General features: G+C 53.5%; 96 protein-coding genes and 4 tRNA genes (2 of these 100 running past the window's edge). 32 read left to right on the top strand and 68 right to left on the bottom strand.

What is annotated here, in order from left to right; genetic code table 11:
• The 7 genes from ispF to cysD form a co-directional block, all read right to left on the bottom strand.
• Positions 1-430: the 5' portion of a 2-C-methyl-D-erythritol 2,4-cyclodiphosphate synthase gene (gene ispF, locus FDW97_RS22340; RefSeq protein WP_003034167.1), read on the bottom strand. The gene continues 50 nt to the left of window position 1, outside the view; only the first 430 of its 480 coding nucleotides appear in the window; it begins with the start codon at positions 428-430; its stop codon lies beyond the left edge, outside the window.
• The gene (ispD, locus tag FDW97_RS22335) at positions 430-1,140 is read right to left on the bottom strand and encodes a 2-C-methyl-D-erythritol 4-phosphate cytidylyltransferase (protein ID WP_038633159.1); all 711 of its coding nucleotides are present in this window, start codon (positions 1,138-1,140) and stop codon (positions 430-432) included. The genes ispF and ispD overlap by 1 nt, the downstream gene beginning before the upstream one ends.
• An 18-nt stretch (positions 1,141-1,158) precedes the next feature.
• Positions 1,159-1,470 (bottom strand): cell division protein FtsB, encoded by a 312-nt coding sequence (gene ftsB / locus FDW97_RS22330; protein ID WP_003034163.1) that lies wholly within the window; start codon positions 1,468-1,470, stop codon positions 1,159-1,161.
• A 214-nt stretch (positions 1,471-1,684) separates the two neighbouring features.
• Positions 1,685-2,008: a DUF3561 family protein gene (locus FDW97_RS22325; RefSeq protein ID WP_038633162.1), complete on the bottom strand. Its 324-nt coding sequence runs from the start codon at positions 2,006-2,008 to the stop codon at positions 1,685-1,687.
• 47 nt (positions 2,009-2,055) lie between these two features.
• A complete protein-coding gene (gene cysC / locus FDW97_RS22320) occupies positions 2,056-2,661 on the bottom strand; it encodes an adenylyl-sulfate kinase (RefSeq protein WP_069324554.1) in 606 nt (201 codons plus the stop codon).
• Positions 2,661-4,088 carry a sulfate adenylyltransferase subunit CysN gene (cysN, locus tag FDW97_RS22315; protein WP_069324553.1) on the bottom strand — a complete coding sequence of 476 codons (1,428 nt, stop codon included), beginning with the start codon at positions 4,086-4,088 and terminating at the stop codon, positions 2,661-2,663. Before cysN ends, cysC begins: the two co-directional genes overlap by 1 nt.
• A gap of 9 nt (positions 4,089-4,097) precedes the next feature.
• A complete protein-coding gene (gene cysD / locus FDW97_RS22310) occupies positions 4,098-5,006 on the bottom strand; it encodes a sulfate adenylyltransferase subunit CysD (RefSeq protein WP_003034152.1) in 909 nt (302 codons plus the stop codon).
• 254 nt (positions 5,007-5,260) lie between these two features.
• Here cysD and FDW97_RS22305 point away from each other — a divergent pair, with 254 nt between their 5' ends.
• On the top strand, positions 5,261-6,298 hold the full coding sequence (locus FDW97_RS22305) for an aminopeptidase (RefSeq protein ID WP_038633171.1): 1,038 nt from the start codon (positions 5,261-5,263) through the stop codon (positions 6,296-6,298).
• Positions 6,299-6,348: 50 nt separating this feature from the next.
• Here FDW97_RS22305 and cysH read toward each other — a convergent pair whose 3' ends face one another.
• The 3 genes from cysH to cysJ all read right to left on the bottom strand — a co-directional run bounded on the left by cysH (position 6,349) and on the right by cysJ (position 10,671).
• A complete protein-coding gene (gene cysH / locus FDW97_RS22300) occupies positions 6,349-7,083 on the bottom strand; it encodes a phosphoadenosine phosphosulfate reductase (protein WP_085048822.1) in 735 nt (244 codons plus the stop codon).
• A gap of 76 nt (positions 7,084-7,159) precedes the next feature.
• Positions 7,160-8,872, bottom strand: coding sequence for an assimilatory sulfite reductase (NADPH) hemoprotein subunit (gene cysI / locus FDW97_RS22295; RefSeq protein ID WP_069324551.1), 1,713 nt, complete (start codon positions 8,870-8,872; stop codon positions 7,160-7,162).
• Positions 8,872-10,671, bottom strand: coding sequence for an NADPH-dependent assimilatory sulfite reductase flavoprotein subunit (cysJ, locus tag FDW97_RS22290; protein WP_137351638.1), 1,800 nt, complete (start codon positions 10,669-10,671; stop codon positions 8,872-8,874). The genes cysI and cysJ overlap by 1 nt, the downstream gene beginning before the upstream one ends.
• Before the next feature lie 438 nt (positions 10,672-11,109).
• Between cysJ and queD the strand changes: the two genes are divergently transcribed.
• Positions 11,110-11,472 carry a 6-carboxytetrahydropterin synthase QueD gene (gene queD / locus FDW97_RS22285; protein ID WP_137351637.1) on the top strand — a complete coding sequence of 121 codons (363 nt, stop codon included), beginning with the start codon at positions 11,110-11,112 and terminating at the stop codon, positions 11,470-11,472.
• Positions 11,473-11,519: 47 nt separating this feature from the next.
• Here the strand turns inward: queD and queE are convergent, their stop codons facing one another.
• From queE to FDW97_RS22270, 3 genes are all read right to left on the bottom strand, one after another.
• Positions 11,520-12,191, bottom strand: coding sequence for a 7-carboxy-7-deazaguanine synthase QueE (gene queE, locus FDW97_RS22280; protein ID WP_038633185.1), 672 nt, complete (start codon positions 12,189-12,191; stop codon positions 11,520-11,522).
• Between the two features lie 71 nt (positions 12,192-12,262).
• Positions 12,263-12,952 (bottom strand): N-acetylmannosamine-6-phosphate 2-epimerase, encoded by a 690-nt coding sequence (locus tag FDW97_RS22275; RefSeq protein WP_137351691.1) that lies wholly within the window; start codon positions 12,950-12,952, stop codon positions 12,263-12,265.
• A complete protein-coding gene (locus FDW97_RS22270; protein ID WP_085048931.1) occupies positions 12,952-14,508 on the bottom strand; it encodes a maltose/glucose-specific PTS transporter subunit IIC in 1,557 nt (518 codons plus the stop codon). The genes FDW97_RS22275 and FDW97_RS22270 overlap by 1 nt, the downstream gene beginning before the upstream one ends.
• Positions 14,509-14,673: 165 nt before the next feature.
• On the opposite strand from FDW97_RS22270, the gene FDW97_RS22265 reads away from it, so the two are divergent.
• Positions 14,674-15,498, top strand: coding sequence for a MurR/RpiR family transcriptional regulator (locus FDW97_RS22265; RefSeq protein ID WP_087856940.1), 825 nt, complete (start codon positions 14,674-14,676; stop codon positions 15,496-15,498).
• A 55-nt stretch (positions 15,499-15,553) separates the two neighbouring features.
• Here FDW97_RS22265 and eno read toward each other — a convergent pair whose 3' ends face one another.
• The 5 genes from eno to rlmD all read right to left on the bottom strand — a co-directional run bounded on the left by eno (position 15,554) and on the right by rlmD (position 23,356).
• Positions 15,554-16,852 (bottom strand): phosphopyruvate hydratase, encoded by a 1,299-nt coding sequence (eno, locus tag FDW97_RS22260; RefSeq protein WP_003034129.1) that lies wholly within the window; start codon positions 16,850-16,852, stop codon positions 15,554-15,556.
• 86 nt (positions 16,853-16,938) lie between these two features.
• Positions 16,939-18,576: a glutamine hydrolyzing CTP synthase gene (pyrG, locus tag FDW97_RS22255; protein ID WP_005130912.1), complete on the bottom strand. Its 1,638-nt coding sequence runs from the start codon at positions 18,574-18,576 to the stop codon at positions 16,939-16,941.
• Positions 18,577-18,800: 224 nt separating this feature from the next.
• Positions 18,801-19,592 carry a nucleoside triphosphate pyrophosphohydrolase gene (mazG, locus tag FDW97_RS22250; RefSeq protein WP_085048930.1) on the bottom strand — a complete coding sequence of 264 codons (792 nt, stop codon included), beginning with the start codon at positions 19,590-19,592 and terminating at the stop codon, positions 18,801-18,803.
• 130 nt (positions 19,593-19,722) lie between these two features.
• Positions 19,723-21,957, bottom strand: coding sequence for a GTP diphosphokinase (gene relA, locus FDW97_RS22245; protein ID WP_042310708.1), 2,235 nt, complete (start codon positions 21,955-21,957; stop codon positions 19,723-19,725).
• Between the two features lie 100 nt (positions 21,958-22,057).
• Positions 22,058-23,356 (bottom strand): 23S rRNA (uracil(1939)-C(5))-methyltransferase RlmD, encoded by a 1,299-nt coding sequence (gene rlmD / locus FDW97_RS22240; RefSeq protein WP_137351636.1) that lies wholly within the window; start codon positions 23,354-23,356, stop codon positions 22,058-22,060.
• A gap of 57 nt (positions 23,357-23,413) precedes the next feature.
• Here rlmD and barA point away from each other — a divergent pair, with 57 nt between their 5' ends.
• Entirely contained in the window at positions 23,414-26,170 is a 2,757-nt protein-coding gene (barA, locus tag FDW97_RS22235; protein ID WP_038633206.1) for a two-component sensor histidine kinase BarA, read from the top strand.
• Between the two features lie 43 nt (positions 26,171-26,213).
• Here barA and FDW97_RS22230 read toward each other — a convergent pair whose 3' ends face one another.
• The 8 genes from FDW97_RS22230 to syd all read right to left on the bottom strand — a co-directional run bounded on the left by FDW97_RS22230 (position 26,214) and on the right by syd (position 34,598).
• The gene (locus FDW97_RS22230; RefSeq protein ID WP_137351635.1) at positions 26,214-27,356 is read right to left on the bottom strand and encodes a glycerate kinase; all 1,143 of its coding nucleotides are present in this window, start codon (positions 27,354-27,356) and stop codon (positions 26,214-26,216) included.
• A gap of 82 nt (positions 27,357-27,438) precedes the next feature.
• Complete coding sequence (gene gudD / locus FDW97_RS22225) at positions 27,439-28,779, bottom strand: glucarate dehydratase (protein WP_042310713.1); 1,341 nt, start codon at positions 28,777-28,779, stop codon at positions 27,439-27,441.
• Between the two features lie 20 nt (positions 28,780-28,799).
• Complete coding sequence (locus tag FDW97_RS22220) at positions 28,800-30,140, bottom strand: enolase C-terminal domain-like protein (protein WP_137351634.1); 1,341 nt, start codon at positions 30,138-30,140, stop codon at positions 28,800-28,802.
• Between the two features lie 2 nt (positions 30,141-30,142).
• Positions 30,143-31,495, bottom strand: coding sequence for a galactarate/glucarate/glycerate transporter GudP (gene gudP / locus FDW97_RS22215; protein WP_061382367.1), 1,353 nt, complete (start codon positions 31,493-31,495; stop codon positions 30,143-30,145).
• Between the two features lie 344 nt (positions 31,496-31,839).
• On the bottom strand, positions 31,840-32,289 hold the full coding sequence (locus FDW97_RS22205) for a flavodoxin (protein ID WP_137351633.1): 450 nt from the start codon (positions 32,287-32,289) through the stop codon (positions 31,840-31,842).
• A 19-nt stretch (positions 32,290-32,308) separates the two neighbouring features.
• A complete protein-coding gene (truC, locus tag FDW97_RS22200; protein WP_085048814.1) occupies positions 32,309-33,091 on the bottom strand; it encodes a tRNA pseudouridine(65) synthase TruC in 783 nt (260 codons plus the stop codon).
• Positions 33,091-33,420, bottom strand: a complete 330-nt coding sequence (locus tag FDW97_RS22195) for a YqcC family protein (RefSeq protein ID WP_087856945.1) — start codon at positions 33,418-33,420, stop codon at positions 33,091-33,093. Before FDW97_RS22195 ends, truC begins: the two co-directional genes overlap by 1 nt.
• 632 nt (positions 33,421-34,052) lie before the next feature.
• Positions 34,053-34,598 (bottom strand): SecY-interacting protein, encoded by a 546-nt coding sequence (gene syd / locus FDW97_RS22185; protein ID WP_137351632.1) that lies wholly within the window; start codon positions 34,596-34,598, stop codon positions 34,053-34,055.
• Positions 34,599-34,666: 68 nt separating this feature from the next.
• On the opposite strand from syd, the gene queF reads away from it, so the two are divergent.
• From queF to xni, 5 genes are all read left to right on the top strand, one after another.
• A complete protein-coding gene (gene queF, locus FDW97_RS22180) occupies positions 34,667-35,515 on the top strand; it encodes an NADPH-dependent 7-cyano-7-deazaguanine reductase QueF (protein WP_038633229.1) in 849 nt (282 codons plus the stop codon).
• A gap of 113 nt (positions 35,516-35,628) precedes the next feature.
• Positions 35,629-36,993: a nucleotide 5'-monophosphate nucleosidase PpnN gene (ppnN, locus tag FDW97_RS22175; protein WP_038633231.1), complete on the top strand. Its 1,365-nt coding sequence runs from the start codon at positions 35,629-35,631 to the stop codon at positions 36,991-36,993.
• Between the two features lie 562 nt (positions 36,994-37,555).
• On the top strand, positions 37,556-38,845 hold the full coding sequence (locus FDW97_RS22170) for an HAAAP family serine/threonine permease (protein WP_006687002.1): 1,290 nt from the start codon (positions 37,556-37,558) through the stop codon (positions 38,843-38,845).
• Positions 38,846-38,898: 53 nt separating this feature from the next.
• Positions 38,899-40,266 carry an L-serine ammonia-lyase gene (locus FDW97_RS22165; RefSeq protein WP_085048811.1) on the top strand — a complete coding sequence of 456 codons (1,368 nt, stop codon included), beginning with the start codon at positions 38,899-38,901 and terminating at the stop codon, positions 40,264-40,266.
• Between the two features lie 170 nt (positions 40,267-40,436).
• Complete coding sequence (xni, locus tag FDW97_RS22160) at positions 40,437-41,192, top strand: flap endonuclease Xni (RefSeq protein ID WP_087856946.1); 756 nt, start codon at positions 40,437-40,439, stop codon at positions 41,190-41,192.
• Between the two features lie 81 nt (positions 41,193-41,273).
• Here the strand turns inward: xni and fucO are convergent, their stop codons facing one another.
• The 7 genes from fucO to FDW97_RS22125 form a co-directional block, all read right to left on the bottom strand.
• On the bottom strand, positions 41,274-42,422 hold the full coding sequence (fucO, locus tag FDW97_RS22155) for a lactaldehyde reductase (RefSeq protein ID WP_085048809.1): 1,149 nt from the start codon (positions 42,420-42,422) through the stop codon (positions 41,274-41,276).
• Between the two features lie 27 nt (positions 42,423-42,449).
• Positions 42,450-43,097 carry an L-fuculose-phosphate aldolase gene (gene fucA, locus FDW97_RS22150; RefSeq protein WP_003034062.1) on the bottom strand — a complete coding sequence of 216 codons (648 nt, stop codon included), beginning with the start codon at positions 43,095-43,097 and terminating at the stop codon, positions 42,450-42,452.
• Between the two features lie 142 nt (positions 43,098-43,239).
• On the bottom strand, positions 43,240-44,238 hold the full coding sequence (locus FDW97_RS22145; RefSeq protein ID WP_038633242.1) for a LacI family DNA-binding transcriptional regulator: 999 nt from the start codon (positions 44,236-44,238) through the stop codon (positions 43,240-43,242).
• Between the two features lie 66 nt (positions 44,239-44,304).
• On the bottom strand, positions 44,305-45,885 hold the full coding sequence (locus FDW97_RS22140) for an FGGY-family carbohydrate kinase (RefSeq protein ID WP_137351631.1): 1,581 nt from the start codon (positions 45,883-45,885) through the stop codon (positions 44,305-44,307).
• A gap of 53 nt (positions 45,886-45,938) precedes the next feature.
• Complete coding sequence (locus FDW97_RS22135) at positions 45,939-46,889, bottom strand: ABC transporter substrate-binding protein (protein ID WP_061382372.1); 951 nt, start codon at positions 46,887-46,889, stop codon at positions 45,939-45,941.
• A gap of 73 nt (positions 46,890-46,962) precedes the next feature.
• Positions 46,963-47,946: an ABC transporter permease gene (locus FDW97_RS22130; RefSeq protein WP_042310741.1), complete on the bottom strand. Its 984-nt coding sequence runs from the start codon at positions 47,944-47,946 to the stop codon at positions 46,963-46,965.
• Positions 47,947-47,949: 3 nt separating this feature from the next.
• Positions 47,950-49,449: a sugar ABC transporter ATP-binding protein gene (locus tag FDW97_RS22125; RefSeq protein ID WP_069324532.1), complete on the bottom strand. Its 1,500-nt coding sequence runs from the start codon at positions 49,447-49,449 to the stop codon at positions 47,950-47,952.
• Positions 49,450-49,913: 464 nt separating this feature from the next.
• Here FDW97_RS22125 and fucI point away from each other — a divergent pair, with 464 nt between their 5' ends.
• The 4 genes from fucI (at position 49,914) to fucR (ending at position 54,408) form a co-directional block, all read left to right on the top strand.
• Positions 49,914-51,689: an L-fucose isomerase gene (gene fucI, locus FDW97_RS22120; protein WP_087856950.1), complete on the top strand. Its 1,776-nt coding sequence runs from the start codon at positions 49,914-49,916 to the stop codon at positions 51,687-51,689.
• Positions 51,690-51,788: 99 nt separating this feature from the next.
• The gene (gene fucK / locus FDW97_RS22115; protein WP_137351630.1) at positions 51,789-53,207 is read left to right on the top strand and encodes an L-fuculokinase; all 1,419 of its coding nucleotides are present in this window, start codon (positions 51,789-51,791) and stop codon (positions 53,205-53,207) included.
• A gap of 1 nt (position 53,208) precedes the next feature.
• Entirely contained in the window at positions 53,209-53,631 is a 423-nt protein-coding gene (fucU, locus tag FDW97_RS22110) for an L-fucose mutarotase (RefSeq protein WP_006686989.1), read from the top strand.
• A 57-nt stretch (positions 53,632-53,688) separates the two neighbouring features.
• Positions 53,689-54,408: an L-fucose operon activator gene (gene fucR, locus FDW97_RS22105; protein WP_137351629.1), complete on the top strand. Its 720-nt coding sequence runs from the start codon at positions 53,689-53,691 to the stop codon at positions 54,406-54,408.
• 43 nt (positions 54,409-54,451) lie between these two features.
• Here the strand turns inward: fucR and rlmM are convergent, their stop codons facing one another.
• The 4 genes from rlmM to FDW97_RS22085 all read right to left on the bottom strand — a co-directional run bounded on the left by rlmM (position 54,452) and on the right by FDW97_RS22085 (position 57,466).
• The gene (gene rlmM, locus FDW97_RS22100; RefSeq protein ID WP_038633266.1) at positions 54,452-55,552 is read right to left on the bottom strand and encodes a 23S rRNA (cytidine(2498)-2'-O)-methyltransferase RlmM; all 1,101 of its coding nucleotides are present in this window, start codon (positions 55,550-55,552) and stop codon (positions 54,452-54,454) included.
• Positions 55,545-55,940, bottom strand: coding sequence for a DUF423 domain-containing protein (locus tag FDW97_RS22095; RefSeq protein WP_003034037.1), 396 nt, complete (start codon positions 55,938-55,940; stop codon positions 55,545-55,547). Before FDW97_RS22095 ends, rlmM begins: the two co-directional genes overlap by 8 nt.
• 18 nt (positions 55,941-55,958) lie before the next feature.
• A complete protein-coding gene (gene gcvA, locus FDW97_RS22090; RefSeq protein ID WP_038633269.1) occupies positions 55,959-56,876 on the bottom strand; it encodes a glycine cleavage system transcriptional regulator GcvA in 918 nt (305 codons plus the stop codon).
• A 362-nt stretch (positions 56,877-57,238) separates the two neighbouring features.
• The gene (locus FDW97_RS22085) at positions 57,239-57,466 is read right to left on the bottom strand and encodes a YgdI/YgdR family lipoprotein (RefSeq protein WP_016154261.1); all 228 of its coding nucleotides are present in this window, start codon (positions 57,464-57,466) and stop codon (positions 57,239-57,241) included.
• A 192-nt stretch (positions 57,467-57,658) separates the two neighbouring features.
• Between FDW97_RS22085 and csdA the strand changes: the two genes are divergently transcribed.
• Both csdA and csdE read left to right on the top strand, forming a co-directional pair.
• A complete protein-coding gene (gene csdA, locus FDW97_RS22080) occupies positions 57,659-58,864 on the top strand; it encodes a cysteine desulfurase CsdA (RefSeq protein ID WP_085048929.1) in 1,206 nt (401 codons plus the stop codon).
• The gene (gene csdE / locus FDW97_RS22075; protein ID WP_069324527.1) at positions 58,864-59,310 is read left to right on the top strand and encodes a cysteine desulfurase sulfur acceptor subunit CsdE; all 447 of its coding nucleotides are present in this window, start codon (positions 58,864-58,866) and stop codon (positions 59,308-59,310) included. The genes csdA and csdE overlap by 1 nt, the downstream gene beginning before the upstream one ends.
• 78 nt (positions 59,311-59,388) lie before the next feature.
• On the opposite strand, the gene tcdA is transcribed toward csdE, so the two are convergent.
• Entirely contained in the window at positions 59,389-60,195 is an 807-nt protein-coding gene (tcdA, locus tag FDW97_RS22070; protein WP_038633280.1) for a tRNA cyclic N6-threonylcarbamoyladenosine(37) synthase TcdA, read from the bottom strand.
• Positions 60,196-60,329: 134 nt separating this feature from the next.
• Positions 60,330-61,427, bottom strand: coding sequence for a murein transglycosylase A (gene mltA / locus FDW97_RS22065; RefSeq protein ID WP_042310759.1), 1,098 nt, complete (start codon positions 61,425-61,427; stop codon positions 60,330-60,332).
• 205 nt (positions 61,428-61,632) lie between these two features.
• Here mltA and FDW97_RS22060 point away from each other — a divergent pair.
• The 4 genes from FDW97_RS22060 (at position 61,633) to FDW97_RS22045 (ending at position 62,187) form a co-directional block, all read left to right on the top strand.
• Positions 61,633-61,709, top strand: a tRNA-Met gene (locus FDW97_RS22060).
• Between the two features lie 48 nt (positions 61,710-61,757).
• Positions 61,758-61,834, top strand: a tRNA-Met gene (locus FDW97_RS22055).
• A gap of 48 nt (positions 61,835-61,882) precedes the next feature.
• Positions 61,883-61,959 (top strand) — tRNA-Met (locus tag FDW97_RS22050).
• A 151-nt stretch (positions 61,960-62,110) separates the two neighbouring features.
• A tRNA-Met gene (locus tag FDW97_RS22045) sits at positions 62,111-62,187 on the top strand.
• Positions 62,188-62,261: 74 nt separating this feature from the next.
• On the opposite strand, the gene amiC is transcribed toward FDW97_RS22045, so the two are convergent.
• Positions 62,262-63,515 carry an N-acetylmuramoyl-L-alanine amidase AmiC gene (gene amiC / locus FDW97_RS22040; protein ID WP_042310761.1) on the bottom strand — a complete coding sequence of 418 codons (1,254 nt, stop codon included), beginning with the start codon at positions 63,513-63,515 and terminating at the stop codon, positions 62,262-62,264.
• 234 nt (positions 63,516-63,749) lie between these two features.
• Between amiC and argA the strand changes: the two genes are divergently transcribed.
• Positions 63,750-65,081 carry an amino-acid N-acetyltransferase gene (argA, locus tag FDW97_RS22035; protein WP_038633289.1) on the top strand — a complete coding sequence of 444 codons (1,332 nt, stop codon included), beginning with the start codon at positions 63,750-63,752 and terminating at the stop codon, positions 65,079-65,081.
• Between the two features lie 44 nt (positions 65,082-65,125).
• Here the strand turns inward: argA and recD are convergent, their stop codons facing one another.
• From recD to rppH, 12 genes are all read right to left on the bottom strand, one after another.
• Positions 65,126-66,955 carry an exodeoxyribonuclease V subunit alpha gene (recD, locus tag FDW97_RS22030; RefSeq protein ID WP_085048802.1) on the bottom strand — a complete coding sequence of 610 codons (1,830 nt, stop codon included), beginning with the start codon at positions 66,953-66,955 and terminating at the stop codon, positions 65,126-65,128.
• The gene (recB, locus tag FDW97_RS22025) at positions 66,952-70,497 is read right to left on the bottom strand and encodes an exodeoxyribonuclease V subunit beta (RefSeq protein WP_137351628.1); all 3,546 of its coding nucleotides are present in this window, start codon (positions 70,495-70,497) and stop codon (positions 66,952-66,954) included. Before recB ends, recD begins: the two co-directional genes overlap by 4 nt.
• Entirely contained in the window at positions 70,490-73,378 is a 2,889-nt protein-coding gene (gene ptrA, locus FDW97_RS22020) for a pitrilysin (protein ID WP_038633297.1), read from the bottom strand. Before ptrA ends, recB begins: the two co-directional genes overlap by 8 nt.
• A 179-nt stretch (positions 73,379-73,557) precedes the next feature.
• Positions 73,558-76,926, bottom strand: a complete 3,369-nt coding sequence (gene recC, locus FDW97_RS22015; protein ID WP_121529508.1) for an exodeoxyribonuclease V subunit gamma — start codon at positions 76,924-76,926, stop codon at positions 73,558-73,560.
• A gap of 12 nt (positions 76,927-76,938) precedes the next feature.
• Entirely contained in the window at positions 76,939-77,262 is a 324-nt protein-coding gene (locus FDW97_RS22010; RefSeq protein WP_038633302.1) for a prepilin-type N-terminal cleavage/methylation domain-containing protein, read from the bottom strand.
• Positions 77,247-77,654, bottom strand: coding sequence for a DUF2509 family protein (locus FDW97_RS22005; RefSeq protein ID WP_137351627.1), 408 nt, complete (start codon positions 77,652-77,654; stop codon positions 77,247-77,249). Before FDW97_RS22005 ends, FDW97_RS22010 begins: the two co-directional genes overlap by 16 nt.
• On the bottom strand, positions 77,651-78,214 hold the full coding sequence (locus FDW97_RS22000) for a prepilin peptidase-dependent protein (RefSeq protein ID WP_087856756.1): 564 nt from the start codon (positions 78,212-78,214) through the stop codon (positions 77,651-77,653). The genes FDW97_RS22005 and FDW97_RS22000 overlap by 4 nt, the downstream gene beginning before the upstream one ends.
• Positions 78,205-78,675: a prepilin peptidase-dependent protein gene (locus FDW97_RS21995; RefSeq protein ID WP_137351626.1), complete on the bottom strand. Its 471-nt coding sequence runs from the start codon at positions 78,673-78,675 to the stop codon at positions 78,205-78,207. The genes FDW97_RS22000 and FDW97_RS21995 overlap by 10 nt, the downstream gene beginning before the upstream one ends.
• Positions 78,676-78,860: 185 nt before the next feature.
• Complete coding sequence (gene thyA, locus FDW97_RS21990) at positions 78,861-79,655, bottom strand: thymidylate synthase (RefSeq protein ID WP_038633316.1); 795 nt, start codon at positions 79,653-79,655, stop codon at positions 78,861-78,863.
• 6 nt (positions 79,656-79,661) lie between these two features.
• Positions 79,662-80,537 (bottom strand): prolipoprotein diacylglyceryl transferase, encoded by an 876-nt coding sequence (lgt, locus tag FDW97_RS21985; protein WP_038633319.1) that lies wholly within the window; start codon positions 80,535-80,537, stop codon positions 79,662-79,664.
• 188 nt (positions 80,538-80,725) lie between these two features.
• A complete protein-coding gene (ptsP, locus tag FDW97_RS21980) occupies positions 80,726-82,972 on the bottom strand; it encodes a phosphoenolpyruvate--protein phosphotransferase (protein ID WP_038633322.1) in 2,247 nt (748 codons plus the stop codon).
• A 12-nt stretch (positions 82,973-82,984) separates the two neighbouring features.
• Positions 82,985-83,515, bottom strand: coding sequence for an RNA pyrophosphohydrolase (gene rppH, locus FDW97_RS21975; RefSeq protein WP_003825602.1), 531 nt, complete (start codon positions 83,513-83,515; stop codon positions 82,985-82,987).
• A 684-nt stretch (positions 83,516-84,199) separates the two neighbouring features.
• Between rppH and mutH the strand changes: the two genes are divergently transcribed.
• From mutH to FDW97_RS21955, 4 genes are all read left to right on the top strand, one after another.
• Positions 84,200-84,895 (top strand): DNA mismatch repair endonuclease MutH, encoded by a 696-nt coding sequence (mutH, locus tag FDW97_RS21970; RefSeq protein WP_137351625.1) that lies wholly within the window; start codon positions 84,200-84,202, stop codon positions 84,893-84,895.
• A 74-nt stretch (positions 84,896-84,969) separates the two neighbouring features.
• Positions 84,970-85,683 carry a TerC family protein gene (locus FDW97_RS21965; protein ID WP_038633330.1) on the top strand — a complete coding sequence of 238 codons (714 nt, stop codon included), beginning with the start codon at positions 84,970-84,972 and terminating at the stop codon, positions 85,681-85,683.
• A 145-nt stretch (positions 85,684-85,828) separates the two neighbouring features.
• Positions 85,829-86,047 carry a lipoprotein YgdR gene (gene ygdR / locus FDW97_RS21960; RefSeq protein ID WP_038633333.1) on the top strand — a complete coding sequence of 73 codons (219 nt, stop codon included), beginning with the start codon at positions 85,829-85,831 and terminating at the stop codon, positions 86,045-86,047.
• A 106-nt stretch (positions 86,048-86,153) separates the two neighbouring features.
• The gene (locus FDW97_RS21955) at positions 86,154-87,194 is read left to right on the top strand and encodes an NADP(H)-dependent aldo-keto reductase (RefSeq protein WP_038633335.1); all 1,041 of its coding nucleotides are present in this window, start codon (positions 86,154-86,156) and stop codon (positions 87,192-87,194) included.
• Between the two features lie 84 nt (positions 87,195-87,278).
• Here the strand turns inward: FDW97_RS21955 and lplT are convergent, their stop codons facing one another.
• A complete protein-coding gene (gene lplT / locus FDW97_RS21950) occupies positions 87,279-88,472 on the bottom strand; it encodes a lysophospholipid transporter LplT (RefSeq protein ID WP_137351624.1) in 1,194 nt (397 codons plus the stop codon).
• Positions 88,465-90,624 carry a bifunctional acyl-ACP--phospholipid O-acyltransferase/long-chain-fatty-acid--ACP ligase gene (gene aas, locus FDW97_RS21945; protein ID WP_137351623.1) on the bottom strand — a complete coding sequence of 720 codons (2,160 nt, stop codon included), beginning with the start codon at positions 90,622-90,624 and terminating at the stop codon, positions 88,465-88,467. Before aas ends, lplT begins: the two co-directional genes overlap by 8 nt.
• A 597-nt stretch (positions 90,625-91,221) precedes the next feature.
• On the opposite strand from aas, the gene galR reads away from it, so the two are divergent.
• Both galR and FDW97_RS21930 read left to right on the top strand, forming a co-directional pair.
• Complete coding sequence (gene galR / locus FDW97_RS21935) at positions 91,222-92,250, top strand: HTH-type transcriptional regulator GalR (RefSeq protein WP_038633343.1); 1,029 nt, start codon at positions 91,222-91,224, stop codon at positions 92,248-92,250.
• Positions 92,251-92,263: 13 nt separating this feature from the next.
• Positions 92,264-93,274 (top strand): LacI family DNA-binding transcriptional regulator, encoded by a 1,011-nt coding sequence (locus FDW97_RS21930; RefSeq protein ID WP_137351622.1) that lies wholly within the window; start codon positions 92,264-92,266, stop codon positions 93,272-93,274.
• A 49-nt stretch (positions 93,275-93,323) separates the two neighbouring features.
• Here the strand turns inward: FDW97_RS21930 and lysA are convergent, their stop codons facing one another.
• On the bottom strand, positions 93,324-94,580 hold the full coding sequence (gene lysA / locus FDW97_RS21925) for a diaminopimelate decarboxylase (protein ID WP_137351621.1): 1,257 nt from the start codon (positions 94,578-94,580) through the stop codon (positions 93,324-93,326).
• A 118-nt stretch (positions 94,581-94,698) separates the two neighbouring features.
• Here lysA and FDW97_RS21920 point away from each other — a divergent pair, with 118 nt between their 5' ends.
• A complete protein-coding gene (locus FDW97_RS21920) occupies positions 94,699-95,634 on the top strand; it encodes a LysR family transcriptional regulator (protein WP_137351620.1) in 936 nt (311 codons plus the stop codon).
• Here the strand turns inward: FDW97_RS21920 and FDW97_RS21915 are convergent.
• Positions 95,606-96,313, bottom strand: a complete 708-nt coding sequence (locus FDW97_RS21915; protein WP_085048792.1) for an aspartate/glutamate racemase — start codon at positions 96,311-96,313, stop codon at positions 95,606-95,608. The genes FDW97_RS21920 and FDW97_RS21915 overlap by 29 nt on opposite strands.
• Before the next feature lie 141 nt (positions 96,314-96,454).
• Between FDW97_RS21915 and FDW97_RS21910 the strand changes: the two genes are divergently transcribed.
• Both FDW97_RS21910 and FDW97_RS21905 read left to right on the top strand, forming a co-directional pair.
• Complete coding sequence (locus tag FDW97_RS21910; protein WP_085048791.1) at positions 96,455-96,781, top strand: cupin domain-containing protein; 327 nt, start codon at positions 96,455-96,457, stop codon at positions 96,779-96,781.
• Between the two features lie 196 nt (positions 96,782-96,977).
• On the top strand, positions 96,978-97,865 hold the full coding sequence (locus FDW97_RS21905) for an Rpn family recombination-promoting nuclease/putative transposase (protein WP_137351619.1): 888 nt from the start codon (positions 96,978-96,980) through the stop codon (positions 97,863-97,865).
• A gap of 55 nt (positions 97,866-97,920) precedes the next feature.
• On the opposite strand, the gene araE is transcribed toward FDW97_RS21905, so the two are convergent.
• From araE to FDW97_RS21880, 5 genes are all read right to left on the bottom strand, one after another.
• Positions 97,921-99,339 (bottom strand): arabinose-proton symporter AraE, encoded by a 1,419-nt coding sequence (gene araE, locus FDW97_RS21900; RefSeq protein WP_137351618.1) that lies wholly within the window; start codon positions 99,337-99,339, stop codon positions 97,921-97,923.
• A gap of 314 nt (positions 99,340-99,653) precedes the next feature.
• Complete coding sequence (gene kduD, locus FDW97_RS21895; protein WP_003033923.1) at positions 99,654-100,415, bottom strand: 2-dehydro-3-deoxy-D-gluconate 5-dehydrogenase KduD; 762 nt, start codon at positions 100,413-100,415, stop codon at positions 99,654-99,656.
• 58 nt (positions 100,416-100,473) lie between these two features.
• A complete protein-coding gene (gene kduI / locus FDW97_RS21890) occupies positions 100,474-101,310 on the bottom strand; it encodes a 5-dehydro-4-deoxy-D-glucuronate isomerase (RefSeq protein ID WP_137351617.1) in 837 nt (278 codons plus the stop codon).
• Positions 101,311-101,790: 480 nt separating this feature from the next.
• Positions 101,791-102,969, bottom strand: coding sequence for an acetyl-CoA C-acetyltransferase (locus FDW97_RS21885; RefSeq protein ID WP_006686936.1), 1,179 nt, complete (start codon positions 102,967-102,969; stop codon positions 101,791-101,793).
• A 102-nt stretch (positions 102,970-103,071) separates the two neighbouring features.
• Entirely contained in the window at positions 103,072-103,956 is an 885-nt protein-coding gene (locus FDW97_RS21880) for a LysR family transcriptional regulator (protein ID WP_121529516.1), read from the bottom strand.
• Between the two features lie 101 nt (positions 103,957-104,057).
• Between FDW97_RS21880 and FDW97_RS21875 the strand changes: the two genes are divergently transcribed.
• Together FDW97_RS21875 and FDW97_RS21870 are read left to right on the top strand one after the other, a co-directional pair.
• Positions 104,058-104,513 (top strand): multidrug/biocide efflux PACE transporter, encoded by a 456-nt coding sequence (locus FDW97_RS21875; protein WP_085048788.1) that lies wholly within the window; start codon positions 104,058-104,060, stop codon positions 104,511-104,513.
• 142 nt (positions 104,514-104,655) lie between these two features.
• Positions 104,656-105,885, top strand: coding sequence for an amino acid permease (locus tag FDW97_RS21870; protein WP_038633372.1), 1,230 nt, complete (start codon positions 104,656-104,658; stop codon positions 105,883-105,885).
• A 783-nt stretch (positions 105,886-106,668) separates the two neighbouring features.
• Here FDW97_RS21870 and rcnR read toward each other — a convergent pair.
• Positions 106,669-106,941, bottom strand: a complete 273-nt coding sequence (rcnR, locus tag FDW97_RS21860) for a Ni(II)/Co(II)-binding transcriptional repressor RcnR (RefSeq protein ID WP_003825567.1) — start codon at positions 106,939-106,941, stop codon at positions 106,669-106,671.
• A gap of 120 nt (positions 106,942-107,061) precedes the next feature.
• Between rcnR and FDW97_RS21855 the strand changes: the two genes are divergently transcribed.
• On the top strand, positions 107,062-107,943 hold the full coding sequence (locus tag FDW97_RS21855) for a nickel/cobalt efflux protein RcnA (protein WP_137351616.1): 882 nt from the start codon (positions 107,062-107,064) through the stop codon (positions 107,941-107,943).
• A 45-nt stretch (positions 107,944-107,988) separates the two neighbouring features.
• Here the strand turns inward: FDW97_RS21855 and FDW97_RS21850 are convergent, their stop codons facing one another.
• From FDW97_RS21850 to FDW97_RS21825, 6 genes are all read right to left on the bottom strand, one after another.
• Positions 107,989-109,371, bottom strand: coding sequence for an amidohydrolase family protein (locus FDW97_RS21850; protein ID WP_137351615.1), 1,383 nt, complete (start codon positions 109,369-109,371; stop codon positions 107,989-107,991).
• A 12-nt stretch (positions 109,372-109,383) separates the two neighbouring features.
• Complete coding sequence (locus tag FDW97_RS21845; protein WP_087856767.1) at positions 109,384-110,334, bottom strand: carbamate kinase family protein; 951 nt, start codon at positions 110,332-110,334, stop codon at positions 109,384-109,386.
• A 26-nt stretch (positions 110,335-110,360) separates the two neighbouring features.
• Complete coding sequence (locus FDW97_RS21840) at positions 110,361-111,911, bottom strand: hypothetical protein (RefSeq protein ID WP_038633383.1); 1,551 nt, start codon at positions 111,909-111,911, stop codon at positions 110,361-110,363.
• 120 nt (positions 111,912-112,031) lie between these two features.
• On the bottom strand, positions 112,032-113,447 hold the full coding sequence (locus FDW97_RS21835; protein WP_038633386.1) for a DUF1116 domain-containing protein: 1,416 nt from the start codon (positions 113,445-113,447) through the stop codon (positions 112,032-112,034).
• A complete protein-coding gene (fdrA, locus tag FDW97_RS21830) occupies positions 113,447-114,994 on the bottom strand; it encodes an acyl-CoA synthetase FdrA (protein WP_137351614.1) in 1,548 nt (515 codons plus the stop codon). Before fdrA ends, FDW97_RS21835 begins: the two co-directional genes overlap by 1 nt.
• A protein-coding gene (locus FDW97_RS21825; RefSeq protein ID WP_137351690.1) for a DUF2877 domain-containing protein crosses the window boundary here: on the bottom strand, positions 114,972-115,343 show its 3' portion. Its footprint extends 417 nt past the window's final position; the window shows 372 of its 789 coding nt (coding positions 418-789); the start codon falls outside the window, past its right edge — the gene reads right to left on this strand; the stop codon is at positions 114,972-114,974. Before FDW97_RS21825 ends, fdrA begins: the two co-directional genes overlap by 23 nt.

Below are 115,343 nucleotides of genomic sequence, written 5' to 3'. Positions count from 1 at the left end.
CCCCACGCCCGGTAAAACCGAGTTTTTCCGTGGTGGTCGCTTTCACGTTAACATCATCCATATGGCAGCCAAGATCTTCGGCAATAAATACGCGCATTTGCGGAATGTGCGGCAGCATCTTCGGTGCCTGAGCAATAATCGTCACATCCACATTACCAAGCGTATAGCCTTTCGCCTGAATACGCCGCCAGGCTTCACGCAATAATTCGCGGCTATCTGCACCTTTAAAGGCCGGGTCGGTATCCGGGAAGAGTTTACCGATGTCACCCAGCGCCGCCGCGCCCAGCAAGGCATCGGTTAGCGCATGTAACGCCACATCACCATCAGAATGCGCCAGCAGTCCTTTTTCATACGGGATGCGCACGCCGCCAATGATAATTGGGCCAACGCCGCCAAAAGCGTGTACGTCAAAACCGTGTCCGATTCGCATTATGCATTCTCCAAATGGATTGTTCGGGAGAGATAAAACTCCGCCAGCGCCAGGTCTTCCGGGCGGGTGACTTTGATGTTGTCAGCGCGTCCTTCGACCAGTTGCGGATGAAAACCGCAATATTCCAGCGCCGAAGCTTCGTCCGTAATGGTTGCGCCTTCGTTGAGCGCACGGGTCAGGCAGTCGTGCAACAGCTCGCGAGGGAAAAACTGCGGCGTTAACGCATGCCATAAATCGGTACGATCGACCGTATGGGCAATGTCTGTGCGGCCCGGTTCAGCGCGTTTCATCGTATCGCGTACGGGTGCCGCCAGGATCCCGCCAGTGCGGCTGGTTTCACTGATTGCCAGCAAACGTGCTAAGTCATCCTGATGCAGACACGGACGCGCGGCGTCATGCACCAGCACCCAACGCGCATCTCCTGCGGCTTGCAAACCGGCAAGGACAGAATCGGCACGTTCGTTGCCGCCATCCACTACGGTAATTTGCGGATGCGCGGCAAGTGGAAGTTGGGCAAAGCGGCTGTCGCCTGGGCTGATAGCGATGACGACTCGCGTCACCCGGGGATGGGCCAGTAGCGCATCAACCGAGTGTTCAAGAATGGTTTTATTGCCAATTGAGAGGTACTGCTTAGGACACTCTGTTTGCATTCGGCGGCCAAATCCGGCAGCCGGCACCACGGCGCAAACGTCCAATAAAGTGGCTGCCATGTTAGATCCCTGGACGGTTTATCGATTGTTTTGCCCTGCAGTCTGGGCGCGTTTAGACGCGTCAGGCACCAGACGATAAAAAGTTTCGCCCGGCTTAGTCATGCTGAGTTCGTTGCGCGCGCGCTCCTCAATAGCCTCTTGTCCGCCATTGAGATCGTCAATTTCGGCAAAGAGCTGATCGTTACGCGCTTTAAGTTTCGCGTTTGTAGCCTGCTGCGCAGCAACATCATCGTTGACGCGACTATAGTCATGTATGCCGTTCTTACCGAACCACAGCGAATACTGTAGCCAGACTAATAAAGCCAGCAACAGCAGCGTAAGTTTACCCATCCTGCCCCCTGAAAAACGGCATTAACATCCCATAACTTCCGTAGACGACTTTACATCAACGGACGGGAATGCCGCGACAACGCGGGCAAATGTACCACATTTGCCCGTTGTTACGTATACCCCGTGTAAGGAGAACATAATCTCATTGTTGGTTACGGTTTGAATTATGACCAGACAGTGAACGACATCGGCGATCGTTTAAAACGCACTTAGCCTAGCCCAAAAGCCAAAAGAATAGCGCGCTAAACATTCCACCCACCACCAGTAGGGTGCTGGTAATGCTCAGCAGCAGCTTTCCTTTTAATAGCGAGTGCAGGGCAATACCCGCCACAATCGCCACGGGCAGCAACGCGAGGAAGAAAGGCCAGGTATAAAGGAAGAAAAACAGTGTGTTAGGGCCATACATCAGACATGGGAACCCCAGCGCCAGCAGCCACGCTACAAAACCGACCACGGCCCCTGGTAGGGACCAGGTGGTTTCGTCGTCGGTAGCGAAGGTCTCTGACTCTGTAATAGTAATGTTATGGCTGTTACGCATATCTAATCCTGTGACCGTGACTGACCGGGCATGTAAGCTCGGGTGTCTCAGGATCTGATAATATCTCCCTGCCTCAGCAGGTCTAATAATTGGGGAACCAAATTTGTTACCAATTGTTCACCATCCAGATGAATCTCTGGCGATTCAGGCGCTTCGTATACCGAATCAATTCCGGTGAAATTGCGCAACTCCCCCGACCTGGCTTTTTTATACAGCCCTTTTGGGTCGCGCGCTTCGCACGTTGCTAATGGCGTATCGACAAAAACCTCAATAAAACGCCCTGCGCCAACGCGCTCGCGGACCATTTTTCGCTCGGCGCGATGCGGAGAGATAAAGGCGGTCAGAACTACCAGACCGGCATCCACCATCAGGTTAGCCACCTCGCCAACCCGACGGATATTCTCCTTACGATCGGCATCGCTAAACCCCAGATCGCTGCACAGGCCGTGACGCACGTTATCGCCATCCAGCAGATAAGTGCTGACGCCCAGCTTGTGCAACGCTTCTTCCAGCGCTCCCGCTACGGTAGATTTACCGGAGCCAGACAGTCCGGTAAACCACAGCACAACACCACGGTGACCGTGGCGTTGCTCCCGCTGTTGCGGTGTAACAGGATGGGCATGCCAGACGACGTTTTCGTCATGCAGCGCCATTATTTGCCTCCCAGCAGATCGCGCGCACCCCAGTGTGGGAAGTGGCGACGCACCAGCGCATTCAGCTCCAGTTCAAACGCGCTGAACTGAGAAGCGGCGGCCTGCTCCTGGATGATAGGCTCACGCACCAGCCCCGCGCCGACGGTGACGTTAGTCAGGCGGTCAATGATAATCAACCCACCCGTAACCGGGTTCTGCTGATAGGTATCCAACACCAGCGGTTCATCAAACGTCAGATTAACCAGACCAATGCCGTTCAGCGGTAACGCGTCGACCTCACGCTGGGTCAGGTTGTTAATATCGACCTGGTACTGCACGGTATCCACGCGCGCGCGGGTCTTCTTGCCGGCAACTTTGATGTCGTAGCTCTGCCCCGGCGACAGCGGCTGTTCCGCCATCCACACCACATCAACGGCAGCGCTTTGTACCGCTGGCAACGCTTCACCTGCATCCAGCAGCAGGTCGCCCCGGCTGATATCAATCTCATCTTTCAGCACCAGGGTGATCGCTTCACCGGCATGCGCTTGCTGTAAATCACCATCAAAGGTAACGATCCGCGCCACGCTCGACTCAACGCCGGACGGTAACACCTTGACGCGTTGTCCTACCTGCACGCGACCGGAGGCCAGCGTTCCGGCATAACCACGAAAGTCCAGATTTGGTCGGTTCACATACTGCACCGGGAAACGCATCGGCTGGGTATCGACAATGCGCTGGATCTCAACGGTTTCCAGCACTTCGAGCAGCGTCGGACCGCTGTACCATGGCATGCTGACGCTTGGCGAAGCCACGTTATCGCCTTCCAGCGCGGAGAGCGGCACAAAACGGATATCCAGGTTGCCCGGCAGTTGTTCAGCAAACGTGAGATAGTCTTCGCGGATGCGGTTAAATGTCTCTTCGCTAAAGCTCACCAGATCCATTTTGTTGATCGCTACCACCAGGTGCTTGATCCCAAGCAGCGTGGAGATAAAGCTGTGACGACGGGTCTGATCGAGCACGCCTTTACGCGCATCGATCAACAGGATCGCCAGGTCGCAGGTCGACGCACCGGTCGCCATGTTGCGGGTGTACTGTTCGTGACCGGGGGTATCCGCAATAATAAATTTTCGCTTCTCGGTGGAGAAATAACGATAAGCCACGTCGATGGTGATGCCCTGCTCACGCTCGGCCTGCAAGCCGTCAACCAATAGCGCCAGATCGAGTTTTTCGCCCTGGGTGCCGTGGCGTTTACTGTCGTTATGCAGCGATGAGAGCTGATCTTCATAGATCTGCCGGGTATCGTGCAGCAGGCGACCAATCAGGGTACTTTTCCCGTCATCCACGCTACCGCAGGTTAAAAAACGCAGCAGGCTTTTGTGTTGCTGAGCAACCATCCAGGCTTCAACGCCGCCTTCATTAGCAATTTGTTGTGCAAGTGTCGTATTCATGGCGGCTCCTTAGAAATACCCCTGACGTTTCTTCAGCTCCATGGAGCCCGCCTGGTCGCGGTCAATCACGCGGCCCTGACGTTCACTGGTGGTTGAGACCAGCATCTCTTCAATAATTTCCGGCAGCGTCTGCGCGTTAGACTCCACCGCGCCGGTCAGCGGCCAGCAGCCAAGCGTGCGGAAACGCACCATGCGCTTTTTAATCACTTCGCCGGGTTGCAGATCGATTCTGTCGTCATCAATCATCATCAGCATGCCATCACGCTCCAGCACCGGACGCTCAGCCGCCAGGTACAGCGGTACGATGTCGATATTTTCCAACCAGATGTACTGCCAGATATCCTGTTCGGTCCAGTTAGAGAGCGGGAATACGCGAATGCTTTCGCCTTTGTTAATTTGTCCGTTGTAGTTGTGCCACAGTTCCGGACGCTGATTTTTCGGGTCCCAGCGATGGAAGCGATCGCGGAAGGAGTAAATGCGCTCTTTGGCGCGCGATTTCTCCTCATCACGGCGTGCGCCGCCGAACGCGGCGTCAAAACCGTATTTGTTCAGCGCCTGCTTAAGCCCTTCGGTTTTCATAATATCGGTATGCTTGGCGCTGCCGTGGACAAAGGGGTTGATGCCCATCGCCACCCCTTCCGGGTTTTTATGCACCAGCAGTTCGCAACCGTAGGCTTTCGCCGTGCGGTCACGAAATTCATACATCTCGCTAAATTTCCAACCGGTATCAACGTGCAGCAAGGGGAACGGCAGCGTGCCAGGATAAAACGCTTTGCGCGCCAGATGCAGCATTACGCTGGAATCTTTGCCGATGGAATACATCATCACCGGATTAGAAAACTCGGCGGCCACCTCACGAATGATATGGATGCTTTCCGCTTCCAGTTGCCGCAGGTGGGTAAGTCGTTTTTGATCCATAACCGTTCCTATGTAATGCCGTTATTTTGCTAACGATGCTCAGATAACCTGACTATAGGGAGGGCAAGGAGGCGAATGAAATTACGAATTGGAATGAGTAGTTCCTCAAAGGAATAACGATCTGGAAAAGCAAATATCAAAAAGTGCTTAAGCCACCGGATTTCGGGCATTTAGGAGCAAATGAAATTGTTTTACCGCGATCACGGTTTCATACTAGCGGCTAAAAATTTCTGCTTGGTATTTAAGGACTCACTATGTTTTCCGCATTGCGCCACCTGACTACCGCCCTGGCGCTCGGCGCGTGCTTTATCCTTCCCGCACAGGCAACATCTTCGAAGCCCGGAGATATCGCAAATACCCAGGCACGCTACATCGCCACATTCTTCCCAGGCCGTGTGACGGGTTCTCCGGCAGAAATGTTATCTGCTGATTATATACGTCAGCAATTTCAGCAGATGGGCTATAGCAGTGATATTCGGACGTTTAACAGCCGCTATATTTATACCGCCAAAGATAATCGTAAAAACTGGCATAACGTAACGGGCAGTACCGTCATTGCAGCCCATGAAGGCAAAGCGCCACAGCAGATTATTATCATGGCGCACCTCGACACCTACGCTGCGCAAAGCGACGCCGATTCCGATGCCAATCTGGGTGGATTAACCCTACAGGGTATCGACGACAACGCCGCAGGGGTGGGCGTGATGCTGGAGCTGGCTGAACGACTCAAAAATGTGCCGACGCAGTACGGTATTCGCTTTATCGCCACCAGCGGTGAAGAGGAAGGCAAACTCGGCGCAGAGAACATCCTTAAGCGAATGAGCGCCGCCGAGAAGAAAAATACGCTGCTGGTTATCAACCTCGATAACCTGATCGTTGGCGATAAGCTCTATTTCAACAGCGGGAAAAGAACCCCGGAAGCCGTACGAAAACTGACGCGCGACCGGGCGCTGGTCATCGCACGCAGCCGCGGTATTGTCGCCAGCACCAACCCCGGACTGAACAAAGACTATCCGAAAGGTACCGGCTGCTGTAACGACGCAGAGGTGTTCGATAACGCGGGAATTGCCGTCCTTTCCGTTGAAGCGACCAACTGGAACCTGGGCAAGAAAGATGGCTATCAACAACGCGCCAAAAGTCCTTCATTCCCGGATGGCAACAGCTGGCACGATGTGCGTCTGGATAACCAACAGCATATCGATAAAGCGTTACCGGGCCGGATAGAGCACCGCAGCCGCGACGTGGTACGCATCATGCTGCCGCTGGTAAAAGAGCTGGCGAAGGCAGGATAATCCTGAAAAAAAAGAGCCTCGGTAATGCATAACGCTTACCGAGGCTCATATTACCCTTCGTGCAGCCCGCACTCGCGCTTCAAGCCGAAGAAGCGCGTCTCTTCTTCCGCCATGCCCGGCTCCCATTTGCGGGTGGTATGCGTATCGCCCACCGACAGATAGCCCTGGTCCCACAGCGGGTGATATTTCAGCCCGTGCTTTTGCAGATACTGGTAAACGGTACGGTTATCCCAGTCGATGATCGGCAGCACTTTAAACACGCCGCGCTGAATTGCCAGTACCGGCAAATGCGCCCGGCTGCCTGACTGCTCGCGGCGCAGGCCCGCAAACCAGGTCTGTGCTTTCAGCTCTTTTAGCGCCCGGTTCATCGGCTCGACTTTGTTGATGTCATTGTATTTCTCAATGCCCTCAACGCCCTGCTCCCACAGTTTGCCATAGCGTGCTTCCTGCCAGGCAGCACTCTCCTTCGCCCGATAGACTTGCAGATTCAGCCTGAGTTTGTCCGTTAACTCGTCAATAAACTGGTAGGTTTCCGGGAACAGATAGCCGGTATCGGTCAGAATTACCGGGATATCCGGGCGGATCTGATTCACCAGATGCAGGCTTACTGCGGCCTGAATACCAAAGCTGGAAGAAAGCACATATTCTCCCGGCAAATTCTCCAGTGCCCACGCCACGCGGCCTTCGGCGTCCAGCTTTTCCAGTTGGCTGTTAGTTTCCGCCAGCGCCATAACGCGTTCAACTTTCGGCAGGTCGTTCAATGCGTGTAGATCAAGTACGGACATGATTACCTCATCTTATGCCTGATAGCGCTACGCTTATCAGGCCTACAAAACCGTCGTGTCACCAGGCAAAGGGAACTTATTCCCAGAAATCACGTGCTGGATCGAGCACCGGGCGAATGATGCCCGCACGCACCGTAAAATCGCCGAAGCCTTCACCCGCTTCGCGCTCTTTCGCCCAGCGCCCAACCAGTTCGTCAATGGAATCGAGAATTTCCGCTTCCGTAATATTTTCGCGATACATACGCGGAATACGTGTTCCCATGCGGTTGCCGCCCAGATGCACGTTGTAACGCCCCGGGGCTTTGCCCACCAGACCCAGCTCCGCCAGCATCGCGCGGCCACAGCCGTTCGGGCAGCCGGTCACGCGCATCACGATATGCTCGTCAGGAATGCCGTGTTTTTCCAGAATCGCTTCCACTTTGTCCGTAAACGACGGCAGGAAACGCTCGGCCTCCGCCATCGCCAGCGGACAGGTCGGGAACGACACGCAGGCCATCGAGTTTTCACGCTGCGGTTTCACCGCATTCATCAACCCGTGGTCGCGCGCCAGCTTCTCGATCTTCGCTTTCTGGCTTTCCGGCACGCTGGCAATAATCAGGTTCTGGTTAGCGGTGATGCGGAAATCGCCTTTGTGGATCTTCGCGATCTCCAGTAAACCGGTTTTCAGCGGACGTCCAGGATAATCCAGGATACGACCGTTTTCGATAAACAGCGTCAGGTGCCAGTTGTTGTCGATCCCTTTCACCCAACCGATGCGATCGCCACGACCGGTGAACTCATACGGGCGGATCGGCTCAAACTTGATCCCCGCGCGGCGCTCAACCTCTTCCTTAAAGGTGTCGATACCGACGCGCTCCAGGGTATATTTGGTTTTCGCGTTTTTACGGTCGGTACGGTTACCCCAGTCACGCTGGGTCGTCACCACCGCTTCGGCCACGGCCAGGGTATGCTCCAGCGGCAGGAAGCCGAACTCGCTTGCCGTACGCGCGTAGGTTTTCTTATTACCGTGCTCAATAGACAGACCACCGCCGACCAACAGGTTAAAGCCCACCAGCTTGCCGTTTTCGGCAATCGCCACGAAGTTCATGTCGTTGGCGTGCAGATCGATATCGTTCTGCGGCGGGATCACCACCGTGGTTTTAAATTTACGCGGCAGATAAGTCGCGCCGAGGATCGGTTCTTCGTCGGTGGTGGCGACCTTCTCCTGATCGAGCCAGATCTCCGCATAGGCGCGGGTGCGCGGCAGCAGATGTTCAGAGATCTTTTTCGCCCACTCGTAGGCCTCGGCGTGCAGCTCGGACTCATACGGGTTGGAGGTGCACAGCACGTTACGGTTCATGTCGTTGGCGGTCGCCAGCGCGTCCAGCCCGACGGAGTGCAACATCTGATGCACCGGCTTGACGTTCTTCTTCAGAATGCCGTGGAACTGGAAGGTCTGACGGTTGGTCAGACGGATGCTGCCGTAAATCGTGTTGTCAGCGGCGAATTTATCGATGGCCTTCCACTGGGTAGTGGTGATCACCCCGCCCGGCAGACGACAGCGCAGCAACATCGCATGGCGCGGCTCCAGCTTCTGCTCGGCGCGCTCGGCGCGAATGTCGCGGTCATCCTGCTGGTACATGCCATGGAAACGAATCAGCAGGAAATTATCGCCGTGAAAACCGCCGGTCAGACCGTCATTCAGGTCTTCCGCGATGGTGCCGCGCAGGAAATTACTTTCACGCTTCATGCGCTCGGCGTCAGTCAGTTTGCCTTCGACCACTAAAGGCCCTGGGTATTTTTCGCTCATTAGTAGACATCTCGCTGATAACGGCGCTCAACGCGCAGCTCACTTAAAAATTCATCCGCCGCTTCGATGTCCATTGCACCGAACTCAGCAATCACTTCCAGCAACGCCTGCTCAACGTCTTTCGCCATGCGATTAGCGTCGCCGCAGACATAAATGTGGGCACCGTCATTGATCCAGCGCCACAGCTCTGCGCCCTGTTCGCGCAGTTTGTCTTGTACGTAGATTTTTTCTTTTTGATCGCGGGACCAGGCCAGATCGATACGGCTCAGCACGCCTTCTTTTACGTAGCGCTGCCACTCGACCTGGTACAGGAAGTCTTCGGTGAAATGCGGGTTACCGAAGAACAGCCAGTTCTTGCCTTCCGCACCGTCGGCGGCGCGCTGCTGCATAAAGGCGCGGAACGGCGCGATACCGGTACCCGGACCAATCATAATCACCGGGGTCTGCGGGTTAGCCGGCAGGCGGAAATTGTCGTTGTGCTCGATGAACACGCGCACTTCCCCTTCCTCTTCCACACGGTCGGCGAGAAAGCTGGAGGCACCACCGGCGCGGGCACGACCTTCGATGTCGTAACGCACGACGCCGACGGTCACGTGCACTTCGCTTTCAACTTCCGCCTGTGAAGAGGCGATAGAGTACAGGCGCGGCGTCAGTGGACGCAGCAGGCCGATTAATGCTTCGGCATCAAGCTGTGCCGGGGAGAAACGCACCATATCGACGATTGGCGTGGTAGCCGCATACTGCTGAAGCTGGGCTTTATCGCCCACCAGCGGCAGCAGCGATTCACTGCGCGTCAGCGTGGCGTAGTTTTCCACGATATTCGCGGTGTTGACCGTCAGCTCAAAATGCCACTCCAGCGCTTCGGCCAGCGGCAGGATTTTTCCTTCCACCGTAACCGACTCATCCCCTTTCAGCCACAGCAGTTCAACCAGCTCTTTCACCAGAGCCGGATCGTTCTGATACCACACGCCCAGCGCGTCGCCCGGCTGATAACGCAGGCCGGAATCACCGAGATCGATTTCGATATGACGGACATCTTTTTCCGAGTTACGACCGGTAATTTTCTGGCTCACCGACAAGGACGCCGTCAGCGGCGCTTCTTTGGTGTATGGGCTGGTATGTACTTCATTTACCGCACCGCTCGCTGCAACTTGTACAGACGGTGCTGCAGGCGCACGCGCTTTCAGTACATCAACCAACCGGGCACGCCACTGCACGGCAGCGGCCTGATATTCGACGTCGGCATCTACGCGATCGAGCAGACGTTCACCGCCCAGCTCAGCCAGCTTGCTGTCGAAATCTTTACCGGCCTGACAGAAAAATTCGTAAGAGGTATCGCCGAGAGCAAACACGGCGAAAGCAGTGTTATCGAGTTTCGGCGCTTTTTTCGAGAACAGGAATTTATGTAACGCCACAGCTTCTTCCGCTGGTTCTCCTTCTCCCTGAGTCGATGCCACCACAACCAGCAACTTTTCATTGGCGATTTGTTTGAATTTGTAGTCGCCGGCATTGATCAGAGTGACATTGAGCTTCGCGGCAATCAGATCATCGCGCAGGGCTTCCGCCACACGACGCGCATTGCCGGTTTGCGAGGCGGAGATAAGCGTAATCCCCGGCATTTCGGCAACAGGCGCAGGAGCCGCTGCATTCGCCCCCGGCTGCTGATTCAGCACGCCCCAAAAATAACCAGAAACCCACGCAAGCTGCGCGGGAGTGAAATCGGTCGTGGCCGCCTGAAGGCGAGCCAGTTGCTCCGGGTTTAGCGGTAGCAGAGCGGAAGGTGGGGCCTGTGTCGTCATGCGTTGTCATGTTCCAGTAAGCAAAGCTGTTTTTCGTGCCCAAATGGCACCAAAAAAAGAAATGAAAATACTCTAAATAATTCGAGTTGCATGAAGGCGGCAAGTGAACGAATCCCAGGAGCTTACTGAAGTAAGTGACTGGGATAAGAGAGTGAAGCCAACACACATGCAGCTCGAAGTATGACGAGTATTAGGTTAACGGCGGGCATAGTAACAACTAAAGAAGGGATAGAAATAACAAATAACCAAATGAACTAACCTGTTTTAGTTATAGTTATTAACAGCGAAATCGATTTAATAAGCATTTGATATATAAATAGTTATTGAACATTATCTTTATGAATGGATTGTTCTGATACTCTGCGCCCTTTTAACTAATGATAAAATTTGCTCTTTACGGTACCCTACGGCGGTTTTTCGCATTCTTGAGAGTAAAAAATGTCCACCACCTTGTTTAAAGATTTCACCTTCGAAGCCGCTCACCGCCTGCCGCATGTACCGGAAGGGCATAAGTGTGGTCGCCTACATGGTCACTCATTTATGGTGCGTCTTGAAATTACCGGTGAAGTCGATCCGCATACCGGTTGGATCATGGATTTCGCAGAGTTAAAGGCGGCGTTTAAGCCGACTTATGACAGACTTGATCACTACTATCTGAACGATATTCCAGGCTTAGAAAACCCAACCAGCGAAGTGCTGGCAAAATGGATTTGGGAGCAGGTAAAACCGGTTGTCCCTCTGCTGAGCGCAGTGATGGTAAAAGAGACCTGCACAGCGGGTTGCGTGTATCGCGGCGAGTGATTGTGACTTTGCCGGATGGCGATGCGAAGCCCACCCGGCAAAATTTATCAGGCAATATTCAGGTATTTATGGGTCTGCATCGACAGACGCCAGTTACGCGCGATACAGGTATCAATGCACAGACGCGTCGCGTCTTCTTTCTGGCTGATTGGCTGTAAGGCAATAATTCGCGGCTTATCATCGCTCAACGTTGCCAGCAGTTCATCCAGCGCTTCAATATCGCGAACGCGGCCGACCGGATGTTTGATTTCATTCGCGCGCTCCAGCGCCTGTGACAGCACATCATAACCACCGCGCATATTCACCTTCGGCGATACGGTCACCCAGGTATTCGGCGTACAGCGTACTTCGTGGGTACCGCTGGTTTCAATCTGGCAGCTAAAGCCGTTCTTTTCCAGCAGGTCAGTCAGCGGCATCAGGTCATGAATGCAGGGCTCACCGCCGGTGATCACCACGTGACGGGCGGTATAGCTCTGACGCTGAATAACAGCCAGCAAATCTTCGCTGCTCGCCGCGCCCCACTTATCGCTCTCTTTCGTTTTAGCCAGGATGCTGTACAGGGAGACTTCCCGATCCTCAAGCTTATCCCAGGTGTGTTTGGTATCGCACCAGGCACAGCCAACCGGGCATCCCTGTAAACGAATAAAAATGGCGGGGACGCCGGTAAAGTAACCCTCACCTTGCAGGGTCTGGAACATCTCGTTAATCGGGTACTGCATAGCGTTCTCAATATGGGGATAAACGCTAATTATCGCAGATCCCCGCCAAAGTATCATGCCCCATCGATGCTTTACGAGGCGATCGCCGCGACAAAGCGTGCCGTTATCTGCTGCGGACGCGTGATAGCGCCTCCAACCACCACGGTATGCGCGCCTAATGCCAGGCAACGTGCGGCGCGTTCCGGGGTATCGACGTTACCTTCCGCCACAACCGGTATGGTGACCGCCGCCAACACCTCACGTAAAAAACCGCAGTCGTTTTCCGCCAGCACATGCCCGGCAGTGTCGGCGGTATAGCCATAGAGCGTGGTGCCCACGCAGTCAAAACCCAGCCGCTCGGCTGTTACCGCCTCATCGACGGTGGCGATATCCGCCATCAGCAGTACGGACGGGTAGCGGGCGCGGATTTGCGTGACCAGCTCTTCCAGCGTTTGCCTACCGGGGCGCGGTCGCGCTGTCGCATCCAGAGCAATAATTTCCGGCTCAACGGTCATCAGTTCATCCACTTCCTGCAGGGTGGCCGTGATAAATACATCGCTGCCCGGATAATCGCGCTTGATAATCCCTATTACCGGCAGGGAGACGCTCTCTTTGATCGCGCGAATATCTACCACGCTGTTCGCACGGATACCTGCCGCACCGCCCTGCGCTGCCGCCAGCGCCATACGCGACATAATAAACGGGCTGTGCAGGGGTTCATTTTCCAGCGCCTGGCAGGAGACAATTAATTTACCTTTCAGGGAATCCAGTACAGTTTTCATCACGATAAGATCTCTTCGACTTCATTTTTAATGATGGTGACATGCGGGCCATAAATCACCTGAACACCGTTGCCGCGAATAATTACGCCGCGCGCTCCGGTCGCTTTCAGCGCAGCTTCATCAACCTTGCTGCTCTCTTTCACCGTCACGCGTAAGCGTGTGGCGCAACAGTCCACCTCTTCCAGATTCTCTTTGCCTCCCAGCCCGGCGATGACTGCCGCTGCGCGTTCGCTCTGAGGCAGACCGGACTCCACCTGGGCAGCGCTCTCACGCCCCGGCGTCAGCCAGTTAAAGCGGTTAATCAAATAACGGAAAGTGAAGTAGTAAAGAAAGAACCACGGCACCCCAACCAGAGGGACGTACATCCAGTTGGTTTTCGCTTCCCCCTGTAGCACGCCGAAGAGGAGGAAATCGATCAGTCCACCCGAAAAGGTTTGCCCAATAGTGATATGTAAAATATGCGCCATCATAAACGCCAGACCATCGAAGAAGGCGTGAATGACATATAACACCGGAGCCACAAACAGGAAGGAGAACTCAATAGGCTCAGTGATGCCGGTCAGGAAAGAGGTCAGAGCCGCCGACAACAGCAGTCCGGCGACAAGCTTTCTGTTCTCCGGTTTTGCCGTGTGGTACATCGCCAGGCATGCGCCAAGCAGGCCAAACATCATGGTGATAAAGCGCCCGGACATAAAGCGCGAGGTACCGGCATAAAACTGCTGCGTATTCGGATCGGCAAGTTGGGCAAAGAAAATACGCTGGGTGCCTTCGACCAGTTGACCGTTGACGATTTCGCTCCCGCCCAGCGCCGTTGTCCAGAACGGCAAATAAAAGATATGGTGTAAACCCAGTGGGCCAAGCATACGCAGAATGAAACCGTACAGTAGCGTCCCCAGATAGCCCGTCGCATCCACCAGACCGCCCAGTCCAAAAATGAGCTTCTGGAAATGCGGCCACACCACCGTCATGATCGCCCCCACCACAATCGCGGCAAGCGAGCTGATAATCGGTACAAAACGCGAACCACTGAAAAAGCCAAGAAACTGAGGGAGTGAGACTTTATTGAAACGGCTATGCAGCGCGCAGGTGACCAGACCAATCACGACCCCACCAAAAACGCCCGTTTCCAGCGTCTGAATGCCCAGCGTCATTCCCTGGCCCACAGCACCTGGATTCTCGTGCGCCAGCGTTCCGTTGAGCGTTAACAAAGCATTGATGGTGGCATTCATCACCAGAAAAGCCAGCAATGCCGCAAGGCCCGCCGTGCCTTTATCCGTTTTCGCCAGTCCCACGGCAACACCAACCGCAAAAAGCACCGACAGGTTGGCAAACACGATAGAACCCGCGCTGGTCATGATCGTGAAGATTGCCTGCAGCCAGTCGACATTCAAGAATGGGTAGGCCGTCAGCGTATTGGGATTCGACAAAGCCCCACCAATCCCCAACAACAACCCCGCTGCGGGCAATACCGCAATCGGCAGCATGAACGATTTGCCGAACCGCTGCGCTTTTTCAAACCATGCGCCTGACGAAGCGCCGCTAAATATTTGCATCATTTTTTCATCTCCCCGATCATTGATGAAAATTTTTACCATAATTATTTTTAAAAATGAAAATTACCATCAAAAACCAGGACGCCGATCATACTTTTTTAAAATGACTGGCATCTCTCCCCTGCTTTCCGCCACACTATCGGCAGAGAAACGCATTAAGGATTTTGCATGTCAGAAAATGAAAACCTGCTGCTGAGATTGCGCCAGGGCGTTGATGGATATAGTCGAACTCAACAAAAGCTGGGAGAGTTTGTGCTTAGCGATCCGGCAAGAGTGGTCTATCTGACGATTACCGAACTGGCGCGTGAAAGCGACACCAGCGAGGCGAGCGTCACGCGTTTGTGCCGTACGCTGGGGTGTAAGGGCTATAACGAATTTAAGATGGCGCTGGCACTCGACCTCCGGCAAGGAGAGCCGGTAGAGCACAGCGGTGATGAGATTGACAATGTGGTCAATGAATCCGTGCAAGCGCTGCAGGACACGGCAAAATTACTCGACAGAACATTACTGGAAGCAGCCGCTCTGGCGCTGCATCAGGCTCAGTCGGTACAAATTTATGGCGTAGCGGCCAGCGCTATTCTGGGGGAATATTTACATTACAAACTCCTGCGCCTCGGCAAACCCGCGCAATTGTTCAGCGACATGCACCGTGCTGCTATGAACGCTACAACGCTAAGCAAAGATACGCTGGTAGTGGCGATATCCAGTTCGGGATCCACGCGCGATCTGCTGCATGTCGTAAAGCTGGCGCGTAAGCAAGGCGTACGCGTACTGGCGCTGAGTAATACACCACGCAGTCCGCTGGCTTCGCTGAGTGATATTCAACTGGTCGCAGCCAAACCAGAAGGTCCGTTGAGCGCCGGCGCGCTAAACGCCAAGGTGGGTGTCATGCTGTTAGTGGAACTGCTCACCACGTCGCTGATTGGACTGGATGAAAAGTACAGCGATGTGAGCCAGCAAACGGCGAGTGCGACCTTACCACTACTACTTTAAAGGCATAAAAAAACCCGCCGCAGCGGGTTTTTACGTTAAGAGTTAAAGAACAGGATTACGCCTGACCTTTGATCTCTTTACGACCGTTGTACGGAGCTTGTTCGCCCAGCGCTTCTTCGATACGAATCAGCTGGTTGTACTTAGCTACGCGGTCAGAACGGCTCATAGAACCGGTTTTGATCTGGCCTGCAGCGGTACCAACAGCCAGGTCAGCGATGGTAGCGTCTTCAGTTTCGCCAGAACGGTGAGAGATGACAGCGGTGTAGCCAGCGTCTTTCGCCATTTTGATCGCAGCCAGAGTTTCGGTCAGAGAACCGATCTGGTTGAATTTGATCAGGATGGAGTTAACGATGCCTTTTTCGATGCCTTCTTTCAGGATTTTGGTGTTGGTTACGAACAGATCGTCACCAACCAGCTGGATTTTGTCGCCCAGAACTTTAGTCTGGTATGCGAAACCGTCCCAGTCAGACTCGTCCAGACCATCTTCGATGGACACGATCGGGTACTGTTTGGTCAGTTCTTCCAGGAAGTGGGTGAATTCTTCGGAGGTGAACGCTTTGTTGCCTTCGCCAGCCAGAACGTATTTACCGTCTTTGTAGAATTCAGAAGCTGCACAGTCCATCGCCAGAGTGATGTCTTTGCCCAGCTCGTAGCCAGCTGCTTTAACCGCTTCAGCGATTACAGCCAGAGCTTCAGCGTTGGAGCCCAGGTTCGGCGCGTAGCCGCCTTCGTCACCAACTGCAGTGTTCATACCTTTAGCTTTCAGAACTTTAGCCAGGTTGTGGAACACTTCAGAACCCATACGTACGGCTTCTTTCAGAGTCTTAGCGCCAACCGGCTGAATCATGAACTCCTGGATGTCGACGTTGTTGTCAGCGTGCTCACCACCGTTGATGATGTTCATCATCGGAACCGGCATGGAGTATTTGCCCGGAGTACCGTTCAGTTCAGCGATGTGCGCATACAGCGGCAGGCCTTTAGCAGCAGCTGCTGCTTTGGCGTTCGCCAGGGACACAGCCAGGATGGCGTTTGCACCGAAGTTGGATTTGTTTTCAGTACCGTCCAGATCGATCATGATCTTGTCGATGCCAGCCTGATCTTTAGCATCTTTACCCAGCAGAGCCTGAGCAATTGGGCCGTTAACAGCTGCAACAGCTTTCAGTACGCCTTTACCCATGAAACGGGATTTGTCGCCATCGCGCAGTTCCAGTGCTTCGCGGGAACCAGTAGAAGCACCTGACGGAGCTGCTGCCATACCAACGAAACCACCTTCCAGGTGTACTTCGGCTTCAACAGTCGGGTTACCACGGGAGTCGATGATTTCACGACCGATGATTTTAACGATTTTGGACATTAGGTTTTCCTCAGTACAAGTTAAACTAAAACTCCAGACAAACAATGCACCCGAATGGGTGCATTGCCGTTCTAACTTTTTACTTCTTACTTCGCCTGACGCTTCTGATGTTCACTGGCGGCTTTCACAAAGCCGGCAAACAGCGGGTGCCCATCACGTGGCGTGGAAGTAAATTCCGGGTGGAACTGACAGGCCACGAACCACGGATGATTCGGTACCTCGATGATCTCGACCAACTGATCATCACCGGAACGGCCTGCAACACGCAGACCAGCAGCTTCAATCTGTTTCAACAGCATATTGTTGACTTCGTAGCGGTGACGGTGGCGTTCAACGATTGTCGGCGTGCCGTACAGTTGACGGACCAGGCTTTCATCGCTCAGCTGACACTGCTGCGCGCCAAGACGCATGGTGCCACCCAGATCGCTCTTCTCGGTACGGACTTCGACGTTGCCGTCTTCGTCACGCCATTCGGTAATCAGAGCCACCACCGGGTACTTACAGTCTGGCACAAATTCCGTGGAGTTGGCGTTGTCCATACCCACTACGTTACGCGCAAACTCAATCAACGCAACCTGCATACCCAGGCAAATGCCCAGATAAGGAATATTGTTCTCACGCGCAAAGCGCGCCGTCGCGATTTTACCTTCAACACCACGGTAGCCGAAGCCGCCAGGGATCAGGATAGCATCAAGACCTTTCAGGATCTCAACGCCGCGCGTTTCGACATCCTGCGAATCGATCAGCTTGATGTTGACGGTGACACGATTCTTCAGACCACCGTGTTTCAGCGCTTCAATCACTGACTTATAGGCGTCCGGCAGTTCAATGTACTTGCCGACCATACCGATAGTCACTTCACCTGCCGGATTCGCTTCTTCGTAGATAACCTGTTCCCATTCTGACAGATTAGCTTCCGGACAGTTCAAGCTGAATCGTTTACAAATATAATCGTCAAGGCCCTGGGATTTCAACAGGCCCGGAATTTTATAGATGGAATCGACATCTTTCAGAGAAATCACCGCTTTTTCCGGAACGTTACAGAACAATGCAATTTTCGCACGTTCATTCGCCGGAACTGCGCGATCGGAGCGGCAGATCAGGATATCTGGCTGAATACCGATAGAAAGCAGCTCTTTTACAGAGTGCTGAGTCGGTTTCGTTTTGACTTCACCTGCCGCCGCCATGTACGGAACCAGCGTCAGATGCATAAACAGCGTGTGCTCACGGCCAATTTCTACGGCCATTTGGCGAATCGCTTCAAGGAACGGCAGAGATTCGATATCCCCAACGGTTCCGCCGATTTCGACCAGAACAACATCATGACCTTCACCGCCTTCCAGAACGCGCTCTTTAATTGCGTTGGTGATATGCGGGATAACCTGAACAGTAGCGCCCAGATAGTCGCCACGGCGTTCTTTACGCAGAACGTCAGAGTAGATACGCCCCGTGGTGAAGTTGTTGCGGCGGCTCATTTTCGTACGGATGAAACGCTCATAGTGACCCAGGTCCAGGTCGGTTTCAGCGCCGTCTTCGGTAACGAACACTTCCCCGTGTTGGATTGGGCTCATAGTACCCGGATCGACGTTGATGTACGGATCCAGTTTCATCATGGTCACGTTGAGGCCACGGGCTTCAAGAATGGCTGCGAGGGAGGCTGCGGCAATGCCTTTTCCCAGAGAGGATACGACCCCGCCGGTCACAAAAATATAGTTCGTTGTCATGCTGGACCTGAGAAGTTAGGGTGAAACGATGGAATTACCAAGACGGGAAAGTAGTATACCCGAACATGACGAGCGCCACAAACTTTCATTATCCCTCCTCTTCACCAGGCTCACATTAACATCGGGAGTGAGAAAATAGCCCCTTTGGGGTAAATGTTTTTGACGTAAATCAAGCGCTTGTTATTTAAAAAATCACACAAAACGCCCTTGACCGACGAAATCCCTTAGAGATCAATTTCCTGCCGTTTTACCTGTTGCCAGACTTCTTCCATCGTTTCCAGATCAACACCCGTCATTTCCAGACCACGAGCAGCGACAATTCGCTCAACTTCACGAAAACGTCGTTCAAATTTCTCGTTCGCTTTTTGTAACGCAGTCTCGGCTTTTGTCCCCAGATGACGAGCCATGTTGACTGTGGCAAACAGCAGATCGCCCATTTCCTCCTCCAGTTTAGCCTGGTCGACAACAGCCTGCTTTGCCTCAAACATGACTTCGTCGATCTCTTCATAAACCTTGTCGACAACTGGTCCTAATGTTTTCCAATCGAAGCCAACATTAGAGCAGCGTTTCTGGATTTTCTGGGCGCGCATTAACGCCGGTAAACTGCGGGGAATATCGTCGAGTGCGGAATGCTGTGCTTTCCCGGCGCGTTCTTCGCTTTTAATTTGCTCCCAGCGGGTTAGCACTTCAGTACTGTTGCTGGCAGAAACATCAGCGAATACATGCGGATGCCGGCGTTCAAGCTTATCGCTGATGGCAGCGCAGATATCATTGAAATCAAAACGGCCTTCTTCCTGCGCCATCTGGGCATAAAATACCACCTGGAACAGCAGGTCGCCGAGCTCTCCGCGCAGATCGTCGAAGTCTTCACGCGCAATCGCATCCAGTACTTCATAGGTTTCTTCGAGAGTGTAAGGGGCAATAGTGGCGAATGTCTGCTCTTTATCCCACGGACAGCCGTTTTCCGGGTCGCGCAAGCGCTGCATAATACCGAGCAGTCGATCGATTTGGTTCATGTGAAAATCCTGAAATTTCAATACGGTAGGCCGGATAAGGCGATAGCCGACATCCGGCAACATGGCAATGCCTGATGGCAACGCTAACGCGTTTTATCAGGCCTACAAGATTATCCGGCCTACAAAATAATTAATTACCGTGCAACCGCCGCGCGTCGATCACATCCGGCACCTGGTTCAGCTTGCCAAGCACGCGTCCGAGCACCTGCAGGTTATAGATTTCGATGGTCATATCGATGGTGGCCAACTGTTGTTTGGTATCGCTCCGGCTGGCAACCCCCAGCACGTTCACTTTCTCGTTGGCAAGAATGGTGGTGATATCACGCAATAAACCGCTGCGATCGTTGGCCTGTACGCGAACCACAAGCGAATATCCCGCCGAGTAGCTTTCGCCCCAAACCGCATCAACAATCCGCTCCGGCGCATGTGAACGCAGCTCTGCCAACTGTTCGCAATCGGCCCGGTGCACGGAAATACCGCGCCCCTGGGTGATAAACCCAACGATTTCATCGCCAGGAATCGGCTGGCAGCAGCGCGCGATGTGGTGCATCAGGTTACCGACCCCTTCCACCACGACGCGACCATCGTCTTTACGGCGACTCTGCGGCGCCTGGGTTTTCTGCTGAAGCTGTTTCAGCGCGGCTGCATCCTGCTCGGCAGCGCTGGGCTTATTAAACTGCGCCTGCAGGAAGTTCACCATCTGGTTGAGACGGATGTCTCCTCCGCCAATCGCCGCCAGCAGTTCATCCAGTTCATTGAAGCTGTAGCGCGGCAGCAGATGTTTTTCCGCCTCTTTCAGGCTAATGCCCAGGTGCGCAAGCTCATCGTCGAGGATCTGGCGGCCCGCAAGGATGTTTTTGTCACGATCCTGTTTACGGAACCAGGCGTGGATCTTCGAGCGACCACGGCTGGTGGTCACATAGCCAAGGTTAGGGTTCAACCAGTCACGGCTTGGGTTTGGCTGTTTCTGGGTGATAATTTCAATTTGATCGCCCATCTGTAACTGGTAGGTAAACGGTACGATGCGCCCACCAATTTTCGCGCCAATGCAACGATGCCCTACATCACTGTGAATGTGGTAAGCAAAGTCCAGCGGCGTGGAGCCTGCAGGTAAGTCAACAACGTCACCTTTTGGCGTAAAGACGTAAACCCGGTCATCGAAGACCTGGCTGCGCACTTCATCCAGCATTTCGCCGGAATCCGCCATCTCTTCCTGCCAGGCGATCAGCTTACGCAGCCACGCAATACGGTCTTCATGCCCAGAACGCGCCGCGCCTGACGCAGTCCCTTCTTTGTACTTCCAGTGCGCCGCCACGCCCAGTTCGGCATCTTCGTGCATCTGTTTGGTGCGGATCTGGATTTCAATGGTTTTTCCACCCGGCCCCAACACAACCGTATGGATCGACTGGTAGCCGTTGGGTTTCGGATTAGCGACGTAATCATCGAACTCATCCGGCAGATGGCGATAGTGAGTATGTACTATCCCGAGCGCGGCGTAGCAGTCCTGTAGACGCTCCGCCACGATGCGCACCGCGCGCACATCGAACAGTTCATCGAAGGCTAACTGCTTTTTCTGCATTTTACGCCAGATGCTGTAGATATGCTTCGGACGCCCGTACACTTCGGCTTTGACGCCTTCCGTTTTCATTTCTGAGCGCAGATGACCAACGAACTCTTCAATATAGTGTTCGCGATCGATGCGACGCTCGTGCAGCAGCTTAGCAATGCGTTTGTATTCGGCCGGGTGCAGGTAGCGGAAGCAGTAATCTTCCAGCTCCCATTTTAATTGTCCGATGCCCAAACGGTTGGCCAGCGGCGCATAGATATTGGTGCACTCTTTTGCCGCCAGAACGCGTTCATCTTCCGGTGCGTCTTTCACTTCACGCAGATGCGCGATCCTCTCCGCCAGCTTGATGACCACGCAGCGGAAATCATCCACCATTGCCAGCAGCATACGGCGGACGTTATCGACCTGCTCGGAAGAGACTGAATCGGTATGCGTGGCTTTCAGTTGGCGTATCGCCGCCATATCGCGCACGCCATGGATAAGATGCACAATGGATTTACCCACGCTTTCGCGCAGGATGTCCTCACTGACCACGTTGGCATCCGCCAGAGGAAATAGCATTGCCGCACGCAGCGTGTCGATATCCATGCTCAACATAGAGAGTATTTCTACCATCTCCACGCCACGCCATAGCAGCAAATCCGCATCAGGATGTCCCTGTGTTTGCTGCTGGCAGTACGCCCAGGTTTCGGCTAAGCGTTCACACGACTGCTGGCTGGAGATCCCCAGACTCGCGATCCATTTCTTGGGATCAAACTCACCAGCTTTATTTATATGTGCACTTCTTACCGCAACCATTGTCCTCTCCTTTAGGGGCCTGGCCTGTCGAAGTCGACAAGCCATACCCATTGTCTTTCACGCTGCATTACAACCCGAAATCCAATGGGTACAAATTTCATTACAAACGCTCAAACAGGACCATCGATTCCAGGTGTCCAGTGTGCGGGAACATATCGAGCATTGCCAGTCGCCGTATGGCATATCCCGCGTTGAGCAAAGCGTCGCTGTCACGAGCCAGCGTTGCTGGGTTACAGGATACATAAACAACGCGACCAGGGCTTAATTTTATAATATGTTGCATCACACCGGCAGCCCCCGCACGCGCAGGATCGAGCAATACTTTGTCGAATCCGTTTTTCGCCCACGGCTGCTGGGTAACATCCTCCTCAAGGTTTTCATGAAAGAATGTCACGTTGTGTAATCCGTTATTCAGCGCGTTTTCCCGGGCTTTTTCGACCAGCGCCGGTACTCCTTCAACCCCCACCACGCTTGCTGCCCGCACAGCCAGCGGCAGAGTAAAATTCCCCATACCGCAGAACAGATCGAGCACGCGATCTTCAGGTCGCACATCCAGCCATTCCAGCGCACAGGCGACCATTTTTTGGTTTACCCCTGCATTGACCTGAATAAAATCACGCGGGCTGAAGCTTAACCGTAGTCCATTTGAGTCATACCAGGGCGATTCTTCTGATACTGATTCCAGTATCTCGCTTTGCGGGGCCAGAAACAAAGACAGCCCCTGAGAATGCGAAAAGCATTCCAGTTTTTCTTTATCCGCAGCACTTAATGGCGCCGTGTGGCGCAAAATCATCAACGCACCGCTCCCTGCCTGCACCAGCTCAACATGACCGAGATGACGTAACCCTTGCAAACTCTCCAGACACGCCCTGATGTGGGGCAACAGCGCTTCAAGTTGGGGCACCAGAATAGGGCATTGTTTGACATCAATAATGTCGCTGGAACCGGATTTGCGAAAACCCATCTGCAATTTTTGTTCTTTTGGCCGATAGTTCAGGCTCAAACGTGCGCGACGACGATAGCCCCACGGGGTATCAGCGATAACATCCGACACTTCACATTTCATTAAACGCGCTAACGCCGCGCTTTTGCTACGCTGCTGCAACGGGATGCTGGCGTGCTGCTGCTGGCAACCGCCACAGACGCCAAAATGCGGGCAACGTGGCACTTCACGTTGTGGACTGTCGTTTAAACGTCGTTTTACTTGCGCGCGGGCGAACTGTTTTTTATCTTCGGTAATCACCACCTCTGCGCTTTCCTGGGGTAGCAATTCCGGTATAAACAACGCCTTTCCGTTATGGCGAGCGACACCCTGACCAAAAGAATCGAGGTCATTGACGGTAACGGTTATGATCTGACGCGTCGTCACGCGTCGTTTTGCAGAGTAGAATTGCGCCATCGACGAGATATTTCTCTATTTAACAGTGTGACCCTAATTGTCCCATAACGGAACTCCATGACCAACTACAGCCTGCGCGCACGCATGATGATTCTGATCCTGGCCCCGACCGTCCTGATTGGTTTACTGCTCAGTATCTTTTTTGTTGTGCATCGCTATAACGACTTGCAGCGTCAACTGGAAGATGCCGGCGCCAGTATCATAGAGCCACTGGCGGTCTCCAGCGAATATGGCATGAACCTGCAAAACAGGGAATCCATCGGCCAGCTCATCAGCGTGCTGCATCGCCGCCATTCCGATATCGTGCGGGCAATTTCTGTCTATGACGAGAACAACCGGCTGTTTGTCACCTCCAATTTTCATCTCGATCCGTCTGAAATGCAGCTGGCGACCGGTTCACCGTTTCCCCGTAAGCTGAGCGTCACCCGGCTCGGGGATATCATGATCCTGCGAACGCCAATTATATCGGAAAGCTATTCGCCGGATGAATCTGCCATAAGCGACGCCAAAAATACGCAAAATATGCTGGGGTATGTAGCGCTTGAACTGGACCTCAAGTCGGTTCGACTGCAGCAATATAAAGAGATCTTTATCTCCAGCGTAATGATGCTGTTTTGTATTGGTATTGCGTTAATTTTCGGCTGGCGTCTGATGCGCGACGTAACCGGCCCGATTCGCAACATGGTGAATACCGTTGACCGTATACGTAGAGGGCAGCTCGACAGCCGTGTGGAAGGTTTCATGCTGGGCGAGCTGGATATGCTCAAAAACGGTATCAACTCGATGGCGATGTCTCTTGCAGCCTACCATGAAGAGATGCAGCACAATATCGATCAGGCGACTTCCGACCTGCGTGAAACCCTGGAGCAGATGGAAATTCAGAACGTCGAACTGGATCTGGCGAAAAAACGCGCCCAGGAGGCGGCCCGAATTAAGTCTGAGTTTCTGGCTAACATGTCGCACGAGCTACGCACCCCGCTGAATGGCGTGATTGGCTTTACGCGCCTGACGCTGAAAACCGAGCTTAACACCACGCAACGCGATCACCTGAATACGATTGAGCGATCGGCCAACAATCTGCTGGCCATCATCAATGATGTGCTCGATTTCTCCAAACTGGAAGCGGGCAAGCTCATTCTGGAAAGCATTCCGTTCCCGCTACGCAGCACGCTGGATGACGTCGTCACGCTGTTAGCGCATTCGTCCCATGATAAAGGGCTTGAGCTGACGCTGAATATTAAGAATGATGTGCCGGACAACGTCATCGGCGACCCGCTGCGCTTACAGCAGGTCATTACCAATCTGGTCGGCAATGCCATCAAATTTACCGAAGGCGGTAATATCGACATTCTGGTCGAGAAACGCGCCCTCAGTAACACGAAAGTGCAAATTGAAGTGCAAATCCGCGATACCGGCATCGGAATCCCTGAGCGCGATCAGTCACGCCTGTTCCAGGCCTTCCGTCAGGCGGACGCCAGTATTTCCCGCCGCCACGGCGGTACCGGACTGGGTCTGGTCATTACGCAAAAACTGGTCAACGAAATGGGCGGGGATATCTCCTTCCATAGCCAGCCGAACCGCGGATCCACCTTCTGGTTTCATATTAGTCTCGATCTCAACCCTAACGTTCTCATCGATCGCTCGACAACCCGGTGCCTTGCTGGTAAACGACTGGCTTATGTCGAACCTAACGCCACTGCCGCGCAATGCACGTTAGATATATTAAGTGAAACGCCGCTGGAGGTGATTTACAGCCCTTCATTCTCCGGGCTGCCGAAGGATCACTACGATATTCTGCTGATTGGCATTCCGGTCACGTTGCGCGAACCGCTCACCATGCAACATGAGCGGCTGGCAAGCGCAGCGGCGATGACCGATTTCCTGTTATTAGCCCTGCCCTGTCACGCACAGATTAACGCCGAGAAATTGAAACAAGGCGGCGCGGCGGCGTGTCTGCTGAAGCCTCTCACCTCAACCCGACTGCTGCCTGCGCTGACAGAGTATTGCCAGTTGAACTACAGCGCGGATCAGCCATTGCCAGATGAAAGCAAAATCGCCATGACCGTTATGGCGGTGGACGACAACCCGGCGAACCTCAAGCTGATCGGCGCACTGCTGGAAGATAAGGTACAGCACGTCGTACTCTGCGACAGCGGGCACCAGGCGGTGGATCGCGCCAAACAGATGCCGTTTGATCTGATCCTGATGGATATTCAGATGCCCGACATGGACGGTATTCGCGCCTGCGAACTGATCCACCAGTTGCCTCATCAACAACAGACGCCAGTTATTGCGGTCACCGCGCATGCGATGGCCGGGCAAAAAGAGAAGCTGCTCAGCGCCGGGATGAATGATTACCTGGCGAAGCCTATCGAAGAAGATAAGCTGCACAATCTCCTGTTACGCTACAAACCCGGCGCGGCCACATCGCTTAGGGCGCTCGCAGTTGAACCTCCGGAGCCGGTCGTCAATCCGAATACTACGCTCGACTGGCAACTGGCATTAAGACAAGCCGCGGGGAAAAACGATCTGGCGCGGGATATGCTGCAAATGCTGCTCGATTTTCTACCCGAGGTGCGCAACAAAATTGAAGAACAACTGGTAGGCGAAAACCCTGAAGGGCTGGTGGATATGATTCATAAGCTGCACGGTAGTTGCGGCTATAGCGGCGTCCCGCGCATGAAAAACCTGTGCCAGCTCATTGAGCAACAATTACGTAGCGGGACCAAAGAAGAAGAGCTGGAGCCTGAGTTTTTAGAGCTGCTGGATGAAATGGACAACGTTGCCCGCGAAGCGAAGAAGTTGTTGGGCTGATATTCGCCGGATGGCGGTGTGACCGCCTTATCCGGCCTGTAACTCAGCGTAACTGTTGCCCCGCTTTCAGCGTCGCAGCCACGTTGCGCGCGGTCATGCGTACGTTCTCATTCGCATTCTTCAGCGCCTCATCCAGCGAACAAATGGTATAGATGACGCTGAAAACCGCATCCAGCCCATGCTGGTGCACAACACCGACATCCGCCGTCAGGCTACCGGCAATGCCGATCACCGGTTTGTTGTAACGCTTTGCGATCTTCGCCACGCCAACCGGAACCTTACCGTGAATAGTCTGGCTGTCGATACGCCCTTCACCTGTCACCACTAAGTCTGCATCCGCAACGCAGGCATCCAGGCGTAACGCATCCGTCACGATCTCAATACCGCGACGTAGCTGTGCACCGCAAAACGCATACAGCGCCGCCCCCATACCGCCAGCAGCGCCACCGCCGGCCAGCTCCAGCACATTGACGTCCAGATCGCGCGCGATCAGTTGCGCATAGTGCGTAAGCGCCCGATCAAGACGCGGAATCATCTCCGCCGTCGCCCCCTTTTGTGGGCCAAAGACCACTGAGGCTCCTTCTTTACCGGTCAACGGGTTAGTGACGTCGCAGGCCACTTCGATACGACATCCGGCAAGACGCGGGTCTAACTGCGAGATATCAATCCGGGTGAGCGATTCCAGGCCCATCGCGCCATGAGCAATATCTTCATCTTGCACATCCAGCAACCTTGCGCCCAGCGCCTGCACCATACCAGCACCGCCATCATTGGTGGCGCTACCGCCAATCCCGATGATGATATGCTCCACGCCCGCATCCAGCGCATGCCGAATTAGCTCCCCGGTTCCCCAGGAGGTGGTTTTCAGCGGATCGCGTAAATTAGCAGGAACCTGCTCCAGCCCGCTGGCGGCTGCCATTTCAATAAACGCCGTGCGCTCATCGCCGGATAAACCATAAAAAGCCTGAATTGTATTGCCCAAAGGGCCGGTAACATCAACATGCACAAGGTGGCCTTGCGTAGCGGCAACCATCGCTTCGACCGTTCCCTCACCGCCATCTGCGACCGGGATCTTCACGTAATCCGCCTCAGGCCAGATCTCACGGAATCCCAGTTCAATCGCCGTTGCGACTTCAAGCGCACTCAAACTTTCCTTATAGGAATCCGGTGCGATCACTATTTTCATAAAGCATCCTTACGCATGTTGACTGTGTTAAGCATACACCAGGAGGAAAACCGCTCCATTTATGGGAGCGGTCCCAGTTCGCTTAGCGTACCATGCACGGGCGCTTATTATCAAATGTCCAGTTCGGGATCAGATACTGCATTCCCATCGCATCATCACGTGCACCCAGTCCATGTTGCTGATACAGCTCATGCGCTTTCATCACCTGATCCATATCCAGCTCCACGCCCAGGCCCGGTTTCGCCGGAACCTGCACCATACCGCCCTTGATTGCAAAAGGTTCTTTGGTCAGCCGCTGGTTACCTTCCTGCCAGATCCAATGGGTATCGATAGCGGTAATTTTCCCAGGCGCCGCCGCCGCGACATGAGTAAACATCGCCAGCGAAATATCAAAGTGGTTGTTAGAGTGCGAGCCCCAGGTCAGCCCGAACTCATGGCACATCTGCGCCACGCGAACAGAACCCTGCATCGTCCAGAAGTGCGGATCCGCCAGCGGGATATCCACGGACTGCAACGACAGGGTATGCCCCATCTGACGCCAGTCGGTAGCGATCATATTGGTCGCCGTCGGCAGCCCGGTAGCTCGACGGAATTCCGCCATCACTTCACGACCGGAGAAGCCCTGCTCTGCGCCGCACGGATCTTCCGCATAAGCCAGCGATCCTTTCAGGTACTTACCAATTTTAATCGCTTCATTCAACGACCATGCGCCGTTGGGATCGAGCGTGACGCGCGCCTGTGGAAAGCGTTTCGCCAGCGCCACAATAGATTCCGCTTCTTCTTCCCCGGCCAGTACGCCGCCTTTCAGTTTGAAGTCGTTGAAACCATATTTCTCATACGCTGCTTCCGCCAGACGCACTACCGCATCCGGGGTCATCGCCTCTTCATGACGCAGGCGATACCAGTCGCATTTTTCATCCGGTTGGCTTTGATACGGCAGCGGCGTCGCTTTACGGTTACCAACGAAGAACAGATAGCCAAGCATTTCGACTTCGCTACGCTGCTGACCATCGCCCAGCAGAGATGCGACGTTGACGCCCAGATGCTGACCTAACAGATCCAACATCGCCGCTTCGATCCCGGTAACCACATGAATAGTGGTACGTAAATCGAAAGTCTGCAAACCACGGCCACCGGCATCACGATCGGCAAACGTATTACGTACCGCGTTCAGTACGTTTTTATACTCACCCAGCGTTTTACCCACCACCAGCGGAATGGCATCTTCCAGGGTCTGACGAATTTTTTCGCCGCCAGGAATTTCCCCTACCCCGGTATGGCCAGAGTTATCTTTAATAATCACAATATTACGTGTAAAGAACGGGGCATGAGCACCGCTCAGGTTCATCAGCATGCTGTCATGGCCCGCAACCGGGATCACCTGCATAGAGGTCACGACGGGGGTAGTAAATTGTGCGCTCATATTTAAATCCTTATTCAAAATTAGTGGCGGCCGAAAACGGGACGTTTACGGTCAAAAGTCCATCCGGGAATCAGGTACTGCATCGGGCCTGCGTCATTACGCGCGCCGCCGGGCAGCGCCTTATAGGCCTCATGGGCTTTCTGTATCTGCTCCCAGTCCAGCTCCACGCCCAGACCGGGCGCATCGGGTACCGCAATTTTTCCGTTTTTAATCTCCAGCGGATTTTTGGTCAGACGGCAATCGCCCTCCTGCCAGATCCAGTGGGTGTCGATAGCCGTCGGGTTGCCCGGTGCCGCGGCGCCAACGTGGGTAAACATCGCCAACGAAATATCAAAATGGTTGTTGGAATGGCAGCCCCAGGTCAGGCCCCAGTCATCGCATAACTGTGCCACGCGCACCGCGCCGGAAAGGGTCCAGAAGTGCGGATCGGCCAGCGGAATATCTACTGAATTCAGCATCACCGCATGCCCCATTTCACGCCAGTTGGTGGCGATCATATTGGTCGCCACCGGCAGACCGGTCGCACGGCGGAACTCGGCCATCACTTCGCGGCCTGAAAAACCCTGTTCGGCACCGCACGGATCTTCAGCATAAGTCAGAACATCGTTCAGCCCTTTACACAGGGAAATGGCTTCATCCAGCAGCCAGGCCCCGTTGGGATCAACCGTAATACGCGCCTCCGGGAAGCGTTTTTTCAGCGCACGAGCGGTGTCGATTTCTTGCTCGCCGGGCAGTACGCCCCCCTTGAGTTTGAAATCTTTAAAGCCGTAGCGATCTTGCGAAGCCTCTGCCAGGCGCACCACCGCTTCACTGTTCATCGCTTGCTGGTGACGCAAGTGATACCACTCATGGTGGCCCGGCGTGCTCTCCAGATACGGCAGATCGGTTTTGCTGCGATCGCCGACATAGAACAGATAGCCGAGCACAGTGACCGCATCGCGCTGCTTGCCTGGCCCTAACAGTTCACAAACCGGAACGTTCAGCGCCTTGCCCAGCAGATCGAGCAATGCGGCTTCAAGCGTGGCCACCGCATTAACCCGCAGTTCAAAGGTCCAGGCGCCTTTGCCGAAAGTGTCAAAGTCAGCGGCCTGGTTGCCTTTATGCACCTGCTGAACCACTTTATTCAGACGCGCGACTTCCTGTCCCAACACCTGTGGGATTGCATCCACCAGCGTCTGATAAATCACTTCACCGCCCGGCGCTTCACCAACCCCGGTATTGCCGGCGTTATCGGTGAGCACCACGATATTGCGGGTAAAATATGCGTTATGCGCACCGCCAATATTGAGCAGCATGCTGTCATGCCCGGCCACCGGGATGACCTTCATATCGGTAATAACGGGACTCGATTGTGTTGTCATCGTCATTGTCCTGCGACAGGTTTCAATTCGATACGTTTAATATCCCCCACCAGCACCAGATAACTGACGACAGCAATCAGCGCATGTACCCCTACGTAAATCAACGCGCCGTTAAACGAGCCGGTAGTGCCCACAATGTAGCCAATGGCAATTGGCGTGACGATGCCGGAAATGTTGCCAAACATATTGAACAGGCCGCCGCTCAGACCGCTGATCTCTTTTGGCGCGGTATCGGCCATCACCGCCCATCCCAACGCGCCGATGCCTTTGCCGAAGAAGGCCAGCGCCATAAAGCCGATGATCATCCACTCGACGTTGACGTAGTTACAGAACACCATCACCATCGATAACAGCATCCCCATGACGATTGGCGTTTTACGCGCGATATTCAGCGAACCGGTACGGCGCATCAGCCAGTCGGAAATAATGCCGCCGAGCACGCCGCCCGCAAATCCGCAAATGGCCGGGACCGAGGCAACAAAGCCGGCTTTCAGAATGGACATACCGCGCGCCTGCACCAGATAAACCGGGAACCAGGTGATAAAGAAGTAGGTCAGCGCATTAATGCAGTATTGGCCAATATAAATACCGATCATCATTCGCGAACCCAGCAGTTGTTTGATCTGCCCCCACTTCACGCTGAACGGTACTTTAGCTTTGGCTGCCGCCTGATCCATATTGATCAGCGCCCCGCCTTCGGCAATGTACTCCAGCTCTTTTTGGTTTACGCCCGGATGCTGGTTCGGTTCATGAATCACCTTCAACCAGATAAAGCTGATAACAATTCCGAGACCGCCCATAAAGAAGAACACGTGTGACCAACCCACTTCATGAGTCAGCCAACCCATGATTGGCGCGAAGATAACGGTGGCAAAGTATTGCGCCGAGTTAAAGATAGCGACCGCCGTGCCCCTTTCCTGCGCCGGGAACCACGCCGCCACAATACGACTGTTGCCGGGGAAAGAGGGGGCTTCGGCTAACCCTACGAGGAAGCGCAGGGTAAACAGCGCGACGATAATACCGAAGCCGCTAAAGATATCGACGAAGCCCTGCAGCAGGGTAAACATGGACCAGATAAAAATGGACCAGAAATAAACACGTTTGGAGCCGAAGCGATCGAGCAGCCAGCCGCCGGGGATCTGGCCGATGACATACGCCCATGAGAAAGCGGAGAATACATACCCCATGCCTACCGCATCCAGGCCAATGTCTTTGGCCATCTCCGAACCGGCAATGGATAAGGTGGCGCGATCGCCGTAGTTGAAGGATGTGACGATAAACAGCATCACCACTATCCAGTAGCGAGCGTTAGTGCGTTTTTCCGCGCTGCTCGCCGCCTGACTTAATGAACTCATTGTTGCACTCCTGAATCCTGGCTTGCGCCAGTTCATTCTGTACAGCACCTGTAGGGTGATCAGAATGAGAGGTTAGTGTGTGGCAGTTTTGGTACAGCTCAGGGCCGTTTTATTCTGACTCGCTGCCATTCCGGGAACTGACGGGAAAAGTATATGAAGGAGTGCCACTTCCCCTCACCGTGCATGAACACAACATTAGGGAGGCAGTGAGAAGTTGTTTGGGGCATAAGCCCAAAGCAATGGAAGTTAGTTCACGTAATTGGGGTTTTATTGCCGGGTGTCGGCTTCGCCTGACCCGGCCTACGGTTTTCTAATGGGGGTTGTATGCCCGTGCGGGCGAGGGATTATTTAAGCAAGGTGCCCCAGTTTTCTACCCAGGGATTAGATTCGCTTTCCGGTTCAGGATGCTCGCTGGCATCAATCAGCAGCATTTCACCTACGCGCTGCGCGCTTTGTTCCTGTAACAGCGCATCAAACTGCTTGCCGCCATTGCAAAAATTAACGTAGCTGCTGTCGCCAAGCGCAATGACGCCATAACGCAGATTCGGCTGGAAACCAAGACTCTCTTTGATTCCCTGAAACAGCGGTACGATGCTATCCGGCAGATCGCCCTGCCCGGTCGTTGAGGTTACCACCAATGCATATTTATCCTGATATGCCTGCCAGTCGGTAAGCTCCGGGTCTTCAAATACCGTGGCTTTATGGCCCTGCGCAGTTAAAATCGCCTCGGCCTCTTCGGCAACCAGCAGCGCGTTTCCATACATCGTGCCGACAAAAATTCCAATTTCCGCCATAACCTTTATCTCCAGGGACTTAAGAATCTATCTGTTCATCCTGACCTGACAGCCCGCTGAACTCAACCCTTTCATTCTCCGGGAGAAGTCCGCGCCAGCCAAACTGTGACAGCGCCTGCATCCAGACCTCATCCAGCCCGGCGCGAATAATCAACGGCTCGCCAGTGAAAGGATGAGTCAACTCAAGCTGGCTGGCATGCAGCATCAAGCGCTGACAGCCGAAATGCTCTGCGGCGCTGCGGTTTTGCCGTAAATCACCATGCTTGCTGTCACCAATAATCGGATGGCGCAAGTGAGCCAAATGGCGTCTGAGCTGGTGCTTACGACCGGTCTGAGGCTCCAGTTCCACCAGCCCGTAACGGGTAGTGGGATAGCGCCCGGTCGCCACCGGCATTTCAACCGTCGCCAGACCGCGATAATGGGTGACCGCAGGCTGCGGCTCTTTATCCTCGCGGGCAAATTTATCGGCTATCTTATCCAGCTCTTCCACCAGCGGGTAATCCAGCACGGCGTCGTCCATCAGCCAGCCACGCACAATCGCATGATAGCGTTTCTGCATTTGATGATGTTCAAACTGCTGAGACAGCAACCGCCCGGCTTCGCTGGACAGCCCCATCAGCAGCACGCCGGAGGTCGGTCTGTCGAGCCGGTGGGCGGTAAACACGTGCTGACCAATCTGGTCGCGCACCGTTTGCATCACCACTACTTTCTCATCGCGGTCGAGCCAACTGCGGTGAACCAGCCAACCAGAAGGTTTATTGACCGCAACCAGCCATTCGTCCTGATAGAGGATCTCCAGCATCAGGCGTTATCACTTGTAAATAGCGCATCCAGTTCCTGCAATGCCGTCAGGAGAATGTCGCGTTGCGGGTGATCGGCCGTCAGCGCCATTTCGTAATACGGTGCGATGGCAAAAGCCTGCGGCAACGGCTGCGCATTATCAAGCAGCGTATGCATACGGGGAATCAACACCCACTGCAGCCATTCGACCGGCTCCATGGTATCCATACAAAAAGGCTGCGTGCTGGCAAACAGATGCTCTGCTGGCTCGTCCATCCGCCAGTGATGATGTTCACGCAGTAGCGCTTCAAGCGCGCGTAACTGCTGGCGCACACGGTCATGAGTCGTCATGAAATTAACCTCAATGATGAAAAATCTGGCGCGAAGAATAGCATTAGTGAAGAGGAAATAAAAAAAGGGAGCACTGTAAAAACAGTGCTCCCGGTTCGTTTCGCAGCATTCCAGCTACTTTTGGTGCTCCCTGCTCATCCGTGACAACTTTTCCTGTGGTCTTGCGACCTTGTTCATCCTGAACTTTTGCATCCTGCTCACACCACCCCGATGTGAAAACTTCATCCTGAAGCGTCCTGGCCATCCTGACCCGCCGAACATCCTGACCGGCTCTCATTCTCCATCCTGGAGGTGTCCTTTAACGCATCCCGCGCTTTCCTCTTTGCTTCATCCTGAAGCCTGTCCTTGCAACACCATCCTGGTGTGTCCTGCCGAAGAGCCATCATCCTGATGTTCACTTCGTTGTGCGACTCCTTGTCGACAGATATAGAATCGCCTGTTTCGCTTTGTCTTACAAGATACCTACAGACATACCCTTAAGATAATTTTCATATGAAAGTTGACAATAAAATATTAACAAATTGAATTATAAGTAATTATTAGTTTTTCAATTCATTAAGTCTTCACTTATTACCTGGCAATGTCCTACAGGGTTTGTAAGAGATATCTCACACGATTGAGGGCAAACTGGATTACAGAACTGGCTTAAGTTGAGTGAGGAATTCCGCAAGCGAGGCCGCCAGCACCGTTCGTTGACGGGTTCCCAGCGTTTCTTTGCACACTTCACCGGACAGATTGCACACCGAGATGACATCAAGTTCGTTGTCCTGTGTGGCAATAAAAAGCGTAGGCGAGAGCTTGAGTCGCTTTTGCGTAACCAGGTGACCAATCAGGTTTTCCTGGACGCGCCTGAAGTCATCCTCACTCCAGGTTTGCAGCAACGTCAGCTTTTCATTCGCAAACTGCGCGTGCATATCCCCGGCAAACTGGGTGGTGTAAAAAGCATGAACGGAAGGTTGTATCACAATGTCAAAGGCACGTTCAACCGCATTGACGTTTTTTTCACCGACAAAAGGCTGAGGTTGCCAGTAAACCGCATCGTTAGTGGAAGAAATGATGCATGGTGAAGGTACGCCATACAGCTCTTCGCTGAGCGGCCAGCTGTTGTTTTTGTCATGCCACGCGTCGCAATAACGCGTCGTAAAGGCTGTCAACGCCTGCGCTGTCAATTCGTCCACTGATTTCTCTCTTCACAAAAGCCAGGATACACTTGTCGCATAGTGTATCTGGTTTATGACGGTGAAACATGTCTTCTTATGAAAATCATCGGGCGCTTGACGGCCTGACTCTCGGTAAATCAACGGATTACCGGGACAATTACGATGCCAGTTTGTTGCAGGGCGTTCCGCGCAGCCTCAACCGCGACCCGCTGGATTTAAAGGCCGATAATTTGCCTTTCCACGGTGCCGACATCTGGACGCTGTATGAACTGTCATGGCTGAATGCTAACGGCTTACCGCAGGTTGCGGTCGGTCATGTGGAGCTGGATTACACCAGCGTAAATCTGATTGAATCGAAAAGCTTTAAGCTGTACCTGAACAGTTTTAACCAGACGCGTTTTGACTCCTGGGAGGCGGTACGCCAGACGCTGGAAAACGATCTGCGCGCCTGTGCTCAGGGCGATGTCAGCGTGGCGCTATACCGCCTTGACGAACTGGAAGGACAACCGATCGCCCACTTTAACGGCACCTGTATCGATAATCAGGATATCGTCATTGATAACTACCAGTTCAGCACTGAATATCTGGAAAATGCCGTGAGCGGCGAAAAAGCGGTGGAAGAGACGCTGGTCAGCCATCTGCTGAAATCCAACTGTCTGATCACCCACCAGCCCGACTGGGGCTCCATACAAATTCAGTATCGCGGACGCAAAATCGACCGGGAGAAGCTGCTGCGTTATCTGGTCTCCTTCCGCCACCATAATGAATTTCACGAGCAGTGCGTGGAGCGTATTTTCAATGACATTCTGCGCTTCTGCCAGCCGGAGAAACTGAGCGTCTACGCGCGATACACGCGGCGTGGCGGTCTGGACATTAACCCATGGCGCACCAATACCGATTTTACGCCAGCTACGGGCCGACTGGTACGTCAGTAATCTTTTTTCTCAATTTTGCGTGTCGGATTCCGCGCGCAAGGTTGTGAAAGGCCATCAGCCAGGGCTATTGTAACTACCAGGGAATGACGTTTTGCGTCCCATAAGGAGTCTACTTGATTACACATATTAGCCCACTTGGCTCAATGGACATGTTGTCGCAGTTGGAAGTCGAATTACTTAAACGCACGGCCAGCAGCGACCTGTATCAACTGTTTCGTAACTGTTCACTTGCCGTTCTGAACTCCGGTAGTCTGACCGACAACAGCAAAGAACTGCTGTCCCGCTTTGAAAATTTCGATATTAACGTGCTGCGCCGCGAACGGGGCGTGAAGCTGGAGCTGATTAACCCGCCTGAAGATGCGTTTGTTGATGGGCGCATCATTCGTGCGCTGCAGGCCAACCTGTTTGCCGTGCTGCGCGACATTCTGTTCGTCAATGCTCAGATCCATAACGCGGGTCGTTTTCAGCATCTGGATCTCGAAAGTTCAGTGCATATTACCAACCTGGTGTTCTCGATCCTGCGTAACGCCCGAGCGCTACATGTCGGTGAAGCGCCGAACATGGTCGTCTGCTGGGGCGGTCACTCAATCAACGAAAATGAATACCTGTATGCGCGTCGCGTCGGCACCCAATTGGGCCTGCGTGAGTTGAACATCTGTACCGGCTGCGGTCCGGGAGCGATGGAAGCGCCAATGAAAGGCGCAGCGGTCGGTCACGCCCAGCAGCGTTACAAAGACAGCCGCTTTATTGGTATGACTGAACCGTCAATCATCGCCGCTGAGCCGCCTAACCCGCTGGTTAACGAACTGATCATCATGCCGGACATTGAAAAACGTCTGGAAGCGTTCGTGCGCATCGCCCACGGTATTATCATCTTCCCGGGTGGCGTCGGGACTGCGGAAGAGCTGTTGTATCTGCTGGGGATCCTGATGAACCCGGCTAATAAAGATCAGGTGCTACCGCTGATTTTGACCGGACCAAAAGAGAGCGCCGATTACTTCCGCGTGCTGGACGAGTTTATCGTGCACACGCTGGGGGAAGATGCCCGCCGACACTATCGCATTATCATTGACGATGCGGCGGAAGTTGCACGCTTGATGAAAAAAGCGATGCCGTTGGTAAAAGAGAACCGTCGCGACACCGGAGACGCCTACAGCTTTAACTGGTCGATTCGTATCGCACCTGATTTACAGATGCCGTTCGAGCCGTCCCATGAAAACATGGCTAACCTGAAACTGTATCCGGATCAACCCGTTGAAGTTCTGGCGGCCGACCTGCGTCGTGCATTCTCGGGTATTGTGGCCGGTAACGTGAAGGAAGTCGGCATTCGCGCCATCGAAGAGTTTGGCCCGTACAAAATCCACGGTGACCGCGAAATGATGCGCCGCATGGACGATCTCCTGCAGGGATTCGTTGCGCAGCATCGTATGAAGTTGCCAGGCTCCGCGTACATCCCTTGCTACGAGATCTGCGCCTGACCTTCAACACCCGATAGCAGACGCTCTCGTGGTGACAGTTTTGTCCATATCAAAGCCGGGTTTGGCGCAGTCGCCTCCCGGCTTTTTTTAGTGATACCAGTCACATAGCTCAGACGATTATATAAATACCAATGATATGTCGTTAAAAATCACGCGCCACGCAAACGATTACTTCCAAAAACCAACCGTTATTTATCTTAGGAAATTATTATTAGTCGCCAAAATCCTCTAAAAACAACAGTTTTTACAGCGCAACGCTCGTATCTTCGCGCCTTCGCTTTCATGAGATATGTCGTTAATGTTAGCCTCTGCGCCCGTAAATTCGCTTTGACTATTTTTTAACAGATTAATGGTCCAAATTTATCCACATAAAAGGTGGATTATTGCATTTGGGATCGCGATCACTGATACATTCATTACTAAAATGTATCTTTCCGCCCGCAAATTATTACGGCGAAAAATTATATAAAAAATCGCTCAACGAATTTCGATTTACAGTCGGGTTCTTTCTCATTGGATTGACCCCAAACCCGACTTTTTAAGCTTCCTCCAGGAGAAATAGATGGAAAACACTCAAACCAGCACTATCGTTACGGGCCAGACCCGCAGCGCATGGCGCAAGACGGATACCATGTGGATGCTGGGCCTTTACGGCACGGCGATTGGCGCGGGTGTATTGTTCCTGCCGATTAACGCAGGTGTAGGCGGTATGATCCCGCTGATCATCATGGCAATCCTTGCCTTCCCAATGACCTTCTTTGCGCACCGTGGCCTGACCCGCTTCGTGTTGTCCGGTAAAAACCCGGGTGAAGACATTACTGAAGTTGTAGAAGAACACTTTGGCGTTGGCGCAGGTAAACTGATTACCCTGCTCTACTTCTTCGCAATCTACCCGATTCTGTTGGTTTACAGCGTAGCAATCACCAATACCGTTGAAAGCTTCCTGACCCACCAGCTGGCGATTACTCCGCCGCCGCGTGCCATCCTGTCTCTGATCCTGATTGTCGGCATGATGACCATCGTGCGCTTCGGTGAGCAGATGATCGTGAAGGCGATGAGCATCCTGGTATTCCCGTTTGTTGCTGCCCTGATGCTGCTGGCTCTGTACCTGATCCCTCAGTGGAGCGGCGCGGCGCTGGAAACACTCTCTTTTGACTCTGCGGCTTCTACCGGCAACGGTCTGTGGATGACTCTGTGGCTGGCGATTCCGGTAATGGTGTTCTCCTTCAACCACTCTCCGATCATCTCCTCCTTCGCCGTGGCGAAGCGTGAAGAGTACGGTGATGACGCTGAGAAGAAATGCTCCAAAATCCTGGCATTCGCTCACATCATGATGGTACTGACCGTTATGTTCTTCGTTTTCAGCTGTGTACTGAGCCTGACCCCGGCGGATCTGGCTGCAGCAAAAGAGCAGAACATCTCTATCCTGTCTTACCTGGCGAACCACTTCAACGCGCCGATTATCGCCTGGATGGCGCCAATCATCGCGATGATCGCTATCACCAAATCCTTCCTCGGCCACTACCTGGGCGCACGTGAAGGTTTCAACGGTATGGTGATTAAGTCTCTGCGCGGCAAAGGCAAAACCATCGAAATCAACAAACTGAACAAAATCACTGCGCTGTTCATGCTGGTCACCACCTGGATTGTGGCGACGCTGAACCCAAGCATCCTCGGTATGATTGAGACCCTGGGCGGCCCAATCATCGCGATGATTCTGTTCCTGATGCCGATGTATGCCATTCAGAAAGTACCGGCAATGCGTAAATACAGCGGCCATATCAGCAACGTCTTCGTTGTAATTATGGGCCTGATCGCTATCTCCGCAATTTCCTACTCTCTGTTCAGTTAATTCCCCTGCGCCGCTCCCCGGGGCGGCGCACCTCGATACACAATGGACGCCTCATGATTAGCGTATTCGATATTTTCAAAATCGGCATTGGCCCTTCCAGCTCCCATACTGTTGGCCCGATGAAAGCAGGCAAACAATTCACGGATGACCTGATTGCACGCGGAATTCTCACTGACGTAACCCGCGTAGTGGTTGATGTTTATGGTTCTTTGTCCCTGACGGGGAAAGGTCACCATACCGATATCGCAATTATTATGGGTCTGGCGGGTAATCTGCCGGATACCGTAGACATTGATGCCATCCCGGCCTTTATCCAGGATGTGAACACTCATGGGCGTTTGCTGTTGGCGGACGGTCAACATGAGGTCGAATTCCCGGTCGACAAGTGCATGAATTTCCATACGGACAATCTGTCCCTGCACGAAAACGGGATGCGTATTACCGCACTGGCGGGCGAAAAAGCCGTTTACAGCCAGACTTACTATTCCATTGGCGGTGGGTTCATCGTTGATGAAGAACACTTTGGTTTACCGAACAGCGCTCCGGTAAACGTACCGTATCCATATAAATCTGCGGCGGATTTGCAACGTCATTGCCAGGAAACCGGCCTGTCGCTTTCCGGCCTGATGATGCAAAACGAACTGGCGCTGCACAGCAAAGAAGAGCTGGAACAGCACTTTGCCAACGTCTGGGAAGTGATGCGTAGCGGGATTGAGCGCGGTATCACCACCGAAGGCGTATTGCCGGGTAAACTGCGCGTTCCGCGTCGTGCGGCGGCGCTACGTCGTATGCTGGTAAGCCAGGACAAAACCACCACTGACCCGATGGCGGTTGTTGACTGGATCAACATGTTCGCGCTGGCCGTGAATGAAGAAAACGCTGCCGGTGGACGTGTGGTTACCGCGCCAACCAACGGCGCATGCGGGATCGTTCCTGCCGTGCTGGCTTACTACGACAAGTTTATCCGCGAAGTGAACGCTAACTCGCTGGCACGCTACATGCTGGTCGCGAGCGCCATCGGTTCACTGTACAAGATGAACGCCTCTATCTCTGGCGCCGAAGTCGGCTGTCAGGGAGAGGTTGGCGTAGCCTGCTCCATGGCAGCGGCCGGTCTGGCTGAACTGCTGGGCGGTAGCCCAACGCAGGTATGCATCGCGGCGGAAATCGGTATGGAACACAACCTGGGTCTGACCTGCGATCCGGTTGCCGGCCAGGTTCAGGTACCGTGCATTGAGCGTAATGCCATTGCTTCGGTCAAAGCGGTTAACGCCGCGCGTATGGCGCTGCGCCGTACCAGCGAACCGCGCGTGTGCCTCGATAAAGTCATCGAGACCATGTACGAAACCGGGAAAGACATGAATGCCAAATACCGCGAAACCTCTCGCGGCGGTCTGGCGATGAAGATTGTCTCCTGCGATTAATTCTCAGCACATTTTAGGATCTGTAGGCCGGATAAGGCGCTCGCCGCCATCCGGCTTTTATTGCCTGATGGCGCTTCGCTTATCAGGCCTACGGATAGCACTATTTCGCAATGCTCGCCTCCCCCCGCCGTGAATGTTACCCTACAGCCTGATTTGTTAGGGAGAACACCGTGGCCGTCCACTTACTTATTGTCGATGCACTGAATCTTATCCGCCGCATTCACGCCGTACAGGGATCTCCCTGCGTGGAGACGTGCCAGCACGCGCTCGATCAATTAATTGTGCACAGTCAGCCCACGCACGCCGTGGCGGTATTTGATGATGAAGCGCGCAATAGCGGCTGGCGTCACCAAAGACTGCCTGATTACAAAGCCGGTCGTCCACCGATGCCAGATGACTTGCATCAGGAAATGCCCGCCTTACGCGCCGCTTTTGAACAGCGCGGCGTCAGCTGCTGGGTCTCCAGCGGTAATGAAGCCGACGATTTAGCCGCTACGCTGGCGGTTAAAGTTTGCCAGGCGGGACACCAGGCCACCATCGTCTCCACCGATAAAGGCTACTGTCAGTTGCTCTCCCCGACGCTGCGTATTCGCGACTATTTTCAGAAGCGCTGGCTGGATGCACCGTTCATTGAGAAAGAATTTGGCGTGCTGCCGCAACAACTGCCCGATTACTGGGGGCTGGCCGGGATCGGTAGTTCAAAGGTTCCTGGCGTGGCAGGTATTGGCCCCAAAAGCGCCACACAATTGCTGACGCTGTTTCCAACGCTGGAAGGGATTTACGCGCATCTTGATGAGGTGCCGGAAAAGTGGCGCAAGAAGCTTGAGATGCATAAAGAAATGGCGTATCTGTGTCGCGATATCGCACGACTGCAGACGGACTTACATATCGACGGGAATTTACAGCAGCTAAGGCTGGCTCGGTAGTGTTATTGCCGGATGACGGTGTAAACACCTTATCCGGCCTACTTATCGTACAACCCTGTAGGCCGGATAAACGCCGGGTGATTACCAGGCGGTATGGTACAGCTCAACGATATCGCCCAGGCTCGCTTCACGCGGATTTCCCCCGGTACAGACATCATCAAATGCAGCCTGCGCCAGCGCAGGAATATCCTCTTTGCGTACACCAACATCGCGCAGGTGCCGCGGGATCCCAACATCGTGGTTAAGGGCAAATACCGCATCCACTGCCGCTTTCCGTGCTTCTGCCAGCGTCAGTCCTTCAACCTTCACCCCCATTACCCGGGCGATATCGCGGAATTTCTCCCCGGTGTATTCGGCGTTATAGTGCATCACATGCGGCAGCAAAATGGCATTTGCGACGCCGTGCGGGGTGTTATAAAACGCGCCCAGCGGGTGCGCCATGCCATGTACTAATCCCAGACCAACGTTGGAAAAACCCATTCCCGCCACATACTGGCCCAGCGCCATCGCTTCCCCCGCCTGACTGTCGCCCGCGACCGATCCGCGTAAAGCCCCGGCAATAATTTCAATCGCTTTAATGTGCAGCGCATCGGTAAGCGCCCACGCCGCGCGCGTGATGTACCCTTCAATGGCATGGGTCAGGGCATCCACACCCGTGGCCGCTTTTAACGCCGCAGGCATACCGTCCATCATGTCAGCATCGATAAACGCCACCTGCGGAATATCGTGTGGATCGACACAAACAAACTTACGCCGGTTTTCTTCATCCGTGATCACGTAGTTAATGGTCACTTCCGCCGCCGTCCCTGCTGTGGTTGGGATAGCCATAACCGGCACGCTCGGGCAGCGCGTCGGGGATAACCCTTCGAGGCTGCGTACATCCGCAAACTCAGGGTTATTATTGATAATACCAATCGCTTTACAGGTATCCTGCGGGGAGCCTCCGCCAATGGCTATCAGATAGTCTGCGCCACTTTGCTCAAAGACCTCCAATCCTTCCTGCACCACCGCAATGGTTGGGTTAGGAATAACGCCTGAATAGATGTCCCACGCCAGACCCGCGTCATCCATCCGGGATGTCACCTTCTCGACAACACCGCACCGCACCAGGTTTTCGTCGGTCACAATCAGCGCCTTGCGATAACCACGACGGATGACTTCATCGGTCAATGCACCAACAGCTCCCCGGCCAAACCATGCCGTTTCGTTCAGAATCATTCTGTTCGCCATCGTATTTCTCCTTTTCGCTATGCGAAATTACTCTTCAATTCGTAATCCGTAAGATTTGAATTTCTCCAGCACAATAGCGATCTCCTCATCGTCCAACACCGGAACCGGATCAACAATGGCCAGGGTGCTCAGATAAAGGCGCGCCAGAACTTCCACTTCATGCGCCAACCACAGTGCTTTTTCCAGATTCGCTTCACAAGCAATCAGCCCATGGTGCTGTAAAAGCGTTGCCTTACGGTTTTTCAGGGCGACGCTCACATGCTCTGACAGCTCTCGTGTACCAAACGTCGCATAAGGCGCACACGGAATAGAGTTTCCCCCCGCCGCCGCAATCATGTAATGGATTGCCGGAATTGGACGGTTGAGAATCGAAACGGCCGTACAATGCACAGCATGGTTATGGACGACCGCATTGGCGTCCGGACGCGTCTGGTAAGCCGCCAGGTGAAAACGCCATTCGCTGGAGGGTAACTGACCTTTATCATATTTTCCGTCGTTATCTACATACACGATCATGTTTTCAGTAAGTCTTTCATAAGGAATACCGCTGGGCGTGATCAACATCCCATTCTCATATCGCGCACTCACATTTCCCGCCGTCCCCTGATTTAATCCAAGGCTGGTCATTTCAAGACAGGTTTCAATGATTTCTCGTGACAAACGCATTCTTTCCATAATGATTCTCCGGGTACAGTTTCTCCTCGTCTTTAATTGCGAAAAATGTAGCCGCAGAGTAAGACGGGGCAGGTTTCAGATATGGGCAGCCACTGAATGTATTTACTCAGATCCAGTTGGCCGATTTATTTATAGCAACGTATTATTGTTGTCTTACGCGCTTAATAAGTTTCATCGGTACTTTTACAGTTTCTTTAATAGGTTGGTCGTCTATAGCACTCATCATCATATCGAATGCTTTTTCCGCCCAAACATTTTCATCCTGCTGCATTGACCAGACATTATTGGCGAGGAATCCCAGCATCGGATGTTCATCGAATGTGCCAATATTAATATCAGGTGGAATTGTGCCGAAACGATGGCGAATAGCGTTAATAGCACCTTCCAGTACGGGTAATGATGAGGCTATAAACGCCTGTGGCCGCCCCTGTTCACCAATCAATCTATCCATCAGTTGAAAGCCACCTTCAGGAGTGTTGTCAGGACCTTCACGCACCCAATCACGGTGATGAATACCATTATTCTTCAAAGAATTAAGGTAACCTTGCAGACGATCGCCAATACTGGGTAATCCGGTATCTCCGACTAAAAACCAGATTGGAGCCTTTCCGGCATCAAACAAACTTTGCGTCAACTTTTCGCCGCCTAAAATATTATGACTTTCAACCAATGCGTTATCGGTATACTTAAAATCACGGTCCAGTAACACCATCGGTTTTCTGACCTGGCGTAAATGGTGTTGCTGATTCTCCAATGTAGAGGGAACAATAAAAAGGCCATCAACATTGCGAGCGATTAACGCTTTGGTCAATTTATTTTCGTAATCAACATCATCATAGGTACAGCTAATCATTAACTGATAACCGGAGCGACGACAGCGTTGCTCAAGTTTCTCGGCGAGAGTGGCAAAAAAAACGTTGGAAATATTGGGAACAATCAGTCCCAATGTATCCGTTTTATTCAATTTCAGGCTACGGGCTGAATGGTTTATGACGTAACCATAGCGCTCAACATATTCATTAATACGCGTTTGGGTTTTGACACTGATTCGATATTGCTCTGCTTTCCCGTTCAGCACCAGTCGTACGGTCGTAACCGATAAATTCAGATCGCTGGCTATCTGTTCTACTGTTTTAGCCATTTATATGCCCCAGTCCACATCCAAAAACGTCAATCTCCAATCATAAAAGTATTTTAAACTTTTGTCTTACTGCATAAGTTGATTAATCGCCTGCTGCTGATCCCACATCATCAGATAAGCCTGGTATTTGCGGTCATAGAAATCCCGCCGCGCCGGATTAGCCTTAATAATCTCGCCGGAGCGAACCATCGCCTGGCATGCAGATGGAATATTCGCCCACGCGCCGCTTGCTACCGCGCCGGTGATAGCTGCCCCTAACGTCACTGCATCTTCCTCCTGCATAAGATGAATATCGCATCCGGTAGCATCGGCATATTCCCGCATCCACAGCGGGTTATGCGTTGCGCCGCCGCACAGCGCCAGTCGGGAAATGGTATGGCCGTTTTCACGCATCACTTCCATAATGTGCCGCGTGCCGCAGGCAATCGCCTGTAACGTCGCCAGGTACAGGCGAGCCACCTGCATCTCGCCTCGCTCAAGAGTCAAGCCGCAGACGCTGCCCCGTGCATCGGGTCGCGCGCGGGGGGAGCGATTGCCATGGTGATCGGCCAGCACATGCAAATAACGACCAGGTTCAGACTCCTTCCTCTCAAGTTCCGCAACCCATTCGTTGACTAAAACGATCGGATGGCAACCCCGCGCCTCGGCCTTATGAAATAGCTCGGCACTCGCGCCTGATTCCTGAAGCGTCCAGTCGACCAATGCCCCAGCAGCGCTTTGCCCTCCCTCCGTCAACCAGTAACCAGGCAGCATGGCAGACCAATACGGTCCCCATACGCCCGGCGTATAAATTTCCTGTTTGCTGCACAGCATATGGCAGTTTGACGTTCCGCTAATCAACGCTAACGTTCCCGTAGGCTCAACGCCAGCAAGCGCCAAACCGCCTGCATGGGCATCAATCATCCCACTGGCGACGACAACAGCCGTCGTCAGCCCCAGCGCCTGGGCCGCATCGGCGCTAAGCGTTCCCACGGCGGCGCCTGGCGGAAGAATATGCGACGGGATTTTGCCCGTTAAATCCGTTAACTCTACGGCGTCGAGCAGAGAGTGGCTAAAGCGTTGTTCATGGGCCAGATAGTTCCATTTACAGGTCAGCGTACACAGACCGGCAACGTCACTCCCGGTGGCTTTACAGACAAGATAGTCAGCCAAATCGTAAAAACGATGCGCACTGTGCCAGGTTGCAGGAAAGTGTTTTTTTAGCCACAGCACCTTGGGAAGCTCCATTTCGACGCTGACTTCACCGCCAACGTAACGTAGAGCCGGATCCTGCGTAGCGTTAATATGCTGAGCTTCCTGCACCGCGCGATGATCCATCCACATGATGATGTTATGGTCTGATGGTTCGCCAGGTGAAACCGCCAGGCCCTGCCCCTGCTCGTCGAGAGCCACCAATGAACAAGTGGCATCGAATCCCAGTGAACGGATATCCTCAATGCAGATCCCGGATGACGATACTGCCCCCTTAACCGCATCGCAAACCTGCTGCCAGATTTCTGCAGATGACTGCTCAACCCGATCGGGGCCGGGTCGAAACTGCGAGATAGGGCGTGTCGCAAAGGCCAGACGTTTGCCGCTGGCATCGAACACACCCGCCCTGACACTGGCAGAGCCGACATCCACACCGAGGAAATATCCACTGCTCATAGTAACTCCCTGACGTTAGCTAATAGTGGGGCGAGTACCTCGCCCCAACGCTCTTATTTTTTACCGAATGGGTGTAACAGCTTGTCAATTTCTGGGGTATCAATGTTCTTCGCACTAACGAATTTCACCGGAATATCAATCTCTTTTGGTACAGACTGACCGGATACCGCCGCATTCAGCGTCTTGATACCCTGATAGCCAATCTGGTAGGCGTCCTGCACAACAAAGCCCTGAATCACCCCGGACTTCAGGAAGGCAATAATGGCCTCGGTGCTGTCAAAACCAATCACCTTCACTTTGCCTTTCAGGTTTTGACTATCAATTGCGTTTGCTACGCCGAGCGTTGAGCCTTCATTCGTGCCATAAATCCCTGCAATATCCGGGTTGGCCTGAATCATATCGATGGTTTTATCCATCGCTTTTTGCGGATCGCCATCGCTATACTGGACCGGTAGCACCTGGATATCCGGATATTTCTCCTTCATGCGGGCAATAAACCCTTCTGAACGCTCAATCGCTGAGGAGGTCCCTGCTACGTGCGCAATAATGCCCACTTTTCCTTTGTTGCCCACTTCCGCTGCCAGCGCGTCTGCCGCTTCAGCCCCGGCTTTACGGTTATTCGTGGCGACAAAACTGACCGGAATATCAGAATTCACACCGGAGTCAAAGGTCACAACTTTAATGCCGCGTGAATTTGCGGTCTCAACTAATGGCGCCAGCGCATTGGCATCTAACGCGGCCAGTAATAGTCCATTAGGTTTTTGCGCCATCGCGTTTTCAACTAACTGAATCTGCTCGGCAATCTGAGTTTCATCCGCCGGGCCCACATAGCTGGTTTTGTCACCCAACTCTTTTGCTGCCGCTTCCGTCCCCATTTTTACGGTTTGCCAGAATTCATGCTGGAAACCTTTACTGACCACGGGAAGATTCATATCTTTAGCCAAAACGCTGGATGTCATACAGGCCAGCAGGGATAACGCATAGACAAAATTCCTGGTTCTCATTGTTTTACTCCGTTCTGAGTGAGTCACCCTAAACGTCAGGGTTATGATGTCCCGTGACTTCCGGGAGCGTAAATCAACGAATTTTTTTGCGTAATGTGTCGAGATAAACCGCAGCAATGACCACTACCCCCATGGCCACCATTTGCCAGAACTGGGAAACACCCATCAGGTTCAGACCATTTTTCAACACGCTCATAATGAATGCGCCAATGATGGTGCCGCCGATGGTGCCAATCCCGCCCATCAGACTGGTACCGCCAATAACGACCGCCGCGATGGCTTCCAGCTCATAACCCACACCGACCGTCGGCTGCCCGGAGTTTAAACGTGAGGCCAGAATGACCCCGGCAATCCCGGTCAGCAGACCACAAAAGGCGTAGACGAAAATTTTCACGCGCTGCACTTTAATCCCGGAAAGATGTGCCGCCACCTCATTACTGCCCACCGCGTAAACATAGCGGCCTATCACCGTTTTCTTCAGGATGTACGCGGCGATGAGCGCCACCACCACCAGGTAAAAAACGGGATAGGGCAGCACATCAAACAACCGTCCCTGGGCCAGCATTTTGAAGGTGGGGTAATCAGCGAAGTAAATCGCGCGGCCATCGGTCATCACCATATTGATACCTCTGACGGACATCATCAGACCCAGCGTGGCGATAAAAGGCGGGATAGTCATTTTGGTGACCAGCAGACCATTGATATAGCCGCATAATCCTCCAGCCAGTACACCCGCAAAAATACAGACGGGCAGAGGCAGACCTAGCGTGGCGCAGATACCTACCGCGACACCAGAAAATGCCACGACTGAACCGAGAGAAAGGTCGATCCCTGAAGTGATAATGACGAAGGTAACGCCAATCGCCATAATGCCAATCACCGAGGTTTGCAGGGCAATTGTCATAATGTTTTCAGTGTTAAAGAAAAATGGCGAACCAAAACTAAAAAATATTACCAAAATAATCAGACTTAAAAGTGGCGCAAGGCGCATTAAAAGTTCTTTGTTAATTTTTATTTTCTTATTATTGCTGTCTGAAGAGGTTACAGAGATAGTCATAAGTTAGTCCTCTAACGTCGCATATTGCATGATTTTTTCTTGTGTGGCGTCATCAGAAGCTAGCTCCCCGGTAATACGCCCATTACGCATCACTAAAATGCGATCGCACATACCCAGCACTTCCGGTAATTCAGAGGAGATCATGATAATTGATTTCCCTTTTGCCACCAGCCGATTCATTAATTCATAAATTTCAAGCTTGGCCCCCACATCAATCCCGCGAGTGGGTTCATCAAAGATGAGAATATCGGTGTCTTTACACACCCATCGGGCAATAATAATTTTCTGCTGATTACCACCACTTAAATTCAAGGCGGCTTGCTCTAAATGTGGTGTTTTAATACGTAGGGCTTTAACCTGTTCCTCGCTGGTTTTCTGGCAACGTTTGCTGTCCACATTGCCAAAACGATCGGAATACTCAGGGTAATTGCCCAACATAATATTGCGCTCAACGGACAGTCCTAATGCCAGTCCCTCTTTTTTCCGGTCCTCGGTTAAATAGCTGATACCCTGTTGGATAGCATCAGGAATATCTTTAATCACCGTAACTTTACCGTTCAGCTTAAGGGTTCCACCATCAATGGGATCCGCGCCAAAAATCGCCCGCGCCAGCTCAGTACGCCCTGCGCCCATCAGACCGGCGAAGCCCAGGATTTCTCCTTGGTAAAGCGTGAAATCAATATTGTTCAATACACCATTACGCGTCAGCCCACTCACTTCCAACACAGGCTTACGTTGAGCCAAAGGTTCACGGCGAGGATAAATATTACCGAGGTCACGCCCGACCATCATGGCAATCAGGTCGCTAATTTTGACCGCATCATAATCCACGGTGGCAATAAACTGCCCATCGCGCATTACCGTAGCGCGATCGGCTATCAGCGCCAGCTCCTCCAGTCGGTGCGAAATGTAAACAATGCCAGTCCCCTGTTCTTTCAATAAACGGGTTACCTGAAACAAGCTGTCGATTTCCGTTTCCGTCAGTGCCGCCGTAGGTTCATCCATAATAAGAATCTTGGCATTGACCGATATCGCTTTAGCTATCTCAACCATTTGTTGTTGAGCAACGGTCAGATCGGCAACCAACGTGTCTGGGGCGATATTCAGGTTTAACTTTTGCAAAATATCGATCGCAGCCTGTCGCTGTTGTTTTTCATCCAGACGCCAGCGATTATTTTTGCAAAACTCCCTGCCAATAAATATATTTTCTTCAACGGTGAGTTCAGGGAATAGGTTAAATTCCTGATGAATAATCGTGATACCTGCACTTTGCGCACTTAACGGGTTAGCGAAAGTAACCGGCTGCCCCTCAAAAATAATCTCCCCTTCATCAGGCTGATAAACACCGGATAAGATCTTCATCAACGTAGATTTTCCTGCGCCATTCTCACCCAGCAGCGCATGAACCTCACCTTTGTGTAAAGCAAAATCCACATTACTCAACGCTAATACGCCGGGAAAACGTTTCGTAATATGACTCATCTGTAAAAATGTTTCAGACATTGCTGCTTTCCTCAATATACAGAAACTGCAGTCAGTGAATCAGGCGAAAACAAGATTCCAGAGGGCCATCGTCACCGTTAATGCGAATACTACTTACAAGTTCATATGCGTTTTATCAATTATGCTAACTCGAGTTAGCGAAGTGCCTTTTAAAGCTATTTTAGCTACTCAAATTAGCCAAATCATTTGGTTTAAAACTGTGATGCTGAACAGACAATTTATTGTATATTTATGATTTAAAAGGTTTTTATTAAAAATCTACGTATTTGTTTATTTGACGCAGATCGAATTTTAACCACTTCTCGTGAAGCCTCTCACAGTTCCATAACAAAAAAGTTGTGTAAAAAACTCTCCAATACCTAAGCTAACTCGAGTTAGCAAAAATGGGTAATTCAGCCAACTGCGACAGTGGTGTTCAACATCCGCTTTTGCAGCACGGCACAAAGTGAGATGAGGAACCTCGAATGAGAAAAAATAGCTTACCGAAGATTGGTATCCGCCCGGTTATTGATGGCCGTCGTATGGGGGTACGTGAGTCGCTTGAAGAGCAAACCATGAATATGGCGAAAGCCACCGCCGCGCTTATTACGGAAAAACTTCGCCATGCCTGTGGCGCACAAATTGAATGTGTAATTGCCGACACCTGTATTGCCGGTCTGGCGGAATCCGCAGCCTGTGAAGAAAAGTTCAGCAGCCAAAATGTTGGCGTAACGATTACCGTTACCCCCTGCTGGTGTTACGGCAGCGAAACCATCGACATGGATCCGATGCGTCCGAAAGCTATCTGGGGCTTTAACGGCACAGAACGCCCTGGCGCCGTTTATCTTGCTGCCGCGCTGGCTGCGCATAATCAAAAAGGTCTGCCCGCGTTCTCCATTTACGGTCACGACGTACAGGATGCCGGCGACACCACCATCCCCGCCGACGTCGAAGAAAAACTGCTGCGTTTCACCCGGGCGGGCTTAGCCGTTGCCAGTATGAAAGGTAAAAGCTATTTATCCGTAGGCGGCGTTTCTATGGGCATCGCCGGTTCTATTGTCGATCATAACTTCTTTGAATCCTGGCTGGGAATGAAGGTTCAACCTGTTGATATGACTGAACTTCGCCGTCGAATTGATCAGAAAATTTATGACGAAGCTGAACTGGATATCGCACTGGCGTGGGCAGACAAGCATTTCCGCTACGGCGAAGATCAGAACGCGCAACAGTATAAGCGTAACGAAGAGCAGAGCCGCGCGGTACTGAAAGAAAGCCTGCTGATGGCGATGTGCATCCGCGACATGATGCAAGGCAATCAGAAACTGGCAGACAAAGGTCGTGTTGAAGAATCGCTGGGTTACAACGCGATTGCCGCGGGCTTCCAGGGCCAGCGTCACTGGACAGATCAATATCCAAACGGCGACACTGCCGAAGCACTGCTGAATAGCTCCTTCGACTGGAATGGTGTGCGTGAGCCGTTCGTTGTCGCGACTGAAAACGACAGTCTCAACGGCGTAGCGATGCTGTTTGGTCACCAACTCACCGGTACAGCACAGGTTTTTGCTGATGTGCGCACCTACTGGTCGCCAGAGGCGGTGGAGCGTGTCACGGGTAAACCGCTGACCGGGCTGGCTGAGCACGGCATTATTCACCTGATCAACTCTGGATCGGCAGCCCTGGATGGTTCCTGCAAACAGCGAGATGGCGCAGGGAAACCAACCATGAAGCCGCACTGGGAAATTTCGCAGAAAGAGGCCGATGATTGTCTGGCGGCGACCGAATGGTGTCCGGCTATTCACGAATACTTCCGCGGCGGCGGTTACTCCTCTCGCTTCCTGACCGAGGGCGGTGTGCCATTCACCATGACTCGTATCAATATTATCAAAGGGTTAGGACCGGTGCTGCAAATCGCCGAAGGCTGGAGCGTGGAGTTACCAAAAGAGGTGCATGCTCAGCTTGATGCGCGTACCAACTCGACCTGGCCGACCACCTGGTTTGCGCCGCGCTTAACCGGTAAAGGTCCATTCAGCGATGTCTATTCCGTCATGGCTAACTGGGGCGCAAACCACGGTGTGCTGACGATAGGCCACGTCGGCGCGGATTTTATTACCCTTGCCGCCATGCTGCGTATTCCGGTTTGTATGCACAACGTGGAAGACGAAAAAATCTATCGTCCTTCAGCCTGGGCAGCCCACGGTATGGATAGCGAAGGCCAGGATTATCGTGCCTGCCAAAACTACGGCCCGCTGTATAAACGTTAATGTGGCTTTGCCCGGTGGCGCAAGCTTACCGGGCCTACGGACGAGTGAACCGTAGGCCGGATAAGCGTAGCGCCATCCGGTAGCGTTTCAGGAGTTGTTATGAAACAAGACGTTATCCTGGTACTTGACTGCGGCGCGACCAACGTGCGGGCCATTGCCGTTGACCGACAGGGAAAAATTATCGCCCGCGCCTCAACGCCCAACGCCAGTGATATTGCCGCAGAGAACGGGGCCTGGCATCAGTGGTCGCTGGAGGCCATTTTGCAACGTTTCGCCGACTGCTGTCAGCGGCTCTCTACGCAACTGGCCAATTGCCGTATCTGTGGGATCGCCGTCACCACCTTCGGCGTAGACGGTACGCTGGTCGATCAACACGGCAAACAGTTATATCCGGTAATCAGTTGGAAATGCCCGCGCACCGCAGCAGTGATGGAAAATATCCATCGCTACATGTCGCCCCAGCAACTGCAGGAAATCTCCGGCGTCGGCGCGTTCAGCTTCAATACCCTGTATAAACTGGTGTGGCTGAAAGAAAACCACCCACAATTGCTCGAACAGGCACACGCCTGGCTGTTTATTTCGTCGCTTATCAACCACCGTTTAACCGGCGAGTTCACCACAGATATCACTATGGCGGGCACCAGCCAGATGCTGAACATCCAGCAGCGCGATTTCAGTGATGACATTTTGCAGGCAACAGGCATACCGCGCCGACTGTTTCCACGTCTGGTGGAAGCGGGCGAACAGATTGGGGCACTGCAACACGAGGCCGCCATCCTGCTCGGGCTTTCAGTGGGTATTCCGGTGATATCTGCCGGGCACGACACGCAGTTTGCGCTGTTTGGCGCGGGGGCTCAGCCAGACGAACCGGTGCTCTCTTCCGGTACATGGGAAATTCTGATGGTGCGCAGTGCGCAGGTGAACACCTCTCTGCTCAGCCGTTATGCGGGTTCCACTTGTGAATTAGACAGCCAGGCCGGACTGTACAATCCCGGCATGCAGTGGCTGGCCTCCGGCGTACTCGAATGGGTGCGTAAGCTGTTTTGGACTGCCGAAACGCCCTGGCAGACGCTGATTGACGAAGCCCGGTCCATTCCTGCTGGCGCAGACGGCGTCAAGATGCACTGCAACCTGCTGGCCTCTCAGAATGCGGGCTGGCAAGGGGTTACGCTCAATACCACCCGCGGGCATTTTTATCGCGCCGCGCTGGAAGGACTGACAGAACAGTTGCAGCAGAATTTGCACACGCTGGAAAAAATCGGTCATTTCCAGGCCTCTGAATTGTTATTGGTTGGCGGGGGCAGCCGTAACGCATTGTGGAACCAGATTAAAGCTAACGTTCTCGGGATCCCTGTCAAAGTGCTGGATGACGCCGAAACCACCGTGGCAGGCGCCGCAATGTTTGCCTGGTCAGGTATGGGTGAATTTACCACCCCGGAACAGGCTCGTGCCCAGGTGAGCTACCAGTACCGTTACTTCTATCCGCAAACCGAATCTGAACTGACAGGAGTCGAGTAACATGCTCAAAACGATATCACCCTTAATTTCTCCCGACCTGCTGAAGGTGCTGGCTGAAATGGGTCACGGCGATGAGATTATCTTTTCCGATGCCCATTTTCCGGCTCACAGCATGGGACCGCAGGTGATTCGCGCCGACGGTCTGCTGGTCAGCGATCTGCTGCAGGCGATTATTCCGCTTTTTGAACTGGACAGCTACGCCCCGCCGCTGGTGATGATGGCGGCAGTAGAAGGCGACGCTCTCGATCCTGACGTCGAGGCTCGCTATCGCCAGGCGCTTTCCTTACAGACCCCCTGCCCAGACATCACGCGTATTGACCGTTATGCCTTTTACGAACGCGCGCAAAAGGCGTTTGCGATCGTTATCACAGGAGAACGGGCAAAGTACGGGAATATTCTTTTAAAAAAAGGGGTAACGCCATAATCTCTGGTCAGCATGCCCGTCTGGTACGGGCATTCTGCATAAAATGAGGATCAGAACATGAAAGCGGCGCGCCAGCAGGCCATCGTAGATCTGCTTACCCACCACAAAAGCCTGACAACCGAAGCCCTGTCATTTCAGCTTAACGTCAGCAAAGAGACCATCCGCCGCGATCTCAGTGAATTACAAACCCAGGGAAAAGTGCTACGCAATCACGGACGGGCCAAGGCCATTCACCGGAAAAATCAGGACAGTGGCGACCCGTTTCATATTCGACTCAAAAGCCACTATGCGCACAAAGCGGATATTGCGCGGGAAGCGCTGGCATGGATTGAAGAAGGAATGGTGATCGCCTTAGACGCCAGCTCAACCTGCTGGTATCTGGCGCGTCAGCTACCGGACATCGACATTCAGGTTTTTACCAACAGCCAACCCATTTGCCAGGAATTGGCAAAACGCGAACACATTCAGCTCATCAGCTCTGGCGGCCGCCTTGAACGTAAATACGGCTGTTATGTTAATCCCGCGCTCATCTCGCAGCTAAAATCCCTCGATATCGACCTGTTTATTTTTTCCTGCGAAGGGATCGACAGCGACGGCACGCTCTGGGACTCCAATGCCACCAACGCAGACTTCAAATCCATTCTGCTTAAGCGCGCATCGCAATCATTATTGCTGATCGATAAAAGTAAGTTTAATCGTTCCGGGGAGGCCCGGATTGGGCGTCTGGATGGTGTGACGCATATCGTGTCAGATACGCAGCTGATTGAAACAACATAGACCGGATAAGACGTTTACGCCGCCATCCGGTCTATGTTTAGCGTTATCGCTCGTCCCGGCGACCGCCGACGGCCGCCCACAGACGACGCACGTGTACGGTCACTTCTTCCCGATCATGATACAACTGACGCGCCTGCATCTGGGCATTGACGCCATGCTCATCAAGCTGTGCCTGGATATAGGCCAGATTCTGCGATACCTCTTCATAACGTTTTTTCATCGGCAGCTTGAGGTTGAAGATCGTCTCGCGACACCAGCCGTTGACCAGCCACTGCGCCATCAGCGCGGCAACCTTCGCCGGTTTCTCCACCATGTCGCACACCATCCACGAGATGTTGTTACGATTCGGGCGATACTTAAATCCGTCTTCGCGCAGCCAGGTGACCTGCCCTGTATCCATCAGGCTTTGCGCCATCGGACCATTATCCACGGAATAAACCCACATGTTGCGTTTAACCAGTTGATAGGTCCAACCGCCCGGACATGCGCCTAAATCCACGGCATACATGCCATTGGCCAGACGCTCGTCCCACTCATCTTCTGGAATGAACACATGCAGCGCCTCTTCCAGCTTCAGCGTTGAGCGGCTCGGCGCATCGGCCGGGAACTTCAGGCGCGGAATACCCATGTAGAACGGGGAGTTATTGTCAGGCCAGGAATAACCGGTATAACAACAGCCAGGGGCGATAAAGAAAACATGAACCACCGGACGTTTCGGCGTTTCATATTTTGCCAGTACGCCCGCTTCGCGCAGCGCCGCGCGCAGCGGTACGGTAAATTTACGGCAGAACTTAACCAGCTCTTTGCTTTCATTGGTGTCGGCGACTTCGACTCGCAGATCGCCGCCTTTTTCCACCACGCCCTGCAACATGCCGACAATTGGCGTAATACGGTCTTCCGGCGGTAAATATTGCAGCAGTTCGCCCACCACAAACATTTGACGGGCAAAAATCAACGAGCTAAACGGCAGCTCTTTCACTAACTTTTCGGCATCGTCCTGCTGATAGCATTCGAAGATCACATAGCCCGCATTGTCTTTTACACGGGCGAAACCGAAGATTTCCCGACGTCCTGCTTTATCCGTAATTTCTGCGGCGCACTCTTTTTCAAAACCCGGGCGACACAACAATACAACCTTATTCATGGCTAACGCCCTTACGTTTCAATCGAATAGCGCCCACTAACATCAGCGCCCAGCCCACAAGGAAGCTGAAACCACCGACGGGGGTAACAAACGCCCACAGGCGTAAATGGGAGAGCGCGAGGCAATACAGGCTACCGCTAAACAGCACCGTTCCTAATGCCAGAAACACGCTACTCCAGTAAAACCAAATGCTAATGCGTCGCTGCATGGCGACGGCCAGGCCGAAGATAGCCAGCGTATGAAACGCCTGATACTCAAGGCCAGTCTGGATCCAACCCATTTCTACGACACCCAGGGTTTTACTCAGAACATGTGCCCCAAAGGCGCCCAACGCCACAAAGATAAAACCACTTACGGCGGCAAAAATCAGCATAAAACGGCTGGTCATGTTAATACCCTACGTAATTTATTGTTCATAACGAAAGCGGAATTTTTCTTGTTCCGAGGCCGCTTTCGCCAGTATCCACTGACGGAAGGCGGCTATTTTACCCAGTTCTGCCTGACTGTCATGACAAACCAGATAAAACGCGTTTTTGCTGACCAGAACATCGTTAAACGGACAGACCAGACGTCCGGCTTCAATTTCGGACTGCGCCATAACGTTATTCGCCAGCGCAATCCCCTGTCCATGGATAGCAGCCTGTAGCACCATGGCGCTATGGCTGAAGATAGGTCCTTGCTGTACGTTGATATGATTCAGGCCAAGCTGGCGCGTATAGGCTTGCCAGTCACGCCGCGACGCATCGTGCAACAATGTGTGTTTTGCCAGATCATCCGGCGTCTTCAGGGGCTTATCACCAGTAAGTAACAGCGGCGAGCAGACCGGCAATAAATATTCTGCGTACAATTTTTCAACGCGCAGACCCGGCCAGTTGCCGCGTCCGTAGAAAATCGCCACATCAACATCGTCAGCCAGTTTGTCTTCCTGACGGTCCACCGCCTGGATCCTGACATCGATTCCCGGATAAGCTGAGTTAAAGCTAGAGAGTCTGGGCACCAGCCATTGGATCGCGAAACTGGGCAATAAACTAACGGTAAGCGCACCTTTTGCACTGCGTGCCTGAAGTTTACGCGTCGCGTCAGTTAATTGCGAAAAAATCTCTTTGATGTCGAGGAAATAGCTTTGACCCTCTTCTGTTAACAGCAGAGATCGATTGCGTCGACGAAACAGCTTCAGCCCCAGGAAATCCTCAAGTGACTTGATTTGATGACTTACTGCGGCCTGCGTCACAAAAAGCTCTTCCGCTGCGCGGGTAAAGCTCAAATGGCGCGCTGCGGCATCAAAAACACGCAATGCATTTAGGGGTGGTAATCGTTTTGACATGACTTTTAGGCTTTGATGTTAAATGAATTTAACAATTATCTAACAGGATGTAACCTATTAGTTTTTTTTATCTGAGCCATTATAAATTGTCCGTTGAGGTTCTACCAGCAAATACCTATAGTGGCGGCACTTCCTGAAGCCGGAACGAAAAGTTTTATCGGAATGCGTGTTCTGGTGGGCTTTTGGCTTACGGTTGTGATGTTGTGTTGTTGTGTTTGCAATTGGTCTGCGATTCAGACCATGGTAGCAAAGCTACCCTTTTTCACTTCCTGTACATTTACCCTGTCTGTCCATAGTGATTAATGTAGCACCGCCAAATTGCGGTGCTTTTTTTTGTCCGACTTTATGTCAATGGCGACCGGTTAGTTATCCAGTTCTACCATCTCTTTCACATCGGTACGGTTGATCTGCTGTTTGTTGCCGTTAGCGTCTTTATACGAAATCATTCCCGTTTCATTGTCGGTCTGTGGCTTGCCATCAGATACGATTGATCGACCATCGTTGGTGTGCATCACGTAATTCGATCCAGAACAGGCGCTCAGGGCAAAAGTCAGCATACAGGCAGAGATAATTGCGGCAGTCTTTTTCATCTTCTTCTCCTTAAAGCGATTTATGCTATTAAAAACACACTCCGTAACAGGCAAAATTGCTCGCCTAACGCTATTTAGCATAAGACACTGTGAGGACTTTGCCAGGATATCCAGAGTATTCCGATGGTTAGCACAACCCTTGTGTCAGCGCCTGTTTTGCGCGACGATCGGTTTATTGAACTGAGGATGACCATGAACGCATTTAATCCCGCGCAGTTTCGCGCACAATTTCCCGCACTCAACGATGCCGGCGTCTACCTCGACAGCGCTGCTACTGCACTGAAGCCGCAATCCGTGATTGAGGCGACCCAGCAATTTTATAGCCTGAGCGCCGGGAACGTGCATCGCAGCCAGTTTGCCGAAGCGCAACGCCTGACCGCGCGCTATGAGGCCGCACGGGAAAAGGCCGCGCGCCTGATCAACGCCCCGGATGACAAAACGATAGTCTGGACCCGTGGCACAACGGAAGCTGTCAACATGGTTGCCCAAAGCTATGCGCGTCCGCGCTTACGGCCGGGCGATGAGATTATCGTCAGCGTGGCGGAACATCATGCCAATCTCGTTCCGTGGCTGATGGTGGCAGAGCAAACGGGCGCTAAGGTAGTCAAACTCCCGCTCAACGCCCATTTGCTACCGGACGTCGAGCGTCTGGTTGAGCTCATCACTCCGCGCAGTCGCATTCTGGCGCTGGGGCAGATGTCGAACGTCACCGGCGGTTGCCCGGATTTAGCCCGCGCCATTACGCTCGCCCATGCGGCTGGCATGGTGGTGATGGTTGATGGCGCGCAGGGAATTGTGCATTTTCCCGCTAACGTGCAGCAGTTAGATATTGATTTCTATGCCTTCTCGGGCCACAAGTTGTATGGCCCTACCGGTATTGGCGTACTGTATGGTAAGCCAGAATTACTGGAAGCCATGTCACCGTGGCTCGGCGGCGGCAAGATGATTAGCGAAGTCAGCTTTGACGGTTTCACCACCCAGGCGGCCCCCTGGAAGCTTGAGGCCGGTACGCCTAACGTAGCTGGCGTCATCGGGCTAAGCGCGGCGCTCGAGTGGCTGGCGGACATTGATGTTGCGCAGGCCGAAAACTGGAGCCGGGGTCTGGCGACGCTGGCAGAAGACGCCCTGGCGAAACGTCCCGGTTTTCGTTCCTTCCGTTGTCAGGACTCCAGTCTGTTAGCCTTTGATTTCGCTGGCGTTCATCACAGTGATATGGTGACGCTGCTGGCCGAATATGGCATTGCGCTGCGCGCAGGGCAACACTGCGCACAACCACTGCTGGCGGAGCTGGGCGTATCCGGGACCCTACGCGCCTCTTTTGCGCCCTATAATACGCAAAGTGATGTGGATGCGTTGGTCGCAGCCGTTGACCGCGCGCTGGAAATATTGGTGGATTAATGACAAGCCCTTTATTCGCCGGACACCCGTTTGGCACAACCGTAACGGAAGAGACGTTGCGTACTACGTTTGCCCCGCTCAGCCAGTGGGAGGATAAATATCGTCAGCTAATTCTGCTGGGTAAGCAGCTTCCGGCGCTGCCGGAGGCGCTAAGGGCGCAGGCAAAAGAGATTGCGGGATGTGAAAACCGCGTCTGGCTGGGATATACCCTGCACGAGAATGGCACCCTGCATTTCTTCGGCGACAGCGAAGGCCGCATTGTGCGCGGGCTGTTGGCGGTATTGCTCACCGCCGTTGAAGGTAAAACCGCAGCCGAGTTACGGGCGCATTCACCCATGGCGCTATTTGACGAGTTAGGGTTAAGCGCGCAACTCAGCGCCTCGCGAAGCCAGGGCCTGCATGCGTTGAACGAGGCGATTCTTGAGGCTGCCCGGCAAGCCGGATGACGACGGCTGATGCGTCTTATCCGGCCTATAACACCGCACGAACTGTAGGTCGGATAAGCATAACGCCATCCGACACAATCAACTCTGGCGCGCCGCTTTCGCCATCATCTTCTTCAGCGCATGGGAAACGGCTACAAAGCCAAAGGTAGCCGTCACCATGGTGGCGGCGCCAAACCCTGAGGCGCAATCCATACGTTTCGGCCCTTCCGCCGTCGCCTTCATGGCACACACCGAGCCATCTGCCTGCGGGTAAACCAGCGCCTCGGTCGAGAACACGCAATCCACGCCCAGCTTGCCTTTACTGTTTTTCACCACGCCAAAATCACTCTTCAGCCGCTCACGCAGCTTGGCCGCCAGCGGATCCTGAATGGTTTTTGCCAGATCAACCACCTGAATCTGCGTCGGATCGATCTGCCCGCCCGCACCGCCGGTGGTTACCAGCGGAATCTTATTACGCCGACAGTACGCAATGAGCGCCGCTTTCGGGCGCACGCTGTCAATCGCATCGATGACATACGAATAACCCGCATTCATATACTCCGCAACGTTATCTGGCGTAACAAAATCATCGACCACGTTCACCCGGCACTCCGGGTTAATCTGGCGGATACGTTCCGCCATCACCTCAGCTTTTGCTAAACCAACGTTATCGCGCAGCGCATGGATCTGACGGTTAGTATTGGTAACGCAAACATCATCCATATCGATGAGCGTAATCGCGCCAATGCCGGTACGCGCCAGCGCTTCCGCCGCCCACGATCCCACACCGCCAATCCCGACCACGCAAACATGCGCGCCGGCAAATAACTGCAGCGCATTTTCGCCATACAGCCGCGCCGTGCCGCCAAAACGCTGACGCCAGGCATCACTGATAACCACAGACATAGAACCTCAAATATAGAAAACAAAAAGAGCGGACAAATACCGCCCTTGATGACTGCATCACTGCCTGATGGCGGCTACGCCTTATCAGGCCTACTCAGTAATGTAGGCCGGATAAGCGAAGCGCCATCCGGCAATTAACCGCTAAATACGTTACCCGCGTTGGCCGCTGTTTTCAGCACCCATACGCGACCGTAGTGATTATACCACCCGGCACGATGTCCGGCGTCAGCGCCAATGCCCTGATAGATATCAAAGTGCTGGCCTTTAATCGCACCGCCCACATCCAGCGCCACCATCAGGCGCAGTTCATATTGACCGGTGAACTTACCGTTATTGTCCAGCAAGGGGACTTCCGCCAGTAACGTGGTGCCCGCAGGAATGATACTGCGGTCAGAAGCCACGGATGCGCGGCCAATCAGCGGTACCGCGCTGGCCCCTTTCACCGGCGCAAAAGATTGCGGCTTAAAGAAGACAAACGATGGGTTCTGCTCCAGCAGCTCACGCACTTCGGCCTCGCTGTGCGTCTCTCCCCAGTGGCGAATGGCCTGCATCGACATATCTTCTTTTTTCACTTCGCCACGATCAATCAACACCTTACCGATACTGCGATAGGCATGGCCGTTTTTCCCGGCATAGCTAAAGAAGTTTAGCGGGCTGCCGTCGCCAAAATCGATATAGCCACTGCCCTGAACATCCATAATAAAGTTGTCCATCAGGGAGTTGCTGTACGCCAGAATATAATTATCGCTTAGCGCGCCTGCGTAGATCTCGGCACGAGAGGGTAAACGTCCGCGTTTTGGCGGCATGCGATAGATAGGATACTGGAACTCGCCCTGACGCGTGTGGCGCGCCTGAATAACCGGCGTGTAATAACCCGTAAACTGGACGTTACCGTAGTTGTCCGCCCCTTCCATTTGCCACGCGTCAATACCAAACTGACGCATGCTGCGCGTATCACCGCCCGCACGTAACCATTGCTGGATAGCGTTGTAGACGTTGCTCTGGTTACCGTACAAACGCGGCGAAGCGCTGCGAATTTGATTAACCTGCTCGGCGAAATCACCGGCATTGATTGGCGCGCCAACCGCATCAGGCTGGTTCACCAGTGAGAAAGGCTGGGTAAATTTCCCGTCTTTATACTGCTGCCCACGATCGGTGGGTTTTGAGGAACACGCGGCGAGCATCGCAACGACTGCTCCCGCCAGAAGATATTTTGCCCAACGTCCTTTCATTGTTCTCGTCTTATGTTGCCTGAATGCGAGACGAAGATAACAAACCCCCGTACCTAATGAAATGCGTATGCATACCCGAACGCAAATTTTGCGCAAAAAATAATCCAGAATACGTTGTTTTTGTTCATTTTCACCCTTAAAACGTGATCAAGGTGAAAAAAGGGTTGCATGAAAATGCGAGCAGAGTATAGTGCGCATCCACGGACGCGGGGTGGAGCAGCCTGGTAGCTCGTCGGGCTCATAACCCGAAGGTCGTCAGTTCAAATCTGGCCCCCGCAACCAATTAAAATCAGAAGCAGTAACGTTACTCGATGGAAGAGTAATGACGGACGCGGGGTGGAGCAGCCTGGTAGCTCGTCGGGCTCATAACCCGAAGGTCGTCAGTTCAAATCTGGCCCCCGCAACCAATTAAAATCAGAAGCAGTAACGTTACTCGATGGAAGAGTAATGACGGACGCGGGGTGGAGCAGCCTGGTAGCTCGTCGGGCTCATAACCCGAAGGTCGTCGGTTCAAATCCGGCCCCCGCAACCAATCATATTTGCTGCAATATTTTTGCAAAGTAGTTCGAATCACAGCAAGGCGGCGACGCAGTGAATCCTTAGGGGCTTACTCCAGTAAGTGACTGAGGTGAACGAGGAAAGCCAACGCAGATGTGGTTTGAAATACGAAGCAAAAAGACGGACGCGGGGTGGAGCAGCCTGGTAGCTCGTCGGGCTCATAACCCGAAGGTCGTCGGTTCAAATCCGGCCCCCGCAACCAACACATTAAGCACCTTAACGGGTGTTTTTTTGTATCTGTCGTTCGTAAAAAAAGCGCTTTTCAGCGCTTTTTTGTTATCCCCTTCTCGCCAGCGTCGCACCATCGGCAAAGTAAGCTTTAATCCCTGCCAGAATCGACTCCGCCACTTCCTGCTGGAAGGTCGCCGTCTTTAGCTTACGTTCTTCTTCGACGTTACTGATAAATGCCGTTTCCACGAGGATAGAGGGAATATCCGGCGCTTTCAGCACCGCGAACCCGGCTTGCTCAACCTGATTCTTATGCAGGTTGTTGATTTTACCAAGCTTATTCAGCACCGCTTTGCCAAACTTCAGGCTGTCGGCGATGGTCAGCGATTGCACCATATCGAACATGGTGTGGTCGACATAACGGTCACCGCTTTTGCTGACGCCACCGATGAGATCCGAGGCGTTCTGGGTTTGGGCCAGATATTTTGCCGCGGTACTGGTCGCCCCTTTAGTCGAGAGCGCAAACACCGATGAGCCGCTGGGTTGCCGGCTGGTAAAGGCATCGGCGTGAATAGAGACAAACAGGTCTGCACGCTGTTTCTGCGCTTTCGCCACACGCACTTTTAGCGGAATGAATATATCTTCATTACGCGTCATAAAGACCTTCATGTTGCCCTCTTTCTCAATAAGGGCTCGCAGGCGACGGGCAATTTGCAGTACCACATCTTTTTCACGCGTCTTGTATTTCCCCACCGCACCGGAGTCTTCTCCACCGTGCCCGGGATCCAGCATAATGACAATCGGACGATCGCGCCCCGCTTTACCCGGCTGCGGACCACTTTGCGCAGGCGGCACCTGTTTATCCAGATCGCCCTTGTTGTAATCTTCAAGCAGCGCCAGCAGCGGATCCTGAACATCCTGCGCATTGGCAGGATAAAGATCCATGACCAGACGCTCTTTAAAACCGGCGACGGGGGCCAGGGCAAAGAGTTGCGGCTTCACATTCTGTTTCAGCTCGAACACCATCCGCACGGTCTGCGGGTCAAATTGCCCGACTCTCGCCGACTTAATATAGGGATCGTCAGGACGAATCTGCGCGCCGATGCCCTTAAGCACCGAGTTCAAATTAACGCCTTCAATATCGACAACCACACGCTCAGGATTACTCAGGGCAAACTGTTTGTATTTCAGCAAACGGTTGGATTCCACCGTGACGCGGGTATAACTGGACGCAGGCCAGATACGAACGGCAACGACCTGACTCACGGCAGCCAGACCAACCTGACTGACGCTCAAAAGCCACATAGCACCCGCACCTTGCAGTAAACGACGGCGACTGATTGCTGAATTGGATCCCGACATGCTTCTCCCGAGCAAAAGAAATCTTTATTGAAGTAATACGTAAAACGTCCGAATTGACCGGAAACTTTAACGAATGACGCATAATCTGTCATCTATAAAAGGGTAAACATTCTTTTTATATTCACGGCATTACTGAAAAAAATCTTCGGCATGAGTAAAAATTACGCTTGCGCACAGCACCAAAACAGAATAAAAATACACAAATTACGAATAATCATGCAATGAGGGTGTGCCGTGGTGAAGGAGCGTAGAACCGAACTGGTACAGGGATTCCGCCATTCTGTTCCCTATATCAATACCCATCGGGGAAAAACGTTTGTCATTATGCTGGGCGGCGAAGCCATCGAGCATGAAAACTTTTCCAGTATCGTCAATGACATTGGGCTTCTTCATAGCCTCGGCATCCGCCTTGTCGTGGTCTATGGCGCACGACCGCAGATTGATGCCAATCTTGCGGCGCATCATTATGAGCCGGTGTACCACAAAAATACGCGCGTCACCGACGCTAAAACCCTGGAGCTGGTCAAACAGGCTGCGGGATTGCTCCAGCTTGATATTACCGCCCGCCTGTCAATGAGCCTGAATAATACGCCATTGCAGGGTGCGCATATCAATGTGGTCAGCGGTAATTTTATTATCTCCCAGCCGCTGGGCGTTGATGACGGTGTGGACTACTGCCATAGCGGGCGTATTCGTCGTATTGATGAAGAGGCCATTCACCGTCAACTGGACAGTGGCGCGATAGTCCTGATGGGGCCAGTCGCCGTTTCCGTTACCGGTGAAAGTTTCAATCTGACGTCAGAAGAGGTCGCCACGCAGTTGGCTATCAAACTGAAGGCGGAGAAAATGATTGGCTTTTGCTCCTCCCAAGGGGTCACCAACGATGATGGCGATATTATTTCCGAATTGTTCCCTAACGAAGCCCAGGCGCGCGTCGAGTCACAGGAAGAGAAAGGTGACTACAGCTCAGGTACGGTGCGCTTCCTGCGTGGTGCGGTGAAAGCCTGTCGCAGTGGCGTACGCCGCTGCCACCTGATCAGCTATCAGGAAGATGGCGCGTTGCTGCAGGAACTGTTCTCACGCGATGGCATCGGTACGCAAATCGTGATGGAAAGCGCGGAGCAAATTCGCCGCGCCACCATTAACGATATCGGTGGCATTCTGGAGCTGATCCGTCCGCTGGAACAACAAGGCATTCTGGTCCGCCGCTCCCGCGAGCAACTGGAAATGGAGATCGACAAATTCACCATTATTCAGCGCGATAACCTGACCATCGCCTGCGCCGCACTGTATCCTTTCCCGGAAGAGAGGATTGGCGAAATGGCCTGCGTGGCGGTACACCCGGATTACCGTAGTTCGTCACGTGGGGAAGTATTGCTGGAGCGGATCGCCGCGCAGGCCCGGCAAATGGGGCTGAGTAAGCTGTTCGTACTAACCACCCGCAGCATCCACTGGTTCCAGGAGCGCGGCTTCACGCCGGTGGATATCGACCTGCTGCCGGAAAGCAAGAAAGAGATGTACAACTATCAGCGGCGATCAAAAGTGCTGATGGCTGATTTGGCCTAGGCGTGGTTGCCGGATGCGGCATAACAGCCGCATCCGGCCTACAGCTACATCATGCCGTCATTAAATAATGCTGATAGCCCGCTGCGGCGTTCGGTACGCATGACAATTGCCCCGCCCAATATTCGTTCATCGGCATACAGCGACAGACGGCGGCGCGCGCGGGTTACGGCGGTATAGACCAGCTCGCGGGTAACCACGGGGGAATGCTGGCTGGGTAAAATCAGCGCCGCATGATCAAACTCAGAGCCCTGCGATTTATGTACCGTCATCGCCCAGGTGGTTTCATGCTCAGGCAAGCGGCTGGGTTGCACCGACTTAATCGAACCGTCCGGCAGCGCAAACCACACCCTCAGCCCTTGTCCGCGATCGAGGGCAATGCCAATATCACCGTTAAATAATCCCAGCGAACTGTCATTGCGCGAAATCATCACCGGTCTTCCCTCATACCAACGACTGTGCGTCGAACGGTGAATTTTACGTTTTTGCGCCATCACCTGCTCAATGCGCTCATTCAAACCGCCTACGCCAAACGGGCCTTCCCGCAAAGCGCACAGCAGTTGATACTCATTGAAGGCCTGAATGATGGCATCCGGCGCGGCGCCCTCATGCAGTAAATCCAGGTAGTGCCCATAACCTGCCAGCGCCTCATCCAGCATCGCGGCGTAATCTTCACTGCTGCGTAACGTACGTTTTTCGATATCGCTGAATCCCTGCTGGAAAACCGTTTTTACCGCAGCTTTGTCACCGCGATTAATCGCAGCAGCCAATTGACCGATCCCAGAATCACTGCCGAAACGATAGCTTTTTTGCAGCAGACACAAGCTGTCACGCAACGCCGCCGCCTGAGTACCCGTTCCCGCCGGAATAGCGCTACCGGTCAGGCGACTAAGCTGCCGGGCGCGTTCCGGGGTAAATCCTTCGCTGACAAAAGCACAAATATCCCCGAGCACCGCCCCCGCCTCGACGGAGGCGAGCTGGTCACGATCGCCGAGAAAAATCACCCGCCCGTGCGGCGGTAGGGCATCGATAAGGCGCGACATCATCGGCAAATCAATCATCGAGGCTTCATCCACCACCAGTACATCCACATGCAGCGGGTTCCCCGCATGATGACGCAGGCGCTGGCTGCCAGGCTGAGCGCCTAATAACCGATGCAGCGTACTGGCATCATCGGGAATGCGTTTCTTTTGCTCATCGGTAAGCGGCAGTTCTCGCAACGCCGCTCCCAGCGAGGCGGTCAGACGCGCAGCCGCTTTTCCCGTTGGCGCCGCCAGACGAATACGGCAGCGTTCACCGTCCGCCATCTGGATCAACGCCGCCAAAAGTCTCGCGACCGTTGTCGTTTTTCCGGTGCCCGGCCCGCCGGAGATCACTGATATACGGCGGGTCAGCGCCACAGCAGCGGCCACCTTTTGCCAGTTAACGCCTTCCGATGATGGAAACAGCGCCTCCAGCGTGTCAGTCAGCCGTTGTTCATCCACCTCAATGGCGTGGTTAACTTCACTGAAAAAACGCGCCACCGCGCGTTCGTTATGCCACATGCGGTTCAGATACAGGCGATCGCCGTACAGCACCAGCGGGGTCGGTTGCTCGCCATGGCTTACTGCCCCGGAGGCCAGCAAACATTCCGCCCAGTCTTCAGGCTCGCCCATCTCAGCAAGCCAGGCGCTTAACAAAGGATGAGCATCTTCGCGTAAGGATAATCGCGAAAGTGGTAAGCAGACGTGCCCTTCTCCCGCTTCGCGGCTGAGCAATGCCGCAGCCAGCGCAACCGCAGGATTACCATTTCCGGCCACTGCCAGCGCAAACTGGGCATCCAGAGGCCGGAGCTGTTTTTGTTCAACGGCTTCCAGCAATCGTTTCTGGATTGTCATGACATCTCCTCCAGCTCCGCACCGGCAAACATCTCATCCATCAAAGCGATCAATTCTCCGTCTGGTCGGGTGGCGTAAATTCCCTGCTGCGGATCCTCGCCATCAACGCCGCGCAGGAAAAGATAGATAACGCCGCCAAAATGGCGTTCATAGTCATAATCAGCAATGCGATGGCGTAAGTAGCGATGCAGCGCCAGGGTATAAAGTTGATATTGCAGGTCGTAGCGATGCGCCTGCATGGCTGAGGCCATCGCCTGCTGCGTGTAGGCTGCGCTGTCTTCACCCAGCCAGTTAGATTTGTAATCAAGCAGGTAATAACGCCCCTGATGACGAAACACCAGGTCAATAAACCCTTTTAGCATGCCGCGTACCTGCATAAAATCCAACGCAGAGCAGCCCGCTGAGAGCGGATCGTATTTACGGATCAACGCATCAAGTCGGCTGGCCATCAGCGGCTGCGAAATCGGCAGATAAAACTCCATCTCCACCTGTTTTTCACGGGCGGAAAGTTGGCTCAAACTGACGCCCGTCTCGTTAAGAGGCGCCTGCAAAATGGCGTCCAGCCATGCGGTCAAAACCGGCGTCCAATGCGCGTCATAACCGCCCAAGGCCAGTTTTTCCTCGACCCAATGCGGATCTACCGGTTGGGTAAAATCAAGGTCCTCAAACAGGCTATGCAAAAACGTGCCCGGCGAGGCGCCGCGCGGAAATTGATGCGGGGTGAGTACTGACTCCGCAATGACCTCGCCAACGCCTGCGGCATCAACATCCAGGCGCGGGATCAGATCCTGCGCGATTCCATGTCCGCGCTGTTGCAGGCCGGAATAACTGGTCACGCGCCAGCCATCGCCGGGGGTGCGTTGCAATGTTCTCGCACTCAATGTGGCGCTGACCGGCTGCGCAACCTGCCAGCGCTCACCGTCAGGTTGACCTGGCGTCAGGCAGGCAATATCGTCGCAACCCAGTGCGTCAATCGCGCCACGCAGTCCCACGGCATCCATTGGCTCACCTTTTTGCAACAGACGACCAAGGGCGCTCTGATGCACATCGGTATCCCCTTTTTTATCGCCCCGACGACGTATCAACGGCGCAACGCCAAGGCTGCAGTGCCATACCGAACGGGTTAGCGCAACGTAGAGCAAGCGCAGGTCTTCCGCCAGGCGTTCAGCCTCTGCCAGCTCAACGCTCTCCCTGGCATCACTGAGGTCCAGTACCGCTTCAAAGGAGCTGCGATCGTGGTAGAACGCCTGATCCTGGACGCGGAAATTCGTGATAAACGGCAGCCAGACCAGCGGGTATTCCAGCCCTTTCGATTTATGAATAGTCACGATTTGTACCAGGTGCTTGTCGCTTTCCAGTCTGAGCTGCTGGCTTGACGCATTGCTGTCCGGTTCAAGAATATGCTGGGACAACCAGCGCACCAGCGCATGCTCGCTTTCCAGTTGCGATCCCGCTTCCTGGAGCAGTTCGCTGATATGTAAAATATCGGTCAGACGGCGTTCGCCCCCTGCCGTCGCCAGCAGGTTTTCCGCAATCTGGCGGTTTGTCATCAGCGCACGCAGCATCGGCATGACGCCGCGTTTATGCCAGATTTGACGATAGCCGTCGAATTCTTCAACTACCGCATCCCAGGCATTTTCGTCGTTATTTAATGCTTCAATATCCTGCGCATTCAGCCCCATCATTGAGGTCGCCAACGCGCTACGCAGTGTGTTTTCCCGTTCCGGCGTCATCACCGCTTGCAGCATCCACAGCAATTCCTGCGCTTCCAGCGTTTCAAATACGCTGTCACGGTTGGAAAGGTAGACGGAGGGAATCGCCAGTTGCGTCAGGGCATCGCGGACCAGCGCCGCCTCCTGGCGGCTACGAACCAGTACGCTGATGTCTGAGGCGCGTACCGGCCTGGATGCTTTACCGCTGACCAGTTGCGCATCACCAGAGTGTCCGGCCTTCAGCCAGTCGCGAATTTGCGTCGCGCACACCTGCGCCATGTAGTTCTGGTAGTCGCCTACGCCACAACTTTCCCCTTCCATCAGCCACATACTCATTGCGGGCTGCGTTTCACCATGTAAAACAAACCGCAGCGACTGGTTTTTCTCTGCAAATTTTACCGGGCTAAAGGGGATTTCGCGGAACATAAAGGCGTCGTCCATCTGGCTGAAAAGCGTATTCACGCTATTGACCATGCCGGGGGCAGAACGCCAGTTGGTATCGAGCGTATAGTGTGCGCTGACTTCGCTGCGCGCCTTCATATAGGTGAAAATATCCGCGCCGCGAAACGCATAAATAGCCTGTTTGGGATCGCCAATCAACAACAGCGCGGTCTCCGGCTGATGCTGCCAGATCCGGCGGAATATGCGGTACTGCTGCGGATCGGTATCCTGAAATTCATCGATCATCGCGACCGGGAAACGGGTACGGATAGCCGCCGCCAGCGCATCGCCGCTGTCACTGCGCAACGCCGCATCCAGACGGCTGAGCATATCGTCAAAGCCAAGCTCGCCGCGTCGACGCTTCTCTTCGGCAACCGCGGTGCGGATTTCCGCCAGCGCCCGGGTGATCACCAGATCGCGGAGAGTTAACGGTTCGCTAAGTAGTTCATCAATGGCGACGAAAAGCGGGTGCTGAGGCGTTACGCCCCCCGCTTTGGTGCGCTCTTGCAGAAAACGCTGTGAGAATTTCTCCAGCGCGTCAGGAAGCTGGTAACTCTGGGTTTCTTCCTGTGCCCATGCGCTGATCTTTTCGATCCACTTGCTCTGGTTACCGCGATTGAATTTACGTCGGTCGATCCCTGAGGCTTCCAGCAGACCGTCCAGCTCATCAACAGAGCCGCGCCATTGCTGCTTAATCCGGTTAATGCGGGCGAGAATTTGTTCGTGTCGGGAGGCCAGCGTTTCGTCATCGGACGGGGGAGCCTTGATCACCGGCGCTTCGCCCTGCAGATAGCGATCGATATCCCTCAATAGCGCCTGAGGACCTTTCCACGTTTCAAAAATGGCCTGCGCAATGTCGCGGGACAACGGATAGCAATGCCGCCGCCAGAAGTCCGCGCACGCCTGATAACGCAGCAGTGATTCGTCTTCAATCAGTTGCTGTTCAAACAGCATGCCTGACTCAAAGGCGTTGAGGCTCAGCATGCGCTGACAAAAACCATGAATGGTAAACACCGCCGCTTCATCCATCTGTCTTTCAGCCAATAGCAGCCACTGGGCGGCCTGTTTTTTATCGGCTATTTCGTCTAACAAACGGGCATATAGCGGGTTGTCGGTGGTTTCACGCAGGCAGGCAATGCGCAGCTCATGAATGTTGCTACGAATTCGGCCACGCAGTTCCTCTGTGGCCGCCTCGGTAAAGGTGACCACTAACAGTTCTTCAACGGTCAGAGGACGTGGAAAGGCGGCAGAGCCGCCCAGTCCAAGCAGTAAACGTAAATACAGGGCGGCGATGGTAAAAGTTTTACCGGTGCCCGCAGAGGCTTCAATCAGGCGCTCGCCCGTCAGGGGCAAGCGCAGTGGATCAAGGGACTCAGCGGCATCATTCATTCTTGTCACTCATCAGGGGTAAGGTTTGCTGCAACGCGCTGACGGTCTGCCACACTTTCCAGCCTTCCGGGCGCACGTATTCTGCTTTCCCGTTCTGACTGCCGGAAACCTGTGACAGTATAGCCATGCCTTGCGGCTCAACCACCGCCTGATGGAAGAAGTCGGCAAGTTTTTGCGGCGTCAGCAGTTTAATCTGAGCCACTATTTTATCACGTGAATCGAAGCGCATATTGCCGCGATCAAAATCTTTGCTTAACTGTGAGGCTTCTTCCCCCAGCGTTTGCGGCGCCTGTAGCATTTGCGCAATGATCGCCTGCTGAATTTGTGCAAACTCTTCAGGTTTCATTGCCCGCAGCTTCGCTTCCGCCGTCGGGAAAAATGCTTTATAACGCTCCCAGAGGTAAGACGGTTGCTTATCACTGCTTTGTAACAGGAACCCCATCCCCCACTGACGCCCAACGCTCATCGGGAAAGCAAATACGGCATAGCCTAACTGCTCTTCAGTACGCAGTTGATTGTAGAACCACGGCTGAACAATTTGCCCTAACATGGCGCTGTAGGCTGAACTGCTGTATTCGTCATAGCCAGTTGGCACAAATACCGCCGCCAGCGCAGAATCCGTGCTACTACCCGCTTTCTCAAAGATGACGGACTGCTTCTTGTCCACGACCACTTCTTTGTTCCGGCACCACTGCGAACCCTTCGCGCCAAGCTGTTTCTGGATATCCTGCGCCATGGTTGTAGCCTGAGCTTTGCTCATATTACCCACCACCAGGAACTCAGGCCGCGCCCCCGCTTTTAACGCATCGCGGTAGGACATCACCTCTTGCAACGTAATGGATGGCAATAGCGCGCGACGTTCATCGCGTGAGAAATAGGGCACCTGAGACAGCATTTGCACCGGCATAATCGCCTGATCGTAGGCTTTACCTTTTTCCGCAGAGTCCATCATCTGGGCGTACCAGGATTTCGCCTGTGCCAGTTGTTCATCCGTTGAGGTGTAGCTGAAATAACCGCTCAATAACGCCTGAAAAAGCTGCGGCAGACGTTGAGTGTAGCCGTTAGCGTTAAGCATCAGACCATTGTTTGCGTTGGTAGAAAAACCTATTCCCCCCACCGATGCCTGGTTGCTTAACTGATCGAGCGCGATTCCCGCCAGGTAATCGTTCAGGGCGAATAATACCTGGTTGCGCGCGCTATCCATCGCTTTCGGGTTACGCAGGATCACGCTGACATCAGCCTTCGGCTCGCTGGCAAAATACTGGCTCGGCGCATACACCACGCGCAAATCCGGCTCATCGACGATCAGTTCCGGGTGAGCGTATTTTTTATCCGCTTTGATCAGCGTGAAATCATCCGGAATGTAGGGGTTCAGCTCTGGCAAAGACAGCGCAATGCCCTGTGCTTTTTGCTGCCAGTCAGCAAAGGTTTTGTCGCTGATTTTGTCCACCTGATAAGGCGCATCGACAAAATAAGCGGTTTTATTATGCGGTTCTTTCGCGCTGATATACCAGATACGCGCATTCTGCGGCGTCATCATTGCCAGACGTTGCGCAATGGCTTGCGCATCATATTGGTCGGCAATATTCACCGCATCCAACGTATGCTCGACGGGAACGCGGATCATGGTATCAGCCAGCCATTCCACGTAGTCCATATCACGAGTGATTGAAGGATAACGGAAATCGAGATCCAGCACGTGTGCCAGTTCGTTAAAGTAGCGTTTATCGACGCCTTTCTCACGTAACAGATTGAGATAGCTAAAGATGGCCGCAACAACTTCATCGCGGTTCGCCAACCCTTTGTCGGTTAACGTCGCAGAAATGGCTAATACCCCGCTGTTGCCATTAACCACCGGATCGGAATCGGCGCGAATGCCCTCCACCAGCCCCTGTTTTTGCAGCCAGTCGGACAGCGTACCAGGACTACGATTGCCAATCAGGTAGGTTATCAGTTCATCAGTTTTACTGCGGAACTTTGCGCTGTTGTTATCGATACGAAACTCGACGCGCAGGACTTTGCGCGGCATTGCCGGCACATAGTGGATGATGATGCCTTTCTGCGCGTCGGTGACAACCGGTACGGTGATTTCCGGTTTTTCGATATTTCTGTTCGGTACGCGGCCGAAAGTATCAGCGGCTATCCGCGCCAACTCTGGCAGTGGTTTATTACTATAAATCACCGCCTTCATCAGGTTCGCGGAGTAGTACTTTTCATGAAATTTTTGTAAAGCCAGCACCACCGGGTTACCCGGTTTATCGCTTAATGTCTCCAGATTTCCGCCGGAGAAACGCGAGCCAGGGTGCGCCGGGTTGATCGTCTCAGCGCTGACCTGCGCCATACGCATCCCATCCCGGGTACGCGCCAGCGTCAGCTCGGAGTTCACCGCGTTACGCTCGCGATCGGCATATTTTTTATCCAGCAACGGATCGGCGATCGCGTCCGCCAGTCTATCCACTGCCCCCACCAGCGCGTCGTTTTCGACTTCAAGATAAAAAGCCGTACGGTAAGGCGCTGTGCTGGCATTGTGGCTGCCGCCATGCATTTTCAGGAATTCAGCCAGGCTGTCGGGCTGCGGGTATTTTTTCGAGCCCATCAGACACATGTGTTCGAGATAATGCGCCAGCCCCTGATGATCGTCCGGATCTTCCAGCGAGCCAACAGGCACCACCAGTGCAGAAAGGGATTTCACGGCCTGCGGATCGGATACCAGCAACACGACCATGCCGTTATCAAGGCGCACGGCCTGATACTGGCGGGTATCTTTATCGCTTTTACGGATGGTTTCAGCTAAAGGCTGCCAACCGGTATCTGCCTGACTTACGGGAACCCAAAGGGCGACGAACAACAGTAATGCGCTGAACCAGGTGCTGCGGGGCATTCACAAACCTCATCATTAACGTATTCACCTGTTCACTGCAAACCACGTATCAATACGTGGCATGAACAGGGCAAGACTTCGTGCTGAACAAGTCAGCATCTTCTCTTTTTAAGAATCAGTCCGTGACAGAATGCGCATCATAGTGGAAGCCATCAAATTGCGCAATTTTTATACAACCATCAGGACTGGTTAAAGCGAAAAATCGGTAACAGATAGCGCTGTGACTGTAAAACAATGCGTTCCAGCGTCTCGGCATCCAGTTGACGCCACAGGCGTTGATACCAGATATCATCGCCTTCGCCACGAACCATCATGTTGCCTTCATAAGCCTGCAAAAACTTACTGCGCGCTTTTTGCAACGTATCGTCGTCCTCTAACATGGCATCATTTGCAGCGTCATAACAGGTTTTTATCCATGCGCCGCCGCTTTCCGGTAATACCAGCAATGGCGACGACATGCCTTCCCGATATCCCTCAATGAGCTGCGACAAATACAGCAGCGCCTGTTCTGCCGCCAGTGGAGGGAAACGCCATTCCCCGTCTTTGCGCAGGAACAACCGACTCTCTCCCGTACCGCCACTGGCACAATAGACAAGATGTTCCAGCCAAAGTTGCACCCCCTGGGCAATGCTTATCAAAGATGGGCGCCAGCGCAACAAACCGTCCTCTTGCACCTGCGGCAACCAACCGGTGATTTGCACACCGTTACAGATGAGATCAATCTCCATGCTCTGGCAAGGCTGACGACAGGCGATAATGCGTTCAGCCAGCGACTGCATCTCCTGACGCTGCGTATCCCACAGAATTTCGCCAAATGACCCATAGGGCAGCACGCCTGCCGCACGAAAACGGCGAAACAATCGTTCAGCATCGTTCTCTTCAACCAGCGTGTTAAGCAATTGCTGATTAAGCTGATAGCGAGTTAATCCTTCCAGAACAAAAGGTTCAGTTTCCGGGATCTCACTTTCTTCAGAACGAAAGTTGACCTGCAAACGCATCTGAAAAAAGGCCCGTACCGGATGAGCCCAAAATCGCTGTAACGTTTCCAGCGTTAACGTGGCTGGCATTTCAAAGGGGAGAGGCTGCACAAAATCCGTGTGCGCTTTTCCTGACAGGCTCGCCGCAGGCAGCCACTCCCGGGCGTAGCTTTGCTGTTCGCCGGGCTGATAGTTTTGTGCGTCAAAAGGCATGCGGGTATGCAGACGGGTAATGTGCGCTTTTACCCGGGCCTCGCTTTGATCGCAGGTCAACGATTCGTCGCCCGGCAAATAGTGGCTTTGCCCGATGTAATCCATCAGTTCCTGCACCAATACCGACGGGAAGCGTTCGCTGTTATCCTGAATTGAGCGGCCAATGTAGCTGATGTAGAGCGTTTGCTGCGCCGAAATTAATGCTTCGAGGAACAGATAACGGTCATCATCGCGACGGCTGCGATCGCCCCGCATCGGTTTTTGACTCATCAGATCAAAGCCCAGCGGCGCAAGCTGACGCGGATAAACGCCATCGTTCATGCCCAGCAGGCATACAACCTTAAAAGGAATAGAGCGCATCGGCATCAGCGTACAAATGTTAACGGGCCCTGCCAGGAAGCGCTGGCTAATGCGTTCCTGGTCGAGACGCTGCGCCAGCTCATCACGTAGCAAGGAAAGCGGTACGGCATCGCCATACTCAGCCCCCAGTCCTTCAGTAATAATGGCCTGCCACTGCTGTTCAATCAGCGTCATCGCCGCTTCGGTATCCGCATCCGGCAGGAAGAAATCATTAAGCATGTCCCGACAAACAGGCAGCCACTCTTCCAGCGGGCGCTCCTGCGCCAGTCCTCGACGCCAGAGATTAAGCTGCATCAGCAACGAGGCCAGATGCCCTACCAGTTCGGCAATCAAACCGCTCGACTCATCGTAGGGCAATACCGATTGCCACTCGCCCTGGGCGCTTTCCATCGCATAGCCGAGCAGCATGCGCGTTAAACCAAATTGCCAGGTATGTTGACCCGTTGGCGGAAGTTCCAGTTCACGCACGTTATCGTCGTCAATTCCCCAGCGAATACCTGATTCATTGACCCACAAACGAAGATAGCGCAGACCATCTTCATCAATGTTGAAACGTGCCGCCAGCACGGGGACATCCAGTAATGCCAGCACATCCTCAGAGACAAAACGGCTATCCGGCAGCGACAGCAGACTGATAAAGGCCTGCAAGACGGGATGAGACTGACGCGCCCGACGGTCGGAAATCGCATAGGGTAAGTAACGGTCGGCTGGCGCGCTGCCAAAAACCGCCTGAATGAACGGGCTATAGCTGTCGATATCCGCCACCATCACGATAATGTCGCGCGGCGTCAGCGTGGGATCTGCTTCCAGCATTGCCAGCAGTCGGTCATGAAGAATTTCCACTTCACGCTGAGGGCTATGGCAGACATGGAAAGTCACGCTGGTGTCGTTCACATCAAGCAGTCGTTTGTTGTCGCTCCGGGAATACTCGTCCAGCGTAACGCCCGCCACGGCCCGGCTTTGTAACTCGAGAATATCCGACTGAATGTTATGCAAAAGATTGTCTGGGGTTATATCGACAAACGCATCCAGCTCCTGGCTGTTTTCCAGTTCTGAAAGCAGATAAATATAATCACGTCCCAACTTACCCCACGAGGCCAGCATCGGGTTGCCTACATCCTGCTCACCATCACTGTTAAACAATCCTGCCGCATTCTGAGTATCACGAAACAGCGGCAGGTGACGTTCTTCAAAACTGTGCCGACGCTGACGCGCCAGCAACTTTGCCAGCCAGGCGGGATCTTTAATGTCGCCCCAATAGTAGCGACAAGGGTTGGTAAACAGCAGATGAATATCAATGTGCTTACCCAACGCCTGCAAGGCCTGCAGGTAAACCGGCGGTAGCGCCGAAATTCCGCAAATAAAGACGCGAGAAGGCAGCCCCTGCGGACATTCAGACGCATTTTCCAGAGTGTGAATAAATCGCTGATATAAATTGGCGCGATGCCAGCGCGGTTGACCCAGTTCTGCGGTGTATTCCACCAGCGCTTTCCACAACGGCGCCTGCCATGCCTGAGCCTCGCCGAGTCCTTCAATCTGGCGCCCCGCTTCCCACTGCGTTAACCAGTCAGGGCGATAAACTAAATACTGATCGAAAAGGTCCGCCGCGCGTGAGGAGAGTTGAAACAGCTTACGTTTATCGGTGTCGTCCGTCAGATAGTGTCGCAGCAGTGCGAAGTCATCGTTATCCAGCAATTGCGGCAGCAGAGTCATTAACTTCCAGCTCATGCTCTGTTTGCTGAACGCGCTCTCTTTCGGGATATCCGGCAGCACGCGCACAAACATATCCCAGATAAAACTCGCGGGTAGTGGGAAATCGATGTTGGCGGCGATACCAAATTTCTGTGCAAGGGTCATCTGTAGCCACTGCGCCATACCGGTGCTTTGCACCAGGATCATTTCCGGCTCAAAGGGATCGTCCAACCGCTCGCGCTCAACGATAAACTCCATTAACGCTTCCAGCACATCCAGACGATTGGAGTGGTAGACCCTTAACATAGCGGCTCCTGACTACTGACGGTTCGGGCAATGCAGACGTGTCATTTGACCTTGCCTGCCCAGAGGTGAAGAAATTTTAACGCTGATGCTGACACATCCTGCTTCCGTTGTCTGCATTCGGTTAACCTGCCAGTTCACAGGTGGTGAAAACGGATACAGCTGGGTTTGCTGCCAGGCGTGACGCCAGAGTTGCTGATACTGGTTTCTGACGATAAAACTGTTCATCAACGCCCGCTGGTATCCCGATAGCGCAGTCACAACCATGATCATCAGCACCATTGCCAGCATCACTTCCGGCAGGCTAAAACCACGTTGTCTGTTCAGGGAGTCTGACATAACGCTACCACCTTTAACGGACAAAAATCGCTCCAGCCATGCGCCGAAAATTCGATATTGCCATCGATAACCGCTCCCTGACGCCATAACGATACCCCTTCATAATGCGCAATAAGCAGCACGGAAGTCTCAGTAAGTCGTCGCAGGCAAACCGCGACATCCTGCCCGGTATAACGCCGACACTGTAAAGCCGGTTGTAAGCCCCAGGACTGCATGCGTCCCCATTCGATGGCAGATTGCACTACCGCCTGCCGTTGCAAAGACCGACTTTCCGTTGTAACACGCGATGCAAAACTCGTTTCTTGTCGGCTAACACCCTGCAATAACAGGCTGCCGAGCACTAGAAGTAGCAGGACCATCGCCAGGGACGAAACACCTCGCTCACTATTCACAGGTTGAAACCTGTCACACTGTAAAAGGCTTCAATGACTTTTTGCGGTTCGACGTTGCTCACTCCACGCAAACGCAACGTAAGGAGTGGTTGAAATCCGCGAATATTCAGGCGCTCAACCTTAAACGCCTGAATCTCTATCGTGGCTGGATCGGTCATTTTCTCCCACCCTTTGCCATTACAACTCGTTGCTCCTCGCTGGGTCTCCAGGACTTTGTCCTGTAAACGAAATCCGATGGTATCGGACTCTTTCGCGGGAACGCTCTCCCAAATGCCGTTACTGTTGGCATCCCAACGGGCAATGACACAGTCACCCTTAGCCGATATCACCAGTTCCTCTCCGACACAGGTTCCCCGGCAATACCCTGCCCGCTGAAGATGTTTTGCCACGGTATAGACCCGCTGCCATATTTCATCCTCCAGCGCTAGCTGGCGCGTATTGCGCAGGATCTCTCGCTGCAGAGCGGGTAAAAATCGCGCTGCGCTGAGCAGTAAAATGCTGCTAATGACCATAGCAATGAGCACCTCCAGCAGCGAAAAACCCCGCTCGTTTACTGACATGACCTGGCCTCATCGCGCTCGCAAAGCCTGATCCGCCCCCAGCCTGACACCACCACGCGCCATTCGCCTGCCGCATTTTTCAGACGAATATGTCCAGCCCATGCCGTATTGCGCAGCCCATAAAAGGCCAGTGAAGGCGTTATCTCTGCCATTTCGACATCGTCCCAGCGCGATGCAAACACCAGGGGTGAAGTCGGTTTACACCCGTCTTGTAAAGCCGCAGAACTGACCAGACACCACGATAGCCCATCCTCCATCACGCTTATCACGTGATCGCGGTTACGCCAGTTAGCATCTTCACGTAGTTGCAGCAGGTAGTCCCGCACCTGACAGGCGGTCTGCCACAGGCGCTGTTGTTGTTGCCAGTACTGCCAGCCATACAACCCGGACGCGCCAAGCGCCGCGACAATCAGCATCGCAATCAGGGTTTCGAGAAACGTGTAGCCTTGTTGTTTTTTCATGCCGCCAGTATGGCGTGAGGAAAATGAATAACGAGCGGGAAATTCGGTTTCTACGGCGAGCTACGGGGAATATTTGACGCGTTGCAGAGCGTTGCAATATTTCAGGAACCCGCGCCGAAGAATGAAATGACAGACAAAAAAAAACCGACGCGCGAAGGCGTCGGTTGCGACAGCATCAAGCCCGGTTAGATAGCCACCGGCGCTTTAATACCGGGATGTGGATCGTAGCCTTCGATTTCGAAATCTTCGAAGCGATAATCAAAGATAGATTCAGGCTTACGTTTGATGATCAGCTTCGGCAGCGCACGCGGTTCGCGGCTAAGCTGCAAATGCGTTTGATCCATATGATTGCTGTACAGGTGCGTGTCGCCGCCGGTCCAGACAAAATCGCCCACTTCCAGATCGCACTGCTGCGCCATCATGTGTACCAGCAAGGCGTAGCTGGCAATGTTAAACGGCAGACCGAGGAACACATCGCACGAACGTTGATACAGCTGGCAAGAGAGCTTGCCATCCGCCACATAGAACTGGAAGAAAGCATGGCACGGCGCCAGCGCCATCTTATCCAGCTCACCGACGTTCCATGCGGAAACGATGATGCGACGAGAATCCGGGTCATTTTTCAGCTGGTTTAACACCGTGGTGATCTGGTCAATATGGCGACCGTCCGGCGTTGGCCACGCGCGCCATTGTTTGCCATAAACCGGGCCTAAATTACCGTTTTCATCCGCCCATTCATCCCAGATTGAGACGTTGTTTTCATGCAGGTAGGCAACGTTAGTATCGCCCTGCAAAAACCACAGCAGCTCATGAATGATCGAGCGTAAATGGCAGCGTTTGGTCGTAACCAGCGGGAACCCTTCCTGCAGATTAAAACGCATCTGATGACCAAAAATGGAAAGCGTTCCGGTTCCGGTACGGTCGTTTTTCTTTGTGCCTTCATCCAGCACTTTTTGCATCAGTTCTAAATACTGTTTCATGGTTCCTCAGGAAACGTGTTGCTGTGGGCTACGGCGGTACGCCCAAACCATCATAATAATGCCTGCGACAATCATCGGGATAGAAAGGATCTGTCCCATGCTGATGTACTGCACCCAGGTGCCGGTAAACTGTGCGTCCGGCTGGCGGAAGAATTCAACGATAATACGAAACGCGCCATAACCAATCAGGAACAGACCGGACACCGCACCCATAGGACGCGGCTTGCGAATGTACAGGTTCAGAATGATAAACAGTACAACCCCTTCCAGCGCCATCTCATAAAGCTGCGAGGCGTGACGCGGCAGCGAGCCGTAGGTATCAAAAATGGACTGCCACTGCGGGTTGGTTTGCAGCAGTAAAATATCTTCGGTACGGGAGCCCGGGAACAGCATGGCATACTTGAAGTTCGGGTCGACGCGTCCCCACAGTTCACCGTTGATAAAATTACCCAGACGCCCTGCGCCCAGACCAAACGGGATCAGCGGAGCGATGAAATCAGAAACCTGGAAGAACGAACGCTTGGTGCGTCTGGCGAAGATAATCATCACCAGAATCACACCGATAAGCCCGCCGTGGAAGGACATGCCGCCATCCCAGACGCGGAACAGATACAGCGGATTATCGAGGAACAATGGGAAGTTATAGAACAGTACGTAACCAATACGTCCGCCGAGGAAAACCCCGAGGAAGCCTGCATACAGTAAGTTTTCTACTTCATTTTTAGTCCAGCCACTGCCCGGACGATTAGCACGGCGCGTCGCCAGCCACATCGCGAAAATAAAACCCACCAAATACATCAAGCCGTACCAGTGAAGCGCGACGGGTCCGATTGAGAAAATGACCGGATCGAAATCCGGAAAATGCAGATAGCTACTGGTCATCTGTCACCACAAGTTCTTGTTATTTCGCTGAAGTCAGACAGCAATTGATAAGCGCGCCTGCATAAAGCAGGCGCTCCAAAGGTGCGAATGATAGCACAAGGGGATCGCAGCGGATGCCGGGAAGATGTAAAAGATCTGTATAGGTAATCTTTCCCCCGTAATGCCTGACAGCGTTACGCTTATCAGGCCTACAGTCCCCCGCGAATCAGCCCCCCCATGCCACGGCGCTCCATAAAGGCCGCCACCTGATGGCGTACTTCTGCCGCCATCTGCGCTTCCAGGCTGCGCTGGGCCAGCGTTTGCGCCTCGCCAAAATCGATATGGCGCAGCAGATATTTAACGCGAGCCACGGATCGACCGTTCATTGATAAATGACGGAAACCCAGGCCGATCAGAATGGCCACACACATCGGATCGCCCGCCATTTCACCGCATAAGCGCAAATCGATACCGCTTCTTTCGGCTTCTTGCGCAATCATCGCCAGCGCACGTAACATCCCCGGATGCAGGCTGTCATAAATGCTGGCCACCCGCGTATTGTTACGATCAACGGCCAGAATGTATTGGGTGAGATCGTTGGTTCCGACCGAGATAAAGTCTATCCGGTTAGCCAGATGCGGCAACATAAACACCATCGACGGAACTTCCAGCATGATGCCGATGCGCGGTTTCGGGATTGCGTAACCGATCATCTCTTCCACTTCGCGTCCGGCGCGTTCAATCAGGCGTCGCGCTTCGTCCACTTCATCAATACTGGTCACCATCGGCAGTAAAATGCTCAGGTTACCGGTTGCCGCGTTTGCACGCAGCATGGCCCGGACCTGGATCAAAAAGATCTCCGGTTGATCGAGCGTAATGCGGATCCCACGCCAGCCAAGGCATGGGTTCTCTTCACTGATCGGCATGTAGGGCAGCTGTTTATCGGCCCCGACATCCAGCGTCCGCAGAGTCACCGGTTTGTCGTTAAACATTTGCAGCATCCCTTGATACTGCGCAACCTGTTCTTCTTCCGAAGGAAAGCCGCTTTGCAGCATGAAAGGAATTTCTGTGCGATACAGACCAATGCCATCGATCCGACTGCCCAGCTTCTCTTCATGTTCCGGGCTGAGACCCGCATTGAGCATCACCTTCACGCGCTCGCCGCTTTTTAACTGCGCCGGTTGGTTAACGTCATCTTCCGCCAGGCGGCTCAGCTCGATCTCTTCGCTGATAAGGCGCTGGTATTCCTGGACCAATACCGGTTCCGGATCGACCAGCACTTCGCCACGATAACCATCCACCACCAACGTTCGACGGTGTAGTACTGACGGCTGGATATCAGCCCCCATGACGGTAGGAATACCCAGCGCACGCACCATAATCGCCGCATGAGAGTTGGCTGCGCCGTCCCGGACAACCACGCCGACTAACCGGTCCTGGGGAAGTTCCGCCAGCGTCGTAGCGGAAAGCTCATCCGCCACCAGCACAAAACGTTCCGGCCAGGCATTCGGTCCCTGGATCGAGTCGTCAAGATGGAACAGCAGACGCTGGCCCAGCGCGCGTAAATCTCCGGCCCGCTCTTTGAGATAGTTATCGCTCAGCGCGGCAAACTGTTCGGCAAATTTTTCGATGATCGTTTTAACGGCCCACTCAGCCACCGAGCCGTTATCCACTTCCGCAAACAGTTCGCGGCGCAGGCGGGTATCGGAAAGCAGGTGCGAGTAGAGATCAAAGATCGCCGCCGTTTCTTTCTGTGCCCCGGCGGTAAAGCGTTTGCTGTAACGGCGGAATTCGTTCGCCGCCTCTTCCAGCGCACCGGTCAGCCGCTCGCGCTCAAGCACCGGGTCCAGCGTTGAAGCCTGATAGACCTGCTCCATCAGCGGTAGCGTTGCATCCTGCCAGCCTTCGGCAATGGCTACGCCGGGAGCGGCAGGCAATGCACGGATACGCGTTTGCCGGTATTGGCCGAACAGTGCGTTCAGTTGCGACTGGGAAAGTATGGCCGCCATTTGCGTGGCGAGCGTCACCAGGAAAGACTCTTCGCTTTCGTCGTACTGACGTAATTCACGCTGCTGCACCACCAGCACACCTAACAGCTGACGACGCTGAATAATCGGTACGCCTAAGAACGCACGAAAGCGCTCTTCTTTTACCGAAGGGATGTATTTAAAGCTGGGATGTTTTTGCGCATCGGCGAGGTTGATAGGTTCCGCCAGCCTGCCAACCAGGCCAACGATACCTTCATCAAACGCGAGTGCGACGGTGCGACCACGTGGTTTTTTCAGACCTCGTGTCGCCATGAGGTAATAACAACGTCGGTCGTGATCGGCCAGATAGACCGAGCAGACCTCTGTATCCATCGCAAGACAGATGTCGGTAACCAGTATATTGAGCGCCTCATTAAGACGCGGAGCACTGGCCACCTTTTCGACTATTTCGCGCAGGCGGGTGAGCATAATTTGCGTAGCTTAACCTCTTTTACGTCTGTACGCAGGTGCGCTTTGCGGTTTAGGAGTGCTCTCCTGAAGCGCCATGACAACACTTGCGAATTCTTTCATCACCCTGCGATAGACATCGCGTTTAAATGACACCACCTGTCGAACCGGATACCAGTAACTCACCCAGCGCCAGCCGTCGAACTCAGGTGTACTGCTGGTTTGCATATTAATTTCAGCATCGCTGCTGACCAATTGCAGAAGAAACCATTTTTGTTTCTGGCCGATACAAACCGGCTTTGTGTCCCAACGCACCAAACGTTTCGGTAACTTGTAACGCAACCAGTTACGAGTAGAAGCAAGGATCCGTACATCTTTACGGCTGAGACCCACTTCTTCAAAGAGTTCCCGGTACATCGCCTGCTCTGCTGTCTCTCCTGCGTTTATCCCACCTTGTGGGAATTGCCAGGAGTGCTGACCAAATCGCCGGGCCCACATGACCTGCCCCTGGCGGTTACAAATTACTATCCCTACATTCGGGCGGTAGCCATCGTCATCAATCACCGGACTACCTCAACATAAACCTTATATACAAACGATTGTTTCACACTCCTGAGAGGCGGTAAACCACTCTGTTAAGGGTGCGATATTCTAATAACAATTGAATAACTCACAGCGAAGCCCAGAGTTATAAACAGAAGAAGGGCATTCAGGGCGATTTTATTCACCTTTTCTGTGGATATAGTTGTGAAGAAGTACGGAATTACTATGGGAAAACCCAGAACAGTCCGAATAAGACATTCGTCACATATAAAAAATAGTCTTATTTATTCATTAAGTTAAAAACGATCGGTACCAACGCACACACATAAATGTGATGTGTGTCACGCACACGGTCTTCACGCTGATGAAAGATCGACCAGCGTTGGTTTTATCCACAGATTATGCCAATAAGTTAGGCACAATTTGTGTAAAAATTCGATTTTCGTCGCACGTCAAGGCTGTAAATTGAAACAGTAGTGGGGGTTTTTCACAGTTATCCCATCTTTCTGTGGATAACATGGTGTAAGATCCTGTTCATTGTCAGTGACCAGAATTGGAAAACCTGCATTGCTGTTGCGCAACTGCGCGCGTGTGAATATAAAAACCAATATAAATCATATAATTGAATAAAGCATGTGGAAAAAGATAAACTCTGTCCACACGGTATAAAATCATTGCTCATTTTTTCGCCTAAGGGTTAATCCGATGCCAGAACTCCATCCGCTACTTTCTCCACCTGACTCTGAAGCCCAATTGCTGACTCAGGCGCGGCAGCTTGCGGGCTACTCGTTGGGAGAATTGGCGACCATGGCGGGGCTCGTCGCCCCCAGGGATCTCAAGCGTGATAAAGGCTGGATTGGCGTCCTGCTGGAAATTTGGCTGGGCGCCAGCGCAGGCAGCAAGCCGGAGCAGGATTTTGCGGCGCTGGGCGTGGAGCTGAAAACGATCCCTGTGGACAGTCTTGGCAGACCGCTGGAAACCACCTTCGTATGCGTAGCGCCGTTAACTGGCAATACAGGCGTCACCTGGGAAACCAGCCATGTGCGGCACAAACTTAAACGCGTACTGTGGATCCCGGTAGAGGGTGAACGCAGCATTCCACTGGCTGAACGTCGCGTCGGCTCGCCCTTGCTCTGGAGCCCGAACGACGAAGAAGACCAGCAATTACGGTTGGACTGGGAAGAACTAATGGACATGATTGTGCTAGGCCACGTTGAACGCATCACCGCTCGCCATGGGGAAGTGTTACAACTGCGTCCCAAAGCCGCCAATGCCCGAGCGCTTACCGAAGCGATTGGCGCCCATGGCGAACCCATCCTGACCCTGCCGCGCGGGTTTTATCTGAAAAAGAACTTCACGCGCGCATTGCTTGAGCAGCATTTCTTATTCCAGCCGCAATAGGCACTGCCCGGCCTTTCACCCGCCGCGTTACGGGCCTATAATTACCGCTTCTTTTTTTGGCAGGACTTTGCTCGATGTTATTTGCATGGATAACCGATCCTAACGCCTGGCTTGCGCTCGGTACGCTGACGCTGCTGGAGATCGTTCTTGGGATCGACAATATTATTTTCCTCTCTCTGGTTGTAGCCAAACTTCCGACAGCGCAACGCAATCATGCCCGACGTATTGGGCTGGCGGCAGCAATGATTATGCGTCTGGCGCTGCTGGCCTCTATCGCCTGGGTAACACGGCTGACAAACCCGTTGTTCGAGGTATTTGGCGAGGCGATTTCGGCGCGCGATCTGATCCTTCTGCTCGGCGGGTTGTTCCTGATCTGGAAAGCCAGTAAAGAGATCCACGAATCCATTGAAGGTGAGGAAGAGGGACTGAAAACCCGCGTCTCTTCATTCCTGGGCGCGATTGTGCAGATCATGTTGTTAGACATTATCTTCAGTCTGGATTCCGTAATTACAGCGGTAGGCTTGTCTGACCATCTGTTTATCATGATGGCGGCGGTGGTGATTGCCGTGGGCGTGATGATGTTTGCTGCTCGCCCAATTGGTGAGTTTGTCGATCGTCACCCTTCAGTGAAAATGCTGGCGCTCTCTTTCCTGATTCTGGTCGGTTTTACGCTAATTCTGGAAAGTTTCGACGTCCACGTTCCGAAAGGATACATCTATTTCGCCATGTTCTTCTCTATCGCGGTAGAGACACTGAACCTGTGGCGTAATAAAAAAAATCCGCTCTGATGAAATCTGTCGCTCCCCGCAAGGGGAGCGAATACCGCGCCGGACCTACCTCTTCTCACAGTTTAAGATTTTACTGCTTTCGTCATGCATAACTTCGCGTTATTACTAAACTATTGTCAGACGCAGGCCATGAGAGGATAAGCAGATGAAAAAATGGGCAGTTTTGATTTCCGCCGTAGGACTGGCTTTTGTAGTTTCTGGGTGCAGCAGCGATTATGTAATGGCGACAAAAGATGGCCGAATGATCCTGACCGACGGAAAACCAGAGATTGACGACGATACCGGTCTGGTGAGCTACCACGATCAGCAAGGCAATGCGATGCAGATCAACCGCGACGATGTATCTCAAATCATTGAACGCTGATGGTTGAGGTCAGCAGCGCGCTGGCCTTAACAATTTTACTTCCCTTTTTCTCTTCCCTCAGCCATTTTTATAATCCTTATGTTGTGATTATAAAAAGGAAACGGCTATGCAATATCACCGTATACCCCACAGCTCGCTGGAAGTCAGTACACTGGGGCTGGGCACAATGACGTTTGGTGAACAAAACAGCGAAGCCGACGCCCATGCACAGCTCGATTATGCCGTGGCACAAGGCATAAATTTGATCGACGTTGCCGAGATGTATCCGGTACCGCCGCGTCCTGAAACCCAGGGACTCACCGAAACTTACGTGGGCAACTGGCTAGCCAAACACGGTAGCCGCGAAAAGCTAATCGTGGCGTCGAAGGTCAGTGGGCCATCACGTAACAACGACAGCGGCATTCGACCAAATCAGGCGCTGGACCGTAAAAATATCCGTGAAGCGCTGCACGACAGTCTGAAAAGACTGCAAACCGATTACCTGGATCTGTATCAGGTTCACTGGCCGCAGCGCCCCACCAACTGCTTTGGTAAGTTAGGCTACAGCTGGACGGACTCCGCGCCGGTCGTCTCCCTGTTGGATACGCTGGACGCGCTGGCTGAGTTTCAGCGCGCGGGAAAAATTCGCTACATCGGCGTTTCCAATGAAACCGCGTTTGGCGTGATGCGTTATCTGCATCTGGCGGACAAACACGATCTGCCGCGCATCGCCACTATCCAGAATCCCTACAGCCTGCTGAACCGTAGCTATGAAGTTGGACTGGCAGAAGTCAGCCAGTACGAAGGGGTTGAACTACTGGCCTATTCTTGCCTGGGCTTCGGTACGCTAACCGGTAAGTATCTGAACGGCGCGAAGCCTGCCGGCGCACGTAATACGTTGTTTAGCCGTTTCACACGCTACAGCGGTGAGCAAACGCAAAAGGCCGTTGCAGCCTATGTGGATATCGCGAAACGCCATAATCTGGATCCTGCGCAAATGGCGCTGGCATTCGTGCGTCGTCAGCCGTTTGTCGCCAGCACCCTGCTGGGAGCAACGACGATGGAGCAGTTAAAAACCAACGTTGAAAGCCTGCATCTGGCGTTGAGCGAAGAAGTTCTGGCCGAGATTGAAGCGGTGCATCAGGTGTATACCTATCCTGCACCATAACGGTTAGTGCCTGATGGCGCTACGCTTATCAGGCCTACAGAAAGCATTCCCTGTAGGCCCGATAAGGCAACTACACGTCACAGACTAATGGCGGCGCTGCCAAATCCATAGCGCCGCAATCGCCAGCGCAAACAGCGCGCCAAATCCAATACCAATCGCTACCGCCGGGATCCCCACCAGCACCGCCAGCGAGTAAATACCCAGCATCAGCAGCATCGCGCTGTTTTCACCCAGGTTTTGCACCGCAATCGCATTACCCGCACCGACGCTTTTCTTGCCCCGCTCCTGTAACAACGCATTCAGCGGCACCACAAAGAACCCGCCTGACACGCCGATAAGCATCAGCAACGCGTAGGACGGAAGCAGCGCATGTTGCAGCGAGAAGATCAGCACCACGACGCCAATCAGGATCCCCGCAGGCATACAGCGCGACACGGTTTCCAGCGTCACCAGCTTCGCTGCCGCACCCGCGCCGACCACAATCCCAATCGCCACCATGGCATTCAGGTAAGTAGGTGTGGCGTTATCGGTGATGCCCAGCGCCACCGGCACCCACAGCACCAGCAGAAAACGCAGCGTGACGCCAGCGCCCCAAAAGAGGCTGGTTCCCACCAATGAGAAACGCGTTTCACCGTTACGCCACAGCGAAGTGGCCGCACAGAAAAAACTGCGGGTCATTTTCCCCAAATGCCAGGACTGGCCAGGGCGAGCCGCGGCCAGCTTCGGGATAAACAGGTTAGCCACCACAGCGCCCGCATAGGCCAGCGCACAGGCAGAAAGCGCAGCAATCACGTGCCAGTCGGCCAGCACGCCCCCCGCCACAGAACCGAGTAAAATCGCGGCAATGGTGGAGGCTTCCATCAGGCCGTTAGCTTTCACCAGTTTGTCGCCAGTGGTCAGTTCACCGAGAATGCCATACTTGGCTGGTGAATACGCCGCCGCGCCGATCCCCACCAGCGTATAGCCGAGAAACGGATTAACGCCGAAGCAAATACTCGCCGCGCCCAGCAGCTTCATGCCGTTAGCGAACATCATCACCCTGCCTTTGGCAAAGCTGTCCGCCACCTGCCCGACAAAGGGCGCAAACAGGATGTAAGCGCCCACAAACACCATTTGCAGGATCGGCTGACTCCAGTCCGGATAAAATTGTTCCTTAAGCAAAGCCAGCGTGGCGAACAGTAAGGCGTTATCGCCAAACGCCGACAGGAACTGCGCGGCGATAACGGACATCATCCCTTTGGACCAGATAGAAGTGTTAGTGTGCACTGACTCACTCATGTTGTTTTTCCGGCTCATCGACCCAGCTTTTCAGCGTGACAAAATCCGGCTTACCGCTGCCGAGTAATGGGAGTTGTTTCAGGTGGCGAATATCACGCGGCACGGCAAGTTCAGGCACGCCGTGCGCTCGCGCATACTGCTGCAGTTTTTCGCGCGTCAGTTCACTGTCGGTGGTGAACAGCACCAGCGCCTCGCCTTTGCTGGCATCGCTTTTGATCGCCGTGGCGTGCATTTTATCCGCAGATACCGCCAGCGCCAGTTGCTCAACCATTTCCAGCGAGACCATCTCTCCGGCAATTTTAGCAAAACGCTTGGCGCGTCCCTGGATCTGTACAAAGCCGTTTTCATCAAAGCGCACGATGTCTCCGGTGTCATACCAGCCGTGCTCAATCTCACCCTGCGCATTTTCTGCCGTCGGCACTTCCAGCACGCCGGGTTTTTCGACGCGCAAATAGCCGCTCATAATATTAGGGCCTTTCAGCTGTAAACGCCCTCCGTCCTCAATGCCTGGAACAGCTAACAGTCGGGCATCCATACCGGGCAAGATGCGCCCTACCGTTCCTGATTTCGCCGCCATCGGCACGTTGATCGACACCACTGGCGCACATTCCGTCACGCCATAGCCTTCAAGGACGCGCAGACCAAATTTCTCCTGCCACAGCTGTTTTGTGGTGTTTTGCAGTTTTTCCGCTCCCGCCACCACATAGCGCAGACGGTGAAAATCATAGGGATGCGCGAAACGCGCGTAGTTGCCAAGGAACGTTGACGTACCAAACAGTACGGTGCAGTTCCGGTCGTAGACCAGCTCCGGCACAATGCGGTAATGCAGCGGGCTGGGATAAAGAAACACTTCTGCGCCGGTCAGCAACGGCGTGAATAATCCCACCGTCAGACCAAAGGAGTGGAATAGCGGCAACGCAGACATAAAGCGGTCGTCGGCGGTGAAATCGGCGATGGTTTTAATCTGCTCGACGTTCGCCAGAATGCTCTTGTGGCTATGTACCACACCTTTTGGATGACCTTCCGAGCCAGAGGTAAAGAGGATCACCGCAGCCTCTTCCGGCTGCTGTTTCACCTGCGCCAGATGCGGTGCCAGCAGGTGTGAGAAGATCCACAGCTTATCGCTAAACGTCACATCGGCTTTCAGGTCTTCCAGGTAAACCCAGCGCACCTGGGTGAGCTGTTCCGGTAAATGCCAAAGTTTGCCTTTATCGAGAAACTGTCGGGAAGTGAAGATAGTTTTGATTTCTGATGCAGTAATGGCGCTGGTTAGCCCTTTTACACCTGCTGTATAGTTCATCATCGCCGGAATACGTCGACGCGCAATAGCGCCAAAAATGACCGCCGCACTGATCCCCGCGTTTGGCAGCATCAGGCCAATTTTTTCACCCTCAGAGGTATATTTTTCCAGAATACGGGCCACAAACAGCGTCTTAGTCAGCAGTTTACGGTAGCTGTCCGGCGTAAAGTTAACATCTTCAATGCAGTTTTTGCCTGCGCCATAGCGATATTTCGCCGCCAGCAGAGACTCATAAAGCGTTTCACGCGGACGTACCGCCATGCGCGCTTCCATCATAATTTGATGCAGCATTTCACCCGCGATTTTGCGGCGATCGCGAGCACGCGGCGCTTCCGGCATCGGCATATGGGTCGGCGGCAGGATGTGCAAGCGAATACGCGGGAAGAATCGCTGTTTAACCAGACCTTTCAGGCGACTAAAGCGTGACAGCTCCGCGCCTTCGATACGCACAGGAACCACCGTGGCCCCTGACTTTGCCGCGACAAACCCGGCGCCGTCATAGATTTTCATCAATGAACCGGTGGTCGAAATACGCCCTTCCGGGAAAATAACCACCGGACGTCCCTGCTCGACCAGGCGAACCAGATGTTTAATCGACATCGGTTTGGTCGGGTCTAACGGCACGAAATCAATCAGCGGGGTCAGCCAGCGCATGTACCATTGCTGGCTTATAGAGGTGTAAACAGCAAAAACGGGGCGAATCGGTAAAAAAAGCGCCAGCAGGATGCCGTCGATAAATGAGACATGGTTGGGAGTAATTAGAACGCGTTCTCCCTGTAGCGCGCTGATATCGCCCGTGACGCGAACGCGGAAAAGCACGCGAAACAGATTACGAAAAAAGCCAAATAGCATCTCAACTCCCTGTGCCATTAATTACATAAACATTAATGATGGGAGAGTATACGAGTTGGGGAATGGGCGCGACAGGTAACTGGTGAATTCAATCCGAAAAAAAACCTGCGCATCCGCGCAGGTCGGTGCAAGAGACAGGTACGAAGTGCGTACCGAATAATCTCACCAATCAATACCTCTGGGATCTTGATTGTGGTCGTCAGCAGCCAGATACGCCAGTGCGAAAACGCAAAGGAATGAACCCAAATGCAACGAGTTGTGTAAATTATCGGTTACTGTTACAGATAGGCCGAAGACAAAAAAAAACCTGCGCATCTGCGCAGGCTGGTGGAAATCTAGTGATCAACCCGAAAGTTGATTTCACCTATCAATACCTCTGGGATCCCAACTTTAGCAATCTGCTCAGTGCCCTCACCAGCAAACAATCGCAACAGCACATCGCAAAGTGTAAGTAAAAATTAGCGTTTTCTATTTTCTGTCTTACTTCGCTCGTGCGCGCTCACATTTGCGACGTCCTGACAGGCAATCTGCTTGAACAGCCAGCCGTTTTCCGTAACACTGACACAATGTAAGCGTTTACCCACAACAGGTACTATCATGGCGACCATAAAGGATGTAGCCCGACTAGCTGGTGTATCAGTCGCCACCGTTTCTCGAGTGATTAATGATTCCCCCAAAGCCAGCGAAGCATCGCGTCTGGCCGTAACGAGTGCAATGGAATCACTCAGCTACCACCCCAACGCCAACGCGCGTGCGCTGGCGCAACAATCTACCGAAACCGTCGGACTGGTGGTTGGTGATGTGTCAGATCCATTTTTTGGGGCAATGGTTAAAGCTGTCGAGCAGGTGGCCTATAACACCGGTAATTTTTTACTGATCGGCAACGGCTACCATAATGAACAGAAGGAACGTCAGGCGATTGAACAGCTTATTCGCCACCGCTGCGCTGCGCTTGTTGTCCACGCCAAAATCATCCCGGATGCAGATCTGGCTTCATTAATGAAGCAAATCCCCGGCATGGTATTAATCAACCGAATTCTGCCAGGATTCGAACAACGCTGCGTTGCCCTCGATGACCGCTTCGGCGCGTGGTTGGCTACCCGACACCTTATTCAGCAGGGCCATACGCGTATCGGTTATCTGTGCTCCAATCACACCATTTCAGATGCGGAGGATCGCCTGCAAGGCTATTACGATGCGCTGACGGAGAGCAATATACCGATTAACGATCGGCTGGTGACCTTTGGCGAGCCGGATGAGAGCGGCGGTGAGCAGGCCATGACCGAGTTGCTTGGCCGTGGTAAAAACTTCACGGCTGTAGCCTGCTATAACGACTCAATGGCGGCTGGCGCGATGGGCGTGTTAAATGATAACGGCATTGATGTACCAGGCGAAATTTCCCTGATCGGCTTCGATGATGTGCTGGTTTCCCGCTATGTGCGTCCACGTTTGACCACGGTACGCTATCCGATAGTGACGATGGCGACCCAGGCCGCTGAACTGGCGCTGGCGCTGGCGGAGAAGCGACCTGCGCCTGAAATCACCCACGTATTTAACCCAACTCTGGTGCGCCGCCATTCCGTTTCGACGCTGACAGAGCCGGGCAATTCTTCGTCAAACGATTAACCAGGATAGCGTCATGACCACGATGTTGGACGTTTCACGACACGCTGGCGTCTCAAAAGCGACCGTTTCGCGCGTGCTGAATGGTACGGGTCAGGTAAAAGAGAGCACGCGCCAGAAAGTGTTTAAGGCCATGCAGGCACTTGATTATCGACCCAATTTTTTAGCGCGTTCTTTAGCGAACCGTACCAGCAATAGCATTGGCCTGGTGGTTTCCACGTTTGATGGATTCTACTTTGGCCGTCTGCTGCAACAGGCTTCGCGCCAGACGGAATCTCACGGTAAGCAGTTGATCGTCACCGACGGTCACGACACGCCGGAGCGTGAACAGGAAGCCGTGCAAATGCTGGCCGACAGGCAGTGTGATGCCATTATTCTCTATACCCGTTATATGAGTGAGCAGGCGATTATGTCACTGATGAACAGCATTGCTATGCCGTTGCTGGTCATTAACCGTGATGTCAGTCAGGCCCGCGATCGCGCGATTTTCTTTGAACAGGAAGAAGCCGCGTTCCAGGCGGTCAATTATCTGATCTCCCAGGGGCATAGCGATATTGCCTGCATCACCGTGCCGGGCCATACCCCTACCGGTAAATCACGTTTGATGGGATATCGTAATGCGCTGGAAAAAAACGGTATTCCCTGGGACCCCGGCAAGGTTAAATACGGCGATTCAACGATGACGCGTGGCTATGAAGCCTGTCGTGAGCTGCTGGAGGAAGGGGTGACATTTAGCGCTCTGTTCGCCTGTAACGATGACATGGCATTAGGTGCATCAAAAGCGTTGCATCAGGCTGGCCTGAAGATCCCGACGGACGTCTCGTTGTTTGGTTTTGACGATGCGCCCAGCGCTAAATGGCTGGAGCCGGGACTCTCTACCGTCTATCTGCCGATTGACGCCATGATCACAACGGCAATTGACCAGGCTATCCGTCTGGCCAACGGTGAGAACGTAGAGCCGATCCCACCGTTTACTGGCAAACTGGTGTTGCGGGAATCGGTGACAACGGGGCCGTACTTTAAGTAATCAGATGCCGGATGGCGCTACGCTTATCCGGCTTTTCACAACGCTGTATTCAGATTAATTCCAGCGCCAGTAGCTCATCAATAGTCTGACGACGACGAATCAGTCGCGCCACGCCGTGATCAAACAACACCTCCGGCAGCAACGGGCGGCTATTGTAGTTTGACGACATTGACGCGCCGTACGCCCCGGTATCATGCAGCACCAGATAATCCCCCGGCACCACCGCTGGCAGTAGACGGGTTTCCACATTTCCGCCTTCCTGCTGGGTAAAGACGTCGCCGGACTCACACAGCGGCCCGGCTACTACGGTTTCTATTTGCGCGGCTTGCTCCAGAGAACGGCCATCCCCCGACAGTGCAGAGATATGGTGATAGCTACCGTACATCGCCGGGCGCATCAAATCGTTGAAGCCTGCGTCAATCAGCACAAAGTGACGGCTGCCCATCGCTTTTACGCTGCGCACCTGCGCCACCAGCACGCCGGATTCCGCCACCAGAAAACGGCCCGGTTCGATCTCCAATTTAACAGCGTGACCCAGATGACGCGCAATTTGATCGCGCGCGGCGTTCCATAACCCAAAGTAGTGATCGGTATCGATCGCCTCTTCCCCCTCGCGATACGGGATCGACAGCCCGCCGCCCGCGGAGATCGCCTCCAGATCCTGACCAAACTCGACAACCTGACGCACCATCGCGCCGCATACCTGTTCCAGATGGCCGTAGTCGACGCCGGATCCGATATGCATATGAATGCCAACCAGCTTCAACTGATAGCGCTGGATCACTTCCAGCGCCGCCGGTAGATCGCTGTACCAGATACCGTGTTTGCTGTTCTCGCCGCCGGTGTTGGTTTTCTGACTATGTCCATGACCAAAGCCAGGGTTGACGCGTAGCCACACGCGATGGCCCGGCGAAAGCTGACCCAGTTGTTCCAGCATATCCACTGAACCGGCATTTACCGGAATGCTCAATTCATGCACCCGGGCGAGCGTCGCGCCATCGATCATATCGGCGGTAAAGACAATCTCATCTTTTCCCGGCTCAAAACCCGCCGCCAGCGCGCGTTCAATTTCGCCCAGCGAGACGGAATCGACCTTCACACCCTGCGCGCGCATCAGGCGCAGAATATGAATATTTGAGCATGCCTTCTGGGCAAAACGCACCACGTCAAACTGGCTCAGTTTGGCAATCTGCGCGCGGATAATCTGTGCATCATACACCCACACCGGGCAGCCAAATTCAGCGGGCAGGCGTAGCAGGTTGTCGGCGGTGAGATCGGTATCAGTGCTGTTGAGTGGGCGTGGCATGGTGTGCTCCGGTATTGGCTTTTGTATGATTACGCCACAGCCCGAAAAGAATAAAAAATATCGTTTTATCGTGAGTCTATGCAAAAATGATATGGATTACATCATTCGAGGATTCGCCATGCCCGCCGTTAACCTGCGCCATATTGAAATTTTTCACGCCATCATGACCGCAGGCAATCTGACGGAAGCCGCGCGGATGCTACATACCTCGCAGCCGACCGTCAGTCGGGAACTGGCCCGATTCGAGAAAGTGCTGGGATTAACGCTGTTCGAACGTTCGCGTGGCAGGCTGCATCCGACCGTGCAAGGGTTACGTCTGTTTGAAGAGGTGCAACGTTCCTGGTATGGTCTGGACAGGATTGTGAGCGCCGCTGAAAGCCTGCGCGAATTTCGTCAGGGCGAATTATCGATTGTCTGCCTGCCGGTATTCTCACAATCTTTTTTACCGCCGCTGCTGGAGCCGTTCCTCACACGCTACCCGCAGGTCAATATTCAGATAGTGCCGCAGGAGTCACCATTGCTGGAAGAGTGGCTGTCGGCGCAACGCCACGATCTGGGCATCACAGAAACTCTGCATACTCCCGCCGGCACTAAACGTACAGAATTGCTGGCGCTGGATGAAGTATGCGTGCTGCCACAGGGACATCCGCTGGCCGAGAAATCCGTGCTCACCCCCCAGGATTTTCAGGGCGAAAACTACATCAGCCTGTCGCAGACCGACAGCTACCGTCAGCTTCTGGATACCTTGTTTAATGAGCATCAGGTGAAACGCCGCATGGTAATAGAAACCCATAGCGCTGCTTCAATTTGTGCAATGGTGCGGGCGGGTGTGGGGATCTCGGTGGTCAATCCATTAACGGCGCTGGATTACGCCAGCAGCGGGATCGTTATCCGCCGCTTCAGTATTTCGGTACCGTTTACGGTCAGCCTGATTCACCCGCTTCATCGCCCCGCCTCGGCGCTGGTAGATGCTTTTACCGCGCATCTGCAAGCCCATCTGCCGAAGCTAATCGATCCGCTGAACGCTATTTTGCATCGACAGACGAAAGCATAAACTCCACCGCATCTTGCGCATGGATAGCCGCAGTGTCGAAAACCGGTAGTGGGCTTAGCTCGGCTGGCACCAGCAGACCAATCTCGGTACAGCCAAAAATTACCCCTTGCGCGCCCTGCTTAGCCAGTTGAGCAATCACACTGAGGTAATAATCGCGGGATGTGTTACTGAATTCGCCGAGGCACAGCTCATCGAAAATAATCTGGTTTATTTTTTGCCGGTCGTTAGCGTCAGGGATAAGCGTACTAATGCCAAATTCAGCCTGTAAGCGCCCACGGTAAAAATCCTGCTCCATGGTGTAGCGCGTACCCAGCAGCGCCACGTTGCTCATCTGCTGCTTTTGTATGGCGCGACCAGTGGCATCAGCAATATGCAGGAACGGTACATCACAGGCGGTTGCAATCGCCTCAGCAACCTTGTGCATCGTGTTGGTACACAACACGATGCCCTCAGCTCCCGCCTCCTGTAGCCCTCTGGCGGCCTGCGCGAGGATCTGCCCGGCCCGCTGCCAGTCGCCGCTGGACTGACAGGCTTCAATCTCATGAAAATCTACGCTGTGCAACAGAATCTGTGCCGAATGCAGGCCACCCAGACGCTGTTTTACCCCTTCATTAATGAGTCGATAATAAGGAATGGTAGATTCCCAGCTCATACCGCCTAACAGACCGATCGTTTTCATCGCTTCCCCTCATTTGTTGTTATCTCTTCAGTGAACCAAAGATGTGATCAACTTTCCACATCTGTTGGTGTGCATTTCTTTTTATACTTTGCTGATATAAATTTAATAAAACACCGTTTCACTAACTTACAGGAATGTCGGATGTTTATTTTTCATAAAGAGACCACGCTTGAAGATCTGGGCAATGGCGTTACCCGTCGCATTCTTGCTCACGACGGTAAAATGATGGCGGTTGAGGTGAACTTCGAGCAGGGCGCGATTGGTCCGCTGCACAACCACCCGCATGAACAGCTGACTTACGTTTTATCCGGTGAGTTTGAATTTACTATTGGGGAAGAAAAGCATGTCGTTTCCGCAGGTGACACCCTGTATAAACAGCCCAACATTATGCATGGCTGCGTCTGCTTAAAAGCAGGAACATTACTCGATACGTTCACTCCGGTGCGCGACGATTTTCTGCACGGGTAATTTCGCTGTTCTCAAACCATGCTACTGACCGGTCTGAGAACACGCTAAAATGCGTACTCAGTTCCCTAAAAATGCATACGTTACAAGGTAGGGTATTTTCCTTCGATACCAGCTCGCATAAGCGTTAATTCCGGGATGCGCCCCGCCATGTGGGCGATTACAGTCACGTTAACTTAATTAACGGTGACGGATCGCCATGACAAAAATGACAACGGCCACTCCACATGACGCGGTCTTCAAACAGTTCTTGTACCATCCCGATACCGCAAGAGATTTTCTGGATATCTATCTTCCATCAACCTTGCGGGAGCTATGTGATCTGCAAACACTAAAACTGGAATCAGGCAGTTTTATTGAGGATAGCCTGCGAGCCAGCTACTCCGACGTGCTGTGGTCATTAAAAACAAACGAAAGCGTTGGATATATCTATGTTGTTATTGAGCATCAGAGTTCGCCAGACGCTCACATGGCATTCCGGCTAATGCGCTACGCCATGGCTGCAATGCAACGCCATCTGGATGCTGGCCATAAAACATTACCTTTGGTGATACCGATGCTGTTTTATCATGGCGCTCTCAGCCCCTACCCCTTTTCACTCTGCTGGCTGGATGAGTTTGACGACCCCGCATTGGCACGACAGTTATACTCAGCAACATTTCCGCTGGTAGATATCACCGTAATACCCGATGACGAAATTATGCAACATCGCCGTATAGCACTGCTGGAATTGATGCAAAAACATATCCGCAAGCGTGATTTAATGGGATTAGTGGAACAACTGGTCTCGTTGCTGGCTACGGGATACGCTAATGACAGCCAGCTCAAAACGCTATTTAATTACATGATGCAGTTTGGAAATACGCCTCACGTTGATAAATTTATCCGTGAGGTTGCCTACCGGGTACCACAGCAAAAGGAACGTCTGATGACTATCGCGGAAGTATTGCAACAGGAAGCCAAACAACAAGAGGCATTACGCATTGCCCAGATGATGTTAGCGAATGGTATTAGTCATGAAATTATACTAAAGATAACCGGGCTGTCTGCTAAGGACCTCCTCGCCAGGCAGGCCTCTCCACATTGAAATAGGTAGCAATGGGAGCCCGATAATGAGTTGATCTATCGGGCTCTCTGCTCACTTACACCCCAATATTTCTTAGCTTCTCACCCGACATCAGCTTGCGCTCGATGTGTTCCAGCGTGACGTTTTTGGTTTCCGGGATAAGCCAGAATGTAATACCGATAAAAGCGACGTTCAATGCGGTATACAGCCAGAATGTACCCGCCGCGCCGATGCTGTCGAGCAGCGTCAGGAACGTGGCGCCAATGATCATGTTCGACACCCAATTGGTGGTGGTCGAGCAGGTAATACCAAAATCGCGGCATTTCAGCGGCTGAATTTCCGAACACAGGATCCACACCACCGGCGCGGCGCTCATCGCGTAACCTGCAATGCACATCATGGTCATACCGACTGACAGCCAGGACAGACCACTGGAAGCCGTGCCGTTATCAAACTGCATCAGGCAATAGCCGAGTACCAGCGTCCCAATGGCCATCACGCTGAAACCAATTTTCAGCGCCGGTTTGCGTCCGGCTTTATCAACCGTAAAGACGGCAATAAATGTCGCGAACATGAACGTTAAGCCAACCACCAGCGTGGCAATCATCTGCTGTTCGGTGGTGGTAAAGCCCGCCATTTTAAAAATGCGCGGCGCGTAGTACATGATGATATTCATCCCGGTGAACTGCTGCATCGCCTGCAACAACATTCCGAGGAAAACCGCGCGACGCACGTTACGGTTAATTTTAAACAGCGCCCATCCGCCCTGCTTCAGCTTCAGGCTTTCACGGATTTCGTTCAGCTCATCGCGGGCTTTTTCTGACGTATCACGCAGCATTCGCAATACTTCTTCGGCTTCGATGTGGCGACCTTTTTCCGCCAGCCAGCGCGGACTGTTCGGCAGGAAAACCACCAGGATAATCAGTAAAACCGCCGGGAGCGCCAGCACCCCCAACATGGCGCGCCAGTTACCGCTGTAGCTAAATGCCGTATCAGATAAAAAGGCCAGCACAATACCCAGCGTAACCATTAACTGGTACATACTGATCATCTTACCGCGCACATTCTCACTGGCCATTTCGGAAAGATAGAGCGGCGCGGTGTAAGACGCGATACCCACCGCAACGCCCAGCACCACGCGGGCAAAAATAAGCATTTCAACGCTGGACGCAAACGCCGATCCCAGAGATCCGACGACAAAAAGGATCGCGCCCGCCATCAGGCTGTATTTACGTCCCAGGCGGAATGACAGCCAACCATTAAATAGTGCGCCAATTGCCGCACCCAGCATCATGCTGCTCACCACCCACTCCTGCAGACGACTGATCAGGACAAAATGATCGGTGATGAAAGGCAGCGCGCCCGCTATCACGCCAATATCCAGGCCGAATAACAATCCTGCGACAGCCGCAGAGATAGAGACAAACATATTCATACGTCGCGTATCGCGCACAGGGCGCGGCGCTAAAGCAGCATCATTATTTATTGAGACCATTTTTTCCTGCCAGATACAGAGTAAACCATGTCCCTGAAAGTAAGGGATCCCTTACATGGAGCGTCAGGCGGGAAACGGCAAAAACATGGATGAAATAGCTACACCACCTCGTTATGTGATGGATATTCCAATTTTAAAATTTATCAGCAACCACTCAATTAAATTTAATTTATTGATATTAAAGAGGATTAAACATTACAAATTCATACATATATAATTATGTATGGATTAATTTATAGACAGAATATGGATTAAAATAACTTAAAACCAAAAAAACCCTGCCAGATGACAGGGTTTGTTGTTCAGAGAATGTATTAACGTGCCAGCCAGCCGCCGTCTACCGCAACGGTATAGCCGTTAATATAGTCAGACGCGCTGGACGCCAGGAACACAACAGGCCCCATCAGGTCGCTCGGCAGTCCCCAACGTCCTGCCGGAATACGATCGAGGATTTCTGCGCTACGCTGCTCATCAGCACGCAGTTGCTGAGTGTTGTTAGTCGCCATATAACCCGGCGCAATCGCGTTGACGTTGATGTTATGTTTTGCCCACTCGTTCGCCATCAGACGGGTGACGCCCATTACGCCGCTTTTAGACGCGGTGTAAGACGGAACGCGGATACCGCCCTGGAAAGAGAGCATAGAGGCGATATTGATAATTTTGCCGCCGTTACCCTGAGCGATAAAGTGCTTCGCCGCGGCCTGAGACATAAAGAATACGCTCTTAATGTTCAGGTTCATCACGTCATCCCAGTCTTTTTCGCTGAAGTCGATCGCATCGTCACGACGGATAAGGCCCGCATTGTTGACCAGAATATCGATATGGCCGAATTCTGCCACTGCGCGCTCCAGCAGAGCTGGAATACCATCAATTTGGCGCAGGTCGGCGGTCAGACTCAAGAAACGGCGGCCCAGTGCGGTCACGCGTTCGATGGTTTCCGTCGGTTCAACAATGTTGATACCGACAATATCGCAACCCGCTTCCGCCAGCCCCAGCGCCATACCCTGACCCAGGCCGGTGTCGCAACCGGTCACAACGGCGACTTTACCTTCAAGAGAGAATGCATTCAAAATCATTGTAAATCCTTAATTTTTTATAATGCCCGCCGCAGGCAGGCACGGCTGTCGCCCGCAACTAGCGCAGATCTTTGACGGCGACATGGTCCATATCATCAAAGACCTGGTTTTCACCCACCATGCCCCAAATGAACGTATAAGCTTTTGTGCCAACGCCTGAGTGAATAGACCAGCTCGGCGAAATCACCGCCTGCTCGTTGTGCATCACAATATGACGCGTTTCCTGGGGCTGTCCCATCATGTGGAAGACGCAGGTATCTTCTTCCATGTTGAAGTAGAAGTAGACTTCCATACGGCGTTCATGGGTATGGCACGGCATGGTGTTCCACAGGTTGCCCGGCGCCAGTTCAGTCAGGCCCATGCTCAACTGGCAGGTTTCCAGCACATCCGGCACAAAATATTTATTGATGGTGCGACGATTACTGGTGAGGTTGTCGCCCAGCGTCACTGGCGCAACGTCAGCAGGCGTGACTTTTTTGGTTGGATAAGTCGTGTGGGCCGGTGCGCAGTTGTAGTAAAACTTCGCCGGTTTCGCCGTATCAACGCTGGCAAACACGACTTCTTTTGCCCCTTTGCCGACGTACAGCGCATCACGATGACCAATTTCATAGCACTGACCGTCAACGGTAATCGTGCCCGGACCACCGATGTTAATCACACCCAGCTCACGGCGTTCGAGAAAATAGGTTACGCCCAGTTGTTTACCGACTTCGCCACCCACAGAGACGGTTTTGGCCACAGGCATAATACCGCCGACAATAATACGGTCGATGTGGCTGTAAATCATGGTGTATTCATCTGCGACAAATACTTCTTCGACCAAAAACTCATTACGCAGCCCCTGAGTGTCGAGGGTTTTTGCATGCGCACTATGGATGCTTTGTCTTACGTCCACATTTACCTCCAGTGATAAATTGACCGTGAATACTTTAACGAATAGCAAAACGCTGTTCCGTTTTATCTAATGCGCTCATGATAGCCCTCCCGGATAGGGTTTTCAATTACAAATGAAACGTTGTTTCACTTTTTCCGCATCTTATTATCAAAAGTGTAATTGCGATCACGCTCGGCAAATAAATCGCGGGAGCACTTCAAATAAAATCATTTAAAACAATTAGATAGATAAAACACAAAGGAGATAATCATGAGTGGCAGGGGTAAGACATTGAAAATACAGCCGGGCACATACGATGTTCGCACACCTTTGCTGACAAAGTGCGCAGTCAATCACATGAAATGAAACAATGTTTTGATATATTGACGGCGTTTAGAGTGTATGTTTCTGTAACTGGCCTTGCCCTCCTGTTGGAGGGCTTTTTTATGGATGCCGGGGTAACACACAAAAAAGGCGTTTAAGAAGGGAAATCCAAGATCGTTAGTCTCGTTCGATAGCGAGCGCCACCCCTTGACCGCCGCCGATACACAGCGTTGCCAGCCCTTTGTGCGCCCGACGTTTCACCATTTCATGCACCAGCGAAACCAGAATACGACAACCCGATGCGCCAATCGGATGGCCAAGCGCAATAGCGCCGCCGTTCACATTTACCCGCCGCTCATCCCACTCCAGCATTTTCCCAACGGACAATGCCTGCGCGGCGAACGCTTCGTTGGCTTCGATCAGATCAACATCAGCCAGTTGCCAGCCCACACGCTCAAGGCAGCGGCGCGTAGCATACACTGGCGCAATCCCCATCAGTGCGGGATCGACCCCGACGCTGGCGAACGCGCGAATGCGGGCCAGCACCGGCAAATTCAGCTCCTGCGCCTTGGCCTCGCTCATCATCATCACCGCGGCGGCGCCATCGTTGATGGATGAGGCGTTCCCCGCGGTGACCGAACCGAGCCGGTCGAAGGTAGGATCCAGACGCGCCAACCCTTCCGCACTGGCATCGGTACGCGGTTGCTCATCGGTATCCACTACGAATGATTGGCCATTACGCTGGGTCACCACCGGCACGATTTCATCTTTAAAGCGTCCGGCGTCGATAGCCATCCGAGCCTTGTGTTGCGAGTGCAGCGCGTAGGCATCCTGTAATTCACGGCTAATGCCATATTCCCGCGCCAGGTTTTCCGCAGTGACGCCCATATGATAATCGTTGAAAGCATCCCACAGACCGTCATGCACCAGGCTGTCGACCAGTTGACTGTTCCCCAGTTGTGCGCCAGTGCGGCTATCGGTAAGGACATGCGGCGCACGGCTCATATTCTCCTGCCCGCCGGCAATCACAATGTCAGCTTCACCGCACTGGATAGCCTGGGTCGCCAGATGCAGCGCTTTCAGCCCCGAACCGCAAACATCGTTAATGGTGATGGCGGAAACGGTATTAGGTAGCCCACCATTGATGGCGGACTGACGGGCCGGGTTCTGCCCGGCACCTGCGGTAAGCACCTGCCCGAGGATCACTTCATCCACGGCGTGAACATCCACGCCCGTGCGTTCCAGCAACGCTCTGACCACCATGCTGCCTAACTCAACGGCAGAGTGGCGCGCCAGTGTTCCCTGGAAGCAGCCGATCGGTGTCCTTAACGCCCCGACTATCACAACCTCTTTCATCACTACCTCAGCGCAAAATAACACCGCAATAGTAGATGATTGTTAAAAGTAGTTATCAAAGTTGTTTAAAAATGGTGATTTTTATCACAAAGGAATTTCGTATCATTTATTGGTCATCTGAACGCCACTCTGCTGTAAATGGTCGCGCAGCCAACTTCCCGCCACGCCAGGCGGTGATTTCTTATTCCACAACAGATCGATAGAGATAGCCTTTGGCCAGCCGGACACCTGTAGCTGAACCAGCGGTTTTTCCGCGGCAAACTCCTCCACCAGCGCACAAGGGAGCGCGCACCAACCGAATCCCTGAACCGCCATACTCAGCAACAACAAATAGTTAGGCGCTGACCAGACCGGTCCGCGCGCCACGTTAGTACCGCTTTCCAGGTAGGTATTCAGGCGCAGTTCGCGCCAGGTGTGGAGTTGTTCCCATTGTAGTTTTTCCTGACTCGCCAGCGGATGCGAGTCCGCAACGTACAACCCCATCCAGGACTGCATCGGCAGCCGCGTCACGCCCATGTCGGTCGGGTAATCCTCTCTTGCCTCAATCAATCCGACCTGCGCGCGCCCTTTTTGCAGCAGATCGATCACGTCTTCATCTTCACCAATCAGACATTCAAACTCGGTATGCGGAAACTTGCGGTCAAACTGCACCATCAGTTCTTCCAGCACATCCGGGTGCAGCGTGTCCGAAAGCACGAAGGTCAGGCGCGCCTCCGTCTCACCCGACAGCGAGATTGCCGCCTCATCGAGACGTTCGCTGGCCGTCAAAATTGCCTGCACATAGCCCAGCACCCGTTTACCTTCTTCGGTCAGCGTTGGCTGACGGGAGGATCGGTCAAACAACGCAAAACCGAGATCGGCTTCCAGATGCGCAATTGCCGTACTGATAGTGGACTGGCTTTTACGCAGCCGTCGGGCCGCCGCAGAAAATGAGCCGCAGGAAACGGTCTCTACAAATGCCGTTAACGCTTCAGGAGAGTAACGCATGAACTATCTACTTTATCGATGGATACTATCTTTTAGATATCACATAAAACGATAAAATTGCCACCATTCCGTTATCCGGGCATCAAAGAAGGTTTTAGGTTATGCAACACGATATAGTCCAGCGCCGCTCGTTAGTAGAGCGAATTTTTCATGCCGTTTGTTTTGAAGGCATTGCCACCGCGATCCTTGCGCCGACTACCGCGTGGCTGATGCAGCGTTCGGTGCTGGAAATGGGCGGACTGACCATTATTCTGGCTACCACGGCGATGATCTGGAATATCATTTATAACGCCCTGTTTGACCGCTTATGGCCGTCGCATCGGGTAAAACGTACGGCTAAAGTTCGCGCCTTTCACGCCTTAGGCTTCGAGAGCGGGTTTATTGTGATCGGGGTGAGCATCGTGGCCTATGTGTTGAACGTCAGCCTGCTTCAGGCATTCACGTTGGAAATAGGTTTCTTCCTGTTCTTCCTGCCGTACACCATGTTCTATAACTGGGCGTATGACACATTACGCGAGCGCATGATGAAGCGCCGCCAGCAGCGCGTTACTGCCTGATAATTCAATAAATAGTCGGAATTATCTTGATTCCGGCTATTCATCCATTCACCAGCCCGCTTGTTCACACTTCCCCCAGCCCCTCTCATTTGTGGTAAATTGCGCTTCTTTTTGTTTATTTTATAGTTGATACGTTCAAATAATGTCGAAAATTTGGTCAAAAGAAGAGACTCTCTGGAGCTTCGCACTATATGGGACTGCCGTCGGCGCAGGAACCCTCTTCCTCCCCATACAGCTGGGTTCTGCAGGCGCGGTGGTGCTGTTTATCACCGCCCTCGTGGCCTGGCCGTTAACCTACTGGCCACACAAGGCGCTGTGCCAGTTTATCCTGTCGTCAAAAACGTCAGCAGGCGAAGGCATCACCGGTGCAGTCACCCATTACTACGGCAAGAAGATCGGTAACCTGATCACCACTCTCTATTTTATTGCCTTCTTTGTCGTCGTGCTGATCTACGCCGTGGCGATAACCAATTCACTCACCGAACAGCTGGCAAAACATATCGCCATCGATTTGCGTGTTCGCGTGCTGGTGAGTCTCGGCGTGGTGCTGGTACTGAACCTGATTTTTCTGATGGGCCGACAAGCCACCATTCGGGTTATGGGCTTTCTGGTATTCCCGCTCATCGCGTACTTTTTGTTCCTTTCGCTCTACCTGACCGGAAGCTGGCAACCAACGCTACTCACCGGCCAGATGTCTTTCGATCAGCACACGCTTCATCAGGTTTGGATCTCTATTCCCGTGATGGTTTTCGCTTTTAGCCATACGCCAATTATCTCAACGTTCGCCATTGACCGACGTGAGAAATACGGCGAGCAGGCCATGGGTAAATGCAAAAAAATCATGAAGGTCGCCTACGTCATCATCTGCCTGAGCGTACTGTTTTTCGTCTTCAGCTGTTTGCTTTCGATTCCGACAAACTATATCGAAGACGCGAAAAATGAAGGCGTGACCATTCTGTCAGCGTTATCGATGATGCCAAACGCACCGGCATGGCTGTCGATTTCCGGGATTATTGTCGCCGTTGTGGCGATGTCAAAATCGTTCCTTGGCACCTACTTTGGCGTGATTGAAGGGGCAACAGAAGTGGTAAAAACGTCGCTGCATCAGGTGGGCGTGAAGAAAAGCCGGGCTTTTAACCGCGCCCTGTCCATTATGTTAGTTTCGGCCATTACGTTTATCGTCTGCTGCATTAATCCTAATGCGATTTCAATGATTTACGCCATTAGCGGGCCACTCATCGCCATGATTTTGTTTATCATGCCGACTCTCTCCACTTATCTGATACCGGCGTTAAAGCCGTACCGTTCAGTGGGTAATCTGATCACTCTGATTGTCGGGTTGCTGTGTGTATCTGTGATGTTTTTTGGCTAGAACATATAGTTAACGGCTCATTCTCCTGAAATTGGGTGCGATGCCGCTCATTTAACGACTCAGTTTCAGAAAGTATCAACCTGTGTTAGCGGAAGTAATGAACATGCTATCTCAGAGAAAGGGTTCCGTTCACCTCATGTTCATTGTTTCTCTGAAGTACCGATTCCTGTGAACGTGCAAGGGAGGCTCACCGCCGCCTCCCTTGCAACCCAGGCTCCCGGCGGGAAAATCGTCGCTACGCGATTCATTCGTCTTATGCCGTCTGCCTGTCGGGTCGGGGCGGAGCCTGCGTCCATGCAGGCCGTCCCCTCTGTCCGCATCCCTGCGGACAGCCCCGGTCAGCCGTCAACAACTCATCGATTTTCAGCCGGACCGGAGTCATCGCTTCAACGCTCTGACTTCCGTTAAATCTGTTTTGCTGTTTAAACAAAAAACGCAAATGGTCAGGTGTGGGCTGGTCCGGCTGAAAATTGCCGACGTGTTTCCGTAAGGCCGGGAGAGCCAGCATGGATGCTGGCTCAGGACGCGCTTTGCAAGGACGCTACCTCGCGCCCGGCCCGGTAGCCTGGAGGAATGAGCGGAGGGGACCGCGGAGCGGCAATTTTCCCGCCGGGAGCCGGGATTGTAAAGGGCGTGGCGAAGAACGCCCTTTACACGTTCACGGGTATCGATGCTTCAGATAAATGACACTGCTGAGGTGAACGGAACCCTGAGCAAGAATCACATATTCACCCTACATGCTTAACTTGACGGTATTGAACGTGAATGAGCCGTTCAACTGACTTATTTGATATACGAATCCAGTACTTTCAGGACCACATCCAAATCTTCTTCGCGCTTTATTTCATCGCCCTGATGCACGATGTGCTCGGTCAGATGCCCCTTAATCACCTCACGCATTAACCCGTTTACCGCACCGCGGATCGCCGCGATTTGCTGCAATACTGCCGCGCATTCATGCGGTTCATCCAGCATGGTTTTCAACGCCGCTACCTGCCCCTGAATCTTACTGGTTCGGGCTTTCAGCTTTTGTTTGTCGCGGATCGTATGTGACATAGCTTTACCTTTTTAACGTCTTGCCGTAGCGACAATACCATCGACATTCTACTGGGGGGTAGTATTTAATACTGGGGGGGAGTAGAATCGGGCAAAATTAAACAACTAAGAATCATTCTCATGGGTGAGTTTTCTACACTTCTTCAGCAAGGCAATGCCTGGTTTTTCATTCCCAGCGCGATTTTATTGGGTGTGTTACACGGTCTGGAACCGGGACATTCGAAAACGATGATGGCGGCCTTTATTATTGCCATTAAAGGCACCATCAAACAGGCGGTGATGCTGGGGCTGGCGGCTACACTCTCGCATACCGCCGTGGTGTGGTTGATAGCACTGGGCGGGATGTATATCAGCAAAGCGTTTACCGCCCAGGCCGTTGAGCCCTGGCTGCAGTTTGTCTCGGCGATTATTATTCTCGGCACTGCATTCTGGATGTTCTGGCGCACCTGGCAGGGAGAGCAGAACTGGCTGGCCCGGACGCATCACGAGCATCACCATGATCATGACGATCATCATCATCACCACCATCATCATGACCACGATGATGCTCATCACCATCATCACCACGAACACGATCATGACCATGCCGCGCTGGCAGGGCTGAGCGAGGATTCAAAAGAGTATCAGGATGCCCACGAACGGGCGCATGCCACTGATATTCAGCGCCGCTTTGCGGGCAAAGAGGTCACCAACGGCCAAATATTACTGTTCGGCCTGACCGGCGGGCTTATCCCGTGCCCAGCCGCCATTACGGTGCTGCTGATATGCATCCAGCTCAAAGCCTTCACGCTGGGCGCGACTATGGTGCTGTGCTTCAGCCTAGGACTGGCGTTGACGCTGGTGACGGTGGGTGTGGGCGCAGCAATCAGCGTACAGCAGGCGGCCAAACGCTGGAGTGGATTTAATACGCTGGCACGCAAAGCGCCTTATTTTTCCAGTGCGCTCATTGCGATGGTCGGCTTATATATGGGGATCCACGGCTATATGGGGATCGTCGGTTAACGAGCAGTGTGCGCAGCAGCAGTTGCCGCTGCGCGTAAATCCAGACTAGCTTGCGACATTCCCCCACACCAGTTGTCCTTTATGGAAGGTCGCGGTGCGGGGCGAGATGCGGGCAACCGCTTCTGCCGAACAGGAGGCATCCACCAGCACAAAGCTGGCTTCATCCTGCGCTTTCGGCCACACGCGTTCACCTTTATCGTTTAGCGGCAGCACATCGCCGGTGGCAAGAAACAGCGCGCGCGACAGGTTAAGCTCGTTGGGGCGAATATAGAGCTGCGCGTACAGATTCGCCTTCTCCAGCATGTCTCCCAGCCCGTACGGCGACCAGTGGTCAATCACGCTGTCGGTCCCGGTAATCACCTCCACGCCTTTGTCACGCAGTTGTTTGAGCGGCATATGCAGCGTGCCAATCGGCACCGTCGAGGCAATGGTAATCTGCTGAGCCGCCATACGAGTCGCCAGCGCGTCAACCTGCTGTTCGTTCAGCGTTGCCAGCGCGAAAGCGTGGCTGATGGTCAGTTTGCCCTTCAACTGCGGCGTTTTCTCTACCGTTTCCACCATGTAATTCACCGCCGCCACGCCCGCCGGGCTGGTTTCGTGCAGATGAATATCCACGCCTTTATCGTAATCCAGCGCAATCTGGAACATAGTGTCGAGGGATTTTTCCATCGCCCCGTCCACGCTGGTTGGGTCCAGACCGCCAACGTAATGCGCCCCCGCTTGCATCGCTTCACGCATCAGCGGTTCAGATTTTGATAACAGCAGGCCATGCTGCGGAAATGCCACGATTTCACAGGCAAAACCCGGCTGACGACGCGCCAACACCGCCTGCAAGTTTTCCAGGTTTTTCAGCCCGGAAACCGGTTCGATGTTGCAATGGCTGCGAGCAATCGAGGTACCTTTAGATTGCAGCAAATCGATAAGCTTTTCCGCGCGCTCCTGGGTGTAAGGCTGGAGTTCAGGCAGCAGCTTTTGCTCCAGGCGGATCATATCCTGAATCGTGGTGCCAGCCGGACGGTTCAGTGAGCGCCACGGACCGCCATAAAAGGTTTTATCCAGGTGGATGTGCATGTCGCGCATAGCGGGCAGCATCAGCTTGCCGCCCGCATCGTAGTGCGGCAGTGTCGCATCCGGATGCTGCTTATTCTCGCGCAACGCAACGATTTTTCCGTCCTGGATTTCGATGGTTTGCAGCGCGGTACGGGTATGGACTGCCACCGCGTTTTCGTAATCAAACCCTGCTTCCAGCAGAACGTTGTCCAGGTAATAGTGTTTATCGTTAATCGTCATTGTGCTCTTCGACCCGCAGGTGTTCCCGACAGGATTAGCAGCATACGCGACCGGGGCCACCGCGCCAAACAGCGCGGCAGCGGTCACCATTTTTCCGCTCTGGCTTAAAAATTCGCGGCGGCTGTTACTTTCTTTCATTCGCATCTCCTCTCAGGAATGGACAATGTGGGTACCCGTTTCGCCGCGGAGTGCGGCGGGCAGACATTCCGGCGTGGTGATGATCACTCGCTTACCTCCGCGTGCCAGGAATGTCAGGCTGGCAACGATTTTGGGTAGCATGCTGCCCGGCGGGAAATGTCCTTCCTGCATATAGCGGGTCATCGTGGCGACATCCACCGTATCCAGCGCCTGCTGCTCAGGTTTGCCAAAGTGAATACACACTTTCTCAACACCGGTGGTGATCACCAGAATGTCGGCGTGAATCTCCTGCGCCAGCAGCGCTGTGGAAAGATCTTTATCAATCACCGCGTCCACGCTCTGGTAATCACCTTGCTCACCACGCACCACCGGGATCCCGCCGCCGCCCGCGCCAATCACCACAAAGCCTTGCCGGGTTAGCGCCTTAATCGCCTCCGCTTCGACGATGCGCTTCGGCTCTGGCGAAGCGACCACCCGACGGTAGCCGCGCCCGGAATCCTCCACAAAGCGCCAGCCGGGATTGACCCGCAGCAGTTCATCGCGCTGGGCTGCGTTAAAGAATGCGCCGATAGGTTTGGTTGGATTAGCGAAGCCCGGATCGTTTTTGTCGACCTCCACCTGGGTCACCACGGTGACCGCTTTCTGCTCGCCGCGCCGCGCCAGACGATTGTTCAGCGCTTGTTGGATCAGATAACCGATGCCGCCCTGGGTATCGGCGACACAGTTTGCCAACGGGGTCAACGGCAAACCTTCACGCTCATGCGCGATTTCCGCCCGTCGCAGATCCAGCCCCACCTGCGGTCCGTTACCGTGCGTCAGCACAATGTTGTAGTCCGATGCCAGCATCTCCAGCACCGTATCCGCCACCGCTTTCACCGCTTCAGCCTGGTGCGCAATCGACTGGCTGGCGTTATCTTTGATAATGCTGTTGCCGCCAATGGCAACGACCACAAGTTCTTTCATAGTGTCATCTTCCGCTTGCAGGCGATTCAGGTGGATTTTGTCGGTTGCTGCTCAGGCGCAGTCACCGCTTCACGGCTGTCGAGCACATGCTTGAGGACAAACATGCCGCTCATCATCAGGTAGGCCAGCACAAACATCATTGAGCTGCCCTCTGCAAAGCCGACCGCCGGGGAGTGGATCACGCCAAACAGCGACAGCAGTGCGCCAAAGGCGGCGGCAATCGCCCCACGCAGCGGCTTATTCATAATGGCGAAGATGGCGACACAGCCCCACAGCATGCTGGCCAGCGGCGCGCCGCTTCCCAGATGCACCAGCCCGTCGTAATAGACGCCTTTGCTGTGCAGCAGGTCGCTACCGAGCTTACCGGCTGACGTACCGGCCGCGCCCATCACGCTATTAACGATGGTTAGCGCCCAGTTAGCGATCCATGGGAACAGACAGATGAAGATAACGGGAACCTCGACTTTGGGCGTTTCTCGCACCACCTGGTTGGCGGTCACCACGCCGATAAACACCAAAATCGGCACTATCGCGGTCATCGGAATAATGGCGAGCATAAACGCCCCCAGACCAAACAGCGGTACCAGGAACATGGTGATGCCTGAAGCGAGGGTGTAACCAATGCTGGCGCCCATCGCCTTCCAGCCTGCATGGCCGACATACACGGTCACCGGGAACGGGTTGCCCAGCATGCAACCGAGCATGGAGGCAAAACCGTTCGCCATCATGACCTTACGGGTGTTGTACTCATCGCCTGCGGCGTGCGCGCTTTCTATGTTTTCGAGGTCAAAAATGTAGTTCGCCAGACCCAGAGGCACCGCAGACGCCAGATACGGCAGCGCGTGCGGCAACCCTTGCAGGAAGCTGTCGACATGAATTTCCGGCGGGTTAAAGCCAAAAGAAGACATCGACGCTTTAATCGCTTCCGGGCTTTGCAAACCCGAGATCCACGCCAGGGCCGTCCCGGCAATCAGCAGCAGCAAACCGGTAGGAATACGGGCAAAAATCGGCTTCTTACCGAACCAGTTAATAAAGATCAGCAGCAGGACGATGAAAGAAACGGTTGGCGCTTCAAATGCCTGCAGCATTGGGTTCATCGCCAACAGCAGCAGGCCCAGGCCGGATAAACAAGAGAGCAGTACCGTTCGTGGGATCATCTTGCGGATGGTCTCGCCCAGGAAGGAGCCGCCCACCAGGATTAACGCTTCCACAAAGCACCATACCAGCGCAATCTGGATGGCGAAGTTGGCATCTTTGGTTTGCTGATAAACCGGCATCAGCACCAGGAAGGTCACGGTAAAGATCGACGGTGCGCTCGGCCCGGACGGCAGCGCCGTTACGTCATTACGTCCGGTGTGTTTTGCCATTTGCAGGCCAAACCAGGCGTAGCAGACGCTGGCCACCAGCACCGCCAGGCCAAAGGCAGGCGCAATGCGGCCATAGACTATTTCGGTTGGGATCCCGACGACAAAAATGAGCAGCCCCATCATTGTCAGCAGGTTCGTCAGGTTGTTGGTCATCAGCCCAAAGTAAGCCGCCCAGTCACCACGTTTCCATTCTAGTTTTATGCTGTTCATGGAATATCCTTAACAGGTTAAGCATCGTTTGCGATCGCGGAGATCGCCCAGCCCTGCAGGTAAGCAACGTTTTGCGCTTTGCTACTGTGGGGCTAACACCGTTAGCCCCGGTTGTTGTTATTAGCAGTAGCGGTCACGCCAGTTGAGGATCGCCTTTTCAAAACAGGCGAACGGCGGGTGAACGATTCCGGCGCCGATCATGCCGATCCCCGCATCTTTGTGCGCAATGGCGGTGTTGATCACTGGCAAAATGCCGGTGCTGCCCACGCGCGTAATGTCGATAGCAGTCGGTACGCCCATAAAACCGAGCAGCGGAATGGTAACGTTGGGGTTTTCACCGAGGGTGATTTCGCGCATCTGGCGAGAGAAATCGACCGCCTCCTCGACCGTACCGCCGACCAGCGCCACAATGGCAGGCGCCGTCGCCATGGCAAAACCGCCAATGCCATAGGTTTCGGTAATCGCGCTATCGCCAATATCGCGCCCGGAATCTTCCGGCTTATAGCCCGCGAACATTGGGCCAATCACCTGCTGCGCCGGACCGGTAAACCATTGCCCCGGCAACCCGCTGACGCGCAGACCGAACTCGACGCCGTTACGCGCCATCGTCGTGACCACGGTGCTGTATTCAATGCCGTGTGCAGCGTCCATCGCGGCTTTACACATCGCCATCCAGGTCGGCCCGGAGAAGTAATCACTGCTGAGGACGAACTCGAATACCTCGCGCTGCTGCTCAACCGGATAACCGGTCTGGATGATCCACGGCGTTAGCGCCTGAATCAGTAGCGCCGTCCCGGCGTTGTTACGGTTATGGCATTCATCGCCCATGTGCAACGCCTGCGCCAGCATCAGACGCAGATCGATTTCGCCCGCCAGTTTCATGGCATCACGCAGCATCGGTCCCATCACATCGCGCATCCAGTTCAGGCGATCGATAACGCTCTGATCGTTCGCCCCCATGCGCAGGATCTTCGCCATCTGCTCGCTCATATTGGTATATGCGCGGTTGCCGTAGGTTTTGTTCTCCACGATGTGCATAAACATCGACGCCGACGTCACACCCGCCATCGAGCCAACACAGTCATGCTCGTGGCACGGAGAGAAGATGATCTCCCCCGAGGCGGCCAGTTCGGCGGCTTCATCCAGATCTTTCGCCAGCCCTTCAAACACCAGCGCCCCGGTTACCGCGCCCTTCATCGCGCCGCACATTTTTTCCCAGCGGATCGGCGGGCCGGCGTGCAAAATGGTGTTGCGGGTCATGCCCGGCACCACGTTGATGGCCTGGTCATAACCAATCAGCACCGGATGTGACTGGATGATGCGCTCCAGCGCCTGCTGGTTAGCGGCCGCGATTTTGTCCGCCAGCGGCGAATCAGCAATGTCGTCCAGCGCCGCGACCACCTGCATGTTGCCCTGGCCCGGCGGCGTCCAGTCAAGCTGGGTTACCGGTACGTTCTGCTTTTTCAGGTCATCGCTGAACATCGCGATGCCGACGTTAATCACGTTCAGCGGCTGGTTAAACAGTGTCTGGCTCATCAGGCTTCCTCCCCTTTACAGATAAATTCACGCGCCAGCAATCCGGTGTTGGTACTACTGCTCGCCCAGATAACCCCGGCATCGGTCAGCATCTGGCACTGTTTTTCCAGCGACGGCGTATCGAGATCGGTTCCCAGCACATAGCCGAGGATTTCCAGAGGACGACCCTCTGCGGCAGCGATCGCTTTGGCTTCAACGATCGCGTCCAGCATCACCCCGACCGGATCTTCATGCGATCCAAATCCAAGCACGAAATCCATCACGATCACGCCCACTTCAGGATCGCGCGCCTCCTGCAACAGACGACTGATACGGTTGGTGGGATCGATCATCGGGTGTGGTTTACCGTTGGTAAAATCGTCATCACCGAAATCAAGGAAGGTATGCGCCACGCTGCGGTTGAGATCTTTCAGGCGGAACGCCGGATCGGGGTGAATGTTGCTGTAAACCTGCGCGTGTTTTTCCATGGCGGCAAACATCGCCTCATCACACAACGTGCCGCCGCAGAATAAGCCACGGATGTACTTTTGCTGTGGGGTCAGGCGGGCGCGGACCTCTTCAATCAGCGGCCAGTTGAGCGGATGCAGGTCCAGGCTCTCTTTTTTCACGCCGGTCAGCAGCACCGCTTTCAGCGCCGCTTCTTTGGTACCGCGTGCAAACTGCAGACCTTGTTCATCCGCAGGCGCGGCTTCGCGTCCGAGGAAGCACACCACGACTGGCTTTTGGCAGGCGCGCGCACGCTCCAGCACCTTGCGCGCCACCGCTGGGGCAGGAGGTTTAGAGATAAGCGCAATGATTTCGGTTTGCGGATCGGCTTCCAGCATGCCAATCGCATCAAGCATCATCAGGCCGCCAATCTTCTCACTCAGATCGCGACCACCGGTGCCAATCAGTTGGGAAATCCCGCCGCCAAATTCATGAATGCGCACGCTCAGTTCCTGGCTGCCGGTGCCGGATGCGCCCACAATCCCAATGTTGCCGCGACGTACCGCGTTGCCAAAGCACAGCGCCGCGCCGTTAATAATGGCGGTTCCGCAGTCTGGCCCCATCATCAACAGCCCCTTTTCGTGCGCCAGCTGTTTTAGCGCCAGTTCATCCTCAAGAGAAACGTTGTCAGAGAACAGCATCACATTGAGGTTATTTTGCAGCGCCTGACGCGCTTCACGCGCCGCAAACAAACCGTTGACCGAGATCACCGACAGATTGCTGTCAGGAACATGCTTTTTCGCGCTGGCGAGCGTGGCATAGCGCGCTTCATGCTGGCCGCCCTGCTCTTTATGCGTAAACAGATCTTCAATTGCGACCAATGTCTGGTCGTTCGCCGCCTCGCTGGCGCCTTTAATGACAATCATCAGGTCGCCACTTTTGGCCTCTTCCAGTTCAGGCGTCAGCAGGCCGAGATTCTTCAGCACGCCCTTGTTCATTTCCGTAGCCATCGCCACGAATGCCTGCTCAACGCCATCGAGCTTATTGGCGCGTGTGGAGATAGACATCAGTGAAACGGAATCAAAATACGTGTTCTTTTTAACAACTATCCTGATCGACATAATTCCCTCCGGACCTGTGGCTCAGGGCGCAGGCGTCCGCCATGCCATACAGCATGTCGCAGCCAGAACTTGAGCCGATATTTTTAATGTCAGTAATATATTGCGTAGAAACGGGTTGTTGCTCAGTAATAATATGCTGCAGCAGCCGCACGACGCTTTCCCGATAACGTTGATGCAAAGCTTCTTCGAGCGTTATTTTGCTAAGTAGCGTCGTATTATTTCCGGCGCATTGTAATGCCGCTAAAAAATCCCCACGATATTTCTCCAGCGGATGTCCTGGGATTAATAAAATGGCACTTAAGCCCACTAAATAATCATCGGATGATGGCGTCAGGCCAATTCCCAGACC

The organism is Citrobacter sp. wls708 (assembly GCF_005281255.1).
Classification (GTDB): domain Bacteria; phylum Pseudomonadota; class Gammaproteobacteria; order Enterobacterales; family Enterobacteriaceae; genus Citrobacter; species Citrobacter werkmanii.
Note: the sequence above shows the minus strand (reverse complement) of the source record. Positions and strands in the feature narration are given on the sequence as shown.

What these genes read in the sequence shown, in the direction of transcription:
- FDW97_RS21910 (WP_085048791.1), top strand. Translation starts at nt 96,455, where the DNA reads ATGTTTATTTTTCATAAAGAGACCACGCTTGAAGATCTGGGCAATGGC.
- kduD (WP_003033923.1), bottom strand. Translation starts at nt 100,415, where the DNA reads ATGATTTTGAATGCATTCTCTCTTGAAGGTAAAGTCGCCGTTGTGACC.
- FDW97_RS22135 (WP_061382372.1), bottom strand. Translation starts at nt 46,889, where the DNA reads ATGAGAACCAGGAATTTTGTCTATGCGTTATCCCTGCTGGCCTGTATG.
- cysC (WP_069324554.1), bottom strand. Translation starts at nt 2,661, where the DNA reads ATGGCGCTGCATGACGAAAACGTCGTCTGGCATGCCCATCCTGTTACA.
- FDW97_RS21955 (WP_038633335.1), top strand. Translation starts at nt 86,154, where the DNA reads ATGCAATATCACCGTATACCCCACAGCTCGCTGGAAGTCAGTACACTG.
- thyA (WP_038633316.1), bottom strand. Translation starts at nt 79,655, where the DNA reads ATGAAACAGTATTTAGAACTGATGCAAAAAGTGCTGGATGAAGGCACA.
- recC (WP_121529508.1), bottom strand. Translation starts at nt 76,926, where the DNA reads ATGTTAAGGGTCTACCACTCCAATCGTCTGGATGTGCTGGAAGCGTTA.
- FDW97_RS22230 (WP_137351635.1), bottom strand. Translation starts at nt 27,356, where the DNA reads ATGAAAATAGTGATCGCACCGGATTCCTATAAGGAAAGTTTGAGTGCG.
- FDW97_RS21835 (WP_038633386.1), bottom strand. Translation starts at nt 113,447, where the DNA reads ATGAGCCAGACACTGTTTAACCAGCCGCTGAACGTGATTAACGTCGGC.
- recB (WP_137351628.1), bottom strand. Translation starts at nt 70,497, where the DNA reads ATGAATGATGCCGCTGAGTCCCTTGATCCACTGCGCTTGCCCCTGACG.
- fucR (WP_137351629.1), top strand. Translation starts at nt 53,689, where the DNA reads ATGAAAGCGGCGCGCCAGCAGGCCATCGTAGATCTGCTTACCCACCAC.
- aas (WP_137351623.1), bottom strand. Translation starts at nt 90,624, where the DNA reads ATGCTATTTGGCTTTTTTCGTAATCTGTTTCGCGTGCTTTTCCGCGTT.
- FDW97_RS21845 (WP_087856767.1), bottom strand. Translation starts at nt 110,334, where the DNA reads ATGAAAGAACTTGTGGTCGTTGCCATTGGCGGCAACAGCATTATCAAA.
- ptsP (WP_038633322.1), bottom strand. Translation starts at nt 82,972, where the DNA reads ATGCTCACCCGCCTGCGCGAAATAGTCGAAAAGGTGGCCAGTGCTCCG.
- FDW97_RS21930 (WP_137351622.1), top strand. Translation starts at nt 92,264, where the DNA reads ATGACCACGATGTTGGACGTTTCACGACACGCTGGCGTCTCAAAAGCG.
- tcdA (WP_038633280.1), bottom strand. Translation starts at nt 60,195, where the DNA reads ATGTCTGTGGTTATCAGTGATGCCTGGCGTCAGCGTTTTGGCGGCACG.
- FDW97_RS21880 (WP_121529516.1), bottom strand. Translation starts at nt 103,956, where the DNA reads ATGCGTTACTCTCCTGAAGCGTTAACGGCATTTGTAGAGACCGTTTCC.
- FDW97_RS22010 (WP_038633302.1), bottom strand. Translation starts at nt 77,262, where the DNA reads ATGTCAGACTCCCTGAACAGACAACGTGGTTTTAGCCTGCCGGAAGTG.
- FDW97_RS22275 (WP_137351691.1), bottom strand. Translation starts at nt 12,952, where the DNA reads ATGAAAACTGTACTGGATTCCCTGAAAGGTAAATTAATTGTCTCCTGC.
- amiC (WP_042310761.1), bottom strand. Translation starts at nt 63,515, where the DNA reads ATGTCGGGATCCAATTCAGCAATCAGTCGCCGTCGTTTACTGCAAGGT.
- FDW97_RS21885 (WP_006686936.1), bottom strand. Translation starts at nt 102,969, where the DNA reads ATGAAAGAGGTTGTGATAGTCGGGGCGTTAAGGACACCGATCGGCTGC.
- araE (WP_137351618.1), bottom strand. Translation starts at nt 99,339, where the DNA reads ATGGTCTCAATAAATAATGATGCTGCTTTAGCGCCGCGCCCTGTGCGC.
- FDW97_RS22145 (WP_038633242.1), bottom strand. Translation starts at nt 44,238, where the DNA reads ATGGCTAAAACAGTAGAACAGATAGCCAGCGATCTGAATTTATCGGTT.
- queE (WP_038633185.1), bottom strand. Translation starts at nt 12,191, where the DNA reads ATGCAGTACCCGATTAACGAGATGTTCCAGACCCTGCAAGGTGAGGGT.
- recD (WP_085048802.1), bottom strand. Translation starts at nt 66,955, where the DNA reads ATGACAATCCAGAAACGATTGCTGGAAGCCGTTGAACAAAAACAGCTC.
- ispD (WP_038633159.1), bottom strand. Translation starts at nt 1,140, where the DNA reads ATGGCAGCCACTTTATTGGACGTTTGCGCCGTGGTGCCGGCTGCCGGA.
- FDW97_RS22195 (WP_087856945.1), bottom strand. Translation starts at nt 33,420, where the DNA reads ATGACGACTCATGACCGTGTGCGCCAGCAGTTACGCGCGCTTGAAGCG.
- FDW97_RS22085 (WP_016154261.1), bottom strand. Translation starts at nt 57,466, where the DNA reads ATGAAAAAGACTGCCGCAATTATCTCTGCCTGTATGCTGACTTTTGCC.
- FDW97_RS22140 (WP_137351631.1), bottom strand. Translation starts at nt 45,885, where the DNA reads ATGAGCAGTGGATATTTCCTCGGTGTGGATGTCGGCTCTGCCAGTGTC.
- mutH (WP_137351625.1), top strand. Translation starts at nt 84,200, where the DNA reads ATGCCAGAACTCCATCCGCTACTTTCTCCACCTGACTCTGAAGCCCAA.
- FDW97_RS22305 (WP_038633171.1), top strand. Translation starts at nt 5,261, where the DNA reads ATGTTTTCCGCATTGCGCCACCTGACTACCGCCCTGGCGCTCGGCGCG.
- fucK (WP_137351630.1), top strand. Translation starts at nt 51,789, where the DNA reads ATGAAACAAGACGTTATCCTGGTACTTGACTGCGGCGCGACCAACGTG.
- lplT (WP_137351624.1), bottom strand. Translation starts at nt 88,472, where the DNA reads ATGAGTGAGTCAGTGCACACTAACACTTCTATCTGGTCCAAAGGGATG.
- queF (WP_038633229.1), top strand. Translation starts at nt 34,667, where the DNA reads ATGTCTTCTTATGAAAATCATCGGGCGCTTGACGGCCTGACTCTCGGT.
- eno (WP_003034129.1), bottom strand. Translation starts at nt 16,852, where the DNA reads ATGTCCAAAATCGTTAAAATCATCGGTCGTGAAATCATCGACTCCCGT.
- queD (WP_137351637.1), top strand. Translation starts at nt 11,110, where the DNA reads ATGTCCACCACCTTGTTTAAAGATTTCACCTTCGAAGCCGCTCACCGC.
- FDW97_RS21875 (WP_085048788.1), top strand. Translation starts at nt 104,058, where the DNA reads ATGCAACACGATATAGTCCAGCGCCGCTCGTTAGTAGAGCGAATTTTT.
- gudD (WP_042310713.1), bottom strand. Translation starts at nt 28,779, where the DNA reads ATGAGCGCACAATTTACTACCCCCGTCGTGACCTCTATGCAGGTGATC.
- rlmD (WP_137351636.1), bottom strand. Translation starts at nt 23,356, where the DNA reads ATGGCGCAATTCTACTCTGCAAAACGACGCGTGACGACGCGTCAGATC.
- FDW97_RS22265 (WP_087856940.1), top strand. Translation starts at nt 14,674, where the DNA reads ATGTCAGAAAATGAAAACCTGCTGCTGAGATTGCGCCAGGGCGTTGAT.
- lysA (WP_137351621.1), bottom strand. Translation starts at nt 94,580, where the DNA reads ATGCCACGCCCACTCAACAGCACTGATACCGATCTCACCGCCGACAAC.
- lgt (WP_038633319.1), bottom strand. Translation starts at nt 80,537, where the DNA reads ATGACCAGTAGCTATCTGCATTTTCCGGATTTCGATCCGGTCATTTTC.
- FDW97_RS22095 (WP_003034037.1), bottom strand. Translation starts at nt 55,940, where the DNA reads ATGACCAGCCGTTTTATGCTGATTTTTGCCGCCGTAAGTGGTTTTATC.
- barA (WP_038633206.1), top strand. Translation starts at nt 23,414, where the DNA reads ATGACCAACTACAGCCTGCGCGCACGCATGATGATTCTGATCCTGGCC.
- csdE (WP_069324527.1), top strand. Translation starts at nt 58,864, where the DNA reads ATGACAAGCCCTTTATTCGCCGGACACCCGTTTGGCACAACCGTAACG.
- ptrA (WP_038633297.1), bottom strand. Translation starts at nt 73,378, where the DNA reads ATGCCCCGCAGCACCTGGTTCAGCGCATTACTGTTGTTCGTCGCCCTT.
- fucA (WP_003034062.1), bottom strand. Translation starts at nt 43,097, where the DNA reads ATGGAAAGAATGCGTTTGTCACGAGAAATCATTGAAACCTGTCTTGAA.
- mltA (WP_042310759.1), bottom strand. Translation starts at nt 61,427, where the DNA reads ATGAAAGGACGTTGGGCAAAATATCTTCTGGCGGGAGCAGTCGTTGCG.
- cysI (WP_069324551.1), bottom strand. Translation starts at nt 8,872, where the DNA reads ATGAGCGAAAAATACCCAGGGCCTTTAGTGGTCGAAGGCAAACTGACT.
- FDW97_RS22270 (WP_085048931.1), bottom strand. Translation starts at nt 14,508, where the DNA reads ATGATGCAAATATTTAGCGGCGCTTCGTCAGGCGCATGGTTTGAAAAA.
- truC (WP_085048814.1), bottom strand. Translation starts at nt 33,091, where the DNA reads ATGCTGGAGATCCTCTATCAGGACGAATGGCTGGTTGCGGTCAATAAA.
- gudP (WP_061382367.1), bottom strand. Translation starts at nt 31,495, where the DNA reads ATGAGTTCATTAAGTCAGGCGGCGAGCAGCGCGGAAAAACGCACTAAC.
- FDW97_RS22130 (WP_042310741.1), bottom strand. Translation starts at nt 47,946, where the DNA reads ATGACTATCTCTGTAACCTCTTCAGACAGCAATAATAAGAAAATAAAA.
- FDW97_RS21905 (WP_137351619.1), top strand. Translation starts at nt 96,978, where the DNA reads ATGACAAAAATGACAACGGCCACTCCACATGACGCGGTCTTCAAACAG.
- rlmM (WP_038633266.1), bottom strand. Translation starts at nt 55,552, where the DNA reads ATGAATAAGGTTGTATTGTTGTGTCGCCCGGGTTTTGAAAAAGAGTGC.
- gcvA (WP_038633269.1), bottom strand. Translation starts at nt 56,876, where the DNA reads ATGTCAAAACGATTACCACCCCTAAATGCATTGCGTGTTTTTGATGCC.
- fucO (WP_085048809.1), bottom strand. Translation starts at nt 42,422, where the DNA reads ATGGCGAACAGAATGATTCTGAACGAAACGGCATGGTTTGGCCGGGGA.
- FDW97_RS21840 (WP_038633383.1), bottom strand. Translation starts at nt 111,911, where the DNA reads ATGAACAGCATAAAACTAGAATGGAAACGTGGTGACTGGGCGGCTTAC.
- FDW97_RS22325 (WP_038633162.1), bottom strand. Translation starts at nt 2,008, where the DNA reads ATGCGTAACAGCCATAACATTACTATTACAGAGTCAGAGACCTTCGCT.
- FDW97_RS21850 (WP_137351615.1), bottom strand. Translation starts at nt 109,371, where the DNA reads ATGAAAGAAAGTAACAGCCGCCGCGAATTTTTAAGCCAGAGCGGAAAA.
- pyrG (WP_005130912.1), bottom strand. Translation starts at nt 18,576, where the DNA reads ATGACAACGAACTATATTTTTGTGACCGGCGGGGTCGTATCCTCTCTG.
- FDW97_RS22205 (WP_137351633.1), bottom strand. Translation starts at nt 32,289, where the DNA reads ATGGCGGAAATTGGAATTTTTGTCGGCACGATGTATGGAAACGCGCTG.
- FDW97_RS21965 (WP_038633330.1), top strand. Translation starts at nt 84,970, where the DNA reads ATGTTATTTGCATGGATAACCGATCCTAACGCCTGGCTTGCGCTCGGT.
- FDW97_RS22220 (WP_137351634.1), bottom strand. Translation starts at nt 30,140, where the DNA reads ATGACAACACAATCGAGTCCCGTTATTACCGATATGAAGGTCATCCCG.
- FDW97_RS21995 (WP_137351626.1), bottom strand. Translation starts at nt 78,675, where the DNA reads ATGAAAAAACAACAAGGCTACACGTTTCTCGAAACCCTGATTGCGATG.
- cysD (WP_003034152.1), bottom strand. Translation starts at nt 5,006, where the DNA reads ATGGATCAAAAACGACTTACCCACCTGCGGCAACTGGAAGCGGAAAGC.
- fucI (WP_087856950.1), top strand. Translation starts at nt 49,914, where the DNA reads ATGAGAAAAAATAGCTTACCGAAGATTGGTATCCGCCCGGTTATTGAT.
- cysN (WP_069324553.1), bottom strand. Translation starts at nt 4,088, where the DNA reads ATGAATACGACACTTGCACAACAAATTGCTAATGAAGGCGGCGTTGAA.
- FDW97_RS21870 (WP_038633372.1), top strand. Translation starts at nt 104,656, where the DNA reads ATGTCGAAAATTTGGTCAAAAGAAGAGACTCTCTGGAGCTTCGCACTA.
- FDW97_RS21920 (WP_137351620.1), top strand. Translation starts at nt 94,699, where the DNA reads ATGCCCGCCGTTAACCTGCGCCATATTGAAATTTTTCACGCCATCATG.
- FDW97_RS21855 (WP_137351616.1), top strand. Translation starts at nt 107,062, where the DNA reads ATGGGTGAGTTTTCTACACTTCTTCAGCAAGGCAATGCCTGGTTTTTC.
- FDW97_RS22170 (WP_006687002.1), top strand. Translation starts at nt 37,556, where the DNA reads ATGGAAAACACTCAAACCAGCACTATCGTTACGGGCCAGACCCGCAGC.
- galR (WP_038633343.1), top strand. Translation starts at nt 91,222, where the DNA reads ATGGCGACCATAAAGGATGTAGCCCGACTAGCTGGTGTATCAGTCGCC.
- csdA (WP_085048929.1), top strand. Translation starts at nt 57,659, where the DNA reads ATGAACGCATTTAATCCCGCGCAGTTTCGCGCACAATTTCCCGCACTC.
- fucU (WP_006686989.1), top strand. Translation starts at nt 53,209, where the DNA reads ATGCTCAAAACGATATCACCCTTAATTTCTCCCGACCTGCTGAAGGTG.
- ftsB (WP_003034163.1), bottom strand. Translation starts at nt 1,470, where the DNA reads ATGGGTAAACTTACGCTGCTGTTGCTGGCTTTATTAGTCTGGCTACAG.
- rcnR (WP_003825567.1), bottom strand. Translation starts at nt 106,941, where the DNA reads ATGTCACATACGATCCGCGACAAACAAAAGCTGAAAGCCCGAACCAGT.
- fdrA (WP_137351614.1), bottom strand. Translation starts at nt 114,994, where the DNA reads ATGTCGATCAGGATAGTTGTTAAAAAGAACACGTATTTTGATTCCGTT.
- FDW97_RS22000 (WP_087856756.1), bottom strand. Translation starts at nt 78,214, where the DNA reads ATGTCAGTAAACGAGCGGGGTTTTTCGCTGCTGGAGGTGCTCATTGCT.
- relA (WP_042310708.1), bottom strand. Translation starts at nt 21,957, where the DNA reads ATGGTTGCGGTAAGAAGTGCACATATAAATAAAGCTGGTGAGTTTGAT.
- FDW97_RS22165 (WP_085048811.1), top strand. Translation starts at nt 38,899, where the DNA reads ATGATTAGCGTATTCGATATTTTCAAAATCGGCATTGGCCCTTCCAGC.
- cysH (WP_085048822.1), bottom strand. Translation starts at nt 7,083, where the DNA reads ATGTCCGTACTTGATCTACACGCATTGAACGACCTGCCGAAAGTTGAA.
- cysJ (WP_137351638.1), bottom strand. Translation starts at nt 10,671, where the DNA reads ATGACGACACAGGCCCCACCTTCCGCTCTGCTACCGCTAAACCCGGAG.
- ygdR (WP_038633333.1), top strand. Translation starts at nt 85,829, where the DNA reads ATGAAAAAATGGGCAGTTTTGATTTCCGCCGTAGGACTGGCTTTTGTA.
- FDW97_RS21915 (WP_085048792.1), bottom strand. Translation starts at nt 96,313, where the DNA reads ATGAAAACGATCGGTCTGTTAGGCGGTATGAGCTGGGAATCTACCATT.
- mazG (WP_085048930.1), bottom strand. Translation starts at nt 19,592, where the DNA reads ATGAACCAAATCGATCGACTGCTCGGTATTATGCAGCGCTTGCGCGAC.
- FDW97_RS22125 (WP_069324532.1), bottom strand. Translation starts at nt 49,449, where the DNA reads ATGTCTGAAACATTTTTACAGATGAGTCATATTACGAAACGTTTTCCC.